This window comes from Acidimicrobiales bacterium, from assembly GCA_035531755.1.
Classification (GTDB): Bacteria; Actinomycetota; Acidimicrobiia; order Acidimicrobiales; family UBA8190; genus DATKSK01.
The window spans coordinates 1-81,813 of the sequence record DATKSK010000018.1 but is presented as its reverse complement, the minus strand read 5'-3'; the positions used below and the strand labels follow the sequence as shown (position 1 = coordinate 81,813).

Annotated in this window: 59 protein-coding genes, 2 tRNA genes and 1 other RNA gene; 39 read left to right on the top strand and 23 right to left on the bottom strand. The window is 73.8% G+C overall.

Features of this window, described 5'->3' with window-relative positions; genetic code table 11:
- Nucleotides 1–1,059: NAD-dependent epimerase/dehydratase family protein (locus VMV22_04090; GenBank protein ID HUY21501.1), on the bottom strand; the 1,059-nt coding region annotated here is incomplete at its 3' end.
- A gap of 364 nt (nucleotides 1,060–1,423) precedes the next feature.
- Here VMV22_04090 and VMV22_04085 point away from each other — a divergent pair.
- The 4 genes from VMV22_04085 (at nucleotide 1,424) to VMV22_04070 (ending at nucleotide 9,792) form a co-directional block, all read left to right on the top strand.
- Nucleotides 1,424–2,248 carry a glycosyltransferase gene (locus VMV22_04085; protein HUY21500.1) on the top strand — a complete coding sequence of 275 codons (825 nt, stop codon included), beginning with the start codon at nucleotides 1,424–1,426 and terminating at the stop codon, nucleotides 2,246–2,248.
- A 198-nt stretch (nucleotides 2,249–2,446) separates the two neighbouring features.
- A complete protein-coding gene (locus VMV22_04080) occupies nucleotides 2,447–3,070 on the top strand; it encodes a hypothetical protein (GenBank protein HUY21499.1) in 624 nt (207 codons plus the stop codon).
- A gap of 9 nt (nucleotides 3,071–3,079) precedes the next feature.
- Nucleotides 3,080–6,085 carry a PD-(D/E)XK nuclease family protein gene (locus VMV22_04075; GenBank protein HUY21498.1) on the top strand — a complete coding sequence of 1,002 codons (3,006 nt, stop codon included), beginning with the start codon at nucleotides 3,080–3,082 and terminating at the stop codon, nucleotides 6,083–6,085.
- Nucleotides 6,082–9,792, top strand: coding sequence for a UvrD-helicase domain-containing protein (locus VMV22_04070; protein ID HUY21497.1), 3,711 nt, complete (start codon nucleotides 6,082–6,084; stop codon nucleotides 9,790–9,792). The genes VMV22_04075 and VMV22_04070 overlap by 4 nt, the downstream gene beginning before the upstream one ends.
- 77 nt (nucleotides 9,793–9,869) lie before the next feature.
- Here VMV22_04070 and rmuC read toward each other — a convergent pair whose 3' ends face one another.
- The gene (gene rmuC, locus VMV22_04065) at nucleotides 9,870–11,270 is read right to left on the bottom strand and encodes a DNA recombination protein RmuC (GenBank protein ID HUY21496.1); all 1,401 of its coding nucleotides are present in this window, start codon (nucleotides 11,268–11,270) and stop codon (nucleotides 9,870–9,872) included.
- Between the two features lie 129 nt (nucleotides 11,271–11,399).
- Here rmuC and VMV22_04060 point away from each other — a divergent pair, with 129 nt between their 5' ends.
- The 5 genes from VMV22_04060 (at nucleotide 11,400) to VMV22_04040 (ending at nucleotide 17,827) form a co-directional block, all read left to right on the top strand.
- A complete protein-coding gene (locus VMV22_04060) occupies nucleotides 11,400–13,610 on the top strand; it encodes a dehydrogenase E1 component subunit alpha/beta (protein HUY21495.1) in 2,211 nt (736 codons plus the stop codon).
- A 19-nt stretch (nucleotides 13,611–13,629) separates the two neighbouring features.
- Complete coding sequence (locus tag VMV22_04055; GenBank protein HUY21494.1) at nucleotides 13,630–14,892, top strand: NAD(P)/FAD-dependent oxidoreductase; 1,263 nt, start codon at nucleotides 13,630–13,632, stop codon at nucleotides 14,890–14,892.
- 71 nt (nucleotides 14,893–14,963) lie between these two features.
- The gene (locus VMV22_04050) at nucleotides 14,964–16,049 is read left to right on the top strand and encodes a phosphotransferase (protein ID HUY21493.1); all 1,086 of its coding nucleotides are present in this window, start codon (nucleotides 14,964–14,966) and stop codon (nucleotides 16,047–16,049) included.
- A 94-nt stretch (nucleotides 16,050–16,143) separates the two neighbouring features.
- Nucleotides 16,144–17,145 carry a hypothetical protein gene (locus VMV22_04045; GenBank protein HUY21492.1) on the top strand — a complete coding sequence of 334 codons (1,002 nt, stop codon included), beginning with the start codon at nucleotides 16,144–16,146 and terminating at the stop codon, nucleotides 17,143–17,145.
- Between the two features lie 19 nt (nucleotides 17,146–17,164).
- Nucleotides 17,165–17,827, top strand: a complete 663-nt coding sequence (locus tag VMV22_04040; GenBank protein HUY21491.1) for a PhoU domain-containing protein — start codon at nucleotides 17,165–17,167, stop codon at nucleotides 17,825–17,827.
- A gap of 3 nt (nucleotides 17,828–17,830) precedes the next feature.
- Here the strand turns inward: VMV22_04040 and VMV22_04035 are convergent, their stop codons facing one another.
- Both VMV22_04035 and VMV22_04030 read right to left on the bottom strand, forming a co-directional pair.
- Complete coding sequence (locus VMV22_04035; GenBank protein ID HUY21490.1) at nucleotides 17,831–18,859, bottom strand: aspartate-semialdehyde dehydrogenase; 1,029 nt, start codon at nucleotides 18,857–18,859, stop codon at nucleotides 17,831–17,833.
- A gap of 23 nt (nucleotides 18,860–18,882) precedes the next feature.
- A complete protein-coding gene (locus VMV22_04030) occupies nucleotides 18,883–20,100 on the bottom strand; it encodes an aspartate kinase (protein HUY21489.1) in 1,218 nt (405 codons plus the stop codon).
- A gap of 56 nt (nucleotides 20,101–20,156) precedes the next feature.
- Here VMV22_04030 and VMV22_04025 point away from each other — a divergent pair, with 56 nt between their 5' ends.
- Together VMV22_04025 and VMV22_04020 are read left to right on the top strand one after the other, a co-directional pair.
- Nucleotides 20,157–20,930 carry a peptidylprolyl isomerase gene (locus VMV22_04025; protein ID HUY21488.1) on the top strand — a complete coding sequence of 258 codons (774 nt, stop codon included), beginning with the start codon at nucleotides 20,157–20,159 and terminating at the stop codon, nucleotides 20,928–20,930.
- An 88-nt stretch (nucleotides 20,931–21,018) separates the two neighbouring features.
- Nucleotides 21,019–21,573 carry a peptidylprolyl isomerase gene (locus VMV22_04020; protein HUY21487.1) on the top strand — a complete coding sequence of 185 codons (555 nt, stop codon included), beginning with the start codon at nucleotides 21,019–21,021 and terminating at the stop codon, nucleotides 21,571–21,573.
- Between the two features lie 48 nt (nucleotides 21,574–21,621).
- Here the strand turns inward: VMV22_04020 and VMV22_04015 are convergent, their stop codons facing one another.
- Nucleotides 21,622–22,305, bottom strand: coding sequence for a Type 1 glutamine amidotransferase-like domain-containing protein (locus VMV22_04015; protein ID HUY21486.1), 684 nt, complete (start codon nucleotides 22,303–22,305; stop codon nucleotides 21,622–21,624).
- Between the two features lie 324 nt (nucleotides 22,306–22,629).
- Between VMV22_04015 and VMV22_04010 the strand changes: the two genes are divergently transcribed.
- A complete protein-coding gene (locus tag VMV22_04010) occupies nucleotides 22,630–23,484 on the top strand; it encodes a 3-hydroxybutyryl-CoA dehydrogenase (GenBank protein ID HUY21485.1) in 855 nt (284 codons plus the stop codon).
- A 39-nt stretch (nucleotides 23,485–23,523) separates the two neighbouring features.
- Entirely contained in the window at nucleotides 23,524–25,590 is a 2,067-nt protein-coding gene (locus VMV22_04005; GenBank protein ID HUY21484.1) for a protein meaA, read from the top strand.
- A 153-nt stretch (nucleotides 25,591–25,743) separates the two neighbouring features.
- Here VMV22_04005 and VMV22_04000 read toward each other — a convergent pair whose 3' ends face one another.
- Nucleotides 25,744–27,300, bottom strand: a complete 1,557-nt coding sequence (locus VMV22_04000) for an acyl-CoA carboxylase subunit beta (GenBank protein HUY21483.1) — start codon at nucleotides 27,298–27,300, stop codon at nucleotides 25,744–25,746.
- A gap of 87 nt (nucleotides 27,301–27,387) precedes the next feature.
- On the opposite strand from VMV22_04000, the gene VMV22_03995 reads away from it, so the two are divergent.
- The gene (locus VMV22_03995; GenBank protein ID HUY21482.1) at nucleotides 27,388–28,488 is read left to right on the top strand and encodes a YncE family protein; all 1,101 of its coding nucleotides are present in this window, start codon (nucleotides 27,388–27,390) and stop codon (nucleotides 28,486–28,488) included.
- A 33-nt stretch (nucleotides 28,489–28,521) separates the two neighbouring features.
- On the opposite strand, the gene mce is transcribed toward VMV22_03995, so the two are convergent.
- Nucleotides 28,522–28,956 carry a methylmalonyl-CoA epimerase gene (mce, locus tag VMV22_03990; GenBank protein HUY21481.1) on the bottom strand — a complete coding sequence of 145 codons (435 nt, stop codon included), beginning with the start codon at nucleotides 28,954–28,956 and terminating at the stop codon, nucleotides 28,522–28,524.
- Complete coding sequence (gene ccrA / locus VMV22_03985) at nucleotides 28,953–30,293, bottom strand: crotonyl-CoA carboxylase/reductase (GenBank protein ID HUY21480.1); 1,341 nt, start codon at nucleotides 30,291–30,293, stop codon at nucleotides 28,953–28,955. The genes mce and ccrA overlap by 4 nt, the downstream gene beginning before the upstream one ends.
- A gap of 161 nt (nucleotides 30,294–30,454) precedes the next feature.
- Here ccrA and VMV22_03980 point away from each other — a divergent pair, with 161 nt between their 5' ends.
- From VMV22_03980 to VMV22_03970, 3 genes are all read left to right on the top strand, one after another.
- Nucleotides 30,455–31,639 carry an acetyl-CoA C-acetyltransferase gene (locus VMV22_03980; GenBank protein ID HUY21479.1) on the top strand — a complete coding sequence of 395 codons (1,185 nt, stop codon included), beginning with the start codon at nucleotides 30,455–30,457 and terminating at the stop codon, nucleotides 31,637–31,639.
- A gap of 108 nt (nucleotides 31,640–31,747) precedes the next feature.
- Nucleotides 31,748–33,226 (top strand): site-specific DNA-methyltransferase, encoded by a 1,479-nt coding sequence (locus VMV22_03975; protein HUY21478.1) that lies wholly within the window; start codon nucleotides 31,748–31,750, stop codon nucleotides 33,224–33,226.
- On the top strand, nucleotides 33,216–34,250 hold the full coding sequence (locus tag VMV22_03970; GenBank protein ID HUY21477.1) for a hypothetical protein: 1,035 nt from the start codon (nucleotides 33,216–33,218) through the stop codon (nucleotides 34,248–34,250). Before VMV22_03975 ends, VMV22_03970 begins: the two co-directional genes overlap by 11 nt.
- A gap of 37 nt (nucleotides 34,251–34,287) precedes the next feature.
- On the opposite strand, the gene recR is transcribed toward VMV22_03970, so the two are convergent.
- The 3 genes from recR to ffs form a co-directional block, all read right to left on the bottom strand.
- Nucleotides 34,288–34,887, bottom strand: coding sequence for a recombination mediator RecR (recR, locus tag VMV22_03965; GenBank protein ID HUY21476.1), 600 nt, complete (start codon nucleotides 34,885–34,887; stop codon nucleotides 34,288–34,290).
- A gap of 2 nt (nucleotides 34,888–34,889) precedes the next feature.
- Nucleotides 34,890–37,022 carry a DNA polymerase III subunit gamma/tau gene (gene dnaX / locus VMV22_03960; protein ID HUY21475.1) on the bottom strand — a complete coding sequence of 711 codons (2,133 nt, stop codon included), beginning with the start codon at nucleotides 37,020–37,022 and terminating at the stop codon, nucleotides 34,890–34,892.
- Between the two features lie 96 nt (nucleotides 37,023–37,118).
- Nucleotides 37,119–37,217, bottom strand: an RNA gene (gene ffs / locus VMV22_03955) — signal recognition particle sRNA small type.
- Between the two features lie 68 nt (nucleotides 37,218–37,285).
- Here ffs and VMV22_03950 point away from each other — a divergent pair.
- Both VMV22_03950 and VMV22_03945 read left to right on the top strand, forming a co-directional pair.
- Nucleotides 37,286–37,370, top strand: a tRNA-Ser gene (locus tag VMV22_03950).
- Nucleotides 37,371–37,602: 232 nt separating this feature from the next.
- Nucleotides 37,603–37,797, top strand: a complete 195-nt coding sequence (locus VMV22_03945) for a hypothetical protein (GenBank protein ID HUY21474.1) — start codon at nucleotides 37,603–37,605, stop codon at nucleotides 37,795–37,797.
- 91 nt (nucleotides 37,798–37,888) lie between these two features.
- Here the strand turns inward: VMV22_03945 and VMV22_03940 are convergent, their stop codons facing one another.
- Nucleotides 37,889–38,932: a Fic family protein gene (locus VMV22_03940; GenBank protein ID HUY21473.1), complete on the bottom strand. Its 1,044-nt coding sequence runs from the start codon at nucleotides 38,930–38,932 to the stop codon at nucleotides 37,889–37,891.
- Nucleotides 38,933–39,522: 590 nt separating this feature from the next.
- Here VMV22_03940 and tadA point away from each other — a divergent pair.
- Together tadA and VMV22_03930 are read left to right on the top strand one after the other, a co-directional pair.
- Entirely contained in the window at nucleotides 39,523–40,011 is a 489-nt protein-coding gene (gene tadA / locus VMV22_03935) for a tRNA adenosine(34) deaminase TadA (protein ID HUY21472.1), read from the top strand.
- Between the two features lie 55 nt (nucleotides 40,012–40,066).
- Nucleotides 40,067–40,156, top strand: a tRNA-Ser gene (locus tag VMV22_03930).
- A gap of 67 nt (nucleotides 40,157–40,223) precedes the next feature.
- On the opposite strand, the gene VMV22_03925 is transcribed toward VMV22_03930, so the two are convergent.
- Nucleotides 40,224–41,651 carry a hypothetical protein gene (locus tag VMV22_03925; protein ID HUY21471.1) on the bottom strand — a complete coding sequence of 476 codons (1,428 nt, stop codon included), beginning with the start codon at nucleotides 41,649–41,651 and terminating at the stop codon, nucleotides 40,224–40,226.
- A gap of 205 nt (nucleotides 41,652–41,856) precedes the next feature.
- On the opposite strand from VMV22_03925, the gene VMV22_03920 reads away from it, so the two are divergent.
- Both VMV22_03920 and VMV22_03915 read left to right on the top strand, forming a co-directional pair.
- Nucleotides 41,857–44,244 carry an amino acid permease gene (locus VMV22_03920; protein ID HUY21470.1) on the top strand — a complete coding sequence of 796 codons (2,388 nt, stop codon included), beginning with the start codon at nucleotides 41,857–41,859 and terminating at the stop codon, nucleotides 44,242–44,244.
- Between the two features lie 6 nt (nucleotides 44,245–44,250).
- The gene (locus VMV22_03915) at nucleotides 44,251–44,994 is read left to right on the top strand and encodes a DUF4118 domain-containing protein (GenBank protein HUY21469.1); all 744 of its coding nucleotides are present in this window, start codon (nucleotides 44,251–44,253) and stop codon (nucleotides 44,992–44,994) included.
- A gap of 67 nt (nucleotides 44,995–45,061) precedes the next feature.
- On the opposite strand, the gene VMV22_03910 is transcribed toward VMV22_03915, so the two are convergent.
- From VMV22_03910 to VMV22_03870, 9 genes are all read right to left on the bottom strand, one after another.
- A complete protein-coding gene (locus tag VMV22_03910) occupies nucleotides 45,062–46,483 on the bottom strand; it encodes a right-handed parallel beta-helix repeat-containing protein (GenBank protein ID HUY21468.1) in 1,422 nt (473 codons plus the stop codon).
- Between the two features lie 165 nt (nucleotides 46,484–46,648).
- Nucleotides 46,649–47,425 (bottom strand): enoyl-CoA hydratase-related protein, encoded by a 777-nt coding sequence (locus VMV22_03905; GenBank protein HUY21467.1) that lies wholly within the window; start codon nucleotides 47,423–47,425, stop codon nucleotides 46,649–46,651.
- 97 nt (nucleotides 47,426–47,522) lie between these two features.
- Complete coding sequence (locus VMV22_03900) at nucleotides 47,523–48,908, bottom strand: alkaline phosphatase family protein (GenBank protein ID HUY21466.1); 1,386 nt, start codon at nucleotides 48,906–48,908, stop codon at nucleotides 47,523–47,525.
- 2 nt (nucleotides 48,909–48,910) lie between these two features.
- Complete coding sequence (locus VMV22_03895; GenBank protein HUY21465.1) at nucleotides 48,911–49,687, bottom strand: phytanoyl-CoA dioxygenase family protein; 777 nt, start codon at nucleotides 49,685–49,687, stop codon at nucleotides 48,911–48,913.
- Nucleotides 49,688–49,694: 7 nt separating this feature from the next.
- The gene (locus tag VMV22_03890) at nucleotides 49,695–51,134 is read right to left on the bottom strand and encodes a wax ester/triacylglycerol synthase family O-acyltransferase (GenBank protein HUY21464.1); all 1,440 of its coding nucleotides are present in this window, start codon (nucleotides 51,132–51,134) and stop codon (nucleotides 49,695–49,697) included.
- Between the two features lie 144 nt (nucleotides 51,135–51,278).
- Nucleotides 51,279–52,208, bottom strand: a complete 930-nt coding sequence (locus VMV22_03885) for an MBL fold metallo-hydrolase (GenBank protein ID HUY21463.1) — start codon at nucleotides 52,206–52,208, stop codon at nucleotides 51,279–51,281.
- Entirely contained in the window at nucleotides 52,205–53,251 is a 1,047-nt protein-coding gene (locus VMV22_03880; protein ID HUY21462.1) for a glucose 1-dehydrogenase, read from the bottom strand. The genes VMV22_03885 and VMV22_03880 overlap by 4 nt, the downstream gene beginning before the upstream one ends.
- Nucleotides 53,252–53,254: 3 nt before the next feature.
- Entirely contained in the window at nucleotides 53,255–55,159 is a 1,905-nt protein-coding gene (locus VMV22_03875) for a glycoside hydrolase family 15 protein (GenBank protein ID HUY21461.1), read from the bottom strand.
- Between the two features lie 102 nt (nucleotides 55,160–55,261).
- A complete protein-coding gene (locus tag VMV22_03870) occupies nucleotides 55,262–56,464 on the bottom strand; it encodes a MarP family serine protease (GenBank protein ID HUY21460.1) in 1,203 nt (400 codons plus the stop codon).
- A gap of 118 nt (nucleotides 56,465–56,582) precedes the next feature.
- Here VMV22_03870 and VMV22_03865 point away from each other — a divergent pair, with 118 nt between their 5' ends.
- The 7 genes from VMV22_03865 (at nucleotide 56,583) to VMV22_03835 (ending at nucleotide 71,516) form a co-directional block, all read left to right on the top strand.
- The gene (locus VMV22_03865) at nucleotides 56,583–57,956 is read left to right on the top strand and encodes an FAD-linked oxidase C-terminal domain-containing protein (protein ID HUY21459.1); all 1,374 of its coding nucleotides are present in this window, start codon (nucleotides 56,583–56,585) and stop codon (nucleotides 57,954–57,956) included.
- 98 nt (nucleotides 57,957–58,054) lie between these two features.
- The gene (locus VMV22_03860; GenBank protein ID HUY21458.1) at nucleotides 58,055–59,602 is read left to right on the top strand and encodes an acetolactate synthase large subunit; all 1,548 of its coding nucleotides are present in this window, start codon (nucleotides 58,055–58,057) and stop codon (nucleotides 59,600–59,602) included.
- 32 nt (nucleotides 59,603–59,634) lie between these two features.
- Nucleotides 59,635–60,387 (top strand): 5-oxoprolinase subunit PxpA, encoded by a 753-nt coding sequence (locus VMV22_03855; GenBank protein HUY21457.1) that lies wholly within the window; start codon nucleotides 59,635–59,637, stop codon nucleotides 60,385–60,387.
- Nucleotides 60,384–62,042 carry an urea amidolyase family protein gene (locus tag VMV22_03850; GenBank protein ID HUY21456.1) on the top strand — a complete coding sequence of 553 codons (1,659 nt, stop codon included), beginning with the start codon at nucleotides 60,384–60,386 and terminating at the stop codon, nucleotides 62,040–62,042. The genes VMV22_03855 and VMV22_03850 overlap by 4 nt, the downstream gene beginning before the upstream one ends.
- Before the next feature lie 481 nt (nucleotides 62,043–62,523).
- Nucleotides 62,524–68,049 carry an IPT/TIG domain-containing protein gene (locus VMV22_03845; protein HUY21455.1) on the top strand — a complete coding sequence of 1,842 codons (5,526 nt, stop codon included), beginning with the start codon at nucleotides 62,524–62,526 and terminating at the stop codon, nucleotides 68,047–68,049.
- A 110-nt stretch (nucleotides 68,050–68,159) separates the two neighbouring features.
- A complete protein-coding gene (locus VMV22_03840) occupies nucleotides 68,160–68,894 on the top strand; it encodes a phosphatase PAP2 family protein (GenBank protein HUY21454.1) in 735 nt (244 codons plus the stop codon).
- Between the two features lie 330 nt (nucleotides 68,895–69,224).
- Nucleotides 69,225–71,516 (top strand): EAL domain-containing protein, encoded by a 2,292-nt coding sequence (locus VMV22_03835; protein ID HUY21453.1) that lies wholly within the window; start codon nucleotides 69,225–69,227, stop codon nucleotides 71,514–71,516.
- A 52-nt stretch (nucleotides 71,517–71,568) separates the two neighbouring features.
- Here VMV22_03835 and VMV22_03830 read toward each other — a convergent pair whose 3' ends face one another.
- Entirely contained in the window at nucleotides 71,569–72,633 is a 1,065-nt protein-coding gene (locus VMV22_03830) for a Gfo/Idh/MocA family oxidoreductase (GenBank protein ID HUY21452.1), read from the bottom strand.
- Between VMV22_03830 and VMV22_03825 the strand changes: the two genes are divergently transcribed.
- The 9 genes from VMV22_03825 to VMV22_03785 form a co-directional block, all read left to right on the top strand.
- Complete coding sequence (locus VMV22_03825; GenBank protein ID HUY21451.1) at nucleotides 72,632–73,480, top strand: GNAT family N-acetyltransferase; 849 nt, start codon at nucleotides 72,632–72,634, stop codon at nucleotides 73,478–73,480. The two genes, VMV22_03830 and VMV22_03825, sit on opposite strands and share 2 nt — an antisense overlap.
- Before the next feature lie 120 nt (nucleotides 73,481–73,600).
- Nucleotides 73,601–75,583, top strand: coding sequence for a hypothetical protein (locus tag VMV22_03820; protein HUY21450.1), 1,983 nt, complete (start codon nucleotides 73,601–73,603; stop codon nucleotides 75,581–75,583).
- Nucleotides 75,584–75,693: 110 nt separating this feature from the next.
- Nucleotides 75,694–76,098, top strand: a complete 405-nt coding sequence (locus VMV22_03815; GenBank protein ID HUY21449.1) for a hypothetical protein — start codon at nucleotides 75,694–75,696, stop codon at nucleotides 76,096–76,098.
- A 46-nt stretch (nucleotides 76,099–76,144) separates the two neighbouring features.
- Nucleotides 76,145–76,939: a heavy metal-binding domain-containing protein gene (locus VMV22_03810; protein HUY21448.1), complete on the top strand. Its 795-nt coding sequence runs from the start codon at nucleotides 76,145–76,147 to the stop codon at nucleotides 76,937–76,939.
- Nucleotides 76,939–77,838 carry a hypothetical protein gene (locus VMV22_03805; protein HUY21447.1) on the top strand — a complete coding sequence of 300 codons (900 nt, stop codon included), beginning with the start codon at nucleotides 76,939–76,941 and terminating at the stop codon, nucleotides 77,836–77,838. The genes VMV22_03810 and VMV22_03805 overlap by 1 nt, the downstream gene beginning before the upstream one ends.
- Complete coding sequence (locus VMV22_03800) at nucleotides 77,835–78,683, top strand: heavy metal-binding domain-containing protein (GenBank protein HUY21446.1); 849 nt, start codon at nucleotides 77,835–77,837, stop codon at nucleotides 78,681–78,683. Before VMV22_03805 ends, VMV22_03800 begins: the two co-directional genes overlap by 4 nt.
- Nucleotides 78,684–79,036: 353 nt before the next feature.
- Nucleotides 79,037–79,993, top strand: a complete 957-nt coding sequence (locus VMV22_03795; GenBank protein ID HUY21445.1) for a hypothetical protein — start codon at nucleotides 79,037–79,039, stop codon at nucleotides 79,991–79,993.
- 386 nt (nucleotides 79,994–80,379) lie between these two features.
- Nucleotides 80,380–81,228 carry a putative Ig domain-containing protein gene (locus VMV22_03790; GenBank protein HUY21444.1) on the top strand — a complete coding sequence of 283 codons (849 nt, stop codon included), beginning with the start codon at nucleotides 80,380–80,382 and terminating at the stop codon, nucleotides 81,226–81,228.
- A 70-nt stretch (nucleotides 81,229–81,298) separates the two neighbouring features.
- A partial coding sequence (locus VMV22_03785; GenBank protein ID HUY21443.1) for a cupin domain-containing protein occupies nucleotides 81,299–81,813 on the top strand: 515 nt, incomplete at its 3' end.

Sequence of the window (81,813 nt, the reverse complement as noted above, 5' to 3'; positions counted from 1 at the left end):
GATGGTGGCCGGCTCGAGCAGGTGGGGCACGAGCCCCAGGTCGAGGAGCTTGGTGTGGGCGGCGCGGTAGTAGTGCTCCTCCTTCTCCACCCGGGGGTCCTCCACGTGCTCGATGCGCACCTCGCCGGGGTAGGCCTCGGCCACCATGTCGGCCATCTGGGCCACCGAGAAGGACTCGGTGAACTGGTTGAACACCCGGAACTCGCCCTCCGCGGCGGGGTGCAGCAGGGCCAGCTCCACGCAGGCCAGGGTGTCTCGGATGTCGAGCATGCCCCGGGTCTGGCCCCCCTGGCCGTACACGGTGAGGGGGTGGCCCACCACGGCCTGGACGCAGAAGCGGTTGAGCACCGTGCCGAACACGCCGTCGTAGTCGAAGCGCGTGGCCAGGTCGGCGTGCATGGTGGTCTCGTCGGTCTCCTGGCCGTAGACCACGCCCTGGTTGAGGTCGGTGGCCCGCAGGCCCCAGATGCGGCAGGCGAACTGGATGTTGTGGCTGTCGTGCACCTTGGACAGGTGGTAGAAGCTGCCCGGCTGCTTGGGGTAGGGCAGCACGTCGGTGCGGCCCTTGTGGGTGATCTCGATGAAGCCCTCTTCGATGTCGATGTTGGGGGTGCCGTACTCCCCCATGGTCCCGAGCTTCACCAGGTGGATCTGCGGATCGCGCTCGGCGATGGCGTAGAGCAGGTTGAGCGTGCCCACCACGTTGTTGACCTGGGTGTAGGTGGCGTGGGCCCGGTCGATCATGGAGTAGGGGGCCGAGCGCTGCTCGGCGAAGTGCACCACCGCCTCGGGGGCGGTGGCGTCGAGGACCCGCTCCACGAAGGTGTGGTCGGTGAGATCGCCCACGAAGGCCTCCACCCGCAGGCCCGAGACCTCCTCCCACACCCGCACCCGGTGCTGGAGATGGGCGATGGGCACCAGGCTGTCCACGCCCATCTCGAAGTCGTACTGCCGCCGCACGAAGTTGTCGACCACGGCCACCTCGTGGCCCCGGCGGCTCAAGTGCAGCGCCGTCGGCCACCCCAGGTACCCGTCACCGCCCAGAACGAGGATCCGCACCCGGGCCACCTCCCCTTCAGTCCCCCCCGCCCCACGCGGCAGGAAGCACAAGGATCCCCCATGGACCTGGGAGGACACTGGGACGACCTGCAGATCCCCCTGTGAAGCTGAGAAAGGCTTTCGGCACCCGACACCGCCGCCTCGGGCGAATGGCCGTGGGCCACGCCCGGTGGCGGCACCGAGAAGCGAGCGGCACTACGAATCAGGGCGACCCCGAGCCCCTGCGGTGACGGTCGGGCGACGCCGCTCAGGACCGGCGAAGACCGGGGCTCGCGCCCAAGTTGCGCCGGGGCCGTCGGTAGAATGCTGGAGCCCGCACCCGGCGGGCGACTGTGTGGGAAGCGCTGGCGCGGGAGGGGGGGCCGTGGCGCGACACCAACCAGGAGACCTCCATGCCGCGTCGGCGGTCGTGGCCCCGTTGAGCCTGGTGCCTCCATCGGGGCTCCCGGACCCGGTCCTCGACCTGACGGTCGTGGTGCCGTACTACAACCCCGGGCCCGTCCTGCGGACGACGGTCGAGCGCGCCGCCGAGGTGCTCAGGGGCACGGGCATCTCCTTCGAGATCGTGGCGGTGTCCGACGGGTCCACCGACGGGAGCGAGGCCACCCTCGAAGGCGTCCATCCCGACGTCGTCGTGCGGGTCGTGCTCCCCCACGCCGGCAAGGGCCGCGCCGTCCGGGCCGGGCTCGCCCAGGGCCGCGGGCGCTACCTCGGGTTCATCGACGGCGACGGCGACGTGCCGCCGGAACTGCTGGCCGAGTTCGTCGAGGTGGTACGCAGCGTGCACCCGGACGTGGTGCTCGGGAGCAAGCGCCACCCCGACTCGCAGGTCGTGTACCCCATGGCCCGCCGCCTGTACTCGTGGGGCTACCAGCAACTGGTCCGGATGATGTTCCACCTCGACGTGCGCGACACCCAGGCGGGCATAAAGCTCGTGCGCCGCGAGGTCCTCGCCGAGGTGCTCCCGCTCATGGTCGAGGAGGGCTACGCCTTCGACCTCGAGATGCTCGTCATCGCCCGGCGCCTCGGGTACCGCGACCTCGTCGAGGCCCCGGTGCGCATCGGGCGACGCTTCAGCAGCACCGTGTCGGTCCGGGTGGTGTTCGACATGCTGCGCGACACCTTCGCCATCTGGCGACGCCTGCGTTTCGGCCGCGCCTACGGGCCCTCGGCCCGGCGCGCGGGCTGAGCCACCCACCGGCGCAGCCACCCACCGGCGCAGCCACCCACCGGCCCAGCCACCCACCGGCCCAGCCACCCACCGGCGCAGCCGCGGAGCGGACCGTTCCCGTGGGCCTGACCGGCGATGGTCCGGGCCAAGATCGGCGACGTTCCATTGGGACCTTCGACCCTGGCCGGCCGGGCGCTCCCGGTGCAGCGTTGCCCCATGCACGTGCTCATCCCCACCATCGAGGGCCTCGCCGCCGAGGCCGTCGCCCGCGAGCTCGAAGGCGCCGGCCACACCGTCCACACCTGCCACGCGGCGGGGGGGACGTCGGACTGCGCCGTGCTCGACGACCTCACCTGCCCGCTCGAGACCGCGCCGATCGACATCGCCGTGGAGGTCGGGGGGCGGGGCGCGGGGACCGGCGACGGCGCGCTGTGCGCGCTCACCCGCAGGGTCCCGTTGGTGCTGGTGGACGGCGGGCCCGACCACCCGCTCATGCCGTGGGCCGCCGACGCGCTGTCGAGCTCGGACGTCGTGGCGGACGTCGGGGCCGTGGCGGACATGGCGTCGAGTCCGCTGCCCGCCCACACCGACGTCGCCGCCAAGGCCATGCTCGGGGAGCTCCGGCGCCACGGCACCGAGGACGCCCGGTCGGTGGTCGAGGTCCGACGGCGCGACGGCGGCCTCGTGGTCGAGGTGTGGCGCGACGCCTCCATGACCAGGACCCAGGCCGAGCGCATGGCCACCCACATCGCGCAGGCCGTGCGCGGCTACGACAGCTGGGCACGCCAGCTCGACGTCACCGTCCACGAGCCCCGGAGGGATGCGACAGCGGCGTCGTAGCATGCCGCGATGACGAACGCACCGGTCTCCGTGCAGCGCGGGCCGGTGCCCACCTTCCGACCCGGCGACGCCGCCGTCGACCCCCTCGAGGCGGCGACGGCCATGGCGGTGGCCGGCGCCAAGGGCGGCGACCCGCTCGCTCCGGTGACGGTGATCGCCCCGTCCGCGTACGCCGCACTGGCCACCCGCCGCGCCCTGGGCGCCGTCGCCTGGCCGGACGGGCGCCGGGGTGTCGCCAACGTCGGCTGCACCACCCTCGACAAGGTGGTGCGCCAGCTCGGCACCCCCGGGCTGGCAGCCCGCGGGCTCCGTCCCGCCCCGGGCCCCGTGGGCCTCGAGGCCATCCGGTCGCGCGCCACGGCGGCGCCGGGCTGGCTGGCGGACCTCGTGACCCATCCCCGGGGCCTGGTGTCGCTCCGCGACGCGTGCACCGAGCTCCGGCGGTGCCCGGCCCCCACGCTGGCGGCCCTGGCCCGACGCCGTGGTCGCATCGGCGAGCTCGCCCGGCTCGTGGAGGCGGTGCGCGACCACCTGCACGAGCGGGGCTTCGCCGACGACGTCGACCTCGCCGACGCCGCCGCTGCCGCGACCGGGTCCGGAGCGGCGGTCGGGGCCCTGGGCGCGGTGGTCTGCCTCGAGCTGGGCACCGTCTCGCCGGCGCAGCGCCGGGTCCTCGACCTCGTGGCCGGCCGCGCCGGGATGCCACCGGTCGCGGGCCCCGCGGGCGTGCCGCCGCTCACCGAGGTGCGGCCGTGCGCCGACCCGGCCGAGGAGGTCCGCACCGCGGTGCGGGCCGTGGTGGCCGCGGTGGAGCGGGGCGTCCCGTCGTGGCGCCAGGCCATCCTCCACCCCCCGGGCCCGTCGTACGCCCGGGCCGTCCGCCAGGAGCTGGCCGCCGCCGGCGTGGCCGCCAACGGGCCCGACCTGCGGCGGCTCGACCGCTCGGTGGCCGGGGCCACGCTGCTGCGCCTTCTCGAGCTGGGCGCCGCCGACTGGGCCCGCCACGAGGTGATGGCGTGGCTGTCGACGGCACCGATCGTCACCGGGCCGGACCGCCACGCCGTCCCCGCCAGCGGCTGGGACGCCGTGTCCGCCGACGCCGGCGTCGTGCGCGGCACCGCCCAGTGGGCCGAGCGGCTGGGGAACCTGGCCGGGCGCAAGGCGGCCCGGGCCGGGGAGGCGCACGCCCTGGCCGCGTTCGTGGAGGACCTCGTCCGGGGGGCCACCCCGCCCGGCGGCTCGTGGGCGGCCCACGCCACGTGGGCGGTCGGCCTCCTCGACCGGTACCTGGACACCGACACCGGGTCGTGGCCCGGCGACGAGATGGCGGCGGCGGCGCAGGTGCGCGGCACGGTGCTCGCCCTCGCCGAGCTCGACGCCGTGTCGGACGCCGTCGACCAGGGCGCCTTCCGCCGGGCCGTGCGCACCGCCCTCGAGGAGTCGGCCCTCGACGCCTCCGACCTGCCCGACGGCGGGTTCGGCGACGGTGTCTTCGTGGCCCCGTTCGGGCGGGCGCGGGGCCTGCGCTTCGACGCCGTCGTCCTCGTGGGCATGGCCGACACCGTGGTGCCGGGGGGGATCGGCGACGACGCCCTGCTCCCCGAGGACGTGCGGCGCCTCGACGTCTCCGGCGGCCTGCGCACCCGCGCGGCGCGCCTCGAGGAGATGCACGGGGACGTCCACGCGGCCCTGCGGGCCGGGGCCCGGCGCCGCCTGGCCACCTATCCGCGGGTCGACCCCCGGACCGGGCGCGCCCAGGTCCCATCGCGCTGGCTGGGCCCGCTCACCTCGCCGAGCACGCGGTGGCGGCCGGTGGACTCCTTCGCGGCCGGCGTGGCGGCGGCCGACCCGGCCCTGTCGGTCCGGGAGCTGGCGCTCCACGACATCGCCCGGTGGGCGGCGGACGGCGGCGACCCGGCCCGCTCGCCGGTGGCGCGGTGCTCGGCCCGGCTCCCCACCGGGATCGCCGTGGCCCGCGCCCGCGCCGGCGAGGCCTTCACCCGGTTCGACGGGTACGTCGGGCCGGGACTGGTCACGCCCTTCTCCCCCGACGCCCCGGTGTCGGCGACGCGCCTGGAGACCTACGCCAAGTGCCCCCGGCGCTTCCTCTACGACCGGGTCCTGGCGGTGGCCCCGCGCACGCTCCCCGAGGAGATCTGGCGCATGGAGCCTGCCGAGCGCGGCACCCTGGTCCACGCCGTGCTCGAGGACTACCTCCTCGAGCGGCTGGCCGGCGCCCCCCGCTCGCTCGACCGGCTGCTGGCCCTGGCCGAGGCGCGGTTCGCCACCGCCGAGCGGGGCGGGCTCGTGGGGCGGGCGTTGCTGTGGCGGATGGACCAGGCGGCGATCCGGCGCGACCTGCGGCGCTTCCACGACGAGGAGGGGGACCTCGAGCCGCTCGCCGCCGAGCTCGAGTTCGGGACCGGTGCCGAGGGCGCCCAGCCGGCGGTGACCGTGGCCCTCGACGGCGGGCGCGAAGTCCGCTTCAAGGGGAAGGCGGACCGTGTCGACCGCGCCCGCTCGGGCCAGCTCGTGGTGTCCGACTACAAGACGGGCAAGCAGAAGACGCTCTCCGACCTCCGCAAGGACCCCGTGGCCGGTGGCCGGCTCCTGCAGCTCCCCGTCTACGCCATGGCGGCGCGCGCCCGGTTCGGCGACCGCGGGCCCGTCCAGGCCCGCTACTGGCTGCTGTCCGAGCAGCGCAGCGCGCCCTGCTACAGCCTCACCGTCACCGACGACGTCCAGGCGCGCTTCCTCGACGTGCTCGGCCTGATCGCCGAAGCCGTCGAGGCAGGCGCCTTCCCCGGTGCGCCCACCGAGAAGCCCGGCAGCGAGCGACAGTTCGAGGCCTGCCGCTTCTGCGACTTCGACCGCGTGTGCCCGTCGACGCGCGACCGGCAGTGGGCGCGCAAGAGCGACGCCCCGCAGCTCGCCCCCGTGCTCGCCCTCATGCACGCCTCGGTCCCCGACGAGCTGGCCGGCGCGGTGGTCGAGGGGTTCGGGGTGGCGCCGTGACCCTGGCGCCGCACGACCACGAGGCCCGGGAGCGGATCCAGGCCGAGCTGGACGCCTCCCTGGTGGTCGTGGCCGGCGCGGGGACGGGCAAGACCACGGCGCTGGTGGGGCGGATCGTCGAGCTCGTGCGCAGCGGCCGGGCCTCGCTGCGCGAGATCGCGGCGATCACCTTCACCGAGGCGGCCGCGGCCGAGCTGCGCCAGCGCGTCCGGGAGTCCATCGAGGAGGTGGCGGCGCAGCACCCCGGCGAGGCACGGCTCACCGCGGCGAGCCAGGAGGCTGACGACGCCGCCATCTGCACGTTGCACGCCTTCGCCCAGCGCATCCTGGTGGAGCACTGCGTGGCCGCCGGGATCCCCCCGGGCTTCGACGTCATGGACGAGACGGCCGCACGCGCCGACTTCGACGCCCGCTTGGAGCGGTTCGCCGATGCGTTGCTGGCCGACCGCGGCGCCGAGCCCGCGCTGGTGCGGGGGTTCTCGGTGGGCCTGTCGCACGAGGACCTGGCCGACATCGCCTGGGCCCTCAACCTCCACTGGGACCGGCTCGAGGACGGCGGGCTCGAGGCGCTCGAGCGGATGCGCCCGGAGCCCGGCCACTGGCCCGAGGCCGAGGCCGAGGCCGTGCTGACGGCGATCGACGCCGCCCTGGCCATGGCCGACCGCTGCACCGACGACCGGGACAAGCTCAAGGAGCACCTCGACGGCCTCGCCGGGGTGCGCGCCCAGCTCGCCTCGTGCGACGACGAGCAGGCCACGCTCCAGGTCCTCGACGCCGTCAGGACGCTCAACTGCGGCTACGGCCAGCGGGGGAACTGGGGCGGCCGGGTCGACGAGGTCCGCGCCGCCTGCGCGCGGGCGGAGGAGGCCCGCGTCGACATCCTGCGCACCACGCGCCACGCCGTGCTGGGCGAGCTCGGGGCACGGCTGGCGGCCTTCGTCATGACGGCCGCCAACGAGCGACGGGCGGAGGGCCGGCTGAGCTTCCACGACCTTCTCGTCCATGCCCGGCGGCTGCTGCGCCACGACGGCGTCGCCACCGAGTCCCTGCGCCGCCGGTACCGGCGGCTGCTCATCGACGAGTTCCAGGACACCGACCCCATCCAGGTGGAGCTGGCGGCGCGCCTGGTGGCCACCGTCGACGGCTCGGCCGACCTGCGCCACACCCACCCCGGCGGGCTGTTCGTCGTGGGGGACCCCAAGCAGTCGATCTACCGGTTCCGGCGCGCCGACATCGAGTCGTTCTCGCGGGTGGGGCGGCAGATCGGCGAGCCCATCGTGCTGGCCACCAACTTCCGCTCCGTCCCCGGCATCCTCGAGTTCGTCAACACCGTGTTCGACGAGCTCTTCGGCGCCGTGCCCGTCCCCGGGCAGGCGGCGCACCACGAGCTGCTGGGCGAGCGCGGCCCCCTGCCGCTGCGGTGGACGGCGCCCACGGTCACCGCGACGGTCCCGCCCCCCACCTTCGGGGGCATGGCGGGGACCACGGCCGTGCAATTGACGCTCGACGGGCTCGACCGGTGCGACGGGGCGGCTCCGGACACCGCCACGCCAGGGGCCGGTGGCCGGGCCGGGGCCGGTGGCCGGGCCGGTGGCGGGGGCGGGGCCCGCACAGCCGGCGGAGCCGCGCCCCGGCCGGCGCCGGGGATGCCGCCGGTCGTCGTCCTGGGCGCCCCCGGCCGGGGCACGCTGGCCGAGGTCCGGCGCGCCGCGGCGCGCGACATCGCGGCGGCGGTGGGCGGTGTGGTGAGGTCACGCTGGGCCGTGGCCGATCCCGAGGACGGCCGGACGCGGGCGGCGTGCTGGCGCGACGTGGCCATCCTCCTGCCGGCGCGCACGGCCCTGCCGGCCGTCGAGGAGGCCCTCGAGGACGCCCGTATCCCCTACCGGCTCGAGGGCGTCGCCATGCTGTGGGGATCCGACGAGGTGCGCGACGTGCTGGCCGTGCTGCACGCCGCGGACGACCCGGCCGATCGCGTGGCCGTGCTCGCCGCCCTGCGCAGCCCGGGGCTCGCCTGCGGCGACGACGACCTCGTGACGTGGCGCCAGGCGAACGGCGACTGGGACCCCCGCGCCCCGGTGCCGGCCGGTCTCGAGCAGCACCCCGTGGCGGGTGCGATGGCGGTCCTGGCCCGGTTGCACGAGCAGCGCTGGTGGAGCGAGCCCTCGTCCATGGTGGCCCGGGCCTTCGAGGCGCTCGACAGCTTCGAGCTGTGCCTCGCCTACCACCGCCCCCGCGACCACTGGCACCGGCTGCGGTGGCTGCAGGACCAGGCGCGGCTGTTCGACGAGACCGTCGGCGGCCCGCTGCGGTCGTTCCTCCGCTGGGCCGACCTGCAGGCCGAGGACGACCGGCGCAGCGGCGGCGTGGGCCCGCCCGACCCCGACGACGACGCCGTGCGCGTCATGACGATCCACGGATCCAAGGGCCTCGAGTTCCCCGTGGTCGTCCTCGGCGGGCTGGAACGCGAGGCGGGCGCCGGGCAGCGCTCGCCGGCCGTGCTGTGGCGCGAGGACGGCACGCCGGTCCTGCGCGCCCGCGGCGAGCTGAAGTCGGACGGCTACGACCAGGCGAGCGAGCGCGAGCGCGAGCTCGACGCGCTCGAGCAGCACCGCCTCCTCTACGTCGGCATGACACGCGCCCGGGACCACCTGGTGCTGTGCCTGCACCACAAAGAGCCGCGCGCGGGGTCGACGGCCACCCCCACCGAAGCCGCCAGGCTCCTGGCGATCTGCGAGCGCCACCAGCGCCTGTGGCGGCGCCTGCCGATCGCCGACGCCGGCGGGGTCGTCCCCCCCGACGGCGACGCCGGCACCCCCGTCGACGCGGGGACCCCCGGGGAGGACGCCGTGGAGGCGTGGCGCGCCGGCGTCGAGGCGTTCGAGACCGGGCGCGCCCGGCGCCTGGCGGCCGGGCGCCACGCGCCGGTGACCACCGCCACCGCGGTGGCCGAACGCGTCGTCGAGGCGCGCGGTGCGATGGCGCCCGGTGCGATGGCGCCCGGTGCGATGGCGCGCGGTGCGATGGCGCCCGGTGCGATGGCGCCCGGCGCGGCGCGCGGCGCCGGCGGCTCTCCCGGCGACGGCGCCCGGGCGGGCGGGTCGCCCGATCCCGGGTCGCCCGACGCCACCGGCGCCTTGTGGCGCGACGCCGAGGTGTCGTTGCAGATCGGGCGGGCCGTGCACGGCGCCCTGGCCGCCATCGACCTGTCCTCCGGCACCGACGCCGAGGGCCGGACGGCGCAGGACGTGGCGCGCCTGCGGGCCACCGCGCACGGCATCGAGGCGCACGGCGACGCCGTCGCCGCCATGGTGCGCGCCGCCCTCGTGTCACCGAGCGTCGCCGCCGCGGCGACGGGGCGGCACTGGCGGGAGCTGTTCGTCGCCGTCCCCGTGGGCGACGGTGGGGTGCTCGAAGGCTTCGTGGACCTCGTCGTGGACGACGGCGCCGGCCTGGTGGTGGTGGACTACAAGACCGACCGCGCCGACGGCCCCGCGGGTGTGGCGGCGGCGGCGGCGCGCTACCGGCCCCAGCTGGCGAGCTACGCCCTGGCGCTGCAGGAGGCGACGGGGCGCCCCGTCCACCGCTGCGTGCTCGTCTTCGTGGGCGACGGCGAGCCCGTGGAGGACGTGCTCGACGGCGCGGAGCTCGAGGCGGCACGCGCCGAGGTCCGGCACACCGCGGGCGAGCTAGTAGGGGGCCGGTAGCGGCGCCCCCGCACCGTGCCGGGCGGGGCGGGCGGGGCGGGCGGGGCGAACACCCGACGTCGCCGGCGCGCCGGGGCTCAGGTGGCGGCCGCCCCGGGCAGGTCCCGGTGGCCCTCGCCCGACCCCTCGATGAGCTCGAGCCCGGCCTCGCCGGGACGGGCGAGGCGGGAGCCGGCGAGCTCGGGCGCGTGCAGGTCGCGTGCCACGGCGTCGACGTGCACGAGCTCGGGCATCTCCTTGTCGGCCCCGCCCACCACACCGAGCTCGTGGAAGCGCCGCGCCTGCGGGAAGACGTTGCGCTCGAGCGAGCCCACAGCCTTGTTGTAGGACTCGACGGCGCCGCTCAGGCTCCGGCCGGTACGGGCCATGTGCTCGCCGAAGGTGGCCAGGCGCTTGTAGAGCTCGCGCGCCATCAGCTGCACCTCGCGGGCGTTCTCGGCCAGCGCTTCCTGCTGCCACCCGTAGGCGACGGTGCGCAAGAGGGCGATCAACGTGGTCGGCGTGGCCAACAGGACGTGGCTGGCGACGGCGTGCTCCAGCAGCGTCGGGTCGTGCTCGAGCGCGGCGGCCAGGAGCGGGTCGCCGGGGACGAACGCCACGACGAAACCGGGCGAGTCGTCGAACTGCTGCCAGTAGGCCTTCTTCGCCAGGGCGTCCACGTGGGCCCGGAGGTGGCGGGCGTGCGCCTGGAGGTGCACCAGGCGGGCGTCGTCGTCGACGGCGTCGTTGGCGTCGAGGAAGCCCTGGAGCGGGACCTTGGCGTCCACGACGACCTGCTTGGCGCCGGGCAGGTGCACCACCATGTCGGGCCGCACCCGCCCGTCGGAGCCCTCGGTGGTCACCTGCTCCTCGAAATCGCAGTGCTCGAGCATGCCGGCCATCTCGACCACGCGCCGCAACTGCAGCTCGCCCCAACGCCCGCGCGTGGCCGGCGAGCGCAGCGCCGTCACCAGGTTGCGCGTCTCCACCTGGAGCTTCTCCTGCGACTGCGTCAGCTGCTTCACCTGCTCGCTCAGGCTCGAGTACGCCCCCTGCCGATCGAGCTCGAGGCGGCGCAGCCCCTCCTCGTACCGGCCGAGCTGGTCGTGCAGCGGGCGCAGCAACTCCTCGATGGCCTGCGTGCGCTGGTCGAGATCACCGCGCGCCGACTGGTGGGCCCGGGCCAGGCGGCTGTCGGCGAGCTCGAGGAACTGCGTGTTGTTCTGCTGCAGGGCCCGGCGCGACAGCTCGGCGAACTCGCCCACGAGCTGGCGGCGCACCTCCTCGGTGGCCGCCTGGCGCTCCCGCGAGGCCTGGCGCTCGTGCTCGAGCGCGGCCTGCAGGGCCGACACCTCGGCCCGCGACGCCGCCAGCGCGGCCGCGTGGGCCACGCGCTCGGCCGAGGCCCGGGCGGCGGCGCGCGAAGAGGCCACGACCAGGGCGACGGCGGCCCCGGCGCCTGCCCCGAGGAGGATGCCGATCACGGTGCCGACGATCATCTGCTCTCCCTGGTCCGAGGGTTTTCCCTGCTCCGAGGGTGCACGCGCCTGAGCGTACCGCCGGGGTGTGACAGTCCCCGGGGACCCCGGACGCCGCTCGTCGCCGGACGGAACGGGTAGCGTCCAACAGTGGTGCGCAAGAGCGCGATGGCACGAGGTGCGGGTGCGGCACCCGAGGACCGTGCCGACGTCGAGGCCCCGGGCCCGCCGAACGGCGCCGTGGCGGGCCCCGCACCGGGCACCGGGCAGGACGGCCCGCTGGGCCCGTTCCCGGTGGAGGAGCTCGTGGCGGACTTCCGGACGGCGTGCCTGTCGCGCGCCCTCGACGACCGCGAGATCCTGCTGCAGAAGCAGAGCCGCGTGTTCTTCCAGATCTCCGGCGCCGGCCACGAGGTCGTGCTCCTGGCGCTGGCCCGCTCGTTGCGGCCCGCCTACGACTGGTTCTTCCCCTACTACCGCGACCGGGCGCTCGTGCTCGCCCTGGGCGTGACGCCCCTCGACATCATGCTGGAGGCCGTGGGCTCGTCGCTCGACCCGGCATCGGGCGGCCGGCAGATGCCGTGCCACTGGGGGGCCGTGACGAAGAACATCGTCACCCAGTCGAGCCCCACGGGCAGCCAGTGCCTGCCCGCCGTGGGGTGCGCGGAAGCCGGTCGCTACATCGGCCGGCGCCCGGGGCTGCCGGGATGCCGCGCCGAGGGCGACGAGATCACGTACGTCTCGCTCGGTGAGGGTGCCACCTCCGAGGGCGAGTTCTGGGAGAGCCTCAACACCGCCTGCCGCCTGCACCTGCCGGTGCTGTTCCTCGTGGCCGACAACGGGTACGCCATCTCCGTGCGCGCCGCGGACCAGTCGCCGGCACCGGTCGCCGAACTCGTGCGGGGGTTCCGCGGCCTGGCGGTGACGTCCCTGGAGGGCTGGGACTACGCCGCCTGCCGCACCGAGGGGGCGCTCGCCGTCGCCCGCGTGCGCGCCGGGGAGGGTCCGGGCCTGATCCACGCCCACGTGACCCGGCCCTACTCCCACTCGTCGGCGGACTCCCAGGCCAAGTACCGCGACCCCGAGGAGCTCGCCGAGGAGGAGGAGCACGACCCCATCGACACCTTCGAGCGCGCCCTCGTCTCCGCCGGCATCCTCACCCACGAGCAGGCGACCGAGATGCGCGCCGAGGCGCGCGACACCGCGGCGCGCGCCGCCGAAGAGGCACTGGCCGCGCCCCGGCCCGACCCGGCCACCGTCACCGACAACGTGGTGCGGCTGCCCACGCGGCCCGCGCTGCCCGATCCCGATCCCGACCCCCGCCCCGAGCCCGGCGCCGAGGAGCCCGTCGTCATGGCGGAGGCCATCCGCCTGACACTGCACGAGCTGCTCGCCCGCGACGAGCGCATCCGCGTGTTCGGCGAGGACGTGGCCGACGCCGACGACGAGGTGCTGGACCAGGTCGAGGGCAAGGGCGGCGTGTTCGGCGTGACGCGGGGCCTGCAACGACGCTTCGGCTCGGCGCGCTGCTACAACACGCCGCTCGCCGAGTCGAACATCGTGGGCCGCGGCATCGGCCAGGCCCTGCGCGGGCTGCGCCCCTGCGCGGAGATCCAGTTCTTCGACTACATCTGGCCGGCGATGCAGCAGCTGCGCAGCGAGGCGGCCACCATCCGGTGGCGGTCGAACGGCGACTTCACCTGCCCGCTGGTGGTGCGCGTGGCCATCGGCGGCTACCTCACCGGGGGGGCGATCTGGCACTCCCAGAGCGGCGAGTCGATCTTCGCCCACATCCCGGGGCTGCTCATCGCCTTCCCGTCGCGCGCCCGCGATGCCGTGGGCCTGCTGCGCAGCGCCTTCGACGCCGGGGACCCCGTGCTCTTCCTGGAGCACAAGCACCTCTACCGCCAGCACTACGCCGCTGACCCGTTGCCCCCGGTCGGATGGGCGCTTCCCTTCGGCCGCGCCGCGCTGGTGCGCCCGGGCCGCCACCTGAGCATCGTGACGTGGGGCGCCACCGTGCAGAAGTCGCTGGTGGCGGCCGACCAGCTGGCGGCGGAGGGATGCGACATCGAGGTCGTGGACCTGCGGACCATCGCCCCGTGGGACCACGACGCGGTGTGCGAGTCGGTGCGGCGCACGAGCCGGCTCCTCGTCGTGCACGAGGACACCTTGACGGCCGGGTTCGGGGCGGAGGTGGCGGCCTGGGTGGCCGAGCACTGCTTCTGGGCGCTCGACGCGCCGGTCTCACGGGTCACCGCCCTCGACACCTTCGTCGGCTACGAGCCGTCGCTGGAGCATGCCATCCTCCCCCAGGTCGACGACATCGTGACCGCGGCGCGTGCCCTGGCCGCGGTCTGAGGACCGCACCGACCGGCGCATGGAGCGGGTCGTCGTCATCGGCGCCGGGTTCGCCGGGCTGAGCACCGCCCGGCACCTCGCCGGCCATCCCGTACAGGTCACCCTGGTCGACCACCACAACTTCCACACCTTCCAGCCGCTGCTCTACCAGGTGGCCACGGCCGGCCTCGAGCCCGCCGATGTCGCCTACCCGGTGCGCACCATCTTCGGCCGCGAGCCCACCATCACCTTCCGCCACGGCCGCGCCCTCTCGGTCGACCTGGCGGCCCGCACGGTCGCCCTCGCCGACGGCGCGGCGCTCGAGTACGACCGGCTGGTGGTGGCCACCGGTGCCACGACGGGGTTCTTCGCCGTCCCCGGCGCCCCGCGGCACGCGCTGCCGCTCTACACGCTCGCCGATGCCCGGCGCCTGCGGAACCACGTCCTCGCCTGCCTCGAGGCGGCCGACGCCCGGCCCGAGGACTTCGACGGCGGCGCGCCCACCTTCGTGGTGGTGGGCGGCGGGGCCACCGGCGTCGAGATGGCCGGCGCGCTCGTCGAGCTGCTCGACGTCTCGGTACGCCGGGACCGCCTGCGCATCGACCCCGATCGCACCCGGGTCGTGCTCCTCGAGGCCGGCGACCGGCTGCTGGCCGGGTTCGAGGAGGACTCGAGCCGCTACGCGGCGCAGACGCTGCGCGACCGGGGCGTCGACGTCCGCCTGCGGACGCCGGTGGCCGAGGTCACCGCCGAGGGGGCGCGCCTGGCCAACGGCACCTGGCTGCGCGCCGCCGCGGTGGTGTGGGCGGGGGGCGTGACCGTCGACGGCACCCTGGCCGCCTCGCTGCCGACGCCGCGCGGCCGGGGCGGGCGCGTCACGCTCGAGCCCGACCTGTCGCTCGCCGGCCATCCCGAGGTCTTCGTGGTGGGCGACGCCGGCGCCGTCCCCCGCGGCCCGGGCGCGCCCGAGGCCTGTCCCCAGGTCGCCCAGGTGGCGATGCAGTCGGGGAAGCACGCCGCCCGGCAGATCCTCCGGCGCCAGGCCGGTGAGCCCACCACCGCCTTCGCCTACCACGACAAGGGGCTGATGGCGACCATCGGCCGGCATGCGGCGGTCGCCCAGCTGCGCCGCGGTCCCGTCCTGCGGGGGACCCTCGGGTGGCTGGCGTGGCTGGGGCTGCACCTCGTCTACCTGATCGGGTTCCGCAACCGCCTCGTCGTGCTCGTCAACTGGTGGTGGCGCTATCTCGACTGGCCCTCGGGCCCCCGCCTCATCGTCGCCGACGTGGAGGCGGACCGGTGACGGCGGCGCCGGTCCCGCCCGGCGTCGGTCCGCCCGGCGTCGGTCCGCCCGGCGTCGGTACGATCCGCCCGGTGCCCGGCGCGACGCCCCCGCCCTGGCGGCCCGAGGAGGCCGGCACGGACTGGCTGACCGACGCGCTGCGCGGTGCCGGGGTGGTGGGCGGCCGGCGGGTGGTGGCGTTCGACACCGAGCCCGTGGGGACCGGGCAGATGGCGGACTGCGTCCGCTTCCGGCTCACCTACGACGCCGACGCGCCCGGCGCGCCGGGCACGCTGGTGGGCAAGTTCACGCCCGCCGACCGGACGAGCCGCGCCACCGCGCTGGCGTTGCGGACGTCGGAGGTCGAGGTGCGCTTCTACCAGGAGGTCGCCGCCACCGTCGGCGTGCGCACGCCCCGGTGCTACGCCGCCGAGGTCGACCCGGCCACCGGGGAATTCGCCCTCCTGCTGGAGGACCTGGCGCCGGCGCGCCAGGGGGACCAGGTGGCGGGGTGCAGCCCCGACCAGGCGTCGCTCGCCCTGGCCGAGCTCGCCCGGCTGCACGCGCCGCGGTGGGGCGACCCCTCCCTGGAGCACCTGCCGTGGCTGGAGCGCCAGGGGCCCGAGCCCGGGGCGATGGCCGAGGTGCTGCCCGTGCTCTTCGGCGGGTTCGTCGAGCGCTACGGCGACCAGCTCGACCCGGCCGTCATCGGCGTGGGCGAACGGCTCTTCCCCCGCATCGGCGACTACCTGCGGCGGCGGCCCGGGCCGCGCACCGTGCAGCACGCCGACTACCGGCTCGACAACCTCCTCTTCACCGACGAGGCCCGCGCCGTGGCCGTCGTCGACTGGCAGACCACCACGCTCGGGCCGGGGGCGGCCGACGTGTCGTACTTCGTCGGTGCCGGCCTCGCCACCGCCGAGCGCCGGCAGCACGAGACCGACCTCGTGCGCGAGTACCACGAGCGGCTGTGCGCCGGCGGCGTGCCGGGCTACTCGTGGGACGACTGCATGACCGACTACCGCCGCCACGCCTACGCCGGCTACGTCATGGCGGTGGGCGCCTCCATGCTGGTGGAGCGCACCGCGCGCGGCGACGACATGTTCCTCACCATGGCGCGACGTCACGCCGCCCAGATCGAGGACCTCGGCGCCGAGTCGCTGCTCGGCGCCGCATGAACCCGGCCGGAAGAGCCGGCCGCATGAACCCGGCCGGAAGACCCGGCCGCATGAACCCGGCCGGAAGAGCCGGCCGCATGACCCAGGAGGTGTCGTGGTCCGCCTGAACGCCGCCGACGAGCAGTTCGTCCACCAGCTCCCCGAGCCGCTCGCGGTCGTCGGCATCGAGCACGAGCACTGGCGCGAGAGCTACTTCTTCGTGACCCACGGGCCCGACGCCGGCAGCGACGTGGTCGTCGTGGCCATGGCCGCCTACCCGCCCCGGCAGCTCCTCGACGCCCTCGTCCTCGGCCGCGTCGGCGGCGAGCTCGTGTTCCGCTACTACCAGCGCCCGAGCGGGGACGACTCCCACACCACGACCGTGGGGCCCGTGTCGGTCGTCGTGGAGGAGCCCTTCCGGCGGGTGCGCGTCGTGGTGACGGCGGCCGACGGGTTCGACGCCGATCTGACGTTCACGGCCCGGACCCAGGCCTACGGCCTGCGGCGGGGGCGCCTGCGCGACGAGGCCGGCGCCCTGCTCTGGGACCAGAGCCACATGATCCAGTCGGGGACGTTCACCGGCTCGTACCGCAACGGGGAGGCCGGCGGCCGCGTCGACGGCTGGCTGGGCCAGCGCGACCACTCGTGGGGGGTGCGCGACCACGGGCGCATCCCCATGTGGACGTGGCTGGCGATCCAACTGCCCGACGGCATGCTGGGGGTCTGGCACTGGGAGCTGGCCGACGGGGCCCGGGTCTTCACCGACGGGTGCTGGGCGCCGGCCGACGGCGGGGCGCCGGTGCCGGTCGTGGACTTCCACCACGACCTGGCGTGGACCGACGACGCCGGCGACGCGGTCCCCTACGGGCCCGACGGCGCCGCCGTGCAGGGCCTGGCGGGGACGGTGACCTTCGCCCTGGCCGACGCGAGCACGGTGACCGTGCGGGGGGCGGGCCGGTGGTGCGCGCCCTACCGGCCGATCTACGGCGGCGGCCAGCACCTCATGGCCGTGGAGACCGACGACGGGCGGCGGGGGACGGCCGTCTACGAGGTCACGGGCCGCCACCACCACCGGTTCTTCCCCGAGCCCCTGGGCACCGACGCCGGCCCGGGGTGAGAGGGCTACGGTGGCCCACGTGGCGAAGCGCGTCGTTGTGCAGATGGGTGGCGACGACGAGGTCACCGAGAGCCTGGCGCACATCGACCGCGAGATCATCAAGCTCTTCGCGCTCGTCGGCGAAGGCGTCGCCGGCGCCACGCACTCGCTGCTGGCCGGCGACCGCGAGGCGGCCCGTGTCCTGGCCGAGAGCGACGAGACCATCGACGCCCTCTACCGCGAGGTCGAGCAGCTGGCCCAGCGCCAGCTCGCCCAGCGCGCCACCGGGCCCGACGAGCTGCGGTACCTGGTGGCCGTCCTGCGCATGCTGCCCGAGCTCGAGCGCAGCGGCGACCTCGCCGAGCACGTGTCGCGCCGGGCGGTGCGCGGCCTCGGTGTCGAGCTGTCGCCGCGCGCCCGCGGGCTCGTGGAGCAGATGGGCGAGGTGGCGTGCGACATGTGGCGCGCCACGGCGGACGCCTACGCCGATCGCGCCGAGGTGGCGGACAACGTGGAGTCCCTCGACGACGAGCTCGACGAGCTGCACGTGACGCTCACCGCCGAGATCGCCAGCGGATCGATGCCGCTGCCGGTGGCGATCGAGGCCGCCCTGGTCGCCCGGTTCTACGAGCGCTTCGGCGACCACGCCGTCAACCTCGCCCGGCGCATCTCGGTGCTCGCCGGCCGGACGGGCTGGGCGTAGGGCTCAGGCCCCGTCCCGGGCGAGGATCGCCTCGGCGATCTGCACGGCGTTGAGGGCGGCGCCCTTGCGCAGGTTGTCGCCCGACACGAACAGCGCCAGGCCGTGGGCCACGGTGGGGTCGCGCCGCAGCCGGCCCACGAACACCGGGTCCACGCCCGCCGCCAGGAGCGGCGTCGGGACGTCGGCGAGCTCGACCCCGGGCGCCGCCGCCAGGAGTTCGGTGGCGCGCTCCACGGTCAGGGGGCGCTCGAACGCGGCGTTGATCGACAGGCTGTGGCCGGTGAAGACCGGGACGCGCACGCACGTGCCGGAGACGGCGAGGCCGGGGGTGCCGAGGATCTTGCGGCTCTCCTCGCGCAGCTTCTGCTCCTCGTTGGTCTCGTCCGAGCCGTCGGCGAGGAGCGTGCCGGCCAGGGGCAGCACGTTGTGGGCGATGGGCCCGCAGAACACCGACGGCGGCGGGTACTCGACGGCGCCCCCGTCGAACGTCAGGCCGGCCGCCGCGCCGACGGTCTTCGTCAGCTGCTCCTTGAGCTCGCGCACCCCGGCGCCGCCCGAGCCCGACACCGCCTGGTACGTCGAGACCACCAGGCTGCGCAGCCCCGCCTCGCGATGCAGCGGGGCGAGGACGGGCATGGCCACCATGGTCGTGCAGTTGGGATTGGCCACGATCCCCTTGTCGACGTGGGCGAGCGCTTCGGGATTGACCTCGGCCACCACCAGGGGCACGGCCGGGTCCATCCGCCAGGCCGAGGAGTTGTCGATCACGATGGCGCCCGCGGCGGCGATGCGGGGCGAGAGCACGCGCGACGCCGATGCGCCCGTCGACATCAGGGCGATGTCGACGCCGCCGTAGTCGGCCTCCTCGGCCGTCTCGACCTCGACCTCGGCCCCGGCCCAGGGCAGGCGGCGGCCGGCCGAGCGCGCCGACGCGAAGAACCGGACCTCGTCCGCGGGGAAGGCGCGCTCGGCGAGCACCGAGCGCATGACCGACCCGACCTGGCCCGTGGCACCGACGACGGCGACCCGCATCGCACCATGGTACCGGCCGGGGCTCAGGCCTCGGCGAGCGCGAACGCCTGGTGGAGCAGCCGCACGGCCTCCTCGACACGGTCGGCCCTGACCACGCAGGAGATGCGGATGGACGAGGTCGAGATCATCTCGATGTTGATGCCGGCGGCGGCGAGCGTCTCGAACATGGCGGCCGACACGCCGGGATGGCTGCGCATGCCCGCGCCCACGAGCGACACCTTGGCGATCCCGTCGTCCGCCAGGACCTCGCCGGCGCCGATCTCCGGCACGAGGCGCTGCGCCACCTCGAGGCTGGTGGCGAGGTCTGTCTTCGGGACGGTGAAGGAGATGTCCGTCGTGCCGTGCAGCGACATGTTCTGGACGATGGTGTCCACGTTGACCTCGCAGTCCGCCAGCGCGCGGAAGAGCCGGGCGGCGATGCCGGGTTTGTCGGGGACGCCGGTGACGGTCACCTTGGCCTCCGAGATGTCGTGGGTGACGGCGGTGACGACGGCCTGCTCCATGGACGGATCCTCCTCGACCACCCAGGTGCCGGGCTCCCAGGTGAAGCTGGAACGGACGTGCAGGGGCACGCCGTGGTTGCGGGCGAACTCGACCGACCGCAGCGCCAGCACGCGCCCGCCGCTGGCGGCGATGTCGAGCATCTCCTCGAAGCTCACCCGGGCGAGCCGGTGCGCCTCGGGAACGATGCGCGGGTCGGCGCTGAAGACCCCGGACACGTCGGTGTAGATCTCGCACGACTGCGCGCCGAGGGCGGCCGCCAGTGCCACCGCGGTGGTGTCGGAACCGCCGCGCCCGAGCGTGGTGATGTCGCGATCGAGCGACACGCCCTGGAAGCCCGCCACCACGGGGACCCGGCCCTCACCCAGCGCGTCGCGCAGGCGGTCGCCCTTCACCTCGATGATCTTCGCCTTGAGGTGGGTGGCGTCGGTGATGATCCCCGCCTGGCTGCCGGTGAACGACACGGCGTCCACGCCCAGCTCGGCGAGCGCCATGCACAGCAGTGCCATCGTCACCCGCTCGCCCGAGGTCAGCAGCATGTCGAGCTCCCGCGGGGGCTGCACGGAGCTGACGTCGCCGGCCAGCCGGAGCAGGTCGTCGGTCGTCTTGCCCATGGCGCTCACGACCACGACCACGTCGTCGCCCTGGCGCCTGGTCCGGGCCACATGGTCGGCGACGGCGCGCACCCGCTCGGCGTCGCCCACCGAGGTCCCGCCGAACTTCTGCACCACCAGCGCCACGCATCGACGCTACCTGCTGGCCACGCCGCCCCCCGGCGGCGGTAGGGTGTCGGTCCGTGCCCACCGAGAAGCGTGCCCGCAAGCGCGCCGCGCGTGAAGCGAAGATGGCCGCCCTGGCGCGCCAGCGGCGCCGGCGCGCCACGGTGCGGCGCACCATCACCCTGGTGGTGATCGTGGCCGTTGCCGTGGGCCTCTACGTGCTGGTGAGCGGGGGCAAGACGAAGAAGACGGCCCAGCAGATCGCCGACGACACCGCCCAGGCCGCCGGCTGCCCGTCGAGCCCGACCGCGACCCTCACCAAGCCGCACTGGAGCAAGGCCCCGGCCATGGCCATCCAGGGGTCGAAGACCTACAAGGCGACGGTGAAGACCGACGCGGGGACGTTCGTGATCACCCTCGACGCCGCCACCACCCCGCTCACGGTCAACAACTTCGTCTTCCTGGCCGGGCACGACTTCTACAACTGCGTCACGTTCCACCGCGTGATCCCGAAGTTCATGGACCAGACCGGTGACCCGACGGGCACCGGGTCGGGCGGCCCGGGCTACAAATTCGCCGACGAGCTGCCCAAGCCGGCGTCGCCCCAGTACCCGGTGGGGGCCGTGGCCATGGCGAACTCCGGGCCGAACACCAACGGGAGCCAGTTCTTCATCGTCACCGGCGCCCAGGGCGCCTCCCTGGCGCCGAACTACACGCTGTTCGGCCACGTGACGTCGGGCATGGCCGTGGCCCAGAAGATCAACGCCGACGGCAACGCCAACCCCAGCGCCAACGGCGTCCCGCCGAAGGTGATCCACCGGATCCTGAAGGTCACCGTCTCGTCCTCGTAGCACCGGGTCCGCCGCACCGGCGCACCCCTTCACCGTTCTTCCCCGTGTCGCGAGCGTCGTGACGCGACCAGCGAACAGGAGGCCCACCATGCCCGTCGAACCGCCTGCCGCCGACGGCTCGAGCCCGCAGCGCCGATCATTCGACGCCGAGCCGCCCATGGTCATCGACGCCGATAAGCGCTACACGGCCACCATGGTCACGTCGAAGGGGACGATGACGATCGCCCTGGACCCGCAAGCGGCGCCGAGGACGGTGAACAGCTTCGTGTTCCTCGCCCGGTACCACTACTTCGACGGCATCGTCTTCCACCGCGTGATCCCGGGCTTCGTCCTGCAGGGCGGGGACCCCACGGCCACGGGGACCGGAGGGCCGGGGTACAAGTTCGCCGACGAGCTGCCGCCCCCGGGCCGCTACGAGCTGGGATCGCTGGCGATGGCCAACGCCGGGCCCGACACCAACGGGAGCCAGTTCTTCATCATCTCGGGCCCCGACGGCATGCGCCTGCCACCGAGCTACTCGCTCTTCGGCAAGGTCGTGTCGGGGCTCGACACGGTGACGGCCATCGACGCCCTCGGCTCGAGGTCGGGCAAGCCCACCGAGACCGTGACCATCGAGTCGGTGACGGTCACCGAGGCCGACTGAGGGCCCGGGGCGCCCCCATCCCGAGGCGCCAAGGGCGACGCGCCGGGGTCAGTGGGGCAGGGCGTCGAACCCGGCGGGGTGCCCGCTCACGAACACCTGCACCGTCCCCTCGCCCGCCTGGCGCCATCCGCCGTCGGGATCGCGGATGAGGGCGGTGCGCTCGGGGATGCCGACCACGGGCAGCCCCGGGGCGGCGAGGGCGATCGAGCGGTGCACCTTCTCGGCGTTCTCCTGGCCGAAGTGGGGGATGACGGCGAGCTGCTCCACCATCCCCAGCCCCACGGTCAGCGCCCCGCCGCGGGGGTCCACCATGGGGTCGGTGAGCACCATCGCACCCGCCGAGGAGCCGGCGACGACGGCACCACCGCGCCACGCCTGGAGCAGCGCCTCCCAGACCGCCGAGGACTTCAGCACGGACCGCAGGTGCATGGGCGACCCGCCGCCGAGGTAGACGAAGCGGCTGGCCCGGACGATGGCGGCGTTGCCCTCGTCCTCGGCGTCGGCGCGGCCGAGCACCATGAGCCCCCGGGCCCGGCCGCCGAGCGTGGCGAACCAGGCCTCCGCCGTCGCCACGGCCTTGTCCGGGTGCTCGTAGGCGGCCGCCGTCGGCAGCACCAGCACCTCGTCACCGCCGGACGCGGCCAGGAGCTCGGCGTCGAACTCGCACCCCTGGCGCCATTCGTCGCCCCCCACGAGGGCCAACGGCCCACAGTGCCCGGTCGTCGCTGCCATGGCCGCCACTGTAGGGGGGCACGGCCCCAGGGGATCGACCGCATGCGCGGGCACGGGCGCGCCGGCGTCGGCATCGCCACCACGACCCGGCCGGGCCGCCACGGCGGCGTCGCTCACCGGAGCCCGCCTGCTACGGGGCATCCGTGGGCAGTCTCGACCTGCTCGGCGGTATAACCCCTCTCTACCCCCACGCCCGAGGGGCTCGACTGCACCAGAAAGGCTTCCGGCGGCACGCCGGGGGTCCGGGGGTCCGGGGGTCCGGTGACCCACCCCACCTGCCGCTCGGGACGGGCCGTCCAGGTAACCGGCCGGTAACATGCGGACATGTCGATCAAACGTGTGGGAATCGTCGGCTCCGGCATCATGGGAGCCGGCATCGCCGAGACGATGGCCGTGCACGGGCTCGAGGTGGTCCTGCGGTCCCGGGCCCAGGCCACGGCCGACGGCATGGTCGCCGGCATGGAGAAGTCGCTGGCCCGCCAGGTGGAGAAGGGCAAGCTCGCCGAGGCCGATCGCGACGCCGCCCTGGGGCGGGTCACAGCGGTCTCCGACCTCGGGGCCCTGGCCGTCTGCGACCTCGTCATCGAGTCGGTGGTCGAGGACCTCGGCGTGAAGAAGCACCTCTTCTCCGAGCTCGACCGCATCTGCCCCGACCACACCATCCTGGCCACCAACACCTCCACGCTCCCGGTGGTGGACATGGCCATGGAGACGGGCCGCCCCGACAAGGTGTGCGGCATCCACTTCTTCAACCCGGCGCCGGTCATGTCGCTCGTCGAGGTGGTCCGGCCCATCACGGCCTCGGACGAGACCATGGCGGCGGCACGAGCGCTGGCCGAGGCCTGCGAGAAGACCCCGGTCGAGGTGAAGGACCAGGCGGGGTTCATCGTGAACGCCCTGCTCTTCCCCTACCTCAACAACGCGGTGCGCCTGCTCGAGAACGGCGTCGCCAGCCGCGACGACATCGACACCGCCATGAAGGGCGGATGCGGGTTCCCGATGGGCCCGTTCTCCCTGCTCGACCTGGTCGGCCTGGACACGAGCCTCGCCATCCTCGACGCCCTCTACGACGAGTTCCGGGACCCGAACTACGCGGCCGTCCCGCTGCTGCGCCGCATGGTGGCCGCCGAGCTCTACGGCCGGAAGTCGGGCAAGGGGTTCTACGACTATCGCCGCTGACCCGCCCGGCGGCACGCCACGGTGGGGGAGAATGGACAGGTGAGCGACGTGGCGCCTGCGGGCGGTGACCGGGACAAGCCCTGGGTGATGCGCACGTACTCGGGCCACACCTCGGCCCGGGCGTCGAACCGCCTGTACCGGACCAACCTGGCCAAGGGCCAGACCGGCCTGTCGATCGCCTTCGACCTGCCCACCCAGACCGGCTACGACCCCGATGCCCCCGAAGCGGCCGGGGAGGTGGGCAAGGTCGGTGTCCCGGTGGTGCACCTCGGCCACATGAACGAGCTCCTGGAGGGCATCCCCGTCGGGGACATGAACACCTCCATGACCATCAACGCCACCGCCGCCTGGCTGCTCGGCCTGTACGTGGCGCACGCCGAGGACACCGGTGTCGAGCGCCGGGTGCTGCAGGGCACGACGCAGAACGACATCGTGAAGGAGTACCTGTCGCGGGGCACCTACATCTTCCCCCCGGGCCCGAGCCGCCGCCTGATCGTCGACATGATCGCCTACACGGTGCGCGAGGTCCCCAAGTGGAACCCCATCAACGTGTGCAGCTACCACCTCCAGGAGGCGGGGGCCACGCCCGTGCAGGAGATCGCCTACGCGCTGGCCACCGCCATCGGCGTCCTCGACGCCGTGCGCGACTCGGGGAAGATCGAGGTCTCGGAGCTCCCCGCCGTGGTGGGCCGCATCTCGTTCTTCGTCAACGCCGGCATCCGGTTCGTCGAGGAGACGTGCAAGGTGCGGGCGCTCACACGCTTGTGGGACCGCATCTGCCTGGAGCGCTACGGCGTCGACGACCCGAAGCTGCGGCGGTTCCGTTACGGCGTGCAGGTCAACTCCCTTGGGCTCACCGAGGCGCAGCCCGAGAACAACGTCCCCCGCATCGTGCTCGAGGCGCTCGGCGTCACGCTGTCGCGCGACGCCCGGGCCCGGGCCATCCAGCTGCCGGCGTGGAACGAGGCGCTGGGCCTCCCGCGGCCGTGGGACCAGCAGTGGTCGCTGCGCATCCAGCAGATCCTCGCCTTCGAGACCGACCTGCTCGAGTACGGCGACATCTTCGAGGGCTCCACCGTCGTGGAGGCCAAGACGGCGGAACTGGCCGAGGCGGCCTCGGCCGAGCTCGACGAGGTGCTCCAGCTCGGCGGCGCCTTCGAGGCCGTCGAGGAGCTGAAGCGCCGGCTGGTGCGCAGTCAGGCGGAGCGGGTCCGCCGCATCGAGACGGGCGAGCTCCAGGTGGTCGGGGTCAACTCCTTCACCGAGACCGAGCCGTCACCGCTCGAGACGGCCGACGACGGTGCCGCCACGGTGTTGAAGGTGGACCCCGCCGCCGAGGCCGAGCTGTGCGCCGACGTGGCGGCGTGGCGCGAGCGGCACCGCGGTGACGCGGTGCAGGCCGCGCTCGACGAGCTGCGCCGGGTGGCCACCGACGACAGCCTGAACATCATGCCCGCCACCATCGCCCTCGCCCACGCCGGCGGGACGACGGGCGAGTGGGCGGGAGCGCTGCGCGAGGTCTTCGGGGAGTACCGCGCCCCCACCGGCGTCGCCGGGGGTGTGGGCCAGCGCGGGGCCGAGCTGTCGGCGGTCCTGGCGCGGTCGCGCCGGCTGGCCGAGCAGGCCGGTGGCCCTCCCCGGCTCCTGGTGGCCAAACCCGGGCTCGACGGGCACTCCAACGGGGCCGAGCAGATCGCCGTGGCCGCCCGCGACGCCGGCTTCGAAGTCGTGTACCAGGGCATCCGTCTGAGCCCGGCGCAGATCGCGGCGGCGGCGCGCGACGAGGACGTCGACGTGGTGGGGATCTCCATCCTGTCGGGGAGCCATCTCGATCTCGTCCCCGAGGTCCTCGACCGCCTGCGCGGGGAGGGCGTGGACGCCGCGGTCGTGGTCGGGGGCATCATCCCGCCCGAGGACGCCGAGGTCCTGCGGGACAAGGGCGTCGCCGCGGTCTACACCCCCAAGGACTTCCGCCTCGCACGCATCATGGACGACCTCGTCGACCTGGCCGAGAAGCGCCGCGGCGTCGTCGCCGCCCCGGTCAGTGCCCGGACAGGGGGCGTTGCCGGCGCAGGGCGGCGGGCTCGGTCCACCACCGACCGCTGAACCGCCACGACGCGGGCCGGTCGCGTCCGGCGTCGTCGGTCGGGCGGGGCCGGGGCCACGCTTGTTCCACCGCCGCCACGATGGCGGCCAGCACGGCGGGGTCGGGCTGCGGCCGCACCGACACGACCTGCGGCGCGGCGGCGCGCGCCGCGCTCACAACGGCACGTTCCCGTGCTTGCGCTTGGGCAGGTCCTCGCGCTTGGAGGCCAGGAGGCGGAGGCTGCGCACCAGCACGCGCCTCGTCTCGGCCGGGTCGATGACGTCGTCGACGTAGCCGCGCTCGGCCGCCACGTAGGGGTTGGCGTAGCGCTCGGTGTACTCCTCGACGAGCTCGGCCCGGCGGGCCACGGGGTCGGCGGCCTCGGCCAGCTCGCGGCGGTAGACGATCTCGACGGCACCCTGCGGGCCCATGACGGCGAGCTCCGCCGAGGGCCAGGCGAACGCCAGGTCGGCGCCGATCGACTTGGAGTTCATGACGACGTAGGCGCCGCCGTAGGCCTTGCGGGTGATCACCTGGATGCGGGGCACCGTGGCCTCGCAGTAGGCGTAGAGGAGCTTGGCGCCGTGGCGGATGATCCCGCCGTACTCCTGGTCGGTCCCCGGCATGAACCCCGGCACGTCGACGAACGTCACCAACGGGATGTTGAAGGCGTCGCAGGTGCGCACGAAGCGCGCCGCCTTCTCCGACGAGTCGATGTCGAGCACGCCGGCGAGCACGGCCGGCTGGTTGCCGACGATCCCCACCACGCGGCCGTCGACGCGGGCGAACCCGCACGTGATGCTCATGGCCCAGTGCGGATGGACCTCGAAGTAGTCGCCTTCGTCGACGACCGAGGTGATGACCCGCTTCATGTCGTAGGGCTGGTTCGGCGACGTGGGCATCAGGTCGACGAGCTCGGGCGTGCCCCGGTCGGGGTCGTCGTCGGTGTCGACGACGGGCGGCTCCTCGAGGTTGTTCGACGGCAGGAAGGACAGGAGGTAGCGCACCTCGTCGAGGCAGGTCTTCTCGTCGGGGGCCACGAAGGTGGCCACGCCCGACTTCGTGGCGTGGCTCATGGCCCCGCCGAGCTCCTCGAGGGTGACGTCCTCCCCCGTGACCGTCTTCACCACGTCGGGCCCCGTGATGAACATGTGGCTCGACTGGTTCACCATGAAGATGAAGTCCGTCATGGCCGGCGAGTACACGGCCCCGCCCGCGCACGGGCCCAGGACCACGCTGATCTGGGGGATGACGCCCGAGGCCCGGACGTTGCGGTGGAAGATCCCCCCGTAGGAGTGCAGGGACACCACGCCTTCCTGGATGCGCGCCCCGGCGCCGTCGTTGAGGCCGATCATGGGCACCCCGATGGACTCGGCCAGGTCCATGACCTTGTGGATCTTCTCGGCGAACACCTCGCCCAGGGCGCCGCCGTAGACGGTGAAGTCCTGGCTGAAGACGCACACCCGCCGGCCGTCGATGGTGCCGAACCCGGTGATGACCCCGTCGGTGTAGGGCCGCTTCTCCTCGAGCCCCATCCCGTGGGCCCGGTGCCGGGCGAGCATGTCGAGCTCCTGGAACGAGCCCTCGTCCACGAGGTACTCGATGCGCTCGCGCGCCGTCATCTTGCCCTTGGCGTGGTGGCGTTCCACCGCGTGCGGGGAGCCGGCGTGCAGGGCCTCTTCCTTGCGGGCCTTCAGGTCGGCCAGCCGCTGCGACATGGGGTGGTCCATGGCCCCCGAGGCTATCCGAGGCCGACGCGCCCGAAGCCGGCCGCGACGATCACACCACGCGGCCCCGGCCGGGAGCAGGATGGAACGGTGGCGCGCACGGCGGACGAGCTCGGGCACCGACCCGCCCGGTCGCCCGTGGCCCCGTCGGGAAAGGCCGGGCGGGCCGGGACCGGTCCGACACCCCCGGGCCGCCGGACGACGTTGTCGCGACGGGGCGTCGGCGTCGCCGTGGCGGCCACGGCGGCACTCTTCGCCGGCGTGACCCTCGGCAGCGTGCTGCTCGCCGGCATGGGCTCGCCCGGCCCCGGCACCCCGCCGGCGGGCGTCCAGGTGATGGGCCGCACCGACGCCGCCTCGGTGGCCTTCGACGCCGCCGGCGGCTGGCTCGCCGACGACCACGCCGGGACGGTCCGCCACTTCGACCCGTCGTCGGGGGCGACCGTCGGCCGCACGCTGCACCTCGGCGGCCGGCCGATCTCGGTGACCGCCGGGTTCGGCCGCGTCTGGGTGGCCGACCTGTCCGGCAGCCGCGTGTGGGAGATCGACCCGACGACGGGGAGGACGGTCGGGGCGCCCATCGCGGTGCCCGAGGGCCCCGTGTCGGTGGCGGCCGGCGACGGCGGGGTGTGGGTGGCGAGCCTGCTGTCCGGCACGGTGTGCGTCATCGACCCCCGGACGGGCGCCGTGCAGGCCTCGGCCACGCTGCCCGACGGGGCGGTGCGCATCGCCGTCGGCCCCGCCGGCGTGTGGGTGAGCGGCCAGACGCACTCGCTCACCCGCGTGGACGAGCGGCCCGACGGCACGGCGCTGCGCTGGCGGACCGTGGCGGTGGGCCGGGGCCCGCTCGGGGTGGGCGTCGGGGACGGGTCGGTGTGGGTGGCCAACGTGCAGTCCGGGACGGTGTCGCGCGTCGACCCGGCGACGGTGCGCGTGACGGCCACCTACAGCGTGGGCACGGCGGGGGGCGGGGTCCCCGCCAATCCCGAGACGGTGGCCGTGTGGCGGGGCCGCGTCTGGGTCGCCGACGGGCAGCAGGGCGAGGTGGTGGCGCTCGACCCCGCCACCGGGCACCAGGTCGGCGCGCCGGTGCCGCTCCCCGGCGTCATCCGCCAGCTGGCGCTCGACGACGGGGGCACGCTGTGGGGGACGACCGCCAACCCCGGACGGGTCCTGCGCTTCCACAGCTGACATCCGGCCCGCGCGGCACGGGCCGGGGCTCGCTCAGGCGGGCTCCTGGACGAGCTCGATGAGCGTGCCGAACGCCCCCTTGGGGTGCACGAAGGCGACCGTCGTGCCCCGCGATCCCGGGCGGGGCGCTTCGTCGATCAGCGCCCCCCCGCCCCGGCGCACCGACTCCAGGGCCGCCGCGCAGTCGTCGACGCGGTAGCCGACGTGGTGCAGCCCCTCGCCGCGCCGCTCCAGGAACTTGGCGACCGGCGAGTCCGGGCGCGTCGGGCACAGCAGCTGCACGTAGGAGTCGGCTACGGCGATGAGCGCCTCCTCGACGCCGTCGGACTCGATGCGCTCGCGGTGGCTCACGGTCGCCCCGAAGGCGTCGCGGTAGTAGGCCACGGCGGCGTCGAGGTCGCGCACGGCGATGCCCACGTGGTCGATCTCGGTGAGCATGGTGTGCACCGGCGCCGAGCCGCCGGTCACGCCCCGTGCCTCCGGAAGTGCGTGATCCGCCCCTCGCCGACCCGGGACCGGAGCTCGGGGTCGTCGATGCCCAGGCCCTCCCCGGGCGCCAGGCACAGCACGCCGATCTTGCCCTCGTGCAGGTTGTGGTGCACCTGGTAGGCGGCCTCGCCCACCTCCTCGAGGGGGTAGACGGCCGACAGCGGGGGCACGACCTTGCCGTCGCAGACGAGCTGGTTGGCGTCCCAGGCCTCGCGGTAGTTGGCGAAGTGCGATCCCTTGATCGTCTTCAGCTTCATCCAGAGGTGCCGGTTGTCGTACTCGATCATGTAGCCCGACGTGGCCGCGCAGGTGACGATCGTCCCGGCGCGCTTGCACACGAACACCGAGGCACCCATGGTCTGACGGCCGGGGTGCTCGAAGACGACATCGGGGTCCACGCCCACCAGCGCGCGCACGTCCTTGCCGAAGCGGCGCCACTCCGACTCGTCCTGGGTGTGCTCGTCGCGCCAGAAGCGGTAGCCGGCGGCGGCGCGGTCGATCACGGCCTCGACGCCCAGCCCGTGCAGGAGGTCGACCTTGTCCGGCGACGACACCACGCCGACCGGGGTCCCGCCCCCGTTGAGCACGTGCTGCACGGCGTAGCTGCCGAGGCCGCCGCTGGCGCCCCAGACGAGGACCCGGTCACCCTGCTTCATCGCCGCCCCGTTGCGCGACACGAGCATCCGGTAGGCGGTGGAGTTGCACAGGGCGTTGATCGCCGCCTCCTCCCAGCTGAGGTGGCGGGCCTTCGGCATGAGCTGGTTGGCCTTGACGACGGCCAGGTCGGCGAGCCCCCCGAAGTTGGACTCGAAGCCCCAGATGCGCTGGTTGGCCGCCAGCATGGAGTCGTCGTGGGCCGTGGGGTCCTGGTCGTCGACGTAGTTGCAGTGCACGACCACCTTGTCGCCGGGGCGCCAGTTGCGCACCGCCGAGCCCACCCGCACCACCACGCCCGAGGCGTCCGAGCCGACCACGTGGTGGTCGAGGGCGTGGCGGGCGCCCCAGGCGCTCTCCTTGCCCAGCCGGTCGAGGAACCCGAAGGTCGGCAGGGGCTCGAAGATCGAGGTCCATACGGTGTTGAAGTTGATGGAGGACGCCATGACGGCCACGTAGGCCTCGTCCGGCGCCAGCTCCGGCACGGGGACCTCCGACACGTGCAGCGACTTGCGGGGGTCCTTCTCGGCCGACTCGACGCCGGCGAACATCTCGATCTCGTCGCGCCGGACGTGGGCGGCCCGGTACGACTCGGGCAGCGCCAGGGCGGCCAATTCGTCCCCGCCGGCGCCGGCGACGATGGCGTCACGGAATGCCTGCATGGGGAGGCACCCTACCTTCGTCTGCCGACGGGCACCGCAGCCGGCAGGGCCCGTCGGACTGGCCCGGGGGCCGACCCGGGCCGTGGATCGGACTGGCCCGGGAGCCGGACCCGGGCCGTAGAATGGCGCTCCGGCCCGTCAACGTCCCGGAGGTCATGTCCATGCCCGGTTCCGTCATCATCGCGGGGGCCCGTACCCCCATCGGCAAGCTGTCGGGTGCCCTCGGGGGCTTCAGCGCCATGGACCTGGGCGGGTTCGCCATCGCCGCGGCCCTCGAGCGCGCCGGCGTGGCGCCCGGGGACGTCGACTACGTCTTCATGGGCCAGGTCCTGCTGGCGGGCCAGGGGCAGATCACGGCCCGGCAGGCCGCCACCAAGGGCGGGATCCCGATGTCGGTGCCGGCCACCACGGTGAACAAGGTCTGCCTGTCCGGGCTCAACAGCATCTACCTGGCCGACCTCCTGATCGCCGCGGGCGAGGCCGACGTGGTGGTGGCGGGCGGCATGGAGTCGATGACCCAGGCGCCCTACCTGCTGCCCGGGGCGCGCGCCGGCTACCGCATGGGGGACGGCTCGCTCGTCGACTCCATGATGTACGACGGCCTGTACTGCCAGTTCGACCACTGCGCCATGGGCCTCGGCACCGAGCGGTACAACAAGGAAGCCAAGATCTCGCGTGACGCCCAGGACGCCGTGGCGGCGCTGTCGCACGAGCGGGCGGCGGCGGCCATCAAGGACGGCCGGTTCGCCGACGAGATCGTCCCCGTGTCGGTGCCCCAGCGCAAGGGCGACCCCATCGTGGTCGACACCGACGAGGGCGTGCGCCCCGGCACCACCGCCGAGTCGCTGGGCGGCCTGCGTCCCGCCTTCGACAAGGAGGGCACCATCACCGCCGGCAACGCCAGCCAGATCTCCGACGGCGGGGCGGCCGTGGTCGTCACCTCCCGCGCCCGGGCCGAGGCCCTGGGTGTCACCCCGCTCGGCGAGGTCGTGAGCTACGGGCAGGTGGCCGGGCCCGACGCGTCGCTGCTGCTGCAGCCGGCCAACGCCACCGTGCAGGCGCTCGCCAAGGTCGGCAAGACACCGGCGGACGTGGCCCTCTTCGAGATCAACGAGGCCTTCGCGGCTGTGGGCCTGGCCTCGATGGCGGCGATGGGGATCACCGACGAGCAGACCAACGTCAACGGCGGGGCCATCGCCCTCGGCCACCCCATCGGCATGTCCGGCACCCGACTGGCGCTCACCATGCTCCACGAGCTGCGCCGGCGCGGCGGGGGCCTCGGCGCCGCCAGCCTGTGCGGCGGTGGCGGCCAGGGCGACGCCCTCGTCCTGCGCTCGATCGCCTAGCGGCACCGATCGCGCGGTCCGCTGCCGGACCGTCACACCTCGGTACTATCAATCGACCCCATGGTCGTCGAGCGCGGTCCCGGGGCGCGTACGCGAGGAGTCACGGCAGTGAGCCGACGCCGCAAGCCCACGTCCACCTCGCCGTTCGGGGTGGGCCGGCGCGAGAACCATGACGCCAGCGGGTTCTACGACCGCTTCGCGGCGCCCGTCCTGTCGGGCGACGACACCGTCAACCCGTCGACGGTCAAGGACAAGATCCTCACGGGCGACGCGCGCCGGATGGACGAGGTCGAGGACTCGTCGGTGGCCCTGGTCGTCACCTCACCGCCGTACTTCGCGGGCAAGGAGTACGAGGAGGCGCTCGGCGAGGGCCACATCCCCGCCAGCTACCTCGACTACCTGGCGATGCTGTCGGACGTCTTCGCCGAGTGCGTGCGCACCCTCGAGCCGGGCGGGCGCATCGCGGTCAACGTCGCCAATCTGGGGCGCAAGCCCTACCGGTCGCTGTCCGCCGACGTCATCGGCATCCTCCAGGACCGCCTGGGGTTGCTGCTGCGGGGTGAGGTCATCTGGCACAAGGCCCGGGGGGCGAGCGGCTCCTGCGCCTGGGGGTCGTTCCGCAGCCCAGCCAACCCCGTGCTGCGCGACGTCACCGAGCGCGTCGTCATCGCCAGCAAGGGCCGGTTCGACCGGGCACTGGCCCGCCCCGAGCGGGCGCGCCGCGGGCTGCCCTCGGGCATCTCGGTCACCAAGGACGAGTTCATCGAGGCCACCACCGACGTCTGGGAGCTGCCCAGCGAGAGCGCCACGCGCGTCGGGCATCCCGCGCCGTTCCCCGTCGAGCTCCCACTGCGGCTGATCGAGCTGTACACCTACCAGGGTGACCTCGTCCTCGACCCGTTCATGGGGTCAGGCACCACGGCCGCGGCGGCGGTGCGCAGCGGGCGCCACTACGTCGGCTACGACACCGAGTCCGAGTACGTCCGCATCGCCGAGCAGCGGGTGAGCGAGGAGCGGGACCGGCTCATCGGGCGCGAGGCCCGCGCCGACGGCGCCGCCGGCCTGCTGGAAGGGGCGCGCGCCGACGGCGCGTCGGCGCGCGAGCTGGCCGCCGAGCTGCTGGCAGCGTGCGGGTTCGCCGACGTGGTCGAGAGCAAGCGGCTGGTGGCCGGCGTCGACGTCACCTTCTCGGCCCGTGACCGGACGGGCCGGCGGTGGCTCTTCGACGTGTCGGGCGCCTTCACCACCACCCGGACGGGGCTCCGACGGGCCGACACCCTGTGGAGGGCCCTGGGCAAGGCGGCCGTCCTCCACGCCGAGCTGCCCGAGGTCCCCGTCGTCCTGCTCACGACGGCGGTACCCGTTCCGGGCAGCGCCGGCGAGCGCGCCTGGCGCTCCCTGGCCGCGGCCACGGCACCGGGCACCCTGGCCGCGGTCCACGACGTGATCGAGCTCGAGTCCCCCGACGACCAGGCGCGCCTGCGGCGCTACGCGTCCGAAGGCATCGCGCTCGCCGACGGCGCGCCCCCGCCACCGCGGGGTGCCGCGGGCTCCAAGCGCCGACGCGCCGCTCCCCGTGCCCGATGACCGCACCACGGTCACCGAGCTCGCCACCGCCCTCGGCATGCTCGGCCGTGCCGACCTCCCCCGTACCCTGGCCGGCCGTCCCGGCGAGCTCGCCGTCCCCGACGCCACCTGGCAGCAGCTGCAGGCCCTGCACGCCTCGGGTCGGTTCGAGGCCGAGTTCGCCACCGCCTACGCCAACGGCAGGGCCTTCCTGGAGGCCGACGACGCGCTGCGGGGCAGGCGCCCCCGGCTGATCGAGTGGACCGGGGGCCGGCGACCCTCCGGTGACGAGGTGGCGCCCGTGGACCTGCGGATCGACCACGTCTACCTCGTCAGCTGCAAGTACCTGTCGCGCAACATCGCCAACCCCTCCCCGGCGCGGCTCTTCGAAGGCCTGCTCGCCACCACCGGCGACTGGGAGCAGACCGACTGGTACGAGGTGGTGGCGCCCGAGGAGCTGCACGCCCTCTACCTCGCCTGCCGCGCCGCCACCGGGCTGACCGACCTCCCCGACGAGCCCGGTGCCCTCGGCACCGAGGACCGGCAGCGCCTGCGCCGCGCCCTGCCGGGCCGGTCGTATCCACCCGGCGCGCGCCACGCATACCGCGCCCTGTGCGCCCGCGTGAGCGCGGCGTCCGCCCAGTGCTGGCTCGACAACGTCGCCAGACGCCACGCCGCGCAGCGCATGGTGTGGCGCCTGCTGCGCATCGGCAACGCCGCCTACTTCATGCTGGGGGCCGACCCCCGCCGGTCGCTGCGCCTGCGCGTGGCGAGCTCGTGGGACTGGCGCCGGACCTACCGGCTGACCGGGCTCGATATCCGCGCCGCGGCGTCGGGCCAGCCCCAGGTGGACTGGGTGGCGCGTTACGTCGAGCGGGCCACGGCACGACCGCGTGAGGTGCACGGGCACGTCGAGGTGCGCTGGAGCCACGGCCGCTTCGCCCAGCCCCCGGAGGCCAAGGTCTACCTGGACACGCCGTCGGACGAGCTGCCCGGCTACTTCCCGCTCGAGCCCGGCACCAGCCAGCCCGAGCTGTGGGACTGAGCCCGAGCTGTGGGACTGAGGCGGGGGCGCCGAGCGGTCAGGCGTCGACCTCGCGCCGCCCCTCGAGGGCCCGCCCCAGGGTGAGCTCGTCGGCGTACTCGAGGTCGCCGCCGACGGGCAGGCCGCTGGCGATGCGCGTCACGGTCAGGCCGAGGGGCTTCAGCAGCCGGGCCAGGTACATGGCGGTGGCCTCGCCCTCGAGGTTGGGGTTGGTGCACAGGATGACCTCGGTGACGGCCTCGTCGTCGAGGCGGCCGAGCAGCTCGCGCACGCGCAGCTGGTCGGGCCCGATCCCCTCGATCGGGTTCAGGGCACCGTGCAGCACGTGGTAGCGGCCGCGGAACTCCTGGGTCTTCTCCACCGCCACGATGTCCCGGGGGTCCTCGACCACGCACAGCACGGACCCGTCGCGCCGGGGGTCCGCGCAGATCGAGCAGATGTCACCCTCGGCGACGTTGAAGCACCGGGGGCACAGCGTGATGCGCTCCTTCATGGCCACGATGGCCTCGGCGAGGCGCATGGCGTCCTCCGGGGCCACCTTCAGCAGATGGAAGGCGATGCGCTGGGCGGACTTCGGGCCGATGCCGGGGAGCCGCCCGAGCTCGTCCACCAGACCTTGCAGCGGGCCGGTGTACACCTCTAGACCTCGGCCGCGCCCGGGAAAGCCTGCTTCAGCCGCTCCTGGGGCGTGAGGCCGACCCCGGCCGGCTCGGTCTCGGCCGCCAGGACCTCGGGATCGAGCAGGTCGGGCTCGTCGTCCCCGCCCTCACCCCCGTCGGCGGCCTCGCCGGCCGGCGCGGTGGCCTGCGGGACGGTCGTGCCGGCCGGAGGAACGTTGCCAGCCGGCGCGGTGGTGGCGGCCCCGGAGGGGCGGCGGCGCGGAGCACGGGGTGCGCTCCCGGCGGTCGCCGGCCCGTCCGAGGCGTCCGTGGGCGGGTCCACGGCGGCGGGGGTGACGTCGGCCGTAGCGGTGCCGTCGGCCTCGTCGTCCACCACCAGCCGGATCGGCACGGCCGTGCCGAAGTGGGTGCCCAGGGCCACCTCCACGTCGAGGCGGACCTCCTCGCAGTACGACCGGTGCGTCTCGTTGGGCAGCGCGAACACGGCCGAGCCCCCGGCCACGTCGAGGAACCTCCCGACCCGGAAGCGCGCCCGCGCCCGGCTGGGCAGCGACGCCAGCAGCCCGTCGCCCCACACCTGGACCAGCTCGTCGCGTGACGGCAGTGTCGACGGCCCGCCCGGCTCGGCCCCCGCCGCGGCCGCAGCCGACGGCGACGGCGGCCGGGGCGACGCCGTACCGGCGGGCGGCGGATCGCTCGGTGGCCCCGCCGGCGCGGCGGCCTCGGCGCGGCGCGCCCGACCCGGACCGGACTGGCGCCTGATCGCCCCGAGCGTGCGGCGGGCGAGCTCGGGGCCGCCGACGGCTCCGCCCCCGTCCGCGCCCGCCGCTCCCGAGGGACCCTCGGCGTCGTCGGCGGCAGCCGCAGCCGCAGCCGCAGCCGGCCCACGATCCCGGACCGGCGCCGGTGCCGGCGCCGATGGCCCGCCCGCCCCGGCGCGCGCCGGAGGCCCCGCTCCGGCCGGCGGCGTGGGTGCGTCCACGGTCCGGGCCGGATAGGACGCGGCGGTCCCGCCGGCGCCCCCGTCCGCCAGGGCCCGCTCGAGGCGCTCGATGCGCTCGAGGAGCGCGCTGGTCGAGTCGTCGGCCTGGGGGTGGGTCAGCTTGATGAGGGCGACCTCCAGGTGCACCCGGGCGTCGGGGACGTCGCGCATGTCGACCTGGGCCCGGCCCAGCTCCTCCAGACACCGGACCAGCGCCGGCAGCCCCATGCGCCGGGCCACCTCCTCGACCTGGGCCCGCTCGGCACCGGACAGGCTCACCAGGTCGCCCGCCACCGTGGCCAGGAAACCCTGGCGGAGGTACTCGGCGAGATCGGCGGCCAGGCGCTGCGCGTCGCGGCCGGCCTCGCACGCCAGCGCCACCGCCACCAGGGAGCGGGCGGGATCGTGCTCGGCCAGGGCTTCGGCCAGCTCGGCGAGCACGGCGATGTCGTCGTCGACCGTGCCCCCCGCCGCCACCTGGTCGAGCGCCGACAGGGCATCGCGCGCCGAGCCCCGTCCCCGGCGCACGGCGGAGTCGAGGGCCTCGTCGGGGAGGGCCAGGCCCGTGGCGTCGCGCACCTGGCGGAGCAGGCCCGACAGCGTCGCGGCGCCGAGGAGCCGGAACTCGTAGTGCTGGGTCCGGCTCCGGATAGTGGGGAGCACCTTCTGGGCGTCCGTGGTGGCCAGTACGAAGACCACGTGGCCGGGAGGCTCCTCGAGCGTCTTCAGCAGGGCGTTGGACGCGGCCGTCGAGAGCATGTGGACCTCGTCGACGATGTACACCTTCCAGCGCCCGGGTGTTCCCAGCGCGGCGTGGGACACCAGGTCGCGCATGGCGTCCACGCCGTTGTTGGAGGCGGCGTCGAGCTCGTGCACGTCGAGCGACGCCCCCCGGGTGATCTCGATGCACGAGTCGCAGCGCCCGCAGGGCTCGCCGTCCTCGGGGGCCGCGCAGTTGAGGGCCTTGGCCAGGATCCGCGCCGTCGAGGTCTTCCCCGTCCCGCGCGGGCCGCTGAACAGATAGGCGTGGCCCACCCGGCCCTCGCGCACCGCGTTGCGCAGCGCCAGGCTGACGTGCTCCTGCCCCAGCACCTCCTCGAAGCGCTGGGGCCGGAAACGGCGGTAGAGGGACTGGTAGGGGGCGGGGTCGGTGTCGCCGGCGTCGGCCACGGCCGCAGCCTACCGGTGGGGCAGGACACTGCCGGACGCCAGGTCAGACGCACGGCGGCCGGGAACCGCCGGCCCGCGGAGCCCGGTGATCGGTGCGACGGCCAGGTTTGCTACGGCACACGACCGGACCCGCTGAGAGCTGCTGCCTTCCGGCCCTGACTCGATTCACGGGCGACCGTTGCGCAGGACCCGGCCGCCGCACGGAGCACCGGAGAACGCGTCGGAGACGCTAGCCTCCCTCCGGCTGCGCACCCGCAGTGTCGGGAGGAGTGCGAGAGCGGCCGAATCGGCACGATTGGAAATCGTGTGTGGGGAAACTCACCGTGGGTTCAAATCCCACCTCCTCCGCGCATGTGATGTCCCGGGACATCGCGGACAGACGAACCGATGCAGGCTAGGCCACCGGCCCTTTCGGGTGAGGGGCTGGTAGTCCCGCTCCGGGTCGAGGGTGAGGTGGCGGAGCAGTTCGCCCTCCTCGCTCAGCACCCGGATGTCGAGGTCGGCGACCAGGACCACGGCCCGCCTCCCCTTGTGGGCCCGACCGACCCCGACGTGGTGGAGCCTGGTCCCGTGGCGCAGGGTGAACACCCCGGTCTTGTCGATCCTGTCGTGTCGGACCCGGGTATGGGGAGCCATCGGGTACCTGTCGGAGTCCGGTGACGCCTTCTCGAGCGCATCGAACGCCCGGCTGGGCGGCACCATGCCCCGGGCCGAGTGGGGCCGGGTCTCGTTGCACTGCGATCGGCACCGGTGGCCACGCGGCGGTGCCCGCTGACCTTCTGAACCCCAGATGGAGGCCTCGAGGGCGCGAAGCACCGCGAACACGCGCTTGGCCAGGTCGTCTTCCTGAGCCGTGGTGGGCGCGCTCACGGAGCGGACCTGGCCGACCGGCCGGTCGCCCTGGCGCGCCGACCAGCTCGTACCGCGAACTCGTCCAGGGCCGCCAGCACCTCAGGAGTACGCCACCTCTGGTTGCGCTTCTTGTCGGTGAACTCGATCAAGACTCCGGCCTCGACGAGCGGTTGCAGAGCACGGTTCACATTCCTGCCCGCCATTCCCAGTTCCTTGGCGATGACCTGAGCGTTCACGACCGGATGCCCAAGGAGCAGGTCGGCGATCTTCCAGGTAGTTGCATCCCGTCGCGCCTTGATGCGCTCAACCCATCCCGAGCGGATCGCATGGAGGTCATCGACCAGCTGACGGCCATTGCCGACCGCTGCGAGCGCTGCTCGGGCCAACTGCTCGATGATGGTGACCGGGTCGCCTTCGCGGTACTCGGTCAAGGAGGCGAAGTACGCGTCCGTGTCGGTCAATAGCCCGGCGGAGATCGGTACGGTGACGTTTCGGGTCAGTGCCTTGTTCCGCAAGTGGGCGTGGAGCAACGCGCGGCCCGTGCGCCCGTTGCCGTCGGTGAACGGGTGAATCGTCTCGAACTGTGCGTGGGCGATGGCGGCATGGGCGAGTACGGGGACGTCGTCTCGGTCGATGAAGGCCAACAGATCGTCGATGGCTGCCGGGACGCGGCTGTGGTGCGGGGGGACGAAGATCGCTCCGTGTGGCCCTAGGTCGCCGCCTCCGATCCACACCTGCTCACTTCGCCACGTACCCGCGTCCTGCCGGGGAACGTGGGCGAGCAGCGTCTCGTGCATGGCCAGAATGGCGTCGGCGTCGATGCGATTGGCCAGTTCGATCGCAGCACTCATGGCCCGCGTGTTGGCCACGATCAGAGAGGCGTTGCCCCTGCAGTCGGGGTGGAGCTCCGCTTCGGCGATGGCTCGGGCCGACGCGGTGAGGTTCTCGATCTTGGAGGATGCAGCGGACTCCGACCGCAGCAGTACGGCGCTGAACGGGCCGATCTCGTGCCAGAGTTCGCCATCCAAACGGGCGATCTCGGCAGAGGCGTCGTCCACCAGGGAGGCGACCTCGGTCGGAAGAGGCACGTTGAGGCCTGCGATCTCCGGGACGACCGCCGCCTGGTAGGGGCCCTGGTGGCGGCGGCGCGCAGTTCGGGATGCCGGGACGGTTGCAGAGACCTCCCAAGGCAGCGTTTCGTACCCGAGTGCTGGCCAGGGCGCCGGAGCGCTGTCTGTCACTGGAAACCTCCATAAGTCTCATTTATCCTGTTTCTGAGACGACCGTGGTCAGTTGGTCTCAGCTGGCACTCACTCGCAGACCATCGAGCGATCAGGGAGCACCCAGCTCAGGGCGTAGGTCGGGTCGCCCGGAGCTGCGACTAAAAGGCCGTAAGGCTCACTTAGCTCGTATCTGAGACTACCATGACCGGGTCGTCTCTCAGATCGCACTCACCCGCGCCCACTCGAACACTCCGGGAACACCCAGCTCAGAGGCACAGGTTGAACCGAGCCAACTCCGTGAGCTCCGGCTCCTGCCCCAGGTTCGGCCCAGTAGCGTCCCGGGGGCCCGCCTACCCATGCCGGGGAGACCGGCGGTGAGGCGGGTGCATCCGGTGCCCGCCTCCCGTCTGCCCTACCGTTTCGCCGTGGCCGACGCCGACGCCGACGCACCCGAGGAGTTCACCGTCCTCGACGACGTCACGGCCATGCGGGGCGCGCTGGCCGAGGCGGCGGAGGCGGCCGGTCACGACGACGTGCCCGTGGGCGCGATGGCGGTCGTCGACGGTCGTCGGATCGCCGCCCGTCACAACGAGCGGGAGCTCCGCCACGACCCCACGGCGCACGCCGAGATCCTGGCGCTGCGCGACGCGGCGGCGGCCCTCGGCACCTGGCGGCTCGACGAAGTGACGTTGGTGGTGACGCTCGAGCCCTGCGCCATGTGCGCCGGCGCCCTGGTGGCGGCGCGGGTGGGCCGCCTCGTGTTCGGAGCGCCGGACCCCAAGGCCGGCGCGTGCGGGTCGCTCTACCAGCTGTGCGCCGACCCGCGCCTCAACCACGAAGTCCCCGTCACCGGCGGTGTCCTCGCGCAGGAGTGCGGCTCGTTGCTGACGGCGTTCTTCGCCGGGAGGCGCTGACGGCCCCTGCCCCTCGCCGGGCAACCACGAGGGGCGGCTACTGTTCCGGGCGCTGGGAGGAGTGCGAGAGCGGACGAATCGGACGGTCTCGAAAACCGTTGTGGTCGCAAGGCCACCGTGGGTTCGAATCCCACCTCCTCCGCCAGCCAGCCAGCCAACCACGCGCTCCGGGCACCGGCAGCCGTCGCTGCTGCCGGGCCCGGTGGACGCGTCTACCGGCCCGGGCCGCCGGGCGTGCTCCCCGGTCCGGGCCATGGGATCCCGCCGTAGGTGTCGGACCGAGGCCGACCGCCCCCGACCTCGACCGCCGTGGCGGTGGTCTCGGAGCCGTGCCCGGGCCCGGGCCGGCCGGGCCGCGAACCGCCGAACGTCGCCGGTGGGGGCGCGGTCGACCCTTCGCCCGGAGGAACGGCGTCGATGCCCGCCGCTGTCGAGGAGCCCGCGCTGGCCGGGCAGGTGGAGGGCGTCGTCTTCCAGAGGTGCGCGCTGTCGGAGTCGGGAGCCGGGGTGGTGAAGCGGTGCACGAACAGGGCGTCGAGCGACACGCCGTCGACGTCGACGGTCCCGAACGCCGCCACGTGGTCCCCGGCGGCGAGCGAGCCCAGTGACGTGCCCGACGGCCCGTAGGCGGTGGCGCCACTCACGTCGACGGTCCGCCAGAAGCCCTGGTGGTCGGCGATCACGACCGACGACGACGCCACGGAGACGACGGTGCCGTCGAGCTGGTTCAAGAAGATGACCACGCGCTTGGCCGTCCTCGCGGTGGGGTCGCCGGTGAGCAGGACGGCGACGTGCTCACCGGAGACGACTCCTGTGGGCGGCGTCGTGGCACCCGTCTCGACGTACGTCGTCGGCGGTGTGGCGCTGACGGCGAGCGCGGTGCCGCCGGCGACGTCCACGGTGAAGCCACCGGCCGTGGGCGGCGGGGTGGTCGCGACCACGCCCACCACCAACGCGCCGCGCTCGGCATGGCGCGCCGACGCCGCGGCAGACTCCGGCGCGGTAGCGGGACGGACGTGGACGCTGAGCGCGTCGAGCGACACGTTGTCGGCATCGACGGGCCCGGAGGCGTCGACTCCCTGTCCCACCACCAGGGTCGACAGCGCGGTGCCGCCCGGCGTGAACGCGGTGGCGCCCGAGACGTCGACCGTGCGGTCGAAGCCCTGTCCGTCGGTGACCACGACGGAGCCCGCGCCGATCGACGCGACGGCGCCGGACACGTGTGCCACCAGGATCGTGACGGACTCCGCCGTCAGCGACGACGCGCCCGGGTCGACGGTGACGACGACCCGGTCCCCCGCCCCCACCCCCGTGGGGGTGTTGTCGGTCCCGAGCTCGTCGAACGTCGTCGACGACGTCAGCGCGAGGCCGAGCGGCGTCGAGCATCCCACCGCATCGAGGGTGAACCCGGTGGACGTGGGGGCCGGGTCGGCGGCCACGACGCCCTTCAGGACGTGTCCGAACGCGAACCCTCTCGGCGGGCTCGGGTGCGCCCCGCGCCCGTGGTCCTGTCCCCGGCCGTGGCCCTGGGCGGCGGCCACCCCCGTCGAGCCGGCCACCATCACCGCTACCAGGGCGGCCGCGGCCGCCCCCCCGACGACGGTCCTCTGCCACCCCGACGACACCCACCTGCCCGCCACGTTCCTGCCTTCCCGTGCCTGCGCTCCATCGGTCCCGACGGGGTCCGAAGCGCACGTCACCCTTCTTCTTTCGGCACGAACCCCCTCGACCCGACCTCTGGCACAGAAGAGTTGTGAGAGCGGTGGGTCGCGGGCGGCCGCCACCGCCGTACGACGGGGCCGCCGGGCGCTCGCCCGGCTGCCCGGGAGCGGGTAGACCATGGACGTGGCTCGGGGTGAGACGACCGATACCGACACCCGGCTGCGGCCCGAGCCGGTCCTCACGAAGTCCCCGTCCCGGACCGACACGACCCTGACCGCCAGCCTCCCCGAGCGCTTGAGCTACCGGGTCAAGCGGGTCCTGCTGGGCCCACCCCTGGTGACCGACCAGCTCCACCGCCAGCGCCTGGGCAAACCCACGGCGCTGGCGGTGCTGTCCTCCGACGTCATGTCCTCCTCCGCCTATGCGAGCGAGGAGATCCTGCGGATCCTGGTGCCGATCGGCGGGCTGGCGGCGTTCTCGTTGGTGACGCCCATCACGGCCGCCATCCTGGCCGTCCTCGCCGTGGTCACGATCTGCTACCGCGACGTCGTCCGGTCCTACCCCAAAGCGGGGGGCTCGTACGTCGTGAGCCGCGACAACTTCGGCCCGAACGTGGCGCAGGTGGCCGGGGCCGCCTTGCTCATCAGTTACACCATCACCGTGGCGGTCTCGGTGGCCGCCGGCGCGGACGCCATCATCTCGGCCGCCCCGGCGATGAAACGCGCGGCCGTGCCCTTGTCCATCTTCTTCGTGGTCCTCCTCGCCTTCGGCAACCTTCGGGGGATCCGCGAGGCGGGACGCGTCTTCGCCATCCCCACGTACTTCTTCATCGCCAACATGGCAGCCCTCATCGTGATCGGCCTGGTGCACGCCGCCGCGGGCGGCCTCGGCCACGCACCCCGGACGCACGAGACGATGCCGCTCGGGCACACCGGCGGGGGGCTGCTCCTGGGCGTGTCGGTCTTCTACATCCTCCGGGCGTTCGCCAACGGCAGCTCGGCGATGACCGGCACCGAGGCCATCTCCAACGGGGTCAGCATCTTCCGCGACCCCCAGGCCCGCAACGCCCGCACGACGCTCGTCCTCATGAGCACCATCCTCGGCGTGATGTTCCTGGGGGTGTCGTTGCTCGCCGCCTTCACCCACGCCGTGCCGTTCTCCTCGGGCACCCCGACCGTGGTCGCCGAGGTCGGGAAGCTCGTCTACGGCACGAGTGCCCTGGGGCACGCGCTCTTCTACACCTTGCAGGCGGCGACGGCGTTGATCCTGATCCTCGCGGCCAACACCAGCTTCACCGGCTTCCCCTTCCTGGTGAGCTTCGTGGCCGAGGACTCGTTCCTGCCCCGCATGTTGACGGTCCGGGGGCATCGCCTGGTCTTCTCCAACGGCATCATCCTCCTGGCGGTGGCGTCGATCGCCCTCCTGCTCGCCACGGGGGCGAAGGTGGCGGCGCTGATCCCCATGTACGCCATCGGGGTGTTCACGGGCTTCACGATGGCCGGCGCGGGCATGGTCAAGCACCACCTGACCCACCGCGAGCAGCACTGGCGCAAGAGCGTGGCGGTCAATGCCGTCGCCGCGGTCGTGTGCCTGGTCGTCGTGGTGGTCTTCGCCGTGGCCGAGTTCAGCCAGGGCGCCTGGGTCGTCGTCGTCGTCATGCCGCTCCTCGTCTACGCCCTGGTGCGGACGAACCGGCAATACCGCGTGGAGGACGTCGTCCTCGAAGAGGGAGCCGCCGTCCAGGCCTGCGAAGCCCGTATCCTGCGTCGCCACGTCGTCGTCGTCCTGATCGACCGGATCGACCTGGCCGCCGCCCGGGCCATCCAGTACGCCCGCACCCTGATGCCCGACGACCTGCGGGCCGTGCACTTCAACATCGACAATCGCCGGGCCGAGCTGCTCATCGAGCGGTGGCAGCAGGTGGGCCTGACCCGGCTGCCCCTCGACGTCGTCGACTGCCCGGACCGCCGGCTGGGCCGGGCCGCGCTCGAGTTGGCGGCCGAGCTCGCCGACGGCGAGACCGAGGTCAGCATCCTGCTGCCGCGCCGGTCCTACGGCAAGGCGTGGCGCCGCATCCTCCACGACCAGACGGCCGACCGCATCGTGGACATCGTCAGCCAGCTGTCCCATGTGAACGCGACGATCGTCCCGTTCCTCGTCGCTCCCGGCATCGACGACCGCCGTTCGCATGACGCGCTCTCACGCGTCGACCGTCCGCCGCAACCCGCAGGCCAGCGCCGATCCGACGGCCTGCGGCCGGCGTCGGCACCCCGCCCCGGGACGACCCCGGTGTCCGACCTGCAGTGGCGACACCAGGCGCGCATCGCCGGACGGGTGAAGACGCTGCGCGTCCAGCCGTGGTCGGGCGTGCCCACCTTGGAGTGTGTCGTCGTCGACGGCAGCGGCGAGGCCATCACCCTGGTCTTCCTGGGGCGGCGGTCCATCCCCGGAATTCGCAGCGGCGTCGAGCTCACGGCGGAGGCGCGGGTGGGCAAGCACGAGGGCAAGCTCGCCATGATCAACCCGCTCTACGAGTTGCTCTCCACCTCCGAGCCATCGCCCGCCCACTGACGAGTGATGGCTCCCGGGCACCGGCACTCCACCCTGGTCTGGTCGTTGGCGATCGCCGCCCCCCTCGCGATGAGCGCCGCCCTGATCCCCGCGCGGGGCCATCTGTCCGCGGCCAACGCGGCGTTGATCCTCGTGGTCGTGACCGTGGCCGTCGCCTCGGCGGGCCTGCGGGGGCCGGCGGCCGCGGCCGCCCTGGTCTCGGCGGCGTCGTTCGACTTCTTCCTCACCCGACCGTACGAGTCGTTCCGCATCAGCAGCCAGACCGACATCACCACCGAAGTGCTGTTCGTGGCCGTCGGGCTGCTCGTGGGCGAGATGGCGGCCCGGGGACGCGAGCACCGGGAGGCGGCCGCCGAGGGACGCCACGAGCTGGCTCGCATCCACGACATGGGCGAGCGGATCGCGGGCGGTGAGGAGCCGGATTTCGTCCTCATGGCGGTGGCGGCCGAGCTGCGCGAGCTGCTGTCGCTGCAGGACTGCCGCTTCGTCTGGGACCCCCCGTCGGGGAAGGGGGCCTGGATCGACCCGGACGGCACGGTGCGGCTCAATCCCGTCCGGTGGCCGACCAGGTTGATGGGACTGCCCACCAGGCAGGTCGAGCTCCCTGTCCGGGGGAAGGGGAAGGTGCTCGGCACGTTCATCCTCACGCCCACCCCGACCGTGCCGATCTCCCCGGAGCGGTGCGTCGTCGCCGTGGCGCTCGCCGACCAGCTCGGCTCGGCGCTCTCGGGGCGCCCGCTCCCCGAGTAACCCGCTCCCCGAGTACCCCGCTCCCCGAGTACCCCGACCCCCCGGGGTGGCTCGGGTCCCCGGGTGATCAGCAGAGGCCGGTGGGGCTGCTCCTCGGGCCGTGGTGGCACTTGTTGCCGGTCCAGGTGTTGGCGGTCTTCGCCGTCCCGGCGCCGGTCGACAGGTCGACCATCTGCACCGCCTGGTTGAACTCACCCTTGTCCGACGTGAAGGTGTTCCCCGACTCGGTGGTGCCGACGTCGGCGGCGATCCCGTCGTGGTGGTTGTGCTTGGCGTCGTTCATCGACAGGGTGTTCCCCGTGCTGGCGCTGACCGCGCTCCCGGGGCCTCCCACGTACAGGCCGTTGTAGTCGAGGACCTCGATGTTGCGCGTGACCGCCACCCCGGTGGCGCCGAGCAGGGCGATGCCGAAGTCGGCGTCGCCCTTGGTGATGTTGCGGGTGACCTGGACCGTGTTCGACGTGCTGTCGATGACGATCCCGTCGCCGTAGCCGTCACCGGCCGAGCCCCCGGCGGTGTCGTCGGTGGCGAAGGACGCCCCGTTGTGCACGATCGACCATGCCCCGGTGGTGGGTGGCACGAGGCCCAGCGCCGGCACCTCGCCGGCATACAGGTCGACGTCGTTCGACCACAGCCTGTTCTGCTTCACCAGCAGCGTCCCGGCGTTGAGCAGGTACAGCCCGTGGCCCTGGTTGCCCGCACCGCCTCCCTTGAAGGAATTGCCCGCGACCCCGGTGCCGGTGATCGACGCCGAGGCCCCGTGCACCTCGATGCCGTTCTGGGAGACCAGGCTGGCGGTACCCGACCCCCTGACCGCGGAGAGCACCACCGTGCACGACGTGCCGGCGTCGTCGCAGGTGATGCCGTTCTGCTGGTAGCCGCTCACCGAGGTGTGCGAGATGCTCACCGTCGAGGTGTGCCCCGCGTCGCTCGCCACGAAGATGCCGCTCCCTTTGGCGCACGTCCCCAAGCCCGAGGGGAGCTGCATCCCCGACACCCGGACCGAGCCGATGCCGCCGCTGGCGTCGTGGAAGTACACCCCGACGAAGTTGTCGGCACAGCTCGTGAACGTCGAGGCCGCGCCGGCGCCGCTCACCGCGAGGTTCTTCAGGATCACGCCCGTCGTGCCGGGGGTGACTCCCACGACGTAGTCCTGGGGCGTGGCGCTGTCGGGGTCGGTGCCCGACGAGGGCAGGCTCGTGGGCTCGATGACGGTCCTGGCCCCGTTGCCGAAGATGGTGACGCTCTGCGAGATGGTGAGCTGCTCCGGATAGGTGCCGTCGCCCACCACGATCATCGCCCCCACGGGCGCCTGCGTCAGGGCGTACGAAATGGTCTGGCACGGCGTCGTGCTGGTCTGGCAGTTGCCCGTGTCGACCCCGATGGATGCCCGGACGTACAGCAGGGTCGGGAAGGCGTCGGCGCGCTGGGCCCCTGCCGACAGCACACCGGCCCCGAGCGCCAGGGCGCCGACCACCCGGACGAGCACGCCTGTCCGCTTCGCTCCTGCGCTCCCCCTCATACCGACACCCCCCAACTGGCGACGAGAGGTCGCCCGTGGCCGCGACCCTAGATGACCGACACGGCCGTACCGGCTTCGAGGCTAGGAAGGCGCCGCGGCGATCGCCTCCTCAAGATTGGGGATTTCCGCGCCTCAGCGCCCCGCCCAGCGCGGCGGGCGGCGCTCGGCGGCGGCGGTGAGGCCCTCGGCGGCGTCGGCGGTGGCCCCCACGACGGTCCGCATGGTCTCGCCGAACCGGATGGCCTCGAGCACCGGGAGGTGGGCGGCGCGCCCGGCGATCTCCTTCATGGCCCGCTGCGCCAGCGGCGCCCCCGCCACCAGGCGGTCGGCGAGCGCCTCCGCCTCGGTCATGAGGTCGTCGTGGGGGACCACCCGCCACACGAGGCCGATCCGCCGGGCGTGCTCGGCGTCCACGCGCTCGCCGGTGAGCAGCAGCTCCATGGCATCGGCCCACGCCACCTTCTGGGGAAGCCGGATGGCGCCCACCATGGCGGGGATGCCGAGGCGGACTTCGGGGTAGCCGAAGCTCGCCCGGTCGCTCGCCAGGACGAAGTCGCACCACGTCACCAGGGTGAGCCCGTACCCCAGGCAGTGCCCGTTCACAGCGGCGATGACGGGCTTGTGGATCTCCCACCCGCTCTCGAACGAGTTGAGGGTGGGCTTCTCCCAGAAGGTGCCCGCGAACGCGCCCGTCGACCCGGTGCCGTCGCGCAGGTCGGCTCCGGCGCAGAAGGCACGCCCCGAGCCGGTGACGATCCCCACCCAGGCCTCCTCCTCGTCGCGGAAGCGGGCGAAGGCGGCGTTGAGATCGGCGCGCAGCTCGCCGTTGACGGCGTTGAGCGCCTCCGGGCGGTTGTAGGTGATGGTGACCACGTGGCCACGTCGCCGGTACAGCACTGTTTCAGCCATGGCGCACCGTACCGCCACCACCGGATCGCGCCGCCCGGATCGCGCCGCCCAGATCGGTGGTGGCCGCGGATCGGTGGTGGCCGGAGACCGCGCCGGATCAGCCCCCCTGGTTCAGCGCCGCGCAGGCGGCCACCTGGTCGGCCGAGACGGCCTGAGCGGCGGCGAGCGTGGGCGGCGACAGGAACGGTGGCCGGCGCGCCGTGAGGTCGAGGGTGTCGAGGAGGTTGCTGGCATTGGCGTCACGGTTGGAGAGCGCCGGCAGGTTCCACTTCGTCTCGAGGAGACGGAGGATCGACGTGTGGTCGTGGACGACGTGTGACACGTAGTCCCGCTTGGCCCAGGGCGACACCACCACGGCGGGCACCCGGAACCCGGTCCAGCTGTAATGGTCGCCGTCGAGCTCGGCGGCAGGGACGTCCGGGGCGATGTCGTCGGGAGGCACGGCCCGCTGCGGGGGGACGTGGTCGTAGTAGCCGCCGTGCTCGTCGTAGACCCAGATCAACACCGTGTCGGGCCAGGCCGGACCGGCCATGACCGCGTTCACCACCGAGGCCGCGAACGCCTGGCCGTTCTGGACGTCCTGCGGGTTCTCCTCCGAGGCCGTGCCGAAGTCGGGCTCCACGAGGCAGAAGCCGGGGAGCGTCCCCGCCGCCGCGTCGGAGAAGAAGTGGTCGATCTTCTCGAGGTTGGGCGCCACGGCGGCCGCCGCATAGGGGAACAGCAGCGCCGTGGGCAGGGAGCTGTAGTAGTCGAGCCACGGGATGCCGAAGTGGTCGAGCATGTCGAAGACGGTCCCGAACCCGCCCGGGCGGTTGGAGCGGGTCGCCGACACCGGGAAGGAGTCGTCGACGAGGCCGAACGCCGACCCCGCGATCAGGAACCGGCGGTTGGGGTCGGTCTGGGCCATGGTCGACGCGAACCACCGGTCGCACAGCGGGAAGGTCCGCCCCAGCGAGTAGTAGAAGGGCAGGTCGGCGCCGGTGAAGTAGGCCATCGGGTCGGTGCCCTTGGCCCGCACGAAGCCGTCGTTGCGCCCGTGGTTCCACGACTGGTGGCTCACCGCCCAGTCCTGCGAGACATGCGCGTCGGCCTGGCACACCGAGCGGGCCGGGTAGGCGACCACGGGCGTGCCGTCGGGCCCGGGGTTGGCGTTGCGGGGACGGCCCCGGGCGTCGAGGTCGAACCCGTCGCCGCGCCCGAGCATCCCGAAGTAATTGTCGAAGGAGTGGTTCTCCATCATGAGCACCACGATGTGGCGGATCTCGGGCAGCATGTCGGTCCCCGCCGCTCGCGACGGGAACGGCCGGTCACCGGCCCTGAACCGGGTGGTCGGGCCGGCGGCGCCCGTGGTGGTCGTGGAGGAGGCCGCCGGTGACGACCGGCCGCAGGCGGCCAGCAGTGCGCCCGTTCCGCCGAGGCCGGCGGCGGCCGCACCCCGGAGGAAGGTGCGGCGGGGGATGGCACCACCGGACCGCGGCTGCATGCCTAGCTCCCGTCGCGTTCGAGGACGCGGCGCGGGTGCCGGCCGTCGACGTAGCCCATGAACGGTGGGCGGATGTTGTAGCCCAGCAGCTCCTGCAGGCGCTCGGGGAGTCGGCGCACCGTGTCCCCGGGCACCGCCAGGAAGTGGTTCTCCTGGGGACGGAGCCAGGACGCCACGTACTCGAGCACCACGCCGAGGCGCGGCCGGCTCGTGGTGTTCGCCCCGCCGCCGTGCCAGAGGCTGCCCAGATAGAACAGCACCGACCCCGCCGGCATCGTGGCCGCCACCGTGGGGGTCTGCGCCGAGGGCTGCTCGGACACCCACCGGTGGCTGCCCGGGACGAGGCGGGTGGCGCCGTTGGCCTCGGTGAAGTCGTCGAGGGCCCACATGGTGTTGAGGACGACCTCGCCGTGCGGCCGCGGCAGCGGGTAGATGCCGTCGTCGTGGTGGAGGACCTGGGCGACCTCGCCGGGGCCGATCTCGATGCCGGTCGGCGCGCTGAGCTGGCAGTGGCCGAGCACCTCGTCGAGCACGCCGAGGACGAGGGGGTGGACCGCGGCGGCGTCGAGGCACCGCGTCTTGGCGAAGAGCGCGTAGGCCCGCCGCGTGCGCGCCCCCTCGAAGGGGTTGCGCCCGCCGGGCACCCCCCGGAGCACGCGCTGCAGTTCGACGCGGGTCTCCCCGAGCTCGGGCTCGGCGAGCAGGCCCTCGACGACGGCGTACCCGTCCCGGTCGAGAGCAGCCACCACGTCGTCGACCGTGGGCGCGGAGCTGCGCATGCGCCCCTCAGTCTTTCAGAGCGGCCCTCCGGAGGTCGGGGGTGCCGTGCCCGGGGCGCGCCCGGCGCCCGGCGCCGAGGGCCACGACCTCGGCGAAGCCCTCCCGCAGGCACTCGACCAGCGCGGCGTGGTCGGGCACGGCCGCGCTGTCCACGGTCACCCCGATGCAGCATGTCCCCGCGTACGAGACCAGTGTGACGTTGAGCGCCGATCCCAGGGTCGGGCCGAAGGCGAAGTAGCCGCTCGTCGGCACGCCGCACAGGTAGACGGGGAACGACAGGCCCGGGACGTTGCTGGCCAGGAAGTCGACGTGCTTCAGCATGCTCCCCACGACCCCCTGGGGGAGGAGGTTGAGCGTGCCCGCGATGGCGTTCGAGTGCGGCACGGCGCGCTCCTCGCGTGCCAGACGGCAGCGCTGTCCCATGGAACGGATCCGGTCGGCGGGGTCGAGGGCGCCGGCGGGGACCGTGAAGCGCGCCAGCGTGATCCGGTTCCCGGCGGCGGGGTCGTCGGGCGTGCGCAGGCTGATGGGCATGGTGACCCGGAGATCCCCCACGGTGGCGCCGTGGCGCTCGTGATACCGGCGCAGCCCGCCGGTGACGGCGGCCAGGAAGCCGTCGTTGACCGTCCCGCCGGCCAGGGCCGAGGACCGGCGCAGGTCCTCGAAGGGCACCGTGATCATGGCCAGGGTGCGGCCCAGGCCGCGTGCGGTCATCACCGGGGAGAGCGTGGCCGCGACGGGGGCGACCATGCGGCCGACCGAGCGCGCCGTCTCGATGGCGTCGCGCGTGCTGCGCACCGGGTGGCGGGCGACAGTGAGGGCGGCCGGGACCATGGCGGCGGCGTCCCGGCGCGCCAGCGCCGTGACCCGGCGCCAGTCGTGGGCGACGCCGGCGCGGACGAGACCGGCGGGCCCGAGCGCAGGGCTCCCGGGCGCCGGGGGCATCTCGCCCCGAGGCTCGGGGTCGGGGGAGGCGTCGAACAGCAGGAGGAGCAGCTGCATGCCCCCGATGCCGTCGGTCAGGGAGTGGTGGACCTTCATGACCAGCGCGGCCCGGTCCCCCTCGAGCTGCTCCACCAGCGTGAACTCCCACAGAGGGCGCGAACGGTCGAACCCCGTGGTGGCGATGGTGCGCGCCAGGCCGAGCACGGCATCGGGCGTGCCGGGCGCCGGGGCGGCCACCCGCCGCAGGTGCCACGTCAGGTCGAAACCCGGGTCGAACTCCCAGCGCGGCGGCGACAGCCGCCCCGGGACGTCCACCGGGCGCTGGCGGAAGCGAGGCACGAGCCGCGTGGCCCGCTCGAGCCGCTCCTGGAGGGAGTCGAACGCCGGGCCGCGATCCAGCCAGGCCACGGCGACGATGGTCGCCCGCAGGGCCGGGTCGTTCTCCATGTACCAGGAGAAGGCGTCGCTCTCTCGCATGAACGCCTCCGCCGTCCCGTCCATCTAGGACCTCCCGTCCCCGTCGTGGAAGGGGACCACTCCAGGCCCGGACCGAGGGTCCGAACCTAGGTCCGAACCTAGGGATAGTGACGGTGGCGCTCCAGAGGAGAAGGTCCCGGCCGACGGCCGGCTCCCGGGGTCCCGCGGTCAGGGCTGGGGGGGTCTCGAGGCGTCGGCGCGGGAGTCGAGCCAGCGCCGGAAGCCCGCCGCGTTGGAGTGCACGCCGTTGAGCGTGTCGAGCTTCTCCCGGTGCGCGGCGTCCACGCCCGACACGTCGCCCGCGAAGGCCGCCTCGAGGGCCCCGGCGATGTCATCGCCGGCACGCCACGCCTGCTCGGCCACGCTCGCCCACGCGCGCAGCGTCTCCTCGGCCTCGGCGAGCACCGCGGCGGGCTCGGGGAGGAGCCCGTAGTGGGCCAGGGCGAGCCCCGACGGCCGCCGCTCGGCGAAGCGGTGCAGGGAGCGCACCGCCTGGTCGAGGTCGAAGTCGGGCGGCGGCGTCGACGGGCGCAGGACGCCGGCGTCGGGCAGGCGCACACCGACGGCGTCGCCTGCGAACAGGATGCCGCTCGCCGAGTCGTGCAGGGCGAGGTGGTGCTTGGCGTGACCGGGCGAGTCCACGGTGGTGAGCACCCGGCCCGGCCCCACGCGGATCTCCTCGCCGTCGGCGAGCACGTGGATGCGCTCCGCCGGCGTGGGGTCGAGCCGGCCGTAGAGCGAGTCGAGCAGCGGCCCGTAGACGCGCGCCGCCGAGTCGATGAGCCGGGCCGGGTCGGCCAGGTGGCGCGCGCCCTTCTCGTGCACGTACACGGTGGCCGCCGGGAACGCCCGGGCCACGTCGCCGACCCCACCGGCGTGGTCGAGGTGGATGTGGGTGACCGCCACCCCGGCCAGCTCGCCGGGGCTCACCCCGAGCGCGCCGAGCGCCTCGAGCAGCGCCGGCACCGAGCTCTGGCTCCCGGTCTCCACCAGCACGGGGGCGTCCCCGTGCACCAGGTAGCCGGCCGTCACCTTCTCCCACCCCCCGAGCAGGGTGTCGATCTCGACCACCCCGGGGGCGATCTCGGTCGTCGTCACGTCCCGACCTCGATGACCACCTTGACGTCGTCGGGCCGGCGCTGCAGGGCGTCCTGCCAGTCCGCCAGGGGGACGCGCCGGGTCACGAGGCGTTCGAGCCAGGACCGGTCGGCCGCCACCAGCGCGGCCGCGGCCGCCTCGTAGTGCCGGCGGTTGGCGTTGACCGACCCCACCACGGACTGGTTCTCGAGCACCATCGAACGGTTGAGCATCCCGGCGTCCACGTGCATGGCCCGGCCGCCCGACGACACGCCGGTGAGGCAGGCGACGCCTCCGGGGCCCAGGTGCTCCATGGCGTCGAACACGAGCGACCCGACCCCGGTGCACTCGACCACGACGTCGGGGCTCGAACAGGCGTCCTCGATCTTCCCGGTGTGGTAGCTGGCACCGAGCGCCGCCACGAGGTCGGGCTTGATCCCGGTCGTGACCTGGTCGAAGACGTGCACCTCGAGCCCGCGCTGCACCGCCAGGAGCGCGGCCAGCAGGCCGATGGGCCCCGCGCCGGTCACCACCGCGTGGCGCGGCGCCCAGTGGGCCCGCCCGCCGATCCGGTCGATCTGCTCCCACGCCTTGGCCACCACGCTCGTGGGCTCCAGGAGCACGCCGAGCGCTCCCAGGCCGGGGTCCACCTTCACGGCGAAGTCGGGGTGGATCCGGTAGCGCTCGGAGCAGTAGCCGTCGTGGCCCTTGATGCCGCGCTCGGTGTACTGGCCGTTGCGGCAGAAGTCCCACTCACCCACCGCGCAGTTCTCGCAGGGCACCGGGTCGGGGCGCCGGACGATGCCCACCACGAGGTCCCCCGCCGCCACGGGTGCGCCGTCGGGCGCCTCGAGGACGCGGCCCAGGGACTCGTGGCCGAGCACCAGGCGTTCGCGACCCGGCGGCGCCCACCCGTACGCCCCCGACACGATCTCCATGTCGGTGCCGCACACGCCCACGGCGAGCGTCTGGACCAGCACCGGGCCGTCGGAGGCGGGCGGCTCGGGGACGTCGTCGAGGCGCGCCGATCCCGCCGTCATGGGCTGCACCGTCAGGGCCTGCATGGCCTAGCTCCTCTCCGGGGGTCTCCCGGCGCGGCCCGGCCGCTGCCGGCCGCCGTGCTCGGGGCCCGCCGCCCACCGCTTGCGGCCCCCGTGCAGGTGTGACCGGCGGACGGCCGGCGCGGCGTCCTGCTCGTGCATGCGGGGATGGCCGGTGAGGTTGAACGCCGCGTTGACGAGCGACACGTGCGAGAAGGCCTGCGGGAAGTTCCCCACCTGGCGGCCGGCATGCACGTCGTACTCCTCGGCCAGCAGCCCGAGCTCGTTGCGCAGGCCGAGGAGGCGCTCGAGCATGGCCCGGGCGTCCTCGGGGCGGCCGATCAGGTGCAGGCAGTCGGCCATCCAGAACGAGCAGGCCAGGAAGGCGCCCTCGCGCCCGTGGAGCCCGTCCACGTCACCGGCGTCCCCGGTGCGGTAGCGCAGGACGAAGCCGTCCTCGGTGAGTCCGCGCTCGATCGCCTCGACCGTGGAGCGCACCCGGTCGTCGGTGGCGGGGAGGAACCCCACGAGGGGGATCATGAGCAGGCTGGCGTCGAGGGCGTCGGACCCGAAGTACTGGGTGAAGGAGCCGACCGCGGCGTTGTACCCCTGCGCGCACACCTCCTCGTGGATGGCGTCGCGCACCTGGCGCCACCGGTCGAGCGGGCCGTCGAGGCCGAGCTCCTCGATGCTGCGCACGGCGCGGTCGACCGCCACCCAGGCCATGACCTTGGAGTGGGTGAAGTGCCGGCGCGGGCCACGCACCTCCCAGATGCCCTCGTCGGGCTCCTGCCAGTTGTTCTCCACGAACTCGACCAGGGCCACCTGCAGGTCCCAGGCCGACGCGCTCAGCGGGCTCCCCACGGCGCACGCCTCGTAGAGGGCGGACAGCACCTCGCCGTAGACGTCCAGCTGGAACTGGCCCGACGCGGCGTTGCCGATGCGCACCGGGGCCGAGCCCTCGTAGCCCGGGAGCCAGTCCACCACCCATTCGTCGAGCCTGCGCTCGCCCCCGGGCCCGTACATGATCTGGAGCTTCGAGACGTCCCCCGCCACCGCCCGCAGCAGCCAGTCGCGCCAGTCGAGGGCCTCGTCGTGGTAGCCGCCCCGCATGAGCGCCTGCAGCGTCAGGGTGGCGTCGCGCAGCCAGCAGTAGCGGTAGTCCCAGTTGCGCTCACCTCCCAGGGTCTCGGGCAGCGACGTCGTGGGGGCGGCCACGATTCCCCCGGTGGGGTGGTAGGTGAGGGCCTTGAGCGTGATCAGCGATCGCACCACCGGCTCGCGGAACACCCCTTCGTAGGAGCACATGGCGGCCCAGTCGCGCCACCACATCTCGGTGTCGGTGATGGCGTAGTGGGCGTCGACGGGCCGCGGCGGGGCCTCTTGCGACGGGTACCAGGTGAGCACGAAGGGGACGTGGTCGTCGCCGGCCACGGTGAACTCGGCCGCGGTCGTCATGTCCTCGCCCCGGGTGCGCACGGGCGTCCACAGGGCGAGGGCGTCGGGGCCGGAGACGGCGGCCAGCAGCCCGTCCACCCGCCGCACCCACGGGACCATCGACCCGTTCCCGAAGCGGATCACGAGGTCCATGCGCATGGCCACGCTGCCCCGCACGGACTGGACCATCCGGACCACCTGGGGGTGGTGCTCGCGGATCGGCATGCAGTCGACGAGCCGGGCCACCCCGTCGGCGGTCTCGAACTCGGTCTCGAGGACCAGGGAGTCGGGGCGGTACGCCCGCCGGACCTCGTAGTCACCCGTGGCCGGTGCGATGCGCCAGTAGCCGTGCTCGGGCGTGCCCAGGAGCTGGGCGAAGCAGGCGTCGGAGTCGAAGCGCGGGAGGCACAGCCAGTCGATCGACCCGTCGCACCCCACCAGCCCGGCGGTGTGCGTGTCGCCGATGATCCCGTAGTCCTCGATCCGTAGACCCACCGGCAGCATTCTTAGCCGGGGGCCCGGCCCGATGGCTGCCGGGCCACGCGGGCGCGGCGCCCCGGGGTACCGCCGCCGGGGGAGGGGGCGACCGGACCGCGCCTACGAGGAGAGGCAGGCCCCGGTGCCCACCGAGCCGTCGGTGGCCCGGACGCGGGCCTGGGCCTGGGCGATGTCGGTGACCACCGCCGGCATGGCCAGCGCGTACCCGACGCCGCTGTAGGTGGTCGACCGGGCGAACACGACCCCGATGACGGTTCCGTCGGGGATGCCGGCGTCCCCCGACGACACGATGGGACCGCCGGAGTTGCCGGGGTTGACCGTGGCGTCGAGCTGGTAGATCTGCCGGGTGGTCGTGGACTTCCCGTAGATGTCGAGGCCGACGGCTTTGAACGATGCCGCCACCCCGGCCTTGCCGTAGGTGAACGGGCCGCCCTCGGGGTAGCCGAGCACGACACCGGTGGTGCCCCGGGCGACGATGGTGGCGTCGATGGGGAGCGCCGGGTCGGCGAGCCCGGGCACGCGGAGCACGGCCACGTCGAGCTGGGGGTCGAACACCGCCGCGGTGGCGGGATGCCGGCCCGTGCCGTCGATGACGACCGGAGCGGCGATGCCCGCCACGACGTGCGCGTTGGTGACCACGAGGCCCGGCGCGGCGACGAAGCCCGAGCCCTCCTGGATGACCCCGCAGCCCTGCCCGGCCACCTGCACCGTCGACGGCTCGGCCCGCACGACGGCGGCACGCTCGGCCGCGTCGCTCGGCAGGGTCACGGGACCGGCCACCTCGGGGGGAAGCCCGGCGAACACCACGGGGAAGCCGTTCTGGGCGAGGAAGCGTTGCACGCCGGTGAACACCGTCGGGATCGGGGGCAGGACGTGGTCGAGGGCGCGCACGATGCGCGACTGCTGCACGGCCCGGGCGAGGCTCGGGTACCGGCTGTCGGACAGGAGGCTGGCCACCAGCCAGGTGGCGATGAGCGTGGCGACCACCGCCACGGCCACGCCGAAGGCCGAGTCGAGCGGGCCCAGGCGCAGCCGTTGCAGGAACCGGCTGGAGCGCACGCCGAGCAGGCGGCCCACGGCGCCGAGGATCGTGGCCACCCCGATGAGGACGACCAGAGCCACCAGCGTCTTGGCCGTGGTGCCCGAGGCCAGCCCGGCCAGCGACGGCGCCACCAGGGCACCGATGAACAGCCCGAGCCAGAATCCCCCGAACGACAGCACCTGCGTGGCGGCCCCGAGTCGCAGCCCGTGGATGCCCGACAGCGCCACGATCACGAGCAGCACGTAGTCGACCCAGTTCACTTCGGTAGATCCTCCCCCACGCGCGCCCTCGGTGCGACCGATCCCCGTCGGTGTGCCGCCGGACGGGGATGGGGCCGCGCTCTACAGTGGCGGTCGGACCGACCAGGAGACGCCCGCTATGGCCGAGATCGTCGAGTTGCTCGCCGACGTGGTGGGGGCCGCCAACGTCCTCGTCGGCGAGGCGGTCTCCCCCGACTACGGCCACGACGAGGCCCTGACGGCGACGGCCAGCGCGCCGCTCGCCGTCGTCCGGCCCGGCACCACGGCCGAGGTGTCCGCCGTGCTCAGGTTGGCCGACGAGCTCCAGCTCCCGGTCACCGCCCGGGGCAGCGGCACCGGGCTCTCGGGCGCGGCGATCTCCCCGGCGGACGGGATCCTGGTCTCGTTCGAGCGGATGGACCGAATCCTCGAGATCGACCTCGACAACCACGTGGCCGTCGTCCAGCCCGGGGTCACCCTCGACGAGCTCAACCGGGCCGCCGCCGAGCACGGGCTCGTGTACCCGGTGTTCCCGGGAGAGGCCGGCGCGTCGCTGGGGGGCAACGTGGCCACCAACGCCGGCGGCATGCGGGCCATCAAGTACGGGGTCACCCGGCACCACGTCCTCGGCCTCGAGGCTGTGCTCGCCGGGGGCGATGTCATCCGCACCGGGGGCAAGTTCGTGAAGAACTCCACCGGGTACGACCTCACCCAGCTCATCGTGGGGTCCGAGGGCACCCTGGCCTTCGTCACCGAGACCACCCTGAAGCTCCACCCCCGGCCCGGGCACGCCGCCACCGTCCTGGCCCCGTTCACCACGCTGGAGCAGGTCACCGCGGCGGTGCCCCGCATCGTCGCCCACGGCGTCGGCCCGCTCATCCTGGAGTACGTCGACATGATCACCATGGACGCCATCACGGCCAACGTGGGGCTCGACCTGGGGATCCCGGCGGCCGTGCGCGAGGGGGCGCTGGCCTATCTCGTGATCGTGCTCGAGGACGCCCACGAGGACCGCCTCGACGACGACGTGTCGTCGCTCGGCGAGCTCCTGGTCGAACTGGGGGCGATGGAGGTCTACGTGCTGCCCGCCCAGGCCGCCACCCAGCTCATCAGCGCCCGCGAGAAGGCGTTCTTCGTGGCCAAGGCGGCGGGCGCCGACGACATCGTCGACGTGGTCGTGCCCCGGGCGGCCATCCCCGCCTACATGTCGGCCGTCGCCGAGGTGGCCGCCACGCACGGCGCCCTGATCACGGGATGCGGGCACGTGGGTGACGGCAACGTCCACCTGTCGGTGTTCCAACCCGACCCCGACCGGCGCGCCGAGGTGCTGCGGGCGGTCTTCCGGGCGGGGATGGGCCTCGGCGGGGCCATCTCGGGCGAGCACGGCATCGGCACCGAGAAGAAGAAGTACTTCCACGAGATGGAGGACCCCGTGAAGCTCGGCCTGATGCGGGCCATCAAGCGGGCCTTCGACCCCCATGGGATCCTCGGGCCCGGAACCCTGCTCGACTGACCACGCTGCCCGACCGACCACGCTGCCCGACTGACCACGCTGCCCGACCGACCACGCTGCCCGACCGGGGGAGGCCGACCGACCATGGGACCAGGACGATGAACGGCGCACAGGCTCTGATCAGGTCACTCGTCGGCTGTGGTGTCGACGTGTGCTTCATGAACCCGGGAACCTCGGAGATGCACTTCGTGGCCGCCCTCGACGACGTCCCCGAGATGCGGGCCGTCCTCGGGCTGTTCGAGGGGGTCGTCACCGGGGCCGCCGACGGGTACGGCCGCATGGCGGGCGGGCCGGCGGCCACGCTCCTGCACCTCGGGCCCGGGCTCGGCAACGGGATCGCCAACCTGCACAACGCCCGGCGGGCGCGCACCCCGGTCGTCAACGTCGTGGGTGACCACGCCACCACCCACCTGAAGCACGACCCGCCCCTGGCGTCGGACATCGAGAGCCTCGCCCGCCCCGTGTCGCGCTGGTTCCGGGCGGCGTCGTCCCCCGGCGACCTGGCCCGTGACGCCGCCGACGCCGTGCAGGAGGCGTTCGGCCCCCCGGCCGGCGTCGCCACCCTCGTCGTCCCCGCCGACGTGTCGTGGGAGGAGGCCGGGGACCCGGTGTCGGCCCGTCCCGGCCCGGTGCTGCGGACGGTCGCCGACGACGCCGTGGCCGAGGCCGCCCGCGCCCTGCGCGGCGGTGCGCCCACCGTGTTGCTCGTGGGCGGGGCCGCCGTGCGCCGCCGCGGCCTCGTGGCCGCCGGGCGGGTCGCGGCCGCCACGGGCGCCCGGCTGCTGTGCGAGACCTTCCCGGCCCGTCTGGAGCGCGGGGCCGGCATTCCCGCCGTGGAGAGGCTCGGCTACCTGGCCGAATTCACGATGGCGCAGCTCCAGGGGGCGCGGCACCTCGTGCTGGCCGACGCGGCCGCCCCCGTGTCGTTCTTCGCCTATCCGGGGGTGCCGGGCTACCTGGTGCCCGACGGCTGCGAGGTGCACACCCTGGCCACCGGCGCCGACGACGTCGTCGGCGCCCTGGAGGCGCTGGCCGACGAGCTCGGGGCGCCGGCCGACGGCGCCCTCCGGCCCGAGGCGGCCCGACCCGACCGACCCACCGGCGCGCTCGACGCCCAGACCCTGGCGGCCGCCATCGGCGCCCTGCTCCCCGAAGGCGCCGTCGTGAGTGACGAGGGCAACACGTCGGGCATCTTCGTGGCGGGCGCCACCGCCGGCGCCCCGCCCCACGACTGGCTGTGCCTGACGGGCGGGGCCATCGGCCAGGGCCTGCCCGTGGCCACCGGGGCGGCGGTGGCGTGCCCCGACCGGCCCGTGCTCAGCCTGGAGGCCGACGGCAGCGCCATGTACACCCTCCAGGCCCTGTGGACCCAGGCCCGCGAGGGCCTCGACGTCACGACGGTCGTCCTCGGCAACGGCTCCTACGCCATCCTCGAGCTCGAGCTGAGCAGGGTGGGTGCCACGGCGCCAGGCCCGCTCGCCCGGGGGATGCTCGACATCGGTCGGCCCGACCTGGACTTCGTGGCCCTGGCGTCGGGGATGGGTGTGCCCGCCACCCGGGCCACCACCGCCGAGGAATTCGCCGACCAGCTCGAACGGGCCCTGGCCACCCCCGGCCCGGCCCTGGTCGAGGCCGTCCTCCGCTGACCCCGGCGCCGCCTTCCGCCGGCGCGGCCGCGGTGCCGTCGGTCGACCTCAACGCAGACGTGGGCGAGGGCACGGGCGCCGGCGGGGACGACCACGCCCTGCTCGGCCTGGTCACGAGCGCCAGCGTGGCGTGCGGCTTCCACGCCGGCGACCCCTCGACCATGCGCCGGACCGTCGAGGAGGCGGCCCGCCGGGGGGTGGTGGTCGGCGCCCACCCGTCGTACCCCGACCGCGACGGCTTCGGCCGCCGAGCCCTCGACATCGCCCCCGCGCGGGTCGCCGCGGACGTCCTCTACCAGGTGGGAGCGCTCGACGCCCTGGCCCGGGCGGCGGGCACGCGAGTCCGCTACGTGAAGCCCCACGGCGCCCTCTACCACCGCATGGCCGACGACGAGGCCTGCGCCCGGGCCGTGGTCGAGGCGGTGCGCGACGCCGGCGACCTGGTGCTGCTGGCGCCGGCCGCGCCCATCCCCCTCCACGTCGCCCGGACACTGGGGGTCCGGGTCGTCACCGAGGCCTTCGCCGACCGCGCCTACCTGGCCGACGCCCGCCTGGCGCCCCGGACGACCGCCGGGGCGGTGCTGACCGACGCCGGCGAGGTGGCACGCCGGGCGGTGTCCATCGCCGTGGCCGGACGGGTGACGGCGGTCGACGGGACCGAGGTGGAGGTGGCGGCGGGGTCGATCTGCGTGCACGGCGACATGCCCGGTGCCGCCGCCCTTGCCCGCGGCGTGCGCCGCGCCCTCGAGGCGGCCGGGGTGGTGCTGGCCCCCTTCGTGACGTGACGGCTTCCGGGCCCCGGGACCGGACGGGGCGCCCCGGGCGGGGTGGGCGGCCGGGTAGGCCGGATCGGCCCGTACGCGCGTTCGGGGACACCGCCCTGGTCGCCGAGGTCGAATCGGTAGCCGAGGCGCACGCGTTGGCCGCCGCCCTGGCCCGGGGCCCGGCCCGGCCCGGGGTGGAGGACGTCGTCGTCGGTTACCGGTCGGTGACGGTGGTGGCCGACCCGACCGTGGCCGCCCTCGAGGCGCTCGAGGACGAGCTCGCCACCACGCCGGCACCGGTCCCGGCCGGGGTGGCGGGGCGCGTGGTCGAGGTGCCGGTGGCCTTCGACGGCCCCGATCTCGCCGAGGTGGCGGCCCGAGCCGGCATGGTCCCGGCCCAGGTCGTCGAGCACCTGACGGGGACGCCGCTCCCGGTGGCGTTCCTAGGGTTCCTGCCCGGATTCGCCTATCTCCACGGGCTGCCCGCGGCCCTGGCCGGCGTCCCGCGTCGCTCCTCGCCGCGGGCCGCGGTCCCCGCCGGGTCGGTGGGCGTCGGGGGCGGGTTCGCCGGCATCTACCCCCGGGCCTCGCCGGGCGGGTGGCAGCTCGTGGGGCGGACCGGCTTCGTGCTCTTCGACCCCGAGACCCCCCCGTTCGCCACGCTCGGCCCGGGCGACACCGTCCGGCTGCGGGCCGTGGACGATCCCGGCACGGTGACACCGCCGGCCCGGCCCCCGCTGCGCTCGGCGGCGGCCCGGACCCTGACGGTGGAGGCGCCCGGCTTCGTCTCGACGGTGCAGGACCGCGGGCGGGTGGGGGTCGCCGCCCTGGGCGTGCCCCGGGCCGGCGCCGCCGATCCCTTCGCCCTGCGCGCCGGGAACCGGCTCGTCGGCAACGACGACGCCTGCGCCGGCATCGAGGTCACCGCCCTGGGCCCGTCGCTGCGGTTCTCGGCGGCGTCGCACGTCGCCGTGGTGGGCGGCGCCGCGGCCACGGTGGACGGCCGGTCCGTGTCGGTCGACGCCGTGGTCCCGATCTCGGCGGGCCAGGTCCTCACAGTGACGAAGATGCTCGACGACCTGCGGGTCTATGTCGTGGTGAGCGGGGGCGTGGACGCCGCGCCCGTCCTCGGCAGCCGCTCCTCGGACGTGCTCGGCGCCGTGGGCCCGGGGCCGCTGCGGCCCGGCGACGTCCTCGGGATCGGCCCGCCGGCACGACCCCGGGGGCGCATCGTGCGCACCGGCGGACGCCGGGCCCGGCGCCTCCTGCGCGTCGTGCCCGGCCCCGACGACTTCGGCGACGCCGGGGTGGCGCAGCTGGCCGGGACGGAGTGGCGGGTGGCGGCGGCCAGCGACCGGGTGGGGGTGCGCCTCGACGCCGACAGGCCCCTCGACCCGCCTGTCCCCGGCATCGCCTCGCGCGGCGTGGTCACCGGGGCCGTCCAGGTGCCCGCCGACGGCCGCCCGGTGGTGCTCCTGAACGACCACGCCACCGTGGGGGGGTATCCGGTGGTGGCCACGGTGGTGAGCGCCGACCTCGGCCAACTGGGGCAATGCCGTCCCGGCGACCTGGTGCGGTTCGAGCCCGTGGACGGCGGCACCGCCCGCGCCGCCCGGGCCGCGGCCGAGCGCGCCCTGGAGCGGGCCGTGGTGGGGTGGTACCCGGTGCAGAGCTGACTCCACGGGACGGCGGGTCGGGGACGGGGGGGCCGGTCGAGCGGCACATTCGTGCTCGGCGACCTGCTCCTTCACCAATCGGGCGTCGCGTCCCCTGCGGATCATGGGGCCGGGCATCCGGGGCGTCCCGGGCCCCGGCCCGGCCCGGTCCGGTCGGCCGATGCGCCCAATCGCATCTTCGGTCATCATTCGACCTCGCAACGTGGTGGAAAGAGACGGCGGAGGGGCAGGAGCCGGGTGATTGGCCATCTGTTGATCCGCCATGGACCATGCGTTTAGGGCCACCTGCCAGCCTGAGGAGCGTTCGCAGCACGATCAGCGGTCGACGGCGACCGCTGATCGGAGTGGTCGCCTGCCCGATCGTCGGGCATGGTGGGCTCCCCGACAATCCTGGAGCACCTTGAACCGCACACTCGCATCCGCGACCACGTCGAGCCGTTCCCGCCTCGGGCACCGGCGGGGCCGCCCTGCCTGGGCGGCCATGGTCGCCTCGGCCGCCGTGGTGATCGCCGCCGTCGTCGGCCTGGCGGCACCCGCCGCCCAGGCGGCCGTGCCGGCCGCCCCGACCAACCTGCAGGCGGTGGTGAGCGGGACGACCGTCACCCTGACGTGGACCAACGCCGCCGGGGCCCTCGGGGTCAACGGCTACCGCGACACGACCACCAAGAAGTGGATCGGTGGGTACCCGAACCCGGCCCCCACCACCTGGATCGACAGCGCGGTGCCCGTCGGCAGCCACACCTACTCCGTGGCGGACTACAACTCGAGCGGCGAGGGCCCGCACTCCGGCACGGTGAGCGTGAGCGTCGGCGGGTCGTCCACCCCGACGGTGACCGGCATCTCCCCCTCGACGGGGCCGTCCACCGGGGGCACCTCCGTCACCGTCACCGGCACCAACCTGACCGGCGCCACCGCCGTGGCCTTCGGGGCCACCGCGGCGGCCTCGTTCACCGCGGTGAACGCCACCACCGTGACGGCCACCTCGCCGGCGGGGTCCGGCACCGTCGACGTCACCGTCACCACCGGCGGGGGCACGTCGGCCACGTCGTCCGCCGACCGGTTCAGCTACACCACCGGGTCGCCCGCGGTGTCGAGCCTGTCGGTGACCTCGGGCCCGACGAGCGGCGGTACGGCGCTCACCATCACCGGCACCAACCTCACCGGGGCCACCGCCGTGGCCTTCGGGGCGACCGCGGCGGCCTCGTTCACCGCGGTGAACGCCACCACCGTGACGGCCACCTCGCCGGCGGGGGCGGGCACCGTCGACGTCACCGTCACCGTCGGCGGGAGCACCTCGGCGACGTCGTCCGCCGACAGGTTCACGTACGTCCCCGCGCCCACCGTGACCGGCATCTCCCCGACCGGCGGCCCGGCCACCGGGGGCACGACCGTCACCGTGACCGGCACCAACTTCACCGGCGCCACGGCGGTGGCCTTCGGGGCCACGGCGGCCGCCTTCAGCGTCACCAACGGCACCACGATCAGCGCCACCTCGCCCGCCGGCGCGGGCACGGTGGACGTCACCGTCACCACCGTCGGCGGGACCAGCGCCAAATCGTCAGCCGACAGTTTCACCTACACCGGGTCTCCGCCCCCGCCGGGCCCCCGCGTGACCAGCGTGTGCCTCTCCCCGGCCGGGCCGCCGTGCTCGAACCTCACCTCGGGCCCCCCCGCCGGCGGGACCGTGGTGATCATCAGCGGCACCAACTTCTCGGGCGCTACGGCCGTGGTCTTCGGGCCCGGGCACCCGGCCTCGTCGTTCACCGTGAAGAGCGACACCACGATCACCGCCACCGCGCCGGGCGGGAACGGCACCGTGGACGTGCTGGTCACCACGCCCAGCGGGACGAGCCAGGTGCAGACCCTCGACTGGTACACCTACGCGGCCAACGTGGTGCTCAACCCGACGAACGTCATCGTGCCGGCGGACGGCACGATGCGCGAGGCCGTCACCGTCACGGTCACCTCGGGCGGGACGCCCCAGGCCGGCGTGGCCGTCAGCGCCACCCAGACACCGCCCGGGGGCGGCACCGCCCACGGCATCACCGGCTGCACCACCGCCAGCGACGGCACCTGCCTGGTGCTCACCGACCACACCACCACCACGGGGTCCTCCACGCTCACGGCCAGCACCACCAGCTTCGGCAGCGGCACGGCCACCGTCGTGTACAAGGCACCCGGTGCCGCCCCCACGGGGCTCAGCTTCTCGGTCGCCAACGGCAACGGGACCTCGGCGACGGTCGCCGGCGGCGACGCCTACAGCGACGGCAACCACTACTTCGTCCCCGAGACCACCGGCCTGGCGGGGCAGTTCGAGAACACGCCGTCCCAGTCGGTCCTGAGCGCCTCCCTGGTCAACGGGTCGGGCCCCCTCACCACCGGCTGGGAGCCCTACGCCCTCACCTGGACGATCCACAACACCGGCACGACCTCGCTGTTCATCGACGCCATCGCCAACGTGGCCGAGCTGGGCTACACGAACGTCATCTGCAGCCTGCCCACCCAGACCGACCCCAAGGGGTCCCTGCGGTGCACGCCCAGCAGTTACGACCTCGACTACAACGCCCACTTCTCCAACCCCGCCGACGTCGGGAAGTACGGGCTGGGGGCCAACAACGGCACCATGACCTCGATCTGCAGCCCGCCCGGCTGCCCGCGGACCGTGTCGGCGGGCGCCACGACCACCTTCACCACCTACATGATCGGCGCCGACAACGACGCCATCGTGGTGCTCGACTCGCCCACGGGATCGGCGGCGTCGGCCACCGTGGGCGCCCAGCTGGCCACCGACCCGTACACCACGGCGATCTCGGGCTCGAGCGTGGGCAGCGCGCAGAGCGCCGCCTTCAGGTGGGCGCCGGCCAACGCCGCAACCTCGGTGTCGGGCGCCGTCACGGCCATCGACCCCGCCGAGGCGGCCGAGCCCGACTCCAGCCACGACTGGGTGGTGCTGAGCGTGTCGGGCACCCCGACGCTCGTGAACTTCGGGCAGACCGCCAACCAGACCTACGCCGCCAACGGGGGGCCGGTCACCGAGGACGTCTTCGAGAGCGACCTGGCGGCGGCCACGTCGGCCACGCTGGCCGTCACGAACTACGGCGCCGCCAACCAGGCCAACGCCCTCACCGGCAGCGGCTTCCCCGACCCGCCCACGGTCACCGGCCTCTCCCCGGCGACGGGCCTCACCACCGGGGGGACCTCGGTCACGGTCAGCGGCACCAACCTCACGGGCGCCACGGCGGTCATGTTCGGCGCCACCGCAGCAGCCACGTTCACCGTGAACAACGCCACGACCATCACGGCCTCCTCGCCCGCCGGCTCGGCCGGCACCGTCGACGTCATCGTGACCACGCCGGGCGGGACGAGCGCCACCGGCGCCGCCGACCAGTTCACCTACACCACGGCGGTGTCGGCGCCCACGGTGACCAGCGTGTCGCCGGCCGGCGGGCCGTTGGCGGGCGGGACCTCGGTCACGGTCAGCGGCACCGCCTTCACGGGCGCCACGGCGGTCACGTTCGGCGCCACCGCGGCGGCCACGTTCACGGTGAACAGCGCCACGAGGATCACCGCGGCCTCGCCGGCAGGATCGGCGGGCGCCGTCGACGTCACCGTCACCACGTCGGGCGGCGGGACCTCGGCCACGGGCCCCGGCGACCTCTTCACCTACCTGCCGGTGCCGACCGTCACCTCCGTCTCGCCGGCGAACGGGCCGGCCGCGGGGGGAACGTCGGTGACGGTCACGGGCACGGGCTTCGTGCCCGGCTCGACCACCGTGGCCGTCGGAGCCTCGGCCGCCACCGGCGTGAACTGCACCTCCTCCACCAGCTGCACGGCGACGTCGCCGGCCGGCAGCGGCACCGTCGACGTGACCGTGACCACGGGCGGCGGGACCAGCGCCACCTCGGCGGCCGACCGGTTCACGTACGTCCCCGCCCCCACCGTGACGAGCGTGTCGCCGACGACCGGGCCTGGCGCCGGTGGGACGACGGTGACGATCACAGGCACCAACTTCACCGGAACCAGCACCGTGAAGTTCGGGACCACTGCCGCCGCCTTCACCTTCGTGAGCTCGACGACCATCACGGCCACCGCCCCGGCCGGGAGCGGCACCGTCGACGTGACCGCGACCACGGGCGGCGGGACGAGCGCCACGTCGGGGGCCGACCAGTTCACCTACGTCCCGGCCCCGACCGTCACCGGCCTGGCGCCCGCCGGCGGTGCTCTGGCCGGCGGGACCGTCGTCACCATCACCGGCACCAACTTCGGCCTCAACGCCGCCGACGTGACCGGTGTGGCCTTCGGCCCGACCGCCGCCGCCTTCACCTTCGTGAACTCGACGACCATCACGGCCACCGCCCCGGCCGGCACGGGCACCGTCGACGTGACCGTGACCACGCTCAACGGCGGGACGAGCGCCACGTCGGGGGCCGACCAGTTCACCTACCTGGCCGTTCCCACCCTCACCGGCGTGGCCCCGACCAGCGGCGCGGCGGTCGGCGGGACGTCGGTCACCATCACCGGCACCGGCTTCGTCCCCGGCTCGACCACGGTGTCCTTCGGCAGCTCGGCGGCCACCGGCGTGAACTGCACCTCGTCCACCACCTGCACGGCGACGTCGCCGGCCGGGAGCGGCACGGTCGACGTGACCGTGACCACGGGCGGCGGGACCAGCGCCACGTCGTCGGCGGACCAGTTCACGTACAGCCCCGCACCGCCCCCGACGCCCACGGTCACGGGCCTCTCCCAGCCCAGTGGCCCCGCCGTCGGCGGGACACAGATCACCGTCACCGGCACGAATTTCGTCCCCGGCTCGACCACGGTGTCCTTCGGCAGCTCGGCGGCCACCGGCGTCAGCTGCGTGTCGTCGACGAGCTGCACCGCCACCTCCCCCGCCGGATCGGGGACCGTGGACGTGACCGTGACCACGGGCGGCGGGACCAGCGCCACGTCGTCGGCCGACCAGTTCACCTACCTGCCGGCGCCCACCGTCACCGGCCTGTCCGTGACGAACGGACCCCTGGCGGGCGGGACGTCGGTCACCATCACGGGCACCGACTTCACCGGGGTCACGGGCGTGAAGTTCGGCTCGACGTCGGCCTCCTTCACGGTCGTGAACGTCACCACCATCACCACCACGGCGCCGGCAGGGAGCGGCACCGTCGACGTGACGGTCACCACGGGTGGCGGCACCAGCGCCACCTCGTCGGCCGACCAGTTCACCTACGTGGCCGCCCCGAGCGTGACCAGCCTGTCCCCGACCAGCGGCCCGGCGGCCGGGGGCACGGCGGTGACGGTCACCGGCACCGACCTGACCGGCGCCACCGCCGTGACGTTCGGATCGACGGGCGCGGCCTTCACGGTGGTCACCGCCACCACCATCACGACCACCTCGCCCGCGGGGTCGGGGACGGTCGACGTCACCGTGACGACCCCGGGCGGGACCAGCGCCACGTCGTCGGCCGACCAGTTCACCTTCACGGGGACACCCCCGCCGGCGCCCACCGTGACCAGCCTGTCGGTCACCGCCGGGCCCGCCGCGGGCGGCACCGTCCTGACGATCACCGGCACCAACCTCACCGGGGCGAGCGCGGTGAAGTTCGGACCCTGGGCGGCCGCCACGTTCACGGTGAACAGCGCCACCTCCGTCACGGTCACCTCGCCGGCGGGGACGGGCACGGTCGACGTCACCGTCACGACAGCCGGAGGGACGAGCGCGCTGGTCGCCGGGGACAAGTTCGCCTACTCCGGCATCCCGGGCACCCCCACCAATCTCCAGGCGTCGGTGAGCGGCACCACCGTGACGCTCACCTGGACGAACGCCCCCGGCTCGCTCGGCGTGAACGCCTACCGCAACGGCACCAAGTTCTGGGTGGGCGGCTACCCGAAGGCCGCCCCGACCACGTTCGTGCAGACCGGCCTGGCCGCTGGCACCTACACCTATACCGTGGCGGACTACAACTCGTCGGGCCAGGGCGCGCTGTCCCAGAGCGTCGTGGTCACGGTCTGACCCGCCCCGCCGCGCCTCACAGGCCACACCTCGCGCAGACCACACACCTCGCGCCGGATTCTGCGCCGGCCGCGACCGCCAGCACGGCCCGCACTGCTAGATCTGGGGTGATGGCCCCGACGAGCACCGAGTCCCCGCGTGTGCGGGCGCCCGCCCGGTCCGACGACCCCCGGTCCGACGACCCCCGGTCCGACGCAACCGGGCCGGCCGACGTCGAGCTCGTGGTGGCGTGCCTCCTCCTCATGCCCGTGGTCGTCGCCGGCATGTACCTGATGGCGCGCCCGGGCCCGACGCTGCTCGACCACTGGGCGTTCGCCGTCATCCCCACCCGGCCCCATGCGCGCTTGCTGGCGGCGGTCACCCGGATGGCGTCGCCGCCGGTCGTCCTGGCGGGCGTGGCCGCCGGCTTCCTGGCCGTGGTGCGGCGCGACCGGGCCCGGGGCGTCGCCGTGGTGGCCGGCCCCGCGCTCGCCGTCGTGACCAGTGACTGGGTGATGAAGCCCCTCGTGGGGCGGACGTTCGGCGGCGTGCTGTGCTTCCCCTCGGGCACCGTGGTGGTGGTCGCCGCTCTGGCGGCCGTGGCCGTGCTGGCCGCCCCGGCCCGGTGGCGATACGGCGCCGGCGTCGTGGGGGGAGCCCTCGTGGCCATGACCGCCCTGGCGGTGGTGGCGCTCGGCTGGCACTACCCGACCGACGCCCTCGCCGGCGCGGCCACGGGGGTTGGCGTGGTCCTGGCGGCCGACTGTGCCGCGCACCGGGTGGCGGCGCGCCTGCGGTACGGCGCCCTCGGCGCCCCGGACACGGGCGCCGCCGGCCCCGAGGTGGGACGCCCTCCCAGGCACTGACACCGCGCGCCCTGACGACGGGCGGTGTCGACTGGTGGTCGTGGGTGCCGGGCACTCAGGCGTGTCGCCAGCCCGCGACCTCGTGCGCGCCGGGCGGTCGGTGGACGTCGTCGAGCTGGAGGTCCTCGACGCCGTGGGGCGACCTGGACGACCCGGGATGACTCCGGCCGCAGCCGGGGCTGTGGCTGATGACGCCGCTGCCGTCGTCCCCCACCACCGGGGGCGGTCACCGCTTCGCCGTCGACCACCCTGCGGGGCCGCCGCCACAACGCCGCATCAACTCGACCGCGCCGCAGGCGTCCCCGGAGGCAGGACGGCCGATGCACGAACATGCACGAGCGAGGGCCACGCGGCGAGGTGGAGGGTGGCGGGCGGCCCGACGCCACCGCCCCGGGGACGTTGACGACGGAGCTCGTGGGCCGGCTGTCGGGGGTGCTGTGGGTCGCCTGTGGCCTGATGGTCGTGGCGGCCGGTCCCCTGTTGGACTTCCCACGCGGGGCGTCGCGTCCGGGTGTGGAGGCGCTCGGCGTGGCGTGCATCGCCATGGGGCTCGTCGTGCGGGTGGTGCCCTGGGCGCGCTGGCCGCGTTCGGCCACCTTGTGGCTCGTCCCGGTGGCGTTCGGCATGATCGCCCTGCACAACCGCCTGGCCGGCGACGACGGGTTCCTGTACGGGACCTTCTACCTGGTCGTATTCGTGTGGGTCGGCCTGGCCCACCCGCGCTGGACGTCGTTGCGCCTGGCGCCGCTGCTGGCCGCGTCCTACGTCCTGCCCCTGCTGGGAACGCCGATGCACCGGCTCGGCGTGGCGTCGGCGCTGTACGTGGTGCCGTGCTGCCTCGTCGTGGGGGAGGTCGTCGCCTGGGTGGGCGGCCTCCTGCGCCGCTCGGAGTCCGCGCTCGTCGATGCCGAGGAGCGCTTCCGCAACGCCTTCGAACAGGCGCCCATCGGCATCGGCCTGGCCTCGCCCGACGGGCACCTGGTGCGGGTGAACCGCGCCTACGGCGAGATCCTCGGCCGGGATCCCGCCGCGCTCGTCGGGAGGGTCGTGCGCGAATTCACCCACCCCGAGGACTGGGAGGAGAACGCCGCGCAGTTCCGGTCGCTCGTGGCCGGCGACATCGACCGCTACCAGCTGGAGAAGCGCTACATCCACGCCGACGGGCACGTGGTCTGGGTCACGGTCAGCGCCACCTGCGTGCGCGACGAGGCCGGGGGGGCGCTGTACGTCATCGGGCAGATCGAGGACGTCACCGAGCGGCGCGAGATGCGCGAACGGCTGGCCCACGCCGCCGTCCACGACCAGCTCACCGGCCTCCCCAACCGGGTCCTGTTCATGGACCGCCTCGAGCTCGCGCTGAGCCGGGCCCGGCGCGACCGCCACCACGTGGCGATCATGTTCCTCGACCTGGACCGCTTCAAGCTCGTCAACGACAGCCTGGGCCACGAGTCGGGCGACCTCCTGCTGGGACAGGTCGCCCGGCGCCTGGGCGGTGCGCTGCGCGCCGTGGACACGCTGGCGCGCTTCGGCGGCGACGAGTTCACGGTGCTGTGCGAGGTGGCCGAGCGGGCCGAGGCGGTGGACATCGCCGAGCGCCTCGTGGGGGCGATGCTGAAACCGCTCACCCTGTCGGGTATCGAGATGTTCGTGTCGGTGAGCGTCGGCATCGCGCTGTCGATCGACGGCGCGGAGTCCCCCGCCGAGATGCTGCGCAATGCGGACGTCGCCATGTACCGGGCCAAGGAGCTCGGGCCGTCGCGCATCGAGGTGTACCGGGCCGACGACGAGTCCCGGACGATCCGGCGGCTGCGGACGTCCAACGAGCTGCACCGGGCACTCGAGCGCGACGAGCTCGAGCTGCACTACCAGCCCATGGTGGACCTGCACGACGAGACGATGGTGGGCATCGAGGCCCTGGTGCGTTGGCACCACCCCACCCGGGGGCTGCTGCTCCCCGGTGAGTTCATCGCCCTCGCCGAGGACAGCGGGCTGATCGTGCCGCTCGGGGCGTGGGTCCTGCGCGAGGCGTGCCGTCAGACGGCGCTATGGGAACAGCGGCGGGCGGAGGCCGGGCAGGACACGGCCCGGCTCAACATCTCGGTCAACGTCTCGGCCCAGCAGCTCGCCGACTCCACCTTCCCCCGCCAGGTGGCCTCGGCCCTGGGCGAGCCCGGGCTCGACCCCGACAAGCTCTGGCTCGAGATCACCGAGAGCACGCTCATGAGCACCGGCGACGCCACAGCCGAGACCCTCGCCGCGTTGCGCGCCCTCGGCCTGCACCTCGAGATCGACGACTTCGGGACGGGGTACTCGTCGCTCAGCTACCTGAAGCGCCTGCCGGTGGAGACCCTGAAGATCGACCGCAGCTTCGTCGACGAGCTCGACTGCGACTCCGACGACGTGGCCATCGTGCGGGCCATCGTGGCGCTCGGGGAATCCCTGGGGCTCGCCGTGGTGGCCGAGGGGATCGAGCGCACGACGCAGGCCACCGAGCTCCAGGACATCGGGTGCCACCTGGCCCAGGGCTACCTCTACGGCTTCCCCCGCCCGGCGTGGGCGCTCGAGCCCTTCCCCGCCGACGACCTGCGTACCTGGCAGACCGAGTTCCGCTCCACCGCCTGACGTTCCCGGGCGGGCGGCGCTCAGGCCGACGCTCACGCCGGCGCCCGTGAGGTCAGGCCGGGGCCGAGCCCGGGACCACCGGCACACCACCGGCGGCCGCCGAGCGGTAGGCCGCGTCGACGAGCCCGTGGGCCACCACGGCCTCGTCCAAGCCCGGATCGGGAGGCCGGCCGGCGGCCACGGCGTCGACGAACGCCCGGTCGGCCTCGCAGTACATGCGGACGACGAGGCCCATGTCGTCGCGCCCGATGGGCAGCGACTCGACCCAGTCGGGTGGCCGACAGGTGCGCACCTCCACCCCGTCGGCGGTCTGCACGTGCAGCGGCCCGAGGTGGTCGTCCTCCAGCCACGCCGTGCCCCGCCGGCAGAACACCTCCACGCGGCGCGTCGAGCCCCGGCTGAGGATGTCGTGCCACACACTGACGAGCTCGGCCGACGCCCCCGACTCGAAGTGCAGCGACACCGTGGCCAGGTCCTCCACCCCCTCGTACCCGGCGAAGTTCGCCGTGCGGGCCGAGAGCTCGGCCACCTCGCCCAGACAGAAGCGCAGGATGTCGAGGTCGTGGATGGAGTGCTCGATGAGGCATCCCCCGCCCGCCACGGCCACGTCGCCCCGCCACGTCGACCCGTACAGGCCCTGCACCGGGAAGTACTGGTCGTCGCGGAACACCGCCGTCATGGGCGGGCCCAGCTCGCCCGACGCCACGACGTCGCGCAGGGCCCGGAACACCGGCGTGGACCGCAGCACCAGGCCGACCTGGGCGGGAACCCCGCCGGCCCGAACCGTCTCCGCCAGCGCCTCGGCGCCCGCCAGGTCGGTGGACAGCGGCTTCTCGCAGAACACGGCGCGGCCCGCCACCACGGCGGTCTGCACGGCGGCGACGTGGGCGGCGGTGGGGGTGCACACCCACACGGCGTCGCAGCGCTCGACCACCTCGGCCGCGCTCGCCACGGCGACCGCACCGTTGGCGGCCGCGAACCCCGAGGCCCGTTCGCCGTCGAGGTCGTGGACCACAGCGATCCGGGCGTCGACCACGCCGGCGCTGATCATCGCCTGCAGGCCGATGGCGTGCGCCCAGGCGATGACCCCGGTCCCCACGAACCCGACGGTGAGCATGGCTGCAAACTACGTTGCCGCCGTGGACCGCGACGCGCTGCTCGCCGCCGGCGACCGGAACCTGGCGGCGGTGCTGCGGCTCTACGCGCGGACGGTCCCGGGCGCGGTGCTCCAGGACGACGGTCGGCTGCTGCTGGTCTCCACCCTGCCGTCGTGGCCGGGCCCGTACCACAACGGTGCGATCCGGCTCGACCGGGCGCTGCCGGCGGCCCAGGTCCTGGCTCGCGCCGAGGCGTTCTTCGACGGTCGGGCCCCGGGCTACTGCGTGTGGGTCGCCGCCCATGCCGACGCCGACATCGAGGAGGCCGCCCTGGGTGCCGGGCACGCCCGGATCTCCCCCACCGGCGCGCCCCGGATGGCGCTGCGGCACCGGCTCGACCCCCGCCGCCCCAAGCCGGGGGTCACCCTCGAAGAGGTCGTCGACGAGGCCGGCCGGCGCGACTACCTGGCGGTCACCGTGGCGGCGTACGCCGAGTCGTTCCTGCCCGCGGACGCGGCCGAGGCCCAGGTGGCCACGCTCGACACCGTCCATGGGCCGGCCGTGCGCTCGGTGGTGGCCCGCCGGGAGGGGGCACCGGTGGCGGCCGCCATGGTGGTCGGGAGCGACGGTGTGGCCGGGATCCAGCTGGTGGGGACCGTTCCCGAGGCACGGGGCCGGGGGTTGGGTGAGCTGTGCACCGCCTGGGCCGCCGATGCCGGCTTCGGGCTCGGCGCCGAGGCGGTGGTGCTCGAGGCCTCCGAGGCCGGTGAGCCGCTCTACCGACGGATGGGCTTCACCGAGGTCTCCCGCTACCGGTGGTGCTTCGGGCCACCCATCCACCCCAACCTCGTATTTCATCAATCGTGACGATGCGCCGGAGGGTCCCGGCCGAACAACGTGTCGGCGGCGGGAACTATGCGCGGGTGGGGGGCCGGCCGAAAGGCAGCCCGGCCGTGCCGGGGGTCTGGGGGCACCATGATCAGCGTCGTGACGCGTCGACCGAGTCTGGTGGCTGCCCTGGCAGCCATCCTGGGTGTGAGCGCCCTCCTGGTGGTGGGGACCGCACCGATCGCCAACGCGTCCATCTCGTGGAGCGCGGTCAACCCCCCGTTGCCGGCCAACGCCGTCACCGGCCAGGGCGTCACCATCGACTCGTCGTCGTGCCCGGTCGACGGATGGTGCATCGCCGTCGGCGACTATCCCGCCGTGACCGGCGGCGTCTACTACTCGGCCGGGCTGATCCTCTCGGAGTCGGGGGGCACGTGGAGCGCCATGGAGGCCCCCCTCCCGACGGGTGCCTCGGCCGACCCCCAGGGGTTGCTCGCCTCCGTGACCTGCCCGACCCTCGGATCGTGCGTCGCCGTGGGCCGCTACCTGGACGCCTCCGGCGCCACCCAGGCGTTGGTCGAGCAATTGGCCAACGGCGTGTGGACCCCGAGCGCCTCGCCCCTGCCCGCCGACGCCCTCACCTACGGGACGAGCGCCTACGCGCAACTGACGGCGTTGGCGTGCCCCGTCGCCGGCTCGTGCGCGGCGGTGGGCGTCTACACCCAGAGCGGTGGCGGCGAGCAGGCGTTCGTGGACGGCTACGCCGGCGGCGGATGGAGCGCGGCGACTGCTCCCCTGCCCGCGGCGGCCTCGGGGTCACAGTTCCTGGGGCTGTCGTGCCCGTCGGCGGGCGCGTGCGTGGCCACCGGCACCTACCTGGTCGCCGGCACCTACCTGGGCATGGTCGACACCCTGGCCGGGGGAGCCTGGTCGGCGGTGGCGCTGCCGCTGCCGGCGGGCGCCTCGTCGCTGACGTCGATCGCCAACAACGACCTGGCCGTGTCGTGCACCGCGGCGTCGTCGTGCGTGGTGGCGGGCACCACCTTCGACGGCAGCTACGAGGGCGTGGTCGACACGTTGTCGGGGGGCTCGTGGAGCGCGTCGTACGCGCCCACGCCCGGGGGCGCCGCCTCGCCGGACGTCCAGCTCGACGCGGTGGCCTGCGGTGACGCCACCGACTGCGTGGCCACGGGCCTGGTGACGGTGGGCGGCGTGGCCCAGGGGCTCATCGAGTCGCTGTCGTCGGGCGCGTGGAGCGCGTCGTACGCGCCCGAGCCCTCGGGGACGGCGTCGTCGACGGGCATCGAGGTCCACGACGTGGCCTGCCCGACCAGCACCACCTGCGTCGCCGTCGGCCAGTCGAACGCGGCGGGCACGGTGACGGGATTGTTCTGGAACCTCTCGGGGGGCGCCTGGGTCGTGACCACGGCCCCCCTCCCCACCGACGCCTCCACCAGCCCGGACCCCTCGTTCGCCCCGGTGACGTGCCCGGCGGCGGGCGCCTGCCTGGCGGTCGGCACCTACCTCGGCTCGTCGGGGCGCGAGGGCGTCGTGGAGACCGACCCGTCGTTGGCGGCCAGTTCCACGGCGCTGTCGATGCAGCAGGTGTCGACCGGCACCATGGCCTACACCGCCTCCGTGGCCGGGTCAGCGGGGCCGACCGGGTCGGTGGTCTTCTCGGCGGGTCTCAGCGCGCTGTGCACGGCCACCATCTCGAACGGCACGGCCACCTGCAACGGGCCCGTCCCGTCGAACCGACTGGTCCTGGGGTCGTACTCGGGTGACGCGGCATCGGCGCCGTCATGGGGCACGACCACGAGCACGGCCGTCCCCACACTGATCTACTCGTGGTACGGCTACGTCCAGAGCACGCCGATCAACCACTTCTTCCCGACGGTGGTCCAGGCCAAGGTCACCGACAGCGCCGGCGCCGGGGTCGCGGGCGTGGTGGTGACGTTCAGCGCCCCGACGAAGGGGGCGTCGCTGTACTTCTGGGGATCCCCCACTGCGGTGACCAACGCCCAGGGGATCGCGACCTCACCGGTCCTGTCGGCGAACAGCAAGAGCGGCGCCTACTTCCTGCAGGCATCGGCAGCCGGTGTGTACATAACCACCGGCTTCTACATGACGAACAACTGGTAGCGCCACCGGGAGCCCCTCGGCGCGCGCGTCCAGGCACCGCCACGACGACGATCGGCCCGCCCCGGCGACCCGCCGGTCTCGGGCGGGGCCCACCCGGTAGCATGCAGCCGATGGCGCCCGGCACCGACGAGGCGTTCGACTTCGACATGGCCGCGGCCGCGTTGCAGTCGAACACGGCCGACGTCCACATGATGCTGAAGTTGTTGGTCAGGCAGCTGACCGACGTACTCGGCAAACGGCTGCGGTGCGAGCGCGCCGGCGGCATCCTCCGCAAGTCCGACGACATCAGGTCGGTGGAGATGACGATGGGCGACGACGTCCTGCGGGCCGAGGTCGACGGCGCCACCGTGCGCTGCAGCATCGGGCACAGCTCGGGGGGCATCCGCATCCGCAACGAGACGGTGTCCATGGACGAGTGGCTGAAGCGCCTGCTGATGAGCCTGAAGGCGGAGGCCGCCCACAGCGAGAACGCCCGGGTCGCCCTCGAGAACATCGTGATCGGAGGATCACCGTGATCATCACCGGAGGATCCCCGACGGTTGTCGTGATCGGAGGATCACCGTGAGCCAGCCCCCCGACCTCCCCAAGGACGCCGAGCGGCGCCTCCAACAGCTGGAGCGCGGGCTGTTCACCTCGGACCTGTCGGTGAACGAGTTCCTCCTGGTCAAGGAGGCGGGGTTCCACCCCCTCGGCTTTGTGATGGGGTCGTCGATCTACCACACGGGGATCCAGGTCCGGAAGTGGGGCCAGAGCCAGGAGCTCACCAAGCTGACCGAGGCGATGTACAACGCCCGGGAGCTCGCCATGACGCGCATGGAGGAGGAGGCGGCCGAGCTCGGCGCCGACGGCGTGGTGGGCGTCCGCCTGGACGTCAACTACTACGAATGGGGCAACGACGCCGCGGAGTTCATCGCCATGGGCACGGCGGTGAAGGCGGAGGACGGGAACTCGTACCGCAACAAGCTCGGCAAGCCGTTCACTTCGGACCTGTCCGGTCAGGACTTCTGGACGATCATGCAGACGGGCCACGTTCCCCAGGGCCTGGTCATGGGCACGTGCGTGTACCACATCGCCCACCGCGGGCTCGGCCAGGCACTGGGCTCGGTCGGGCAGAACGTCGAGCTGCCCAACTTCACGCAGGCCCTGTACGAGGCGCGCGAGCTCGCCATGACCCGCATGCAGGACGAGGCCACCACGTTGGCGGCCACCGGCATCGTCGGTGTCCGTCTCGAGGAGAAGTCCCACCAGTGGGGCTCGCACACGATCGAGTTCCTGGCACTCGGGACGGCGGTGCTCAAGGTGCGCGACGGCGTGACGCTGCCGAGACCGACCACCGTCATCTCGCTCGACAACTGATGGCCGACGACGACGCCCTCCCCGAGGCGGCGGAGCGGCGGCTCGGGTCCGGGGGCTTCTCGTCGGGCCTGTCGGTGCCCGACTTCGCGGCCTGCCTGGCCATGGGCCTGCGCCCCGTCGGGCTGGTGCAGGGCTTCTGCGTCATGAAGTGGAGCTGGTACGGCGCCGGATCGCCGTACCAGCAGGCGTCGAGCCCGTATTCGGCGGGCGGCGACGGGGGCGCCTACGCCGAGACCTACCGATGCCCCCACGGGTTCGTCTCCGCCGACCACCGGGCCTGGGGCCAGAACTACGAGCAGACGTGGGTCGAGGCGGCCTGGGCCCAGGGGTTCGGCTCGGCGTACGTACGCCTCGTCGAGGAGGCGACGGCCGCCGGTGCCCACGGCGTCATCGGCGTCGTCGACCGTGCGCGCCACCTCACGGAATTGGGGGTCACGGAGTTCCACATCCTCGGGACCGCCGTGGTGGTCGACGGCGGGTCGCCACCGCCCGGCGGCCGACCGTGGACGACCTACCTCGCCGGCCAGCGCCTGGCCAAGCTCATCGAGGCCGGGCTCATGCCCGTGGCGCTGGCGGCCGCCATGAGCTCCGTGCGCGTGTGGGCGTACTGCATGACCGACTACCTCATGGAGGGCCGCAACCTGTCCTGGGGAGGTGCCGGCGCCCAGGAGGTCGACCAGGTCGTCCGGGCCCACATGGCGGTCCGCCAGTTGGCGCGGTCCCATGTCCGGGGCCAGCTCGGCTCCGACTCGCTGCACGGTGCGCGCCTGACCACGTCGGAGCGCCGCCTCGGGGAGGGCGACGAGGTCATCGAGTGCATCCTGCGCGGCACACGTGTGCGCCGGTTCAAGGACTTCGATCCCGTGGCTCCGCCGATGCCGACGGTCAGCCTGTCGTGAGCGCCCGGCCGTCCCCCGACCCGGCGCCCGCCGACATCCGTGCCGAGCTGCGGCGCGCCACCGAGGCGCTGGCCGCCGGGGACGGCGGGCGCGGCCGGGCGGTGACGTCGGACCTGTCGATCGACGAGGCTCTCCTGCTGCACTCGATCGGGTGGGAGCCCGTCGAGCTCGTGTGCGGCGTCTCCTTGTGCTCGATCCCGAGCGGGATCTGGAGCTGGGGGCAGGGCGAGATCGCGGTGGCATCCGCGGCGCAGGGCATGGCCTTCGAAGGCGCCGTCAGCCGGATCGCCGACGAGTGCACCCGGTCGGGTGGGCACGGGGTCGTGGGGGTGCACGTCGAGGTGGCCGTGGACCGGTACCACGTGGACGTGGAGCTGGTCGGCACGGCCGTGCGCCCCGTGGGCGCGTCGTCGGGTGCGGACGTCTTCGTCTCCGACCTGTCGGGCCGTGACTTCTCGCTGCTACACCAGGCGGGTTGGCGGCCGGTAGGCCTGGCCTACGGGGCGAGCTTCGTCTACGCGCCACGGCGATCGGCGTCCACGTCGTTGAAGCAGTCGCGCGAGAACGTCGAGTTGTCGAACTTCACCGAGGCGATGTACTCGGCGCGCGAGCTGGCGATGGAGCGCATGCAGAGCACCGCCCTCACCATGGGCGGAACGGGGATCGTCGAAGTCAAGGTGACGGAGGGCCCCATGCCCTTCGCCCACCACGCCATCGGGTTCGCGGCGTGGGGGACGGCGGTCCGCCTGGAGGCCGAGTCCCACGCCTACCTCCGACCGCGTGTGGTCCTGTCGCTCGACGACGCCGTCGTGCAGTTCGAGGCCGAGTCCCTCCGGTCCCAATAGGGAAGCGCTCCGCTGATCGCGCGCCACCTTCGAAGCTGCGAGATCAGGCCGGTCTTCGTCGGGAGCCCGATCGTCCCGGCGGGCGCCGGACCAGGGACTCAGCGCCGCTCGGCTGGTAGGCGACAAAGGGGCGGATGTGGTCGAGCCCGATCACCCACGTCAGGTACCCTCGAAGTTCTCGGTCAGGCGGGACCTCGGCCACACCGAGCATCCCGGGGCGACGGGGCGACGGGGCGACGGGGCGACGGGGCGACGGGCTGCCTACCCGGCGCTTTCCAAGCCCCCGGGCCGGCGGTACATTCGTGACCGACGTTGGGCCTGACCGATCCGGGGCCCTTCGGGGGTGGGGGGGTATGGAGCTCGACGGATGGCATCCCGACCCGTTCGGGATCCACGAGGAGCGGCTGTTCACGCAGGGTGAGCCGACGCGGCTCGTCAGGGACTTCGGCGTCGGGTCTCTCGATACGACGACGGTCCTCGTACACCCCGCGGACCCGGCCACGCCCCCCGCTGATCGGGACCGGGCGCCGGGTGGGGCCGAGCGGTCCGGGGCCGAGCGGTCCGGGGCCGTGCCGTCCTGGGCACACATGTCGGGGGCGCACACCGACGCCGTTGCCGCAGCGATGCCGGCAGCGGACCGGGCTGTCACCGAGACGCGCGGGATGTTCCGTGTCCGAACCGTGGTGGGGATGGGCATGGTCCTCGTCGCCCTCGGAGGGCTCGTCACCGGCATCGGGCTCTCCGTCGGCGGTGGCGCGTCTCCGTCCGGGCGCGACGCCCTCGTCACGACGACGACGGGGAACCCGATCGTGCGTTGGCTCCACACCCTGCCGACGACTACCGACCTGGTCCCGATCGAGCACGCGTTGCGCGCCCTGCCCTCGGAGACGACGCTGACCTCCATCGAGCTCGCGCTGCAGGCGCTGCCCCGGATCACCGCAGCCCCTGCGACAGCGGCGGCAGGCGCCGGCTCCGGTGTGCCCGACACGTCGGCCGGGACGTCACCCGTCAGGGCCGCATCCCCGGCGCGGCCGCTCCCCACGACGACGAAGCCCGGAGCGCCCACGTCCACCAGCTCGTCGACGGCGCTCACCACCGCGCCCACGACGACATCGGCATCGACCACGACCTCGGCGACCACCACCACGTCGGGCACCTCGACCACCACCACGTCGGGCACCTCGACCACCACCACGTCGGGCACCTCGACCACCACCGCCCCGACGACCACGACAGCGCCTCCGGGGACGACGACGTCAGCGCCCACGACGACCGTGGCCGGCACGACGACGACCTTGGCAGCCGGCTGACCGGAAGGGCCGGTGCGTGGAGGGTTCCGGGAAGGACCAGGTGGGACGATCCGATTCCCGCCGCCCGGCCCCCGGACCACCTCGGCCACCCCGCCACCCCGGCCACCCCGACTATAGGGCGCTCTCGCCCAGGGTCCTCACAGGTGCAACAATGGTCGCCGGGAGACGCGGCGAGCGAGCACACGAGGTAACGAGTGCGGGGGTGGCTGGCCCGGGGGGGCAACGATCAACGGGGTCCGGTGTCGGTGCGCGCCCGTGATGCCGCGGCCCGTCGGAATCGGCGGCGGTCCTGGGGCACAGCAGGCCCGGCCCTGCTGGCCCTGGCCGTGGTGGCGGCCGCGTGTTCGCCAGGCACGGCCGTGGGGACGGTGGGATCGACCCTGCAGATGTCGGGAGTCAAGGTCACGCTGGACAAGGTGATCGAACCGGCACCGGTCAGTCGGACGTCGATCGCCCAACCCCGTCCCGGCAACGCGTTGGTGGCCATCGTCCTCACGTTCACCAACCCGTCGTCGTCGCCCGCCGATCTCGCAGCGACGTACCACACCTCCAAGCTCACCGATTCGAACGGCCACCTCCATGTGCCGAACAGCCGGTTCACGCCGGCGGACTGCCAGGTGTTCGGGACGCTCGGGCAACTGGCGGCACAACAGGCGATCACCGGCTGCGAGGTCTTCCAGCTCTCGACGGTGGTGACGCCGCGACGCTTCGCCATCCTCGGGCCCCCCAAGGTCGCGTGGGATATCACGCCCACTTCGATCGCATCGCCGAGCGCACTCGGTCCCGGCGTCACGACACCCGTGCCCGCGACGGTGGCCCCGACGACGACCGTGACCACGAAGGGCAACACCGGAGGCTCCAAGAACACCGGAGGTACCGGCACCACCGGCACCACCGGCAACACGGGCACCACCGCCACGACGGGCGGTGCCAGGACCAAGCCCGCCACGGCGGCCGGTCTCCAGGTGCTGAGCACCGGTCTCCCACCCGTCACCCGGGGCATCGCCTACTCCTACCGGCTCTCGGCCACGGGAGCGACGGCACCGTACAGGTGGAAGGTCACGAGCGGAGCGCTCCCCCGTGGGTTGAAGCTCAGCGCCAGCGGTCTCCTCCACGGGCGATCCAGGAGCGACGTGACCCCCGGAGTGTTCGTCTTCACCGTGCAGGTGCGCGTGGGGAGCCACCACCGCAACCAGATCTCGACGACGCAGTCGCTCAGCGTCCAACTCCAATAGGGCCAACTCCAGAAGGACCAACTCCAAGAGGGCCAACTCCAAGAGGGCCAACCCCAGAAGGGACAGCGACATGGCGATGCGTTGCGTCGTGACCGGGCAGACGGCGGACGGCACCTCCGTGGTCGTCGCCGACGACCAGGTCGAGCCCATCTCCGTGTCGCTGCTGCCCGGGACCGAGTTCCACCGGCTCTGGGGGGCCGACACGCCGCCCACCCTCCCCACCGACGGCACGGCGACTGCGCAGCACGGGTACTTCCCGCCTCCGGGCGGCTACCGGTTCGGCTTCTTCACGCTCGGGCCCGACTCGGTGGCCATGCCCGAGGACCTCGACGTGGAGGCGGCGATCGTCGAACTGGGCACGAAGCTCCCCGGCCTCGCCGAGGTGATGGAACCGGACCACCCGGGCATGCACACGACCGACACGGTCGACCTCGACCTGGTGGTGTCGGGCGAGGTCTGGCTCGAGCTCGACCACGGCGAGGAGGTCCACCTCCGGGCGGGCGACTGTGTCGTGCAGAACGGCACCCGGCACGCCTGGCACAACCGGACGTCGGAGCCGGCCGTGATCTTCGTGACGCTCCTCGG

Excerpts from the sequence above, each read along its gene's own strand:
- VMV22_04035 (HUY21490.1), bottom strand. The coding sequence starts at position 18,859 with ATGCGGGTCGCCGTCGTCGGTGCCACGGGCCAGGTCGGGTCGGTCATG.
- VMV22_04075 (HUY21498.1), top strand. The coding sequence starts at position 3,080 with ATGACGAACGCACCGGTCTCCGTGCAGCGCGGGCCGGTGCCCACCTTC.
- VMV22_04020 (HUY21487.1), top strand. The coding sequence starts at position 21,019 with ATGCCCGTCGAACCGCCTGCCGCCGACGGCTCGAGCCCGCAGCGCCGA.
- VMV22_04055 (HUY21494.1), top strand. The coding sequence starts at position 13,630 with ATGGAGCGGGTCGTCGTCATCGGCGCCGGGTTCGCCGGGCTGAGCACC.
- VMV22_03840 (HUY21454.1), top strand. The coding sequence starts at position 68,160 with ATGGCCCCGACGAGCACCGAGTCCCCGCGTGTGCGGGCGCCCGCCCGG.
- VMV22_04010 (HUY21485.1), top strand. The coding sequence starts at position 22,630 with ATGTCGATCAAACGTGTGGGAATCGTCGGCTCCGGCATCATGGGAGCC.
- VMV22_03795 (HUY21445.1), top strand. The coding sequence starts at position 79,037 with ATGGAGCTCGACGGATGGCATCCCGACCCGTTCGGGATCCACGAGGAG.
- VMV22_03865 (HUY21459.1), top strand. The coding sequence starts at position 56,583 with ATGGCCGAGATCGTCGAGTTGCTCGCCGACGTGGTGGGGGCCGCCAAC.
- VMV22_03890 (HUY21464.1), bottom strand. The coding sequence starts at position 51,134 with ATGGACGGGACGGCGGAGGCGTTCATGCGAGAGAGCGACGCCTTCTCC.
- VMV22_03845 (HUY21455.1), top strand. The coding sequence starts at position 62,524 with ATGGTCGCCTCGGCCGCCGTGGTGATCGCCGCCGTCGTCGGCCTGGCG.
- VMV22_03860 (HUY21458.1), top strand. The coding sequence starts at position 58,055 with ATGAACGGCGCACAGGCTCTGATCAGGTCACTCGTCGGCTGTGGTGTC.
- VMV22_03815 (HUY21449.1), top strand. The coding sequence starts at position 75,694 with ATGGCGCCCGGCACCGACGAGGCGTTCGACTTCGACATGGCCGCGGCC.
- VMV22_04000 (HUY21483.1), bottom strand. The coding sequence starts at position 27,300 with ATGGACCACCCCATGTCGCAGCGGCTGGCCGACCTGAAGGCCCGCAAG.
- ccrA (HUY21480.1), bottom strand. The coding sequence starts at position 30,293 with ATGCAGGCATTCCGTGACGCCATCGTCGCCGGCGCCGGCGGGGACGAA.
- VMV22_03805 (HUY21447.1), top strand. The coding sequence starts at position 76,939 with ATGGCCGACGACGACGCCCTCCCCGAGGCGGCGGAGCGGCGGCTCGGG.
- rmuC (HUY21496.1), bottom strand. The coding sequence starts at position 11,270 with ATGATCGTCGGCACCGTGATCGGCATCCTCCTCGGGGCAGGCGCCGGG.
- VMV22_03905 (HUY21467.1), bottom strand. The coding sequence starts at position 47,425 with ATGGCTGAAACAGTGCTGTACCGGCGACGTGGCCACGTGGTCACCATC.
- VMV22_03900 (HUY21466.1), bottom strand. The coding sequence starts at position 48,908 with ATGCAGCCGCGGTCCGGTGGTGCCATCCCCCGCCGCACCTTCCTCCGG.
- VMV22_03830 (HUY21452.1), bottom strand. The coding sequence starts at position 72,633 with ATGCTCACCGTCGGGTTCGTGGGGACCGGGGTCATCGCCTGGGCGCAC.
- VMV22_03880 (HUY21462.1), bottom strand. The coding sequence starts at position 53,251 with ATGCAGGCCCTGACGGTGCAGCCCATGACGGCGGGATCGGCGCGCCTC.
- VMV22_04015 (HUY21486.1), bottom strand. The coding sequence starts at position 22,305 with ATGGCAGCGACGACCGGGCACTGTGGGCCGTTGGCCCTCGTGGGGGGC.
- VMV22_03825 (HUY21451.1), top strand. The coding sequence starts at position 72,632 with ATGGCTGCAAACTACGTTGCCGCCGTGGACCGCGACGCGCTGCTCGCC.
- VMV22_04080 (HUY21499.1), top strand. The coding sequence starts at position 2,447 with ATGCACGTGCTCATCCCCACCATCGAGGGCCTCGCCGCCGAGGCCGTC.
- VMV22_03915 (HUY21469.1), top strand. The coding sequence starts at position 44,251 with ATGGCTCCCGGGCACCGGCACTCCACCCTGGTCTGGTCGTTGGCGATC.
- VMV22_03980 (HUY21479.1), top strand. The coding sequence starts at position 30,455 with ATGCCCGGTTCCGTCATCATCGCGGGGGCCCGTACCCCCATCGGCAAG.
- VMV22_03835 (HUY21453.1), top strand. The coding sequence starts at position 69,225 with ATGCACGAGCGAGGGCCACGCGGCGAGGTGGAGGGTGGCGGGCGGCCC.
- VMV22_03895 (HUY21465.1), bottom strand. The coding sequence starts at position 49,687 with ATGCGCAGCTCCGCGCCCACGGTCGACGACGTGGTGGCTGCTCTCGAC.
- VMV22_03790 (HUY21444.1), top strand. The coding sequence starts at position 80,380 with ATGTCGGGAGTCAAGGTCACGCTGGACAAGGTGATCGAACCGGCACCG.